The organism is Streptomyces sp. NPDC096205, from assembly GCF_044763135.1.
GTDB lineage: Bacteria > Actinomycetota > Actinomycetes > Streptomycetales > Streptomycetaceae > Streptomyces.
Genome location: NZ_JBIWFS010000004.1, coordinates 566,184 through 675,342, shown reverse-complemented (window position 1 = coordinate 675,342; position 109,159 = coordinate 566,184). Strand labels below are relative to the sequence as shown.

At 73.4% G+C, this 109,159-nt stretch carries 114 protein-coding genes and 1 riboswitch (2 of these 115 only partly in view); of the genes, 53 read left to right on the top strand and 61 right to left on the bottom strand.

The annotated features are described in order from the left end of the window. Both ACIQ6Y_RS19110 and ACIQ6Y_RS19105 read right to left on the bottom strand, forming a co-directional pair. Window positions 1-64, bottom strand: the 5' portion of a protein-coding gene (locus tag ACIQ6Y_RS19110) for an FMN-binding negative transcriptional regulator (RefSeq protein WP_404039983.1). 569 nt of this gene lie to the left of the window's left edge; the window shows 64 of its 633 coding nt (coding positions 1-64); it begins with the start codon at window positions 62-64; the stop codon falls past the left edge of the window. Beyond that, complete coding sequence (locus ACIQ6Y_RS19105; RefSeq protein WP_404039980.1) at window positions 64-747, bottom strand: pyridoxamine 5'-phosphate oxidase family protein; 684 nt, start codon at window positions 745-747, stop codon at window positions 64-66. The genes ACIQ6Y_RS19110 and ACIQ6Y_RS19105 overlap by 1 nt, the downstream gene beginning before the upstream one ends. Before the next feature lie 35 nt (window positions 748-782). Between ACIQ6Y_RS19105 and ACIQ6Y_RS19100 the strand changes: the two genes are divergently transcribed. Next, window positions 783-2,114, top strand: a complete 1,332-nt coding sequence (locus tag ACIQ6Y_RS19100) for an aminotransferase class I/II-fold pyridoxal phosphate-dependent enzyme (RefSeq protein WP_404039977.1) — start codon at window positions 783-785, stop codon at window positions 2,112-2,114. Here ACIQ6Y_RS19100 and ACIQ6Y_RS19095 read toward each other — a convergent pair. Next, on the bottom strand, window positions 2,111-3,076 hold the full coding sequence (locus tag ACIQ6Y_RS19095; RefSeq protein ID WP_404039974.1) for a DMT family transporter: 966 nt from the start codon (window positions 3,074-3,076) through the stop codon (window positions 2,111-2,113). The genes ACIQ6Y_RS19100 and ACIQ6Y_RS19095 overlap by 4 nt on opposite strands. Before the next feature lie 74 nt (window positions 3,077-3,150). On the opposite strand from ACIQ6Y_RS19095, the gene ACIQ6Y_RS19090 reads away from it, so the two are divergent. Then, complete coding sequence (locus ACIQ6Y_RS19090) at window positions 3,151-4,131, top strand: LysR family transcriptional regulator (protein ID WP_404039971.1); 981 nt, start codon at window positions 3,151-3,153, stop codon at window positions 4,129-4,131. Here the strand turns inward: ACIQ6Y_RS19090 and ACIQ6Y_RS19085 are convergent. Next, complete coding sequence (locus ACIQ6Y_RS19085) at window positions 4,094-4,564, bottom strand: pyridoxamine 5'-phosphate oxidase family protein (RefSeq protein WP_404039969.1); 471 nt, start codon at window positions 4,562-4,564, stop codon at window positions 4,094-4,096. The two genes, ACIQ6Y_RS19090 and ACIQ6Y_RS19085, sit on opposite strands and share 38 nt — an antisense overlap. A 115-nt stretch (window positions 4,565-4,679) precedes the next feature. Between ACIQ6Y_RS19085 and ACIQ6Y_RS19080 the strand changes: the two genes are divergently transcribed. Further along, the gene (locus tag ACIQ6Y_RS19080; protein ID WP_404039966.1) at window positions 4,680-5,321 is read left to right on the top strand and encodes a cysteine hydrolase; all 642 of its coding nucleotides are present in this window, start codon (window positions 4,680-4,682) and stop codon (window positions 5,319-5,321) included. A gap of 3 nt (window positions 5,322-5,324) precedes the next feature. On the opposite strand, the gene ACIQ6Y_RS19075 is transcribed toward ACIQ6Y_RS19080, so the two are convergent. Then, entirely contained in the window at window positions 5,325-5,750 is a 426-nt protein-coding gene (locus ACIQ6Y_RS19075; RefSeq protein WP_404039963.1) for a Rieske (2Fe-2S) protein, read from the bottom strand. A 155-nt stretch (window positions 5,751-5,905) separates the two neighbouring features. Here ACIQ6Y_RS19075 and ACIQ6Y_RS19070 point away from each other — a divergent pair, with 155 nt between their 5' ends. Together ACIQ6Y_RS19070 and ACIQ6Y_RS19065 are read left to right on the top strand one after the other, a co-directional pair. Then, entirely contained in the window at window positions 5,906-6,661 is a 756-nt protein-coding gene (locus ACIQ6Y_RS19070) for a HipA family kinase (protein ID WP_404039960.1), read from the top strand. Between the two features lie 29 nt (window positions 6,662-6,690). Continuing rightward, window positions 6,691-7,107 (top strand): DUF3037 domain-containing protein, encoded by a 417-nt coding sequence (locus tag ACIQ6Y_RS19065; RefSeq protein ID WP_404040124.1) that lies wholly within the window; start codon window positions 6,691-6,693, stop codon window positions 7,105-7,107. 172 nt (window positions 7,108-7,279) lie between these two features. On the opposite strand, the gene ACIQ6Y_RS19060 is transcribed toward ACIQ6Y_RS19065, so the two are convergent. Then, window positions 7,280-7,705, bottom strand: a complete 426-nt coding sequence (locus tag ACIQ6Y_RS19060; protein ID WP_404039958.1) for an excalibur calcium-binding protein — start codon at window positions 7,703-7,705, stop codon at window positions 7,280-7,282. Window positions 7,706-7,932: 227 nt separating this feature from the next. Between ACIQ6Y_RS19060 and fabG the strand changes: the two genes are divergently transcribed. From fabG to ACIQ6Y_RS19035, 5 genes are all read left to right on the top strand, one after another. Next, window positions 7,933-8,694: a 3-oxoacyl-ACP reductase FabG gene (fabG, locus tag ACIQ6Y_RS19055; protein ID WP_404039955.1), complete on the top strand. Its 762-nt coding sequence runs from the start codon at window positions 7,933-7,935 to the stop codon at window positions 8,692-8,694. A 17-nt stretch (window positions 8,695-8,711) separates the two neighbouring features. Next, a complete protein-coding gene (locus ACIQ6Y_RS19050; RefSeq protein WP_404039952.1) occupies window positions 8,712-9,473 on the top strand; it encodes an SDR family oxidoreductase in 762 nt (253 codons plus the stop codon). A 238-nt stretch (window positions 9,474-9,711) separates the two neighbouring features. Further along, window positions 9,712-11,295, top strand: a complete 1,584-nt coding sequence (locus ACIQ6Y_RS19045; RefSeq protein WP_404039950.1) for an ABC transporter substrate-binding protein — start codon at window positions 9,712-9,714, stop codon at window positions 11,293-11,295. 96 nt (window positions 11,296-11,391) lie between these two features. Next, a complete protein-coding gene (gene ung / locus ACIQ6Y_RS19040) occupies window positions 11,392-12,078 on the top strand; it encodes a uracil-DNA glycosylase (protein ID WP_404039947.1) in 687 nt (228 codons plus the stop codon). Between the two features lie 442 nt (window positions 12,079-12,520). Then, window positions 12,521-13,045 (top strand): hypothetical protein, encoded by a 525-nt coding sequence (locus ACIQ6Y_RS19035; RefSeq protein WP_404039944.1) that lies wholly within the window; start codon window positions 12,521-12,523, stop codon window positions 13,043-13,045. Between the two features lie 94 nt (window positions 13,046-13,139). Here the strand turns inward: ACIQ6Y_RS19035 and ACIQ6Y_RS19030 are convergent, their stop codons facing one another. The 3 genes from ACIQ6Y_RS19030 to ACIQ6Y_RS19020 form a co-directional block, all read right to left on the bottom strand. Beyond that, window positions 13,140-13,643, bottom strand: a complete 504-nt coding sequence (locus ACIQ6Y_RS19030) for a hypothetical protein (protein WP_404039941.1) — start codon at window positions 13,641-13,643, stop codon at window positions 13,140-13,142. 117 nt (window positions 13,644-13,760) lie between these two features. Continuing rightward, window positions 13,761-14,270 (bottom strand): DinB family protein, encoded by a 510-nt coding sequence (locus tag ACIQ6Y_RS19025; RefSeq protein ID WP_404039938.1) that lies wholly within the window; start codon window positions 14,268-14,270, stop codon window positions 13,761-13,763. Window positions 14,271-14,274: 4 nt separating this feature from the next. Continuing rightward, window positions 14,275-14,901: a TetR/AcrR family transcriptional regulator gene (locus ACIQ6Y_RS19020; RefSeq protein WP_404039936.1), complete on the bottom strand. Its 627-nt coding sequence runs from the start codon at window positions 14,899-14,901 to the stop codon at window positions 14,275-14,277. A gap of 103 nt (window positions 14,902-15,004) precedes the next feature. Between ACIQ6Y_RS19020 and ACIQ6Y_RS19015 the strand changes: the two genes are divergently transcribed. Both ACIQ6Y_RS19015 and ACIQ6Y_RS19010 read left to right on the top strand, forming a co-directional pair. Then, window positions 15,005-16,186, top strand: a complete 1,182-nt coding sequence (locus tag ACIQ6Y_RS19015) for an FAD-dependent monooxygenase (protein WP_404039933.1) — start codon at window positions 15,005-15,007, stop codon at window positions 16,184-16,186. Between the two features lie 11 nt (window positions 16,187-16,197). Continuing rightward, window positions 16,198-17,109 carry a Gfo/Idh/MocA family protein gene (locus ACIQ6Y_RS19010; protein WP_404039930.1) on the top strand — a complete coding sequence of 304 codons (912 nt, stop codon included), beginning with the start codon at window positions 16,198-16,200 and terminating at the stop codon, window positions 17,107-17,109. Here ACIQ6Y_RS19010 and lnt read toward each other — a convergent pair. Next, complete coding sequence (gene lnt, locus ACIQ6Y_RS19005; protein WP_404039927.1) at window positions 17,027-18,598, bottom strand: apolipoprotein N-acyltransferase; 1,572 nt, start codon at window positions 18,596-18,598, stop codon at window positions 17,027-17,029. The genes ACIQ6Y_RS19010 and lnt overlap by 83 nt on opposite strands. 104 nt (window positions 18,599-18,702) lie before the next feature. Further along, a complete protein-coding gene (locus ACIQ6Y_RS19000; RefSeq protein ID WP_404039924.1) occupies window positions 18,703-19,167 on the bottom strand; it encodes a nuclear transport factor 2 family protein in 465 nt (154 codons plus the stop codon). A gap of 174 nt (window positions 19,168-19,341) precedes the next feature. Here ACIQ6Y_RS19000 and ACIQ6Y_RS18995 point away from each other — a divergent pair, with 174 nt between their 5' ends. Further along, window positions 19,342-19,941, top strand: a complete 600-nt coding sequence (locus ACIQ6Y_RS18995; protein ID WP_404039921.1) for a DUF4291 domain-containing protein — start codon at window positions 19,342-19,344, stop codon at window positions 19,939-19,941. A 188-nt stretch (window positions 19,942-20,129) separates the two neighbouring features. Here the strand turns inward: ACIQ6Y_RS18995 and ACIQ6Y_RS18990 are convergent, their stop codons facing one another. Together ACIQ6Y_RS18990 and ACIQ6Y_RS18985 are read right to left on the bottom strand one after the other, a co-directional pair. Beyond that, a complete protein-coding gene (locus ACIQ6Y_RS18990; protein WP_404039918.1) occupies window positions 20,130-20,309 on the bottom strand; it encodes a hypothetical protein in 180 nt (59 codons plus the stop codon). A gap of 389 nt (window positions 20,310-20,698) precedes the next feature. After that, window positions 20,699-21,574 (bottom strand): undecaprenyl-diphosphate phosphatase, encoded by an 876-nt coding sequence (locus ACIQ6Y_RS18985; RefSeq protein WP_404039916.1) that lies wholly within the window; start codon window positions 21,572-21,574, stop codon window positions 20,699-20,701. A gap of 256 nt (window positions 21,575-21,830) precedes the next feature. Here ACIQ6Y_RS18985 and ACIQ6Y_RS18980 point away from each other — a divergent pair, with 256 nt between their 5' ends. From ACIQ6Y_RS18980 to ACIQ6Y_RS18965, 4 genes are read left to right on the top strand one after another with little or no spacing between them, the layout of a single operon-like run. Continuing rightward, complete coding sequence (locus ACIQ6Y_RS18980) at window positions 21,831-22,979, top strand: Gfo/Idh/MocA family protein (RefSeq protein WP_404039913.1); 1,149 nt, start codon at window positions 21,831-21,833, stop codon at window positions 22,977-22,979. Further along, window positions 22,976-23,917: a PmoA family protein gene (locus ACIQ6Y_RS18975; RefSeq protein ID WP_404039910.1), complete on the top strand. Its 942-nt coding sequence runs from the start codon at window positions 22,976-22,978 to the stop codon at window positions 23,915-23,917. Before ACIQ6Y_RS18980 ends, ACIQ6Y_RS18975 begins: the two co-directional genes overlap by 4 nt. Next, window positions 23,911-24,630 carry a cupin domain-containing protein gene (locus tag ACIQ6Y_RS18970; RefSeq protein WP_404039907.1) on the top strand — a complete coding sequence of 240 codons (720 nt, stop codon included), beginning with the start codon at window positions 23,911-23,913 and terminating at the stop codon, window positions 24,628-24,630. Before ACIQ6Y_RS18975 ends, ACIQ6Y_RS18970 begins: the two co-directional genes overlap by 7 nt. Before the next feature lie 60 nt (window positions 24,631-24,690). Further along, entirely contained in the window at window positions 24,691-25,488 is a 798-nt protein-coding gene (locus ACIQ6Y_RS18965; RefSeq protein ID WP_404039904.1) for an alpha/beta fold hydrolase, read from the top strand. Here the strand turns inward: ACIQ6Y_RS18965 and ACIQ6Y_RS18960 are convergent. After that, entirely contained in the window at window positions 25,475-25,942 is a 468-nt protein-coding gene (locus tag ACIQ6Y_RS18960; protein ID WP_404039901.1) for a winged helix-turn-helix transcriptional regulator, read from the bottom strand. The two genes, ACIQ6Y_RS18965 and ACIQ6Y_RS18960, sit on opposite strands and share 14 nt — an antisense overlap. Before the next feature lie 168 nt (window positions 25,943-26,110). On the opposite strand from ACIQ6Y_RS18960, the gene ACIQ6Y_RS18955 reads away from it, so the two are divergent. Next, window positions 26,111-27,280 (top strand): thiolase family protein, encoded by a 1,170-nt coding sequence (locus tag ACIQ6Y_RS18955; protein WP_404039897.1) that lies wholly within the window; start codon window positions 26,111-26,113, stop codon window positions 27,278-27,280. Window positions 27,281-27,308: 28 nt separating this feature from the next. Here ACIQ6Y_RS18955 and ACIQ6Y_RS18950 read toward each other — a convergent pair whose 3' ends face one another. After that, window positions 27,309-28,076 (bottom strand): TVP38/TMEM64 family protein, encoded by a 768-nt coding sequence (locus tag ACIQ6Y_RS18950; RefSeq protein ID WP_404039894.1) that lies wholly within the window; start codon window positions 28,074-28,076, stop codon window positions 27,309-27,311. A gap of 49 nt (window positions 28,077-28,125) precedes the next feature. Between ACIQ6Y_RS18950 and ACIQ6Y_RS18945 the strand changes: the two genes are divergently transcribed. From ACIQ6Y_RS18945 to ACIQ6Y_RS18935, 3 genes are all read left to right on the top strand, one after another. Next, entirely contained in the window at window positions 28,126-28,848 is a 723-nt protein-coding gene (locus ACIQ6Y_RS18945; protein ID WP_404039891.1) for a DNA alkylation repair protein, read from the top strand. A gap of 290 nt (window positions 28,849-29,138) precedes the next feature. After that, window positions 29,139-30,308, top strand: a complete 1,170-nt coding sequence (gene tuf, locus ACIQ6Y_RS18940) for an elongation factor Tu (protein WP_404039888.1) — start codon at window positions 29,139-29,141, stop codon at window positions 30,306-30,308. 122 nt (window positions 30,309-30,430) lie between these two features. Then, window positions 30,431-31,276, top strand: a complete 846-nt coding sequence (locus ACIQ6Y_RS18935) for a spermidine synthase (protein WP_404039885.1) — start codon at window positions 30,431-30,433, stop codon at window positions 31,274-31,276. Here ACIQ6Y_RS18935 and ACIQ6Y_RS18930 read toward each other — a convergent pair. Both ACIQ6Y_RS18930 and ACIQ6Y_RS18925 read right to left on the bottom strand, forming a co-directional pair. Then, complete coding sequence (locus ACIQ6Y_RS18930; protein WP_404039882.1) at window positions 31,238-32,593, bottom strand: MFS transporter; 1,356 nt, start codon at window positions 32,591-32,593, stop codon at window positions 31,238-31,240. The genes ACIQ6Y_RS18935 and ACIQ6Y_RS18930 overlap by 39 nt on opposite strands. A gap of 18 nt (window positions 32,594-32,611) precedes the next feature. Beyond that, window positions 32,612-33,679 carry a hypothetical protein gene (locus ACIQ6Y_RS18925; RefSeq protein WP_404039879.1) on the bottom strand — a complete coding sequence of 356 codons (1,068 nt, stop codon included), beginning with the start codon at window positions 33,677-33,679 and terminating at the stop codon, window positions 32,612-32,614. A 144-nt stretch (window positions 33,680-33,823) separates the two neighbouring features. Here ACIQ6Y_RS18925 and ACIQ6Y_RS18920 point away from each other — a divergent pair, with 144 nt between their 5' ends. Continuing rightward, entirely contained in the window at window positions 33,824-34,261 is a 438-nt protein-coding gene (locus ACIQ6Y_RS18920; protein ID WP_404040121.1) for a DUF4442 domain-containing protein, read from the top strand. A gap of 190 nt (window positions 34,262-34,451) precedes the next feature. Continuing rightward, window positions 34,452-35,081, top strand: coding sequence for a DedA family protein (locus ACIQ6Y_RS18915; protein ID WP_404039876.1), 630 nt, complete (start codon window positions 34,452-34,454; stop codon window positions 35,079-35,081). Between the two features lie 89 nt (window positions 35,082-35,170). On the opposite strand, the gene ACIQ6Y_RS18910 is transcribed toward ACIQ6Y_RS18915, so the two are convergent. Next, the gene (locus ACIQ6Y_RS18910) at window positions 35,171-35,686 is read right to left on the bottom strand and encodes a gamma carbonic anhydrase family protein (RefSeq protein WP_404039873.1); all 516 of its coding nucleotides are present in this window, start codon (window positions 35,684-35,686) and stop codon (window positions 35,171-35,173) included. A gap of 107 nt (window positions 35,687-35,793) precedes the next feature. On the opposite strand from ACIQ6Y_RS18910, the gene ACIQ6Y_RS18905 reads away from it, so the two are divergent. Beyond that, window positions 35,794-36,624 (top strand): acyltransferase, encoded by an 831-nt coding sequence (locus tag ACIQ6Y_RS18905; RefSeq protein ID WP_404039870.1) that lies wholly within the window; start codon window positions 35,794-35,796, stop codon window positions 36,622-36,624. Window positions 36,625-36,640: 16 nt separating this feature from the next. Here the strand turns inward: ACIQ6Y_RS18905 and ACIQ6Y_RS18900 are convergent, their stop codons facing one another. Continuing rightward, a complete protein-coding gene (locus tag ACIQ6Y_RS18900; protein ID WP_404039867.1) occupies window positions 36,641-37,498 on the bottom strand; it encodes an EamA family transporter in 858 nt (285 codons plus the stop codon). 111 nt (window positions 37,499-37,609) lie between these two features. Here ACIQ6Y_RS18900 and ACIQ6Y_RS18895 point away from each other — a divergent pair, with 111 nt between their 5' ends. Both ACIQ6Y_RS18895 and ACIQ6Y_RS18890 read left to right on the top strand, forming a co-directional pair. Further along, window positions 37,610-38,182 carry a helix-turn-helix domain-containing protein gene (locus ACIQ6Y_RS18895; RefSeq protein WP_404039864.1) on the top strand — a complete coding sequence of 191 codons (573 nt, stop codon included), beginning with the start codon at window positions 37,610-37,612 and terminating at the stop codon, window positions 38,180-38,182. A 43-nt stretch (window positions 38,183-38,225) separates the two neighbouring features. Continuing rightward, window positions 38,226-38,783, top strand: a complete 558-nt coding sequence (locus ACIQ6Y_RS18890) for a YbaK/EbsC family protein (protein WP_404039861.1) — start codon at window positions 38,226-38,228, stop codon at window positions 38,781-38,783. A 23-nt stretch (window positions 38,784-38,806) separates the two neighbouring features. Here the strand turns inward: ACIQ6Y_RS18890 and ACIQ6Y_RS18885 are convergent, their stop codons facing one another. Continuing rightward, window positions 38,807-39,868 carry a cation diffusion facilitator family transporter gene (locus tag ACIQ6Y_RS18885; protein ID WP_404040118.1) on the bottom strand — a complete coding sequence of 354 codons (1,062 nt, stop codon included), beginning with the start codon at window positions 39,866-39,868 and terminating at the stop codon, window positions 38,807-38,809. Window positions 39,869-40,001: 133 nt separating this feature from the next. On the opposite strand from ACIQ6Y_RS18885, the gene ACIQ6Y_RS18880 reads away from it, so the two are divergent. Beyond that, window positions 40,002-40,364, top strand: coding sequence for an ArsR/SmtB family transcription factor (locus tag ACIQ6Y_RS18880; protein WP_404039859.1), 363 nt, complete (start codon window positions 40,002-40,004; stop codon window positions 40,362-40,364). Between the two features lie 6 nt (window positions 40,365-40,370). On the opposite strand, the gene ACIQ6Y_RS18875 is transcribed toward ACIQ6Y_RS18880, so the two are convergent. Then, window positions 40,371-40,913, bottom strand: coding sequence for a DUF1353 domain-containing protein (locus ACIQ6Y_RS18875; protein ID WP_404039856.1), 543 nt, complete (start codon window positions 40,911-40,913; stop codon window positions 40,371-40,373). Window positions 40,914-41,232: 319 nt separating this feature from the next. Between ACIQ6Y_RS18875 and amrS the strand changes: the two genes are divergently transcribed. Both amrS and ACIQ6Y_RS18865 read left to right on the top strand, forming a co-directional pair. Beyond that, entirely contained in the window at window positions 41,233-42,264 is a 1,032-nt protein-coding gene (amrS, locus tag ACIQ6Y_RS18870; RefSeq protein WP_404039853.1) for an AmmeMemoRadiSam system radical SAM enzyme, read from the top strand. Between the two features lie 132 nt (window positions 42,265-42,396). Continuing rightward, window positions 42,397-42,609, top strand: coding sequence for a radical SAM-modified peptide, FtsH ternary system-associated (locus ACIQ6Y_RS18865; RefSeq protein WP_404039850.1), 213 nt, complete (start codon window positions 42,397-42,399; stop codon window positions 42,607-42,609). 9 nt (window positions 42,610-42,618) lie between these two features. Here the strand turns inward: ACIQ6Y_RS18865 and ACIQ6Y_RS18860 are convergent, their stop codons facing one another. From ACIQ6Y_RS18860 to ACIQ6Y_RS18800, 13 genes are read right to left on the bottom strand one after another with little or no spacing between them, the layout of a single operon-like run. Then, window positions 42,619-45,735, bottom strand: a complete 3,117-nt coding sequence (locus tag ACIQ6Y_RS18860; protein ID WP_404039847.1) for a hypothetical protein — start codon at window positions 45,733-45,735, stop codon at window positions 42,619-42,621. After that, complete coding sequence (locus ACIQ6Y_RS18855) at window positions 45,732-47,531, bottom strand: hypothetical protein (protein WP_404039844.1); 1,800 nt, start codon at window positions 47,529-47,531, stop codon at window positions 45,732-45,734. The genes ACIQ6Y_RS18860 and ACIQ6Y_RS18855 overlap by 4 nt, the downstream gene beginning before the upstream one ends. A gap of 4 nt (window positions 47,532-47,535) precedes the next feature. Continuing rightward, on the bottom strand, window positions 47,536-48,243 hold the full coding sequence (locus tag ACIQ6Y_RS18850; protein WP_404039841.1) for a hypothetical protein: 708 nt from the start codon (window positions 48,241-48,243) through the stop codon (window positions 47,536-47,538). Beyond that, on the bottom strand, window positions 48,240-48,503 hold the full coding sequence (locus tag ACIQ6Y_RS18845) for a hypothetical protein (RefSeq protein WP_404039838.1): 264 nt from the start codon (window positions 48,501-48,503) through the stop codon (window positions 48,240-48,242). The genes ACIQ6Y_RS18850 and ACIQ6Y_RS18845 overlap by 4 nt, the downstream gene beginning before the upstream one ends. Before the next feature lie 15 nt (window positions 48,504-48,518). Next, window positions 48,519-49,313: a hypothetical protein gene (locus ACIQ6Y_RS18840; protein ID WP_404039835.1), complete on the bottom strand. Its 795-nt coding sequence runs from the start codon at window positions 49,311-49,313 to the stop codon at window positions 48,519-48,521. Window positions 49,314-49,337: 24 nt separating this feature from the next. Further along, the gene (locus ACIQ6Y_RS18835; RefSeq protein WP_404039832.1) at window positions 49,338-50,513 is read right to left on the bottom strand and encodes an AAA family ATPase; all 1,176 of its coding nucleotides are present in this window, start codon (window positions 50,511-50,513) and stop codon (window positions 49,338-49,340) included. 34 nt (window positions 50,514-50,547) lie between these two features. Then, complete coding sequence (locus ACIQ6Y_RS18830; RefSeq protein WP_404039830.1) at window positions 50,548-52,398, bottom strand: ATP-binding protein; 1,851 nt, start codon at window positions 52,396-52,398, stop codon at window positions 50,548-50,550. Continuing rightward, on the bottom strand, window positions 52,395-53,273 hold the full coding sequence (locus tag ACIQ6Y_RS18825; RefSeq protein ID WP_404039827.1) for a hypothetical protein: 879 nt from the start codon (window positions 53,271-53,273) through the stop codon (window positions 52,395-52,397). The genes ACIQ6Y_RS18830 and ACIQ6Y_RS18825 overlap by 4 nt, the downstream gene beginning before the upstream one ends. After that, the gene (locus tag ACIQ6Y_RS18820) at window positions 53,221-54,252 is read right to left on the bottom strand and encodes a JAB N-terminal domain-containing protein (RefSeq protein WP_404039824.1); all 1,032 of its coding nucleotides are present in this window, start codon (window positions 54,250-54,252) and stop codon (window positions 53,221-53,223) included. The genes ACIQ6Y_RS18825 and ACIQ6Y_RS18820 overlap by 53 nt, the downstream gene beginning before the upstream one ends. Next, window positions 54,242-55,720, bottom strand: a complete 1,479-nt coding sequence (locus tag ACIQ6Y_RS18815) for a ubiquitin-conjugating enzyme E2 (RefSeq protein WP_404039821.1) — start codon at window positions 55,718-55,720, stop codon at window positions 54,242-54,244. Before ACIQ6Y_RS18815 ends, ACIQ6Y_RS18820 begins: the two co-directional genes overlap by 11 nt. After that, the gene (locus ACIQ6Y_RS18810; RefSeq protein ID WP_404039818.1) at window positions 55,717-56,856 is read right to left on the bottom strand and encodes a ThiF family adenylyltransferase; all 1,140 of its coding nucleotides are present in this window, start codon (window positions 56,854-56,856) and stop codon (window positions 55,717-55,719) included. Before ACIQ6Y_RS18810 ends, ACIQ6Y_RS18815 begins: the two co-directional genes overlap by 4 nt. Beyond that, window positions 56,853-57,677 (bottom strand): hypothetical protein, encoded by an 825-nt coding sequence (locus tag ACIQ6Y_RS18805; RefSeq protein ID WP_404039815.1) that lies wholly within the window; start codon window positions 57,675-57,677, stop codon window positions 56,853-56,855. The genes ACIQ6Y_RS18810 and ACIQ6Y_RS18805 overlap by 4 nt, the downstream gene beginning before the upstream one ends. Next, complete coding sequence (locus ACIQ6Y_RS18800) at window positions 57,674-58,552, bottom strand: effector-associated domain EAD1-containing protein (RefSeq protein WP_404039812.1); 879 nt, start codon at window positions 58,550-58,552, stop codon at window positions 57,674-57,676. The genes ACIQ6Y_RS18805 and ACIQ6Y_RS18800 overlap by 4 nt, the downstream gene beginning before the upstream one ends. Before the next feature lie 237 nt (window positions 58,553-58,789). Here ACIQ6Y_RS18800 and ACIQ6Y_RS18795 point away from each other — a divergent pair, with 237 nt between their 5' ends. The 8 genes from ACIQ6Y_RS18795 to ACIQ6Y_RS18760 all read left to right on the top strand — a co-directional run bounded on the left by ACIQ6Y_RS18795 (window position 58,790) and on the right by ACIQ6Y_RS18760 (window position 66,840). After that, on the top strand, window positions 58,790-60,991 hold the full coding sequence (locus ACIQ6Y_RS18795) for a hypothetical protein (RefSeq protein WP_404039809.1): 2,202 nt from the start codon (window positions 58,790-58,792) through the stop codon (window positions 60,989-60,991). Further along, window positions 60,988-62,835 (top strand): hypothetical protein, encoded by a 1,848-nt coding sequence (locus ACIQ6Y_RS18790; protein WP_404039806.1) that lies wholly within the window; start codon window positions 60,988-60,990, stop codon window positions 62,833-62,835. The genes ACIQ6Y_RS18795 and ACIQ6Y_RS18790 overlap by 4 nt, the downstream gene beginning before the upstream one ends. Window positions 62,836-62,845: 10 nt before the next feature. Next, on the top strand, window positions 62,846-64,282 hold the full coding sequence (locus ACIQ6Y_RS18785; protein WP_404039804.1) for a hypothetical protein: 1,437 nt from the start codon (window positions 62,846-62,848) through the stop codon (window positions 64,280-64,282). Further along, a complete protein-coding gene (locus tag ACIQ6Y_RS18780; RefSeq protein WP_404039802.1) occupies window positions 64,279-64,881 on the top strand; it encodes a hypothetical protein in 603 nt (200 codons plus the stop codon). The genes ACIQ6Y_RS18785 and ACIQ6Y_RS18780 overlap by 4 nt, the downstream gene beginning before the upstream one ends. After that, window positions 64,878-65,096 (top strand): hypothetical protein, encoded by a 219-nt coding sequence (locus tag ACIQ6Y_RS18775; RefSeq protein ID WP_404039799.1) that lies wholly within the window; start codon window positions 64,878-64,880, stop codon window positions 65,094-65,096. Before ACIQ6Y_RS18780 ends, ACIQ6Y_RS18775 begins: the two co-directional genes overlap by 4 nt. Further along, on the top strand, window positions 65,093-65,788 hold the full coding sequence (locus ACIQ6Y_RS18770; RefSeq protein WP_404039797.1) for a hypothetical protein: 696 nt from the start codon (window positions 65,093-65,095) through the stop codon (window positions 65,786-65,788). The genes ACIQ6Y_RS18775 and ACIQ6Y_RS18770 overlap by 4 nt, the downstream gene beginning before the upstream one ends. 172 nt (window positions 65,789-65,960) lie before the next feature. Then, window positions 65,961-66,551 (top strand): RNA polymerase sigma factor, encoded by a 591-nt coding sequence (locus ACIQ6Y_RS18765; RefSeq protein ID WP_404039794.1) that lies wholly within the window; start codon window positions 65,961-65,963, stop codon window positions 66,549-66,551. Continuing rightward, window positions 66,541-66,840, top strand: coding sequence for a hypothetical protein (locus ACIQ6Y_RS18760; protein WP_404039791.1), 300 nt, complete (start codon window positions 66,541-66,543; stop codon window positions 66,838-66,840). Before ACIQ6Y_RS18765 ends, ACIQ6Y_RS18760 begins: the two co-directional genes overlap by 11 nt. 67 nt (window positions 66,841-66,907) lie before the next feature. Here ACIQ6Y_RS18760 and ACIQ6Y_RS18755 read toward each other — a convergent pair whose 3' ends face one another. After that, window positions 66,908-67,315 carry a CoA-binding protein gene (locus ACIQ6Y_RS18755; RefSeq protein WP_404039788.1) on the bottom strand — a complete coding sequence of 136 codons (408 nt, stop codon included), beginning with the start codon at window positions 67,313-67,315 and terminating at the stop codon, window positions 66,908-66,910. 192 nt (window positions 67,316-67,507) lie between these two features. On the opposite strand from ACIQ6Y_RS18755, the gene ACIQ6Y_RS18750 reads away from it, so the two are divergent. The 5 genes from ACIQ6Y_RS18750 to ACIQ6Y_RS18730 all read left to right on the top strand — a co-directional run bounded on the left by ACIQ6Y_RS18750 (window position 67,508) and on the right by ACIQ6Y_RS18730 (window position 73,748). Continuing rightward, window positions 67,508-68,263 carry a hypothetical protein gene (locus tag ACIQ6Y_RS18750; RefSeq protein ID WP_404039785.1) on the top strand — a complete coding sequence of 252 codons (756 nt, stop codon included), beginning with the start codon at window positions 67,508-67,510 and terminating at the stop codon, window positions 68,261-68,263. Next, window positions 68,260-68,802 (top strand): SixA phosphatase family protein, encoded by a 543-nt coding sequence (locus tag ACIQ6Y_RS18745; protein ID WP_404039782.1) that lies wholly within the window; start codon window positions 68,260-68,262, stop codon window positions 68,800-68,802. The genes ACIQ6Y_RS18750 and ACIQ6Y_RS18745 overlap by 4 nt, the downstream gene beginning before the upstream one ends. Window positions 68,803-68,873: 71 nt before the next feature. Next, window positions 68,874-69,500 carry a YigZ family protein gene (locus tag ACIQ6Y_RS18740; RefSeq protein WP_404039779.1) on the top strand — a complete coding sequence of 209 codons (627 nt, stop codon included), beginning with the start codon at window positions 68,874-68,876 and terminating at the stop codon, window positions 69,498-69,500. A 112-nt stretch (window positions 69,501-69,612) separates the two neighbouring features. Continuing rightward, the gene (locus tag ACIQ6Y_RS18735) at window positions 69,613-70,776 is read left to right on the top strand and encodes an exonuclease SbcCD subunit D (RefSeq protein WP_404039776.1); all 1,164 of its coding nucleotides are present in this window, start codon (window positions 69,613-69,615) and stop codon (window positions 70,774-70,776) included. Next, window positions 70,773-73,748 carry an AAA family ATPase gene (locus tag ACIQ6Y_RS18730; protein WP_404039773.1) on the top strand — a complete coding sequence of 992 codons (2,976 nt, stop codon included), beginning with the start codon at window positions 70,773-70,775 and terminating at the stop codon, window positions 73,746-73,748. The genes ACIQ6Y_RS18735 and ACIQ6Y_RS18730 overlap by 4 nt, the downstream gene beginning before the upstream one ends. Here ACIQ6Y_RS18730 and ACIQ6Y_RS18725 read toward each other — a convergent pair. After that, window positions 73,742-74,188, bottom strand: coding sequence for an Lrp/AsnC family transcriptional regulator (locus tag ACIQ6Y_RS18725; RefSeq protein ID WP_404039770.1), 447 nt, complete (start codon window positions 74,186-74,188; stop codon window positions 73,742-73,744). The two genes, ACIQ6Y_RS18730 and ACIQ6Y_RS18725, sit on opposite strands and share 7 nt — an antisense overlap. A gap of 197 nt (window positions 74,189-74,385) precedes the next feature. Between ACIQ6Y_RS18725 and ACIQ6Y_RS18720 the strand changes: the two genes are divergently transcribed. Beyond that, on the top strand, window positions 74,386-74,874 hold the full coding sequence (locus tag ACIQ6Y_RS18720; protein WP_404039767.1) for a rhodanese-like domain-containing protein: 489 nt from the start codon (window positions 74,386-74,388) through the stop codon (window positions 74,872-74,874). Between the two features lie 57 nt (window positions 74,875-74,931). On the opposite strand, the gene ACIQ6Y_RS18715 is transcribed toward ACIQ6Y_RS18720, so the two are convergent. After that, window positions 74,932-76,623, bottom strand: coding sequence for a DUF885 domain-containing protein (locus ACIQ6Y_RS18715; protein WP_404039765.1), 1,692 nt, complete (start codon window positions 76,621-76,623; stop codon window positions 74,932-74,934). Between the two features lie 33 nt (window positions 76,624-76,656). Further along, complete coding sequence (locus ACIQ6Y_RS18710; protein ID WP_404039762.1) at window positions 76,657-77,148, bottom strand: Lrp/AsnC family transcriptional regulator; 492 nt, start codon at window positions 77,146-77,148, stop codon at window positions 76,657-76,659. A gap of 61 nt (window positions 77,149-77,209) precedes the next feature. On the opposite strand from ACIQ6Y_RS18710, the gene ACIQ6Y_RS18705 reads away from it, so the two are divergent. Continuing rightward, a complete protein-coding gene (locus ACIQ6Y_RS18705) occupies window positions 77,210-78,415 on the top strand; it encodes a trans-sulfuration enzyme family protein (RefSeq protein WP_404039759.1) in 1,206 nt (401 codons plus the stop codon). An 80-nt stretch (window positions 78,416-78,495) separates the two neighbouring features. On the opposite strand, the gene ACIQ6Y_RS18700 is transcribed toward ACIQ6Y_RS18705, so the two are convergent. From ACIQ6Y_RS18700 to ACIQ6Y_RS18690, 3 genes are all read right to left on the bottom strand, one after another. Beyond that, window positions 78,496-79,920, bottom strand: a complete 1,425-nt coding sequence (locus ACIQ6Y_RS18700; protein ID WP_404039756.1) for a GNAT family N-acetyltransferase — start codon at window positions 79,918-79,920, stop codon at window positions 78,496-78,498. A gap of 273 nt (window positions 79,921-80,193) precedes the next feature. Further along, window positions 80,194-81,783 carry an alkaline phosphatase D family protein gene (locus ACIQ6Y_RS18695; protein WP_404039754.1) on the bottom strand — a complete coding sequence of 530 codons (1,590 nt, stop codon included), beginning with the start codon at window positions 81,781-81,783 and terminating at the stop codon, window positions 80,194-80,196. Between the two features lie 198 nt (window positions 81,784-81,981). Beyond that, window positions 81,982-82,812, bottom strand: a complete 831-nt coding sequence (locus ACIQ6Y_RS18690) for an alpha/beta fold hydrolase (protein WP_404039751.1) — start codon at window positions 82,810-82,812, stop codon at window positions 81,982-81,984. A 116-nt stretch (window positions 82,813-82,928) separates the two neighbouring features. Here ACIQ6Y_RS18690 and ACIQ6Y_RS18685 point away from each other — a divergent pair, with 116 nt between their 5' ends. Both ACIQ6Y_RS18685 and ACIQ6Y_RS18680 read left to right on the top strand, forming a co-directional pair. Further along, window positions 82,929-83,813 (top strand): RNA polymerase sigma-70 factor, encoded by an 885-nt coding sequence (locus ACIQ6Y_RS18685; RefSeq protein WP_404039749.1) that lies wholly within the window; start codon window positions 82,929-82,931, stop codon window positions 83,811-83,813. Window positions 83,814-84,056: 243 nt separating this feature from the next. Continuing rightward, window positions 84,057-84,818, top strand: coding sequence for a GntR family transcriptional regulator (locus ACIQ6Y_RS18680; protein WP_404039746.1), 762 nt, complete (start codon window positions 84,057-84,059; stop codon window positions 84,816-84,818). Between the two features lie 43 nt (window positions 84,819-84,861). Here the strand turns inward: ACIQ6Y_RS18680 and ACIQ6Y_RS18675 are convergent, their stop codons facing one another. The 3 genes from ACIQ6Y_RS18675 to ACIQ6Y_RS18665 form a co-directional block, all read right to left on the bottom strand. Continuing rightward, complete coding sequence (locus tag ACIQ6Y_RS18675; protein WP_404039743.1) at window positions 84,862-86,019, bottom strand: ROK family transcriptional regulator; 1,158 nt, start codon at window positions 86,017-86,019, stop codon at window positions 84,862-84,864. 97 nt (window positions 86,020-86,116) lie between these two features. After that, entirely contained in the window at window positions 86,117-86,782 is a 666-nt protein-coding gene (locus ACIQ6Y_RS18670; protein ID WP_404039740.1) for a response regulator, read from the bottom strand. Between the two features lie 30 nt (window positions 86,783-86,812). After that, entirely contained in the window at window positions 86,813-87,979 is a 1,167-nt protein-coding gene (locus tag ACIQ6Y_RS18665) for a sensor histidine kinase (protein WP_404039736.1), read from the bottom strand. Between the two features lie 108 nt (window positions 87,980-88,087). Between ACIQ6Y_RS18665 and ACIQ6Y_RS18660 the strand changes: the two genes are divergently transcribed. From ACIQ6Y_RS18660 to ACIQ6Y_RS18650, 3 genes are all read left to right on the top strand, one after another. Beyond that, window positions 88,088-89,008 (top strand): ATP-binding cassette domain-containing protein, encoded by a 921-nt coding sequence (locus ACIQ6Y_RS18660; RefSeq protein ID WP_404039733.1) that lies wholly within the window; start codon window positions 88,088-88,090, stop codon window positions 89,006-89,008. A gap of 2 nt (window positions 89,009-89,010) precedes the next feature. After that, on the top strand, window positions 89,011-89,736 hold the full coding sequence (locus ACIQ6Y_RS18655; RefSeq protein WP_404039730.1) for an ABC transporter permease: 726 nt from the start codon (window positions 89,011-89,013) through the stop codon (window positions 89,734-89,736). Window positions 89,737-89,803: 67 nt separating this feature from the next. Further along, the gene (locus ACIQ6Y_RS18650) at window positions 89,804-90,235 is read left to right on the top strand and encodes a hypothetical protein (RefSeq protein ID WP_404039727.1); all 432 of its coding nucleotides are present in this window, start codon (window positions 89,804-89,806) and stop codon (window positions 90,233-90,235) included. 131 nt (window positions 90,236-90,366) lie between these two features. Here the strand turns inward: ACIQ6Y_RS18650 and mug are convergent, their stop codons facing one another. From mug to ACIQ6Y_RS18610, 8 genes are all read right to left on the bottom strand, one after another. Further along, complete coding sequence (gene mug / locus ACIQ6Y_RS18645) at window positions 90,367-90,912, bottom strand: G/U mismatch-specific DNA glycosylase (RefSeq protein WP_404040115.1); 546 nt, start codon at window positions 90,910-90,912, stop codon at window positions 90,367-90,369. After that, entirely contained in the window at window positions 90,909-92,348 is a 1,440-nt protein-coding gene (purB, locus tag ACIQ6Y_RS18640) for an adenylosuccinate lyase (RefSeq protein WP_404039724.1), read from the bottom strand. Before purB ends, mug begins: the two co-directional genes overlap by 4 nt. 73 nt (window positions 92,349-92,421) lie before the next feature. Next, window positions 92,422-93,207, bottom strand: a complete 786-nt coding sequence (locus ACIQ6Y_RS18635) for an SGNH/GDSL hydrolase family protein (RefSeq protein WP_404039721.1) — start codon at window positions 93,205-93,207, stop codon at window positions 92,422-92,424. 93 nt (window positions 93,208-93,300) lie between these two features. Next, window positions 93,301-94,314 (bottom strand): hemolysin family protein, encoded by a 1,014-nt coding sequence (locus ACIQ6Y_RS18630; protein WP_404039718.1) that lies wholly within the window; start codon window positions 94,312-94,314, stop codon window positions 93,301-93,303. Beyond that, window positions 94,314-95,651 carry a hemolysin family protein gene (locus tag ACIQ6Y_RS18625; RefSeq protein WP_404039716.1) on the bottom strand — a complete coding sequence of 446 codons (1,338 nt, stop codon included), beginning with the start codon at window positions 95,649-95,651 and terminating at the stop codon, window positions 94,314-94,316. Before ACIQ6Y_RS18625 ends, ACIQ6Y_RS18630 begins: the two co-directional genes overlap by 1 nt. 190 nt (window positions 95,652-95,841) lie before the next feature. Beyond that, window positions 95,842-96,276 (bottom strand): GNAT family N-acetyltransferase, encoded by a 435-nt coding sequence (locus ACIQ6Y_RS18620; RefSeq protein ID WP_404039713.1) that lies wholly within the window; start codon window positions 96,274-96,276, stop codon window positions 95,842-95,844. Window positions 96,277-96,331: 55 nt separating this feature from the next. Next, window positions 96,332-98,905: an ABC transporter permease gene (locus ACIQ6Y_RS18615; protein ID WP_404039710.1), complete on the bottom strand. Its 2,574-nt coding sequence runs from the start codon at window positions 98,903-98,905 to the stop codon at window positions 96,332-96,334. A gap of 4 nt (window positions 98,906-98,909) precedes the next feature. Next, on the bottom strand, window positions 98,910-99,725 hold the full coding sequence (locus tag ACIQ6Y_RS18610) for an ABC transporter ATP-binding protein (protein ID WP_404039707.1): 816 nt from the start codon (window positions 99,723-99,725) through the stop codon (window positions 98,910-98,912). A 159-nt stretch (window positions 99,726-99,884) separates the two neighbouring features. Between ACIQ6Y_RS18610 and ACIQ6Y_RS18605 the strand changes: the two genes are divergently transcribed. Both ACIQ6Y_RS18605 and ACIQ6Y_RS18600 read left to right on the top strand, forming a co-directional pair. Beyond that, complete coding sequence (locus tag ACIQ6Y_RS18605) at window positions 99,885-100,115, top strand: toxin-antitoxin system HicB family antitoxin (RefSeq protein ID WP_404039705.1); 231 nt, start codon at window positions 99,885-99,887, stop codon at window positions 100,113-100,115. 4 nt (window positions 100,116-100,119) lie between these two features. Then, window positions 100,120-100,500 carry a fic family toxin-antitoxin system, toxin component gene (locus ACIQ6Y_RS18600; RefSeq protein ID WP_404039702.1) on the top strand — a complete coding sequence of 127 codons (381 nt, stop codon included), beginning with the start codon at window positions 100,120-100,122 and terminating at the stop codon, window positions 100,498-100,500. Window positions 100,501-100,508: 8 nt separating this feature from the next. Here ACIQ6Y_RS18600 and ACIQ6Y_RS18595 read toward each other — a convergent pair whose 3' ends face one another. The 4 genes from ACIQ6Y_RS18595 to bioB form a co-directional block, all read right to left on the bottom strand. Beyond that, window positions 100,509-101,189: a class I SAM-dependent methyltransferase gene (locus ACIQ6Y_RS18595; RefSeq protein ID WP_404039699.1), complete on the bottom strand. Its 681-nt coding sequence runs from the start codon at window positions 101,187-101,189 to the stop codon at window positions 100,509-100,511. 90 nt (window positions 101,190-101,279) lie between these two features. After that, the gene (gene bioD / locus ACIQ6Y_RS18590; protein ID WP_404039696.1) at window positions 101,280-102,008 is read right to left on the bottom strand and encodes a dethiobiotin synthase; all 729 of its coding nucleotides are present in this window, start codon (window positions 102,006-102,008) and stop codon (window positions 101,280-101,282) included. Window positions 102,009-102,025: 17 nt separating this feature from the next. Then, the gene (locus ACIQ6Y_RS18585; protein ID WP_404039693.1) at window positions 102,026-103,306 is read right to left on the bottom strand and encodes an adenosylmethionine--8-amino-7-oxononanoate transaminase; all 1,281 of its coding nucleotides are present in this window, start codon (window positions 103,304-103,306) and stop codon (window positions 102,026-102,028) included. Next, a complete protein-coding gene (gene bioB / locus ACIQ6Y_RS18580; RefSeq protein ID WP_404039691.1) occupies window positions 103,299-104,516 on the bottom strand; it encodes a biotin synthase BioB in 1,218 nt (405 codons plus the stop codon). The genes ACIQ6Y_RS18585 and bioB overlap by 8 nt, the downstream gene beginning before the upstream one ends. Window positions 104,517-104,664: 148 nt before the next feature. Here bioB and ACIQ6Y_RS18575 point away from each other — a divergent pair, with 148 nt between their 5' ends. Then, on the top strand, window positions 104,665-105,792 hold the full coding sequence (locus ACIQ6Y_RS18575) for an 8-amino-7-oxononanoate synthase (RefSeq protein ID WP_404039689.1): 1,128 nt from the start codon (window positions 104,665-104,667) through the stop codon (window positions 105,790-105,792). Window positions 105,793-105,870: 78 nt separating this feature from the next. On the opposite strand, the gene ACIQ6Y_RS18570 is transcribed toward ACIQ6Y_RS18575, so the two are convergent. Both ACIQ6Y_RS18570 and ACIQ6Y_RS18565 read right to left on the bottom strand, forming a co-directional pair. Beyond that, a complete protein-coding gene (locus ACIQ6Y_RS18570) occupies window positions 105,871-106,080 on the bottom strand; it encodes a DUF397 domain-containing protein (protein WP_404039687.1) in 210 nt (69 codons plus the stop codon). A 9-nt stretch (window positions 106,081-106,089) separates the two neighbouring features. Next, window positions 106,090-106,959 carry a helix-turn-helix domain-containing protein gene (locus tag ACIQ6Y_RS18565; RefSeq protein ID WP_404039684.1) on the bottom strand — a complete coding sequence of 290 codons (870 nt, stop codon included), beginning with the start codon at window positions 106,957-106,959 and terminating at the stop codon, window positions 106,090-106,092. A 213-nt stretch (window positions 106,960-107,172) separates the two neighbouring features. On the opposite strand from ACIQ6Y_RS18565, the gene ACIQ6Y_RS18560 reads away from it, so the two are divergent. Next, window positions 107,173-107,631, top strand: a complete 459-nt coding sequence (locus ACIQ6Y_RS18560) for an ATP-binding protein (RefSeq protein WP_404039681.1) — start codon at window positions 107,173-107,175, stop codon at window positions 107,629-107,631. A gap of 91 nt (window positions 107,632-107,722) precedes the next feature. On the opposite strand, the gene ACIQ6Y_RS18555 is transcribed toward ACIQ6Y_RS18560, so the two are convergent. From ACIQ6Y_RS18555 to ACIQ6Y_RS18545, 3 genes are all read right to left on the bottom strand, one after another. Next, window positions 107,723-108,196, bottom strand: coding sequence for a C40 family peptidase (locus ACIQ6Y_RS18555; protein ID WP_404039678.1), 474 nt, complete (start codon window positions 108,194-108,196; stop codon window positions 107,723-107,725). Window positions 108,197-108,199: 3 nt separating this feature from the next. Beyond that, window positions 108,200-108,403: riboswitch (cyclic di-AMP (ydaO/yuaA leader) on the bottom strand. Between the two features lie 297 nt (window positions 108,404-108,700). Then, complete coding sequence (locus tag ACIQ6Y_RS18550; RefSeq protein WP_404039675.1) at window positions 108,701-109,009, bottom strand: hypothetical protein; 309 nt, start codon at window positions 109,007-109,009, stop codon at window positions 108,701-108,703. Between the two features lie 7 nt (window positions 109,010-109,016). After that, on the bottom strand, window positions 109,017-109,159 hold the final stretch of the coding sequence (locus tag ACIQ6Y_RS18545; protein WP_404039672.1) for an ATP-dependent Clp protease proteolytic subunit. Its footprint extends 493 nt past the window's final position; 143 of the gene's 636 nt are visible here — the last part of the coding sequence; its start codon lies off the right edge, out of view — the gene reads right to left on this strand; its stop codon occupies window positions 109,017-109,019.

Genomic DNA, 109,159 nt, shown 5'->3' with positions numbered 1-109,159 from the left:
GCTCGGCGAGCCACTGCTGCCACTCGGTGTCGTCGTGGGGCGCGTCCCAGGGGTGGATCAGCATCACAGCACCGACGCGAGGTAGTCCGGGAGTTCGGTGCCCTCGGCCAGCTCGTCGTCCGGGAGCGGGGCGTCGTAGCCCTTGCGCAGCGGGACGACGCCGGCCCAGTGGGGGAGGGCGTAGTCCTCGGGCTCGTCGTTCACGCCGCCGGTGCGCAGCTTGGCGGAGACCTCGTTCAGGTCCAGCCGGATGACCGCGGTGGCGGCCAGCTCCTTCTTGTTGGCGGGGCGGGAGTCGGCGGCCCGCCCCGGGACGACATGGTCGACGAGCGCGTCGAGCGCGGCGCGCTTCTCCTCGGGGTCGGTCACGTCGTGGGCGATGCCGTGCACCACCACCGAGCGGTAGTTGATCGAGTGGTGGAAGGCCGAGCGGGCCAGGATCAGCGCGTCGACATGGGTCACGGTCAGACACACCGGCAGGCCCGGGTCGGCCTGTCCGGTCATCCGCAGCGGGCGCGAGCCCGTCGAGCCGTGGACGTAGAGGCGCTCGCCGACCCGGCCGTACAGCGTGGGCAGCACCACCGGGGCGCCGTCGCGGACGAAGCCGAGGTGGCAGACGTAGCCGTCGTCGAGTATCGCGTGCACGAGTTCCTTGTCGTAGGCGGCCCGGTCGGCGGAGCGTGTGGGGACCGTGCGGTCGGTCGGCGTGTAGGTGGCGGGTGCCGTCGGCTGCTGGGTCCCCTGCATGGCGCTCTCCATTGCACTAGTGCATAATTGGCTTTGTGCTAGGAGAATATCCGATCAAGGGTCGTGGTGCAGCAGAGATTTCCGCCAGCGTCGAGCAGGCGGTGACCGCCGGTGAGCTGCAGCCGGGCCAACTGCTGCCCCCGATGCGGGAGTTGGCGGAGCGGCTCGGGGTGAATCCCAATACGGTCGCGGCCGCCTATCGCATCCTGCGCGAGCGCGGGGTCATCGAGACCCATGGCCGCCGCGGCAGCAGGGTGCGGCCGAAGCCCGCCACGAGCGGGCGTGAGTACATCCGCGTCGAGGTGCCGGAGGGCGTGCGCGACGTGGCGAACGGCAACCCGGACCCGGCGCTGCTGCCGCCCCTCGCCCCCGCCTTCGCCGAGGCGGCCGCGTACGGCGACCGGGAGCCGGTCCTCTACGGCGACGCGGAGGTCGAGCCGGAGCTGGCCCGCCTCGCCCGGGCCGACCTGGACGCCGACGGGGTGCCGGACGGGCCGGTGGCCGTCACCTCCGGGGCGCTGGACGGCATCGAGCGGGTCCTGGCCGCCCACCTCAAGCCCGGGGACACCGTCGCGGTGGAGGATCCCGGCTGGGGAAGCGTCCTCGACCTCGTCCCGGCCCTCGGCCTGCGCGTCCACCCGGTCGGCCTGGACGACGACGGCCCGCTCGTCGACGACGTCCGTGCCGCCCTGGAGGCCGGGGCGCGCGCCCTGATCGTCACCTGCCGGGCGCAGAACCCCACCGGCGCGGCGGTCGGCGCCACGCGCGCGCGTGCCCTGCGCGCGGTGCTGCGCGAGCACCCCGAGACCCTGCTGATCGAGGACGACCACGGCCACCGGATCGTGGACCTCCCTGTGCACCCGCTGGCCGGGGCCACCCGGCACTGGGCCTTCGTGCGCTCCGCCGCCAAGGCCTACGGTCCCGATCTGCGGCTCGCCGTGCTCACCGGCGACGAGGTCACCCTCGGCCGGGTCCGCGGGCGCCAGCGGCTCGGGCCCGGCTGGATCAGCCGTATCACCCAGCGCGCGGTCGTACGGCTGTGGGCCGACGGCGCGGTCGACGCGGGCGAGGTCGCGGCGGCCTACGGGCGGCGCCGGGACGCCCTCATCGGGGCGCTCGCCGACCGCGGGATCACGGGACACGGGCGCAGCGGCATGAACGTGTGGATCCCGGTGCCGGACGAGACCGGCGCGGTCGCCCGCCTGCTGCACGCCGGCTGGGCCGTGGCCCCCGGCGCCCGCTTCCGGATGAAGTCGCCGCCGGGGATCCGGGTCACCGTGTCGTCCCTGACCGAGGCCGACATGGTGCCGCTGGCGGACGCGATCGCGGCCGCGGTGGGGGCGGTGCCGGGGCGGCGGTACGTCTAGGAGGGCACCCGCTCGCGCGGTGCGGTGGCCGCCTCCGTCGGTGTCTGCCTCCGTGGCCTCGGGCGGGCCTGGGTGAGTGCCGCCCCGGCCAGGACGATCAGCGCGCCCACCGGCGTCGACCACGTCAGCGACTCGCCGAGAAGAGCCACACCGGCGGCCGTGGCGATCACGGGGATGAAGTAGGTGACCATCTGGGCCGTCGTCGGGCCGACTTCGGCGACCAGGCCGTACTGGACGAGGACCGCGAGACCGGTGCCGAGCGCCCCCAGCGCGGCGATCGCCAGCAGCGGGCCCGGCGCGAAGCGCGTCGGCAGCGAGGTGAACAGCGGGGTGACCACGGCCAGTTGCAGCGTGGCCAGCAGCAACTGCGCGCCGGTCAGGGACAGGTTCGAGTGCGTGGACCCCGCCAGGGTGCGACGGACGTAGATCCAGCCGATGGGGTAGCTGAGGGAGGCCAGCAGCGCCATCGCCGTGCCCTTGGCGTCCAGGCCCGCGAAGCCCTGCCACGCCCCGAGCACTGTCAGCACGCCGAGGAAGCCGATGCCGAGCCCCGCCACCCGCAGCCGGGTCGGCCGGTCCTCGGAGAGGGCGACCAGCGACAGGGCCATGCCCCACAGCGGCGAGGTCGCGTTGCAGATGCCGGCCAGGGTGGAGGGGATCGTCAGCTCGGAGTAGGCGAACAGCGAGAACGGCAGCGCGTTCAGCAGGAACGCCGCCACCGCCAGATGCGCCCACGTCCGGGTGCCCCGCGGCAGCCGCTCCCTCCTGACCGCCATCGCCGCCGCCAGTACCGCCGTACCGAAGACCAGCCGGCCCAGTGTGACCTGGAAGGGCGCGTAGCCGTCGGTGCCCACCTTGATGAGCAGGAAGCTGAAGCCCCAGATCAGCGACAGCACGGCGAAGCGCAGCCGCCAGTCGAGGTGGGGGCGGGGCGGAGGGGTCGTGGTCCCGGCGGAGCTCATGGGGGCAGCCTGCCGCACGAGTATCTCGTAGAACAATCGACATTTCGCGAGCGTTATCTCGTAGCATCACTTACATGTTGAACCTGGAGCGCCTCCGCACCCTCGACGCCCTCGCCCGGCACGGCTCGGTGAGCGGGGCCGCCGAGGGCCTGCACATCACCACGTCCGCCGTCTCGCAGCAGATGGCCAAGCTGGAGCGGGAGGTCGGGCAGCAGCTGCTGGCCAAGCATGGGCGGGGCGTACGGCTGACGGATGCGGGGCGGCTGCTCGCGGAGCACGCCGCCCGGATCCTGTCGCAGGTGCAGCTCGCCCAGTCCGACCTGGAGGCACAGCGCGGGCAGGTCGCGGGCGAGCTGCGGCTGTCGGCGTTCCCGACGGCCGCGCGCGGGCTGTTCCCGGCCGCGCTGTCCGCGCTGCGCGCCGAGCATCCGGCCCTGCGCGTCCGCTCCTGCGAGCTGGAACCGGAGGACGGCATCAGGGCCGTCGTACGCGGCGACCTGGACGTCGCCGTCGTCCTCGACTGGTACAACAAGCCGATGCCGCTGCCCGACGGCCTGGTCAAGGCGCCGATCCTGGACGACCCGGCCGATGTGGCGATGCCGGCCGGGCACCCGCTCGCGGACCGGGACGAGGTGGACCTCGGGGAGTTCGCCGAGGACGAGTGGATCACCTGGGGCGAGGGCGAGTTCTGCCACGAGTGGCTGCTGTTCACGCTGCGCTCGCGGGGCGTCGAGCCGATCGTCGGTCATCGCGCGGGCGAGACCCACACCCAGCTCGGGCTGGTCGCCGCGGGCCTCGGGGTGTGCATCGCACCGCTGCTCGGCCGCCATCCGATGCCCGAGGGCGTCGTGACGGTGCCGCTGCGGCAGCGGGTGCGACGGCATGTGTACGTCGTGTGGCGCGCGGACGCCGACCGGCGGCCGTCGATCCGGGCGGCGGTACGGGCACTGCGTGCGGCCGGGGAGCGGGTCGGTGCCCCTGATGCGGCTGCCGGGGCGCCGACTTCCGCCGGTCCCGTTACCGGGACGCCAGCTTCCGGAAGTCCCACGACCTGACCGTCTCGGGTGCGAGCCGCAGCCAGGCGTGCCGGCCGTCGTGCGGGAGTTCGTCGATGCCGAAGTACTTGCGTGCGAACGCCCGCTCCACGGAGGCGAGTTCGGGGTACGGCTCACCCGTGCGCGGCACCTCGCCCACGACCTCGACGCCGCCGGACAGCTCCACGCCGCGCAGCTCGTCGTAGTCGTGCCCGGCGTCCACCACGACCGCCACGCGTCCGTCGCGGCGCAGATCGGCCCACCGCTTGCTGCGGGTGATCGAGTACAGCCACAGCGCCTTGCCGTCCCAGGCGAACCACAGCGGGCTGACGTGCGGGGTGCCGTCGGCGGAGACGGTCGCCACCCGGCAGGTGCGTTCGACGGCGAGGAAGGCGTCCAGCTCGTCGGGCGTCATCATGATCTTCCGGCCCCGGCGCTGGGTGGTGGCGGTCATGAGATCCCCTCCAAAGCTGACGGTGTGTCAGGCAAAGAGCATGGTGCGTCTTCCGCGTGAACGCAACGGTCGCTACCCTCGCCCGGCGAACCCGCCGCCGACAAGGGGGAGTGGCATGCCGTCGTACGACGTACTGCGCGAGATCCTGGACCCCGCGGCGACCGTGCTGCTGACCGTCGAGTGCCAGCAGGGGGTCGTCGGACCGGACGCCGCCCTGCCCGAACTCTCCCGTGCCGCACGGGAGTCGGGCGCACTCGCCCAGGTCGCCCGGCTGGTGGCCGCCGCCCGGAAGAGCGGCGTGCAGGTGATCCACGCCGTCGCCGAACGCCGCCCCGACGGTCGCGGGGCCGGCCGCAACGCACGGCTCTTCCGTGCCGCAGAGCGGCTGCCCGTACGGCAGTTGGCCGGGACGGCCGCGGTGCGCGTCGCTCCGCCGATCGAGGTGGCCGAGGAGGACCTCGTCGTACGACGGCTGCACGGACTGTCGCCCGTGCAGGGCACCGAGGTCGACGCGCTGCTGCGCAACCTCGGCTGCCGGACCCTGATCGTCAGCGGGGTCTCCGCCAACGTGGCGATCCCCAACGCGGTGTTCGACGCGGTGAATCTCGGCTACACCGCCGTCGTGCCCACCGATGCGATCGCCGGGGTGCCCGCCGACTACACCGCCGCGATGATCCGGCACACCCTCGCCCTGGTGGCCACCCTCGCCACCACCGACGAGGTGCTGAACTGCCTCGAACGGCCGCGCGGGAGCTGATGTTCACGCCAGCGTGATGGTGTCGCCCTTCACCGTGATCTGCTCGGTGGGCAGCGGCTGGGTCGCCGGGCCCTTCTTGACGCTGCCGTCCGTCGCCGAGAACTCGCTGCCGTGACAGGGGCAGGTGATGGTGTCGTTCGCGATGTCCTTCACGGCGCAGCCCTGGTGGGTGCACTTGGCGGAGAACGCCTTGAATTCGCCCGCCGTCGGCTGGGTGACCACCACGCCCGCGTCGCCGAACACCTTGCCGCCGCCCTCGGGGACCTCCGAGGTCTTGCCGAGCACGGTGCCGGCGCTGCCCACCGCCTTCGCCTTGTCCTGGTCGTCCCCGCACGCGGTCAGTGCGACGGCGAGACCCGCCGCGCCGGCCGCCGCGATGACGGTACGCCGGGCCGGACCCGTCGTGGGCCGAACCGATTCGCTGGTCATGCTGCCGTTCCCTTCGCCTGACGTCACTGGCTCGTCAAGGGTTACGGCCCGCGCGGTGCCGTCGTTCAGCCGCCACGCGTGTCGTCACCCGAACGTACCGCTCCGGGCCACAGGCCGCGTCCCGGCGGGCGTGAACGCCCCAGTAACCTGGGGCGATGCTGAAGGAAGTCGAAGCGACCCGGTTCATCACGCCGCTGCGTGAGGGCGGCTCGCTGCCGGGGCTGGTCGAGGCCGACGACCGGGGGACGTACGTCCTGAAGTTCACCGGCGCCAGTCAGGGGCGCAAGACGCTCGTCGCCGAGGTCGTCGTCGGAGAGCTGGCCCGCCGGCTGGGCTTCCGGATGCCCCGTCTGGTGACCGTCGAGCTGGACCCCGTCCTCGGACTCGGCGAGCCCGAGCAGCAGGTCCAGGACCTGCTGAGGTCCAGCGGCGGCACGAACCTCGGCATGGAGTTCCTCTCCGGCGCCCTCGGCTTCGACCCGCTCGCCTTCACCGTGGGGCCCGAGGAGGCCGGGCGGATCGTGTGGTTCGACGCGCTGGTCAACAACGTCGACCGTTCCTGGCGCAACCCCAACCTGCTGATGTGGCAGGGCGAGCTGTGGCTCATCGACCATGGCGCCACGATGATCTGGCACCACAACTGGCCCGGCGCGCACAAGTCCGCCGGCCGGCCCTACGACGCCTCCGACCATGCCCTCGCCGGGTTCGCGCCCGATGTGGCCGGGGCCGCGGCCGAGCTGGCACCGCGGGTCACCGAGGAACTGCTCGCCGAGGTCACCGCCGAGATCCCCGAGGTGTGGCTCGCCGACGAGCCCGGGTTCGACTCCGCCGACGCGCTGCGGCGGGCCTACGCGGAGCCGCTCGTCGCCCGGGCGGCCGTCGTCCACGAACGTATCGAGGGGATCAAGTGAGCAACGGCCGTATCAACGTGGCCGGTCATATGACCGAGCGCCACATCACCCGGGCCGGGCAGGGCGGGGACCAGGACGTCTTCGAGTACGCCGTGCTGCGGGTCGTGCCGCGCATCGAACGGGGCGAGTGCATCAACGCCGGCGTGCTCGTGTACTGCCGCGCCCAGGCCTACGTCGGTGCCCGCACGCATCTCGACGAGGCACGGCTCCTCGCCCTCGACCCGGCGGCGGACGTGGCGGGTGTGCGGGCCGCACTGCGTGCCGTGGAGGCCGTCTGCGGGGGTGGGGCGGGGGCGGGGCAGGCCGCGGGTGACGATGCCGGGCGGCGCTTCCGGTGGCTGGTGGCTCCGCGCTCCACGGTCGTCCAGCCCGGGCCGATCCATACCGGCCTCACCACGGACGCCGCGAGCGAGACGGAACGCCTCCTGGACCTCCTGGTCCGCTGACCGGCCTCTCCGCCGTATCGCCGCTTCGCGGCCTTCTCCCACGCGCACCGCCCGTCGAAGTCGGCCGAGAGGCTGGGCTCTCCTTCTGGGGTTGCTCGCCGTCGGCGGCTGTCCGTCGTCATGGGTGCGGAGCCGCTCGCCCGTCGGTGGCCCTCGCCGCCTCGTGGGAGCGTCACCTCGCAGTCGTGGTCCTTCGGCGTCTGAGTGCCCACGCCGCTGTCAGGCCTGCGGCCGATACGCAGGTCAGGCCGAGGGCGATGTCCCAGTCGGCCGGGCCGGAGGACGTGCCGCCGAGGCCGCCCTGGACGCCGCGGGTGGGGGCGATGGTGGGCATCAGTGTGGGTGTGGGCGTGGGTGTGGGGGTCGTCGGGACTGAGACTCGGCGAGGCAGGATCTCGCAGGCTATGCCGTCGTCAGGGCCCTGGTCCTCGTCGAGGCGGTTGGGGTCGCTGCGGTCGGAGTCGAAGACGGCCTGCGCATCCTCCTGGAAGGTGAAGTGCGCGCAGTCCAGGTCCTGGGCCTGCGCGGGGGCGGCCGTGGCGGTGATCGCCGTGAGGGTGAGAAGGGTGCCGACGGCGGCGCTGGTTCTCAGGTGCATGGGGGGTGTCTCCGTTCCGGCCCGGAGGGGGCCGTAACCGACGCTAGGAGCGGCCAGTCGCGGCGGCCCGCGGCCGGGGTCCGAACGGGTGGGTGGCGGGTAATGGATCACATGGGGCCGTGTGGCGTTGACACGGGGTGTCATCGCTTCTAGCGTCTCGTCTGCTGAAGGTACTAAGCGGTCGCTCACCGCATGTCACGTACTCTCAAGGGCGAGGAGATCCAGCAATGTCCACCACTGAACAGCGGGTCGCAGTAGTCACCGGTGCCGCGCGAGGTATCGGTGCCGCCACTGCGGTGCGGCTCGCGGCCGAGGGTCGTGCGGTCGCCGTGATCGACCTCGACGAGGCCGCCTGCAAGGACACCGTGGAGAAGATCACCGCGGCGGGTGGCCGGGCCATCGCCGTCGGGGCCGATGTCTCCGACGAGGCTCAGGTCGAGGCGGCCATCGCGCGGATCGTCGAGGAGCTCGGCGCGCCCACGATCCTCGTCAACAACGCGGGTGTGCTCCGCGACAACCTGCTGTTCAAGATGAGCGTCTCCGACTGGGACACCGTCATGAACGTGCACCTCAAGGGCTCGTTCCTGATGAGCCGGGGCGTGCAGAAGCACATGGTCGACGCGGGCTTCGGCCGGATCGTCAACCTCTCCTCGTCCTCCGCGCTCGGCAACCGCGGCCAGGCCAACTACTCCGCCGCCAAGGCCGGTCTGCAGGGCTTCACCAAGACCCTGGCCAAGGAGCTCGGCAAGTTCGGCATCACCGCCAACGCCGTCGCCCCCGGCTTCATCGCCACCGACATGACCGCCGCCACCGCCGAGCGCGTCGGCATGGGCTTCGAGGACTTCAAGGCCGCCGCCGCCTCGATGATCCCCGTGCAGCGCGTGGGCGAGGCCGAGGACATCGCCAACGCCGTCGCCTTCTTCACCGGCGAGGCGGCCGGCTTCGTCTCCGGCCAGGTGCTGTACGTCGCCGGCGGACCGCTCGACTAGCGATCAGGGACACTGACATGACTGAACTGCCCCCGCTCTCCGGCAAGGTCGCCCTGATCACGGGCGCCAGCCGCGGCATCGGCTACGGCGTCGCCGAGGCCCTCGTCGCCCGTGGCGACCGCGTCTGCATCACCGGCCGCAACGAGGACGCGCTGAAGGAGGCCGTCGAGAAGCTCGGCGCCGACCGCGTCATCGGCGTCGCCGGCAAGGCCCACGACGAGGCCCACCAGGCCGCCGCCGTCGAGCGCACGATGGAGGCCTTCGGCCGCGTCGACCACCTGGTCAACAACGCCGGCACGAACCCGGTGTTCGGCCCGATCGCCGACCTCGACCTCAACGTCGCGCGCAAGGTGTTCGAGACCAACGTCATCTCGGCCCTCGGCTTCGCCCAGCGCACCTGGCACGCCTGGCAGAAGGACAACGGCGGCGCGATCGTCAACATCGCCTCCGTCGCGGGCCTCGCGCCCTCGCCCTTCATCGGCGCCTACGGCGTCAGCAAGGCCGCGATGGTCAACCTGACCATCCAGCTCGCCCACGAGTTCGCGCCGAAGGTACGGGTCAACGCCATCGCCCCGGCCGTGGTGAAGACCAAGTTCGCCCAGGCGCTGTACGAGGGCCGCGAGGAGGAGGCCGCCGCGGCGTACCCGCTGGCCCGGCTCGGCGTGCCCTCGGACATCGGCGGCGCGGCCGCGTTCCTCACCTCCGACCAGTCCGACTGGGTCACCGGTCAGACGCTCGTGGTGGACGGCGGACTCTTCCTCAACGCCGGCGTCGCGTGAGCCGCTGAGGCCCGCGAGGTGTGAGCGACCCGGGCGCCGTTTCCCTCCGGCCCGTCACCTGTGACGGATTCCGGTTGACGGAAACGGCGCCCTTGTCGTCGTAGAGGCGGCTCACAGGCCCATGACAACGTAGTCACAGCGGAAGTGATCAAGTTGCCGCCGGACGGGCCCTCCATCCGGAACCCGCGCTGCGATAGGGTCTGCCGACCCTTGGTATGGCAGATCGAGGAGCGTGCGCGTGTTCAACCGGAACCGATGCCTGCGGAATATCGCAGCGATCGCGTCCATATCCCTGGTGACCGGATGCAGTCTGTTCTCGGACGGCGGCGACTCGGACCAGGGACCGATCGTGGTGGGGACCACCAGCGCCCCCAGCACGTTGGATCCGGCCGCTTCCTGGGACGGCTCCTGGGAGCTGTTCCGCAACGTCTACCAGACCCTGCTGAGCTACCCCGACGGCGCCACCACGCCGCAGCCGGACGCGGCCAAGGAGTGTGCCTTCACGGACACCACCAACCGCACGTACCGCTGCGAACTGCGCGACGGACTGCAGTTCTCCGACGGCGGCAGGCTGGACGCCGAGGCCGTCAAGCACTCCGTCGACCGCATCCTGAAGATCAAGGCGCCCACCGGCCCCGCCGGACTCCTCGGCAGCCTCGACCGGGTCGAGACCCGCGGTGAGCGCGAGGTGGTCTTCCACCTCAAGACGGCCGACGCCACCTTCCCGTTCGTGCTGGCCACCCCGGCCCTGTCGATCGTCGACCCCGACGACTACCCGGCCGACAAGCTGCGCGAGGACGACGGCCGCATCGACGGTTCCGGCCCCTACACGCTGGAGTCGTACACCGAGAACGACAAGGCCGAACTGGTCCGCAACGACACCTACAAGGGCACCGCCGAGCGGCAGAACGACGCCGTGACGATCCGCTACTTCCAGGACTCGGCCGCGATGGTCCAGGCCCTGCGCGACAAGAGCATCGACGTCACCTACCGAGGTCTCGCCGCCGACGACATCGTCGAGCTGCAGAGCAAGGACGCCGACGAGGACCTCCAGCTCGTCGAGGGCACCGGCACCGACATCAGCTACCTGGTGTTCAACCCCAGCGACCCCTGGGCGGGCAAGGCGGCCGTGCGCAAGGCCATCGCCCAGATCGTCGACCGGCCGGCCATCGCGCACAAGATCTACAAGGACACCGTGGACCCGCTGTACTCCATGGTCCCCACCGGCCTCACCGGCCACACGACCGGCTTCTTCGACAGCTTCGGCGACCCCGACACCGACAAGGCCCGCAAGCTCCTCACGGACGCGGGCATCGACGAGCCGGTGCCGCTCGAGTTCTGGTACACCACCGACCGCTACGGCTCCGAGACCGCCGTGATGTTCAAGGAGCTCAAGCGGCAGCTGGACGCCTCCGGGCTGTTCGAGATCACGCTGAAGAGCCGGCCCTGGAAGACCTACGTCGAGGGCTACCAGAGCGGCGAGTACCCGGTGTTCGGGCGCGGCTGGTTCCCCGACTTCCCCGACCCGGACAACTTCGTCGCGCCGTTCGTCGGCAAGGACAACGCCCTCGGCACGCCCTACCCGGCGCCCGAGATCACCGGTGTTCTGCTGCCGCGCTCGCGCCGCGAGAGCGACCGCGGGCGGGTGGTGCGGGACTTCGAGCAGGCTCAGGAGATCCTCGTCGACGACGTCCGGCTGCTGCCGCTGTGGCAGGGACGGCAGTACGTCGCCGCGAGCGAGGAGATCTCCGGCGGGGCGCAGGCCCTGGACCCGTCGACGATCATGATGATGTGGGAGCTGCACCGCAAGACCAGCTGGTAGCGGGCCTTGTCGGGCGGTACGGGCGGCGTTGTCAGTGGGCGGCTGTAGGTTCTGAGTGCTGGAACCGAACCGACCGCATATCGTAAGGAAGTTGACGTGACCGACATCGCCATGCTGCCCGAGTCCTGGCGCGGGGTTCTGGGCGACGAACTGCAGCAGCCCTACTTCAAGGAGCTGACGGAGTTCGTCGAGGAGGAGCGGGCGAAGGGTCCCGTCTATCCGCCGCGCGAGGAGGTCTTCGCCGCGCTGGACGCGACGCCGTTCGAGCAGGTGAAGGTCCTCGTCCTCGGCCAGGACCCGTACCACGGCGAGGGGCAGGGCCACGGCCTGTGCTTCTCGGTGCGGCCGGGGGTGAAGACCCCGCCCTCCCTGCGGAACATCTACAAGGAGATGCAGCAGGAGCTGGGCCTGCCGGTCCCGGACAACGGCTATTTGATGCCGTGGGCCCGCCAGGGCGTCCTGCTGCTCAACGCGGTGCTCACCGTCCGCGCGGGTGAGGCCAACTCGCACAAGGGCAAGGGCTGGGAGAAGTTCACCGACGCGGTCATCCGCGCGGTGGCCGACCGGCCCGACCCGGCGGTGTTCGTGCTGTGGGGCAACTACGCCCAGAAGAAGCTGCCGCTCATCGACGAGAGCCGGCATGTGGTGGTGAAGGGCGCCCACCCCTCGCCGCTGTCCGCCAAGAAGTTCTTCGGCTCCCACCCCTTCACGCAGATCAACGAGGCCGTGGCGGCACAGGGGCACACGCCGATCGACTGGAGCATCCCGAACCTCGGGGCCTGACCGGCACCCGGCACCGGGCCGGTCCTTCGCCGGTCCGGTCCTTCGCCGGGCTCCCGCCGGGACGGTCCGGCGCCGTACGGCCGACTGTCGCCGGGGGCGGCGGTCGGTGGGTGCGGCCGGGGTCCGCGTGTGCCTGCGGCGGCCGGTGGCGGGTGTGGTCGGTGTCCGCCGTGCCCGCCTGTCGCGCGGGCGGGCCTCGGCGGGTGCGGACCGGCTCGCGCGTGTCGCCCGCGGCGGCGTCGGCGGGCGCGGCCGGTGCTCGCCTGGAGCCTTCGGTCTTCGTCGGCGGCGGATGCCGTCGGTGTCGCCGTGTCGTACGGGCCCGCCTGGCCGGGATCGGGGGGTGGTGCGGTTAGCGTTCGGGGGTCTGGGGTGTTCGGCGCCTTCGACGTGCTCGGGGCGTCCCGTGGCGGGTCGGCGTCGGGAAGGTGCGGAGGGCCTGATGGCGGAGCGACAGGAACAGGCGGCGCCGGATGCCGTGATGACACGGATCGGGCAGGTCGTGATGCTGCATCACGCGGGCGACCGTGAGGAGGCCCGCGACCGGTTCCTCACCCTGTGGGCCGAGATCGGCGAGGACGGCGACCCGCTGCACCGGTGCACGCTGGCCCACTACATGGCCGACACCCAGGACGACCCCGACGCCGAGCTGGCCTGGGACCTGCGGGCGCTCACGGCCGCGGAGGAACTCACGGACGACCGCCTCGCCTCGCACGAGGGCGCGCCCGCCGTGCGTGCCCTCTACCCCTCGCTCCACCTCAATCTCGCCGCGGACTACGTCAAACTCGCCCGCCCCGACGCCGCCCGCACCCACCTGACCCGCGCCCGCCTCGCGGCGGAGTCCCTGGCCGACGACGGCTACGGGGACGGGGTCCGCGCCGCCATCGGCCGCCTGGAGCTGAGGCTGCGCGAGGAGGGCGGCGGGCCCGGCGGGGAGAGCTGGGGGCCGCCGCGGCAGCGGCCGTAGCGGATAGCGGAGCCCGGAGCAGTACTCACACGCCACCTGGGCCCGGAGCAGTACTCGCACGCCACCTGGGCCCGGAGCATACTCACCGGCCACCTCACCTCCCGTACGCCCGCTCGCACGCACGCGCCTCCGGGCTGTCCGCCCGCCACCCGCCGTATTTCTTGCCGAGCGCGCAGACGTCGGTGTTCTTGCGGACCGACTCCGAGACGTCCGGGATGCCCGCCGGGGGCACGTGCGGTCGGGCGTGGCGGGTCTTCTCGGGGTGCGGATGCGGGTGGGGACGGCCCGGGTGCTCGGCACGGGGAGCCGGTGGGGTTTCGGCGGGGGCGTGCCGCGGCGCCGGGATCTGCGGCGAGGGGGTGGGCGGCGTGGACGACCGGGGCGGTGTCGAGGGCCGGCGGCCGGCCAGCTCCAGGGCCTCGCGCGCCGGGGCCTGCACGATCTGGGGCTCGGTGTGGCCGTCCGGGCGGGGCACCGACGGCTGGGTCGGTGCCACCGGCGGGCCGGACGCCGGTGGACGCTGGACCGTCACACAGCCCGTGAGGGCCGAGACGGCCACGGTGACCAGGAGCGTTGCGGTGGTCGTCGTTCGATGCACCCGCGCAACTCTGCTGGCTCCGCCCGCTTCCGGGACGGCGGACAGGCACAGGATGCCCCGCACGGGTGATCTCCGGCCCCGTACGAAGGGTGTGGGCGCTTCCGGGGTGACGTGACGTCAGTATCCGGTGACGCCGTCGAGGCGCTCGCGCAGCAGGTCGGCGTGGCCGTTGTGGCGGGCGTACTCCTCGATCATGTGGGTGTAGATCCAGCGCAGGCTGGGCGAGTCGCCGTGCCGGGTGCTGCCCTTGGAGATGTCGTCGAGGCCGACGCCGGCGGCGTTGTCGCGCGCGATCGCGATCTCGGACTGCCAGGTGGTGTGGGCCTCGTCCCAGGTGTCGGCTGCGGTGAGGTGGAACTCGCCGTCCGGGTCCTCGTCGCTGAACCAGATCGGCCCGGGGGAGTCGTCGGTCAGCACCTTGCGGAACCAGATCCGTTCCACCTCGGCCATGTGCCGCACGAGCCCCATCAGGGTCAGCTCGGACGGCTCGACGGCGGCCGTGCGCAACTGCTCGTCGGTCAGGCCCTGGCATTTGCGGGCGAGGGTCTGCCGGTGGAACTCCAGCCAGCCCTCGAGCATGTCCCGTTCGCCGGCGTTCCTGGCAGGCATGGTGCGGTCGTTGGTCATGCCCTCATGGTCGCCCACCCGGGCCCGGCTCTTCCAGGACTTTGCTGCCGAGCATGCCGTGGAGCAGTTCGCGCAGCCCGGCCCGTACGTCGTCCAGGCCGGGGAGTTCGGCGTTGAACGAGCCCGCCACGCAGGAGAACATCAGCCCGTCCGCCCAGGCGACCAGCGACAGGACATGCCGCTCCGGCGAGGCCGAGCCCATGGCGACGACCAGGGCCTTCAACTGGTCGCGGAACACGGCGCCCGTGGCGTCGAAGTGGGCGCGCAGCTCGGGGCGGCGGGTGGCCTCCAGGGCGAGTTCGTAGCGGGCGAGGGTCAGTTCGCGATTCTGGGTCAGGGCGCGGTGGGTGGCGAGGGCGAGAGCGTCCAGCAGAGAGTCGAGGCCGTCGCGGGGGTCCGGCAGCTCGTCCAGGGCGAGGACCCGGGCCTCGCGTTCGGCGAGCCGGCGCACCGCCAGTTCCAGCAGGGCCTGCCGGGTGCGGGCCAGGTTGGAGGTCGAGCCCTGGGGGAGAGCGGCGGTCTCGTCGACCGCCCGGTGGGTGAGCCCGCGCATCCCGCGCTCGGCGAGCAGGGCGAGAGCGGCGTCGGCGACCAGGTCGGCGCGGGCGGGGCCCGTGGTGCGTGCGGACATGGAGATCAACCTACCGGGCGTCCACCCGCTGAACTACATCCGTAGTACAGTCGACCCTGGCGAGCCTCACTACAGGTGTAGTCACCGGTCCTCAGGAGGAGTCATGGCAGGCGTACGACGGGTCGTGGTCATCGGCGGCGGCATCGGAGGACTGACCGCGGCGGCGGCCCTGCACCGGGCCGGACGGGAGGTCACCGTCCTGGAGCGGGCCCCGTCGCTGGAGCCGGTCGGGGCGGCCATCTCGCTCGCCCCCAACTCCCTGCGCGCGCTGGACGTCATCGGCCTCGGCGACGAGATCCGCGGCCTCGCCGCCTGGCAGGGCGACGGCGGGCTGCGCACCCCCGGCGGGCGCTGGTTGTCGCGGACCGACGCCGCGGCGGCGGCCGAGCGGTTCGGCGGACCGCTCGTCCTGCTGCCCCGCGCCACGCTCGTCGAGCGCCTGGCCGCGCAACTGCCGCCGGACGCGATCCGTACGGCCGTCGCCGCGACCGTCACCGACCCCGGTGATGCCGGCCGACCTGCGCGCGTGGCCACGCCCGAGGGCGAGTGGGAAGCCGACCTGGTGGTCGCCGCCGACGGCATCCGCTCCGCCGTGCGCGGCACCCTGTTCCCGGAGCACCCCGGCACCGTCTACTCGGGCTTCACCACCTGGCGCGTCATGATCCCGGTGCCCGGCGCGGAGTTCGCCTCGCACGAGAGCTGGGGGCGCGGCCGTATCTGGGGCAGCCACCCGCTCAAGGACGGCCGGGTCTACGCCTACGCCGCCGCCCTCGCCCCGGCCGGCGAGCGCGCCCCCGACGAGCGGGCCGAACTGCTGCGCCGCTACGGCGACTGGCACGACCCCATCCCGGCGATCCTCGCCGCCGCCCGGCCCGAGGACGTCCTGCGGCACGACGTCCACCACATCGCACAGCCCCTGCCCGCCTACCACCGCGGCCGCGTGGCCCTCCTCGGCGACGCCGCGCACGCCATGCCGCCGACCCTCGGGCAGGGCGGCAACCAGGCCATAGAGGACGCCGTCGTCCTCGCCCACCACTGCGAGGACCTGCCCGCCTACACCGCCGCGCGCCTGCCCCGTACGACGGCCGTCGCGCGGCAGGCCGTCAGGGTGGCCCGGCTCAACATGACGCCCGACCGCGCCCTGATGGCCGTACGCAACACACTGATGACGGGTCTGTCGGCGGTCGGGCCCGCGCTGTTCCTGCGGTCCTTCGACGGCATCGCCGACTGGCGTCCGCCGCAGGCGCCGTATGCTGCCGGGCAGGGCACGGCAGGCAAGCGCTGAAGGAGTTCCCCGTGAAGGTCGGCTGCATCGGACTCGGTGACATCGCGCAGAAGGCGTATCTGCCGGTGCTCGGGACGCAGCCAGGGATCGAGCTGCATCTCCAGACGCGTACGCCGGCCACCCTCGACAGGGTCGGCGACAGCCTGCATCTGCCCGCCGGGCAGCGGCACCGGGACCTGGACGGGCTGCTCGCGCAGGGACTGGACGCGGCGTTCGTGCACGCGCCGACCGCGGTGCACCCGGAGATCGTGACGCGGCTGCTGCAGGCCGGCGTACCGACGTACGTCGACAAGCCGCTGGCCTACGAACTCGCCGACTCCGAGTGGCTGGTGCGGCTCGCCGAGGAGCGCGGGGTGTCGCTCAGGGTCGGCTTCAACCGGCGCTGCGCGCCCGCGTACGCGCAGTGCGCCGACCATCCGCGCGAGCTGATCGTGATGCAGAAGAACCGCGTCGGGCTGCCCGAGGAGCCGCGGTCGATGATCCTCGACGACTTCATCCACGTCGTGGACACGCTGCGGTTCCTGGCGCCCGGCCCGATCGACGACGTGACCGTACGCGCACGTGTGGAGGGCGGTCTGCTCCACCACGTCGTCCTCCAGCTCGCCGGGGACGGGTTCACCGCGCTCGGGGTGATGAACCGGCTCAGCGGTTCCACCGAGGAGATCCTGGAGGTCTCCGGGCAGGACACCAAGCGGCAGGTGCTCAACATCGCCGAGGTGATCGACCACAAGGGCCAGCCGACCGTGCGGCGGCGCGGCGACTGGGTGCCGGTGGCCCGGCAGCGCGGCATCGAGCAGGCGGCGTTGGCTTTCCTGGACGCCGTGCGCGCGGACAAGGTGCTCAGCGCGCGGGACGCGCTGGCCACTCACGAGCTGTGCGAACGGGTGGTACGTGCGGTTCAGGAGCGTTCCGGCGCGGCCTGAGCGTCCGGGCGCCCTCCGCCGCGGCCAGCGCCGCCAGCACCAGCAGGGCGGCGTGCACCGGCCAGTCGCCGAAGCGGACGTAGGGCGTCGTGCCGTACGCCAGCGGCACCTCGTACACCCGGCTCGCGCTCGCCTCGGTGCCGAGCCAGGAACCGACGCGCGTGCCGTCGGGCCCGTACACGGCGGACACTCCGGTGAGGGTGGCGTGCACCATCGGGCGGCCGGTCTCGGCGGCGCGCAGGGCGGCGAGCGAGGCATGCTGCTCGGGCGCCCAGCTGTGCTGGAACGTCGACGTCGACGACTGGGCGATCAGGACGTCGGCGCCGTCCTTGGTGAGCCTGCGGCTCATGTCCGAGAACGCCGACTCGAAGCACACCATCGGGCCCACCTTCAGCCCGTCGACGTCCATCACCACCTGCTCGGTGCCGCGCCTGCGGTCCTCGCCGGCCGCCTTGCCGACGGAGGTGGCCCAGCCGAGCAGGGAGCGGGCGGGCACGTACTCGCCGAAGGGGACCAGGCGCATCTTGTCGTAGCGGTCGCCGGTGAGGCCGTCGGGACCGACCAGGACGGAGCTCTTGTAGATGCCGGGCCGGTCAGAGCGCCGGGCGTCGACGTTGACCAGGATCTCGGCGCCGGTGGCCCGTGACAGCGCTCGGATACGGCGGGCGAGGTCGGGGCGGGTGCCCAGGTCGAAGCCGACGCTGCTCTCACCCCAGACGATCAGGTCGAGGTCCTGCCCGGCGAGGGCGCGGGTGAGCTGCTCCTCGCGGTCGAAGCGGCGGTCCCCGCTGGCGTCGCCCTCGATCACACCCGGCTGGACCACGGCGAGACGCACCTGCTTCTCGACGTCCGGGCGCGGCGCCCACAGCCACGCGGCCGAGGTCGCGGCGGCCGTGGCGAGCAGCGCCGCGAGCGCGGGCAGCCGGGCGGCGCGCACCACGATCAGCGCGGCGACCGCGGCGTTCACCGCCACCAGCAGCAGGCTCAGCAGCCATACGCCGCCCACCGACGCCAGCCGCAGCGCGGGTGCCACCTGCCACTGGCTGGCACCGAGCATGCCCCACGGCCCGCCGAGCCCCTCCCAGGAGCGCACCAGCTCCACCACCAGCCAGGCCGACGGCAGGGCGACCAGCGCGACCCCGACCCTGCGCGGGCCGGGCTCACCCCCGAGGCAGCGGCGCACCAGCCAGCCCCAGGGCGCCCACAGCGCGCCCAGCAGAGCCGCGATGACGAACGTGAACACATGCAGGCTCGGCAGCAGCCAGTGGTGCACGGCCAGCATGAAGCCGAACCCGCCCCACCAGCCGTCGTACGCCGCTCTGCGCCCGGTCGGCGCGGTGCGCGCCAGCAGGATCCACGGCACCAGCGCGACCGGCGCGCACCACCACAGGGCCGGGGCCGGGAAAGCGAACATGGGCAGCGCCCCGGCGAGCGCCGCGAGCGTCGAGCGCCGCCACGGGGAGGCGAGCCACTGGCCGAACGTCCTCATACGGCGCCTCCCTACCCCGGTGGGCCTCCAGTGTCACCCCGCCGACGATCTCGGTACAGAGGACGATCACGGGCGGCGCCGGACACCGACGGACGCGGATCGGCTCAGTTGATCACAGGAGCGGCGGCACGGTCCGGCAGGCGCCGCCACTTCTCGCGCACGATCACCTCGCGCAGCCGCCAGCCGTCGTCCGTCCGGACCAGCGCGAACGCGTACCGGCCGCCGCACACGAAGTCCGGCGCCGTGGTGCCCATGGGGTTGATGTAGTCGGCCTGCACACGGGCGGTGTCCCCGGTGTCGCGCTCCAGCACCTCGAACCGCACGCGGCGGTTGACGATCAGATGCTGCCTCATCGGGAAGACCCCCAGGCTGTCCGCCAGCCATACGGCGACGTCCCGCGCGTTCCCCTCGATGCCGCCCGCGGAGCGGTAGTCCGCCCGTCCGTCCTGCGTGAACAGCCTTCGGTACGCCTCCCAGTCGCCGTCGTCGACGGCCACGGCATAGTCGGTGATCAGCCCGTCCACGGCCAGCCGATCCATCACGGTCGCGAGCTCCACGCGCTGCGTCATCGGCTCAGTGTCGGGGGCGGGGCGTGCGGAGCCAAGGGGGCGTGCGGGATATTGGCCTGTCCGGCCGACCGGGGTGATCCTCTCCGGCTCGAGGGCGGGGGCCCTGGCGGCGATATTCGCTGGCCGGACCAGGACGGTGGCAGCGAGTCTTGGCCGGTGAACGAAGAGCAGCACTTGACCGCAGAAGAGCCCAGATTCCGTGTCCGTGCCCGTTACACGGACAGCACCATCACCGTCTACCAGGCCTACCGTCCCGAGATCGGCCGACCGGCCGCCCGCGACGGCCGCTTCCCGACCTCCTGGAAGCGGGACCGGATGACCTGGATCAAGCCGTCGTTCCTGTGGATGATGTACCGCTGCGGCTGGGGCACCAAGGAGGGGCAGGAGACCGTCCTCGCCGTGGAGATCGCCCGCGACGGCTTCGAGTGGGCCCTGGACAACTCCTGCCTGTCCCACTACGTCCCCGGGCTGCACCCCGATCAGGCCGCCTGGAAGGCGCAGTTGCGGCGGTCGCCCGCGCGCGTGCAGTGGGACCCGGAGCGCGATCTGCACCTGAACCCGCTGCCGTACCGGTCGCTTCAGCTGGGGCTCGCGGGAGAGGCGGCGGCGCGCTACGCGGACGAATGGATCGTCGGCATCGAGGACGTGACCCCCCTGGCCACGGAGCTGCACGCGCTGGTGCGGGCCCGCGAACTGGGGGCGGCCACCGCGCTGTTGCCGCCGGAGCGGCCGTATCCGGTCGCCGAGTCTCTGGTCGCCCATCTGCGGTCGTGACCGCTCGCCGAGTCTCATGTGCGCCACCTGCGGCCGTGATCGCTCGCCGATTCTCTGGCCACCCATCTGCGGCCGTAACCGCTCGCTGAGTCTCTGGTGAGCCAGGTGCGGTCGTGACCGGCCGGCTACCCCCGCTCAGGCCGCCTCCCTGACCGGCCGGCGCCCCCGAGCTCAGGCCACCCCCGAGCTCAGGCCGCCTCCAGCACCTCCTCGCGCATCGCCTTGGCCCACTCGACCACCAACAGCTCGTACTCCGCCCGCTGTTGAGCACTCAGCGAGCCGCCCGCGCGCCGCCACAACGCGCGGATCCGCTCGTTGACCTCCGCGGCAGAGCGCACGGAACCAGGGGCCTCGGAATCGGTGGACATGCGGGCAAGCCTAGGGGCAAGCACTGACAGAGCGCTACCGGCTGACTACGCGAACGGTGGCGGATCAGCCACGGCCGGGCTTCGCTACTGACCCCTCGCTCAGTCCGCCCACACCACGGCACATGGCCCGCGCCGGGTGGCCGTGGCGTAGAACTCCAGCATGTCGGCGAAGTGTTCGACCAGGTGAGCGCGGAGGTCGTCGTCCCGTCCCTGGCCGAATCCGCACAGCTCGCCCGGCCGCGGGGGCCCTCCGGCCGGGCGTCGAGAAGCGAGTTCAGGTCGACTTCGTCAAGTCCGTGAGCCACCTCACCGACCGCGCCCGGGCCCACATACGAAGGCTCCCGCGGCGCGATGCCGCGGGAGCCCTGTGTAAAGAAGGCGGTGTGGCGTCAGCCCGCCGATTCCGCCGCGTGCGGGCTCAGGGCGCCCATCGTGACCAGGGCGACCAGGATGATGCCGAGGACGACGCGGTACCAGACGAAGGGCATGAAGCTCTTGGTCGAGATGTACTTCATGAACCACGCGATGACCGCGTAACCCGTCGCGAACGCGATGATCGTGGCGAAGATCGTCGGGCCCCAGGAGACGTGGCCGCCCTCAAGGGCGTCCTTCAGCTCGAAGGTGCCGGAGGCGAGCACGGCGGGGATGGCGAGGAGGAAGGAGTAGCGGGCCGCGGCCTCGCGCTGGTAGCCCATGAAGAGGCCGCCGCTGATGGTGGCGCCGGAGCGGGAGACGCCCGGGATGAGGGCGCAGGCCTGGCAGAGGCCGAAGATGAGGCCGTCGCGGACGCCGAGGTCCTGCAGGCCCTTGCGGGGGCGCGCGGCGCGGTGCTTGCCGCCCGTCTCGTCGCGGGCCGCGCGCCGGTCGGCGATGCCGATGATCACGCCGACCACGATCAGCATGGTCGCGGTGATGCGGAGGTCACGGAACGGGCCCTCGATCTGGTCCTTCAGCGTCACGCCGAGCACGCCGATCGGGATCGAGCCGACGATCACCAGCCAGCCCATCTGGGCGTCGTGGTCCTTGCGCGCCGCCTTGTCGAACAGTGAGCGCGTCCACGCCGACAGAATGCGGCCGATGTCCTTGCGGAAGTAGATCAGCACCGCCGCCTCCGTGCCGATCTGCGTGATCGCCGTGAAGGCCGCCCCCGGGTCCTCCCAGCCCGAGAAGGCCGCGGTCAGCCGCAGATGCGCGCTGGAGGAGACGGGGAGGAACTCGGTCAGCCCCTGGACGAGTCCGAGGATGAGTGATTCGAACCAAGACATGAAGTTACGGAGTCCAAGAGTGCCGATCGTGCAACGGGCGACGGACACAACGAACCCCCGCGCGCGAAGGTCGGTGTGTTGAGGGGCAGCGTAGCGTCCTCGGGTGACAGGCCATGACGCAGGGGCTTCGGTGATGATCGTCGGATGATCGGGCCGGGGTGTTGACGCTCGCCCGGAGGGCACTTACGTTGCAGCGGAGAAAGCGCTTACTGTCGCGCTTGCTGTCACGCTTGTCGCAACCTCGTGGAGCCCTGACATGGACCATCCCCTCCCGTCGCTCGCCGGACGCCCCATCAGGGCCGCGATCGTCGGCACCGGCGCCATCGCCCGCGGTTCCCATCTGCCGGCGCTCGCCCGGCTCGCTGAGGAGGGGGAGGCCGAGGTCGTCGCGGCCGTCGACATCGACGCGGACGCGGCCCGCGCCTTCTGCGCCGAGGGCAAGATCCCGTACGCCTACGACGACCTGGAGCGGATGCTGCGCGAGCAGCGGCCCGACCTCGTCACCATCTGCACCCCGCCGACCCTGCACCGTGAGCAGACCGTCGCCGCGCTGCGGGCCGGGGCGTGGGTGTGGTGCGAGAAGCCGCCGGTGCCGTCGCTGTCCGACTTCGACGCCGTGGAGGCCGAGGAGGGCGCTGACGGAGGGCCGTACGCCGCCATCGTCTTCCAGCACCGCTTCGGGTCCGGGGCCACGCATGTACGGCGGCTGCTCGCCGAGGGCGCCCTGGGGCGGCCGCTGGTCGCGCACTGCCAGACCACCTGGTACCGCGACACCGCCTACTACGCCGTCCCCTGGCGCGGCCGCTGGCACACCGAGGGCGGCGGCCCCGCGATGGGTCACGGCATCCACCAGACCGACCTGCTGCTGGACCTGCTCGGCCCGTGGAGCGAGGTGCGGGCGATGGCCGGGCGGCTGGTGCACGACGTGGAGACCGAGGACGTCTCCACGGCCCTGGTCCGCTTCGAGAGCGGCGCGCTGGCCACCGTCGTCAACAGCGTCCTCAGCCCCGACGAGGTCAGCCGTATCCGCGTCGACTGCGAACGCGCCACCGTCGAACTGACCCACCTGTACGGCCACACCAACGCCGACTGGCGCATCACCCCGGCGCGCGGTGTGCCCGAGGAGGAGGCCGCGGCCTGGCAGGACTTCGGGGAGGACGTGCCGAGTTCGCACCTGGCGCAGCTGAGGGAGCTGGTGGCGAGCATGCGCGCCGGGCAGCGGCCGCGCAGCAGCGGGGCGGACGGGCGCAAGAGCCTGGAGCTGGTCACCGCGCTGTACAAGTCGGCGTTCACGGACACCACGGTGCAGCGCGGCGGCATCGGCCCCGGCGACCCGTACTACACCGAACTGCACGGTGGTGCCCCCGGCTGGGCGCCCGCCGTGGCCGCGGAGGTGCGCGCATGACCGCCGCCCTGCGGCTCGTCCACACGCACGGCGAGCGCATCACGGTGACCGATCCGGCCACCGGCGTCGAACTCCTCGCCTACGTCTACGGGTCGGAGGACCACGCGAAGGCCGCCTGGGAGGCGCCCAAGCCGTACGCCCATCCGCTGCGCACGCTCTCCGGCGCCGTGGTCACCGACCACCGCCCCAACGACCACCGCTGGCACAAGGGCCTGGCGCTGACCGCCTCGCATCTGTCCGGCGCAAACCTGTGGGGCGGCAACACATACGTCCATGGAAAGGGATATCTCGAACTACCAGAGCGCGTCGGCTCGATGCGGCACGCCGGCTTCGACGAGGTCGCCGCCTGCGACGGCCGAGCCGTGATCACCGAGCGGCTGACCTGGCACCCGTACGACGGTGCGCTGTGGGCCGACGAGGTGCGCCGGATCGAGGTCCACGACGTCGAACCGGCCGTCGGTGCGTGGGCGTTGACCTGGACGAGCGCCGTCACCAACCGGCGCGCGGAGCCGCTGCGGTTCGGCAGTCCCACCACGGCCGGGCGGGAGATGGCCGGCTACACCGGCCTGTTCTGGCGGGGCCCGCGAGCCTTCCGCGAGGGCCGCGTCCTCGGGCCCGACGGCGAGGGGCCCGGCCTGATGGGGCGACAGGCGCCCTGGCTGGCGTACTCCGGCGAGCACGACGGCGTCGACGGCCACGCCACGCTCGTCTTCGCGCACGCCCCCGAGAACGACCACGCGGGTTCGGCGGGAGGCCATCCCGCCCACTGGTTCGTGCGCAACGACCCCTTCGCCGCGGTCGCCCCCTCCTGGGCGTTCTTCGACGAGCTGGAACTCGCCCCCGGCGACACGCTCACCCGCCGCTACCGGGTCGTCGTGGCCGACGGGGCCTGGGAGCGGGAGCAGATCGCCGAGTACCTGCGGACGCACCCGTGGTGAACCCGGGCCCGTACGCCGGGCTGCCGGGCGGTGTCGCCGTGTCGCGGCTGTGCGTGTACGACTGGCCCGCCGCGGACGGGGTGAGCGGCGGAACTCCCCACCTTCACCTGGTCTGTTCGGAGGCGTACGTCGTCACCGGCGGGCGCGGGGCCGTGCAGACACTCACCGCGTCCGGCTACGAGGTCACCCCGCTCACGCCGGGCACGGTCGCCTGGTTCGCCCCGGGCACGATCCACCGGCTGGTGAACGACGGCGACCTGAGCATCACCGTCCTGATGCAGAACAGCGGGCTGCCGGAGGCGGGGGACGCGGTGCTGACGCTGCCGCCGCGCTACCTCGCCGACCCGGAGCTGTACGCGCGCGTGACGGCCCTTCCCGCCGACGCGCCCGAGGAGGAGCGGGCGCGTCTGGCCCGCGCGCGGCGCGACCTCGCCCTGGAGGGCTACCGTGCCCTGCGCGCGGCCGAGGGCCCCGACGCCCTGGCCGCCTTCCACCGGGCGGCCGCCGCGCTCGTACGGCCCCGGCTCGCCGACTGGCGCGAGCGGTGGCGGCAGGGGGCCCGGGCGGCGGCCGAGGCGACGGGGGAGCAGCTCGACCGGCTCGCCCGCGGGGACGTCTCCCACCTGTCCGAGGCGGCCGTACGCGCGCAGTCGCCCACCGAGCGGGGGCGGTTCGGGATGTGCGGGCGGCTGGAGGTGTACGAGGCCGGCTGAGCGCACGGGGCGGCACTGCGTCGCCGCGACGGCGGGTGCGGCCGTGCCTAGGCTGGTGGCATGGCGACGACGGTACGCGCGCGTGGGGTCGAGGTCGCCTATGTGCGGGTGGGGGAGGGGCCGCCTGTGGTGCTGGTGCACGGGGCGGGGCTCGACGGGCGGATGTGGGAGCCGCAGCTGGCCGCTCTGGCCGGTGAGTTCACGGTGGTCTCCTGGGACGAGCCCGGTGCCGGACGCTCCTCCGATCTGCCGCCCGGCTTCGAGCTCGCCGACTTCGCGCACTGTCTGGCCGCCGTGATCGAGGACGTGGGGCTGGGCCCGGCCCATGTCGCCGGGCTGTCCTGGGGCGGGACCGTCGTACTGGAGCTGTACCGGCATCACCCGGAGCTCGTGCGGTCGCTGATCCTCGTCGACACGTACGCCGGCTGGAAGGGGTCACTGCCGCCCGAGGAGGTCGCGGCGCGGGTGGCGGGCGCGCGGCGGATGCTCGCGGTGCCGCGGGGGGTGTTCGATCCGACGTTGCCGGGGCTGTTCGCCGGTCAGCCGCCCGCCGCGTTCGTGCCGCTCCTCGACGCCATGGCGCGGGATGTGCGGCCGGAGACCATGGGGGCGCAGTTGCTCATGATGGCCGAGGCCGACGAGAACGACCTGCTGGCCGGGATCGCCGTGCCCACCCTGCTGGTGTGGGGCGAGCTGGACGCGCGGTCACCGCTGAGCGTCGCCCGCGCCTTCCAGGAGGCCATCGCGGGCGCCCGGCTCGTGGTGCTGCCCGGGGTGGGGCATGTGAGCAACCTCGAAGCGCCCGAGGGGTTCGACCGGGCGATGCGCGCGTTCCTGCACGGGCTCAGGCCGCTGTAGGGCCCGAGAGCGTCCAGCCGGGGCTCTGCGGGTGGGCCGTCAGGTCCTCGTGGCGGACCTCCTCGCCGCAGGCCTTGCAGGTGACGACCGGGACCAGTTCGTGGCCGCAGTGGTGCTCGACCACCATCGGACGGTCGTTCTCGTTCAGATGCCGGTCGCCCCACTCCTTGAGGACCATCAGCAGCGGCTCCAGCTCGAGACCCGCCGGGGTCGGCCGGTACTCGAAGCGCTGCGGGCGCTCGCTGTAGACGCGCTTGGTGAGGATCCCCGCGTCCACGAGCCGGCGCAGGCGGGTGGTCAGGACGTCGCGCGGGGCGCCGATGTTGCGCACGAGCTGGTCGAAGCGCCCGTTGCCCAGGCAGACCTCGCGGAGCACGAGCAGGGAGTACTTCTCGCCGACCAGCGCCAGGGTGTCGGCGATGGAGCAGGGGCGGGGGTCCTTGGTGGCGGCCATGCGGCCAAGTCTAGAGGAAAGTTTGGTTTTCCAACTTAGAGGGTTTGATTTTCCAACTCACGGCGTTATGGTGAGTTTGAAATTCCTACTCACCGGTAATCGCGCCGGTCGCCGACCCGCACCACGGCACCACGGACCGGACGCCCCTGCCCCTCACAGGAGCCCGCAATGCGTGACGCAGTCATCGTCGAAGCCGTACGCACCCCCATAGGCAAGGGAAAGCCAGGCGGCGCCCTCGCCCATGTCCACCCCGTCGAACTCCTCGCCCACACCCTGCGCACCCTCGTCGAGCGCTCCGGCGTCGACCCCGCGCTGATCGACGACGTGATCGGCGGCACCGTCGACCAGGTCGGCGAGCAGGCCATGAACACCACCCGCTACGCCGTCCTGTCGGCCGGCTTCCCCGAGACCGTCCCCGCGACCACGGTGGACCGCCAGTGCGGCTCCTCCCAGCAGGCCGTGCACTTCGCCGCCCAGGGCGTGATCTCCGGCGCCTACGACATGGTCGTCGCCTGTGGCGTGGAGTCGATGAGCCGCGTGCCGATGTGGTCCAACGTGCCGCCCGGCGCCGACCCCTTCGGCCCCGGCGTCGCCGAGCGCTACCCCGAGGGCCTGGTCCCGCAGGGCATCAGCGCCGAGCTGATCGCCGCCAAGTGGTCCCTCACCCGGGACCGTATGGACGCCTTCGCCGTCTCCTCGCACCACAAGGCGGCCGCCGCCTGGGACAAGGGCCTGTTCGACGCCGAGGTCGCACCCCTGGACGGTGTCTCGCGCGACGAGTGCGTCCGGCCCGGCAGCACCCCCGAGATCCTCGCCGGGCTCAAGCCCGCCTACCACGACCCGAACTTCGGGGAGCGCTTCCCGCAGATCGAGTGGAACGTCACCGCGGGCAACGCCAGCCCCATCAACGACGGCGCCTCCGCCGTCCTGATCACCTCCAGCGAGACCGCGGCCCGGCTCGGCCTGCGCCCCCTCGCCCGCCTGCACAGCTTCGCCGTCACCGGCTCCGACCCGCTGCTGATGCTCACCGGGGTCATCCCCGCCACCGAGAAGGTGCTGCGCCGGGCCGGGCTCTCCCTCGACGACATCGACCTGTTCGAGGTCAACGAGGCCTTCTCCAGCGTCGTCCTCGCCTGGCAGCAGGAGACCGGCGCCGACCCGGCCAAGGTCAACGTGCACGGCGGCGCCATCGCCCTCGGCCATCCGCTCGGCGCCAGCGGCACCCGCCTGACCACCACCCTGGTCCACGCCCTGCGCGAACACGGGGCCCGGTACGGGCTGCAGACCATGTGCGAGGCGGGTGGGCTGGCCAACGCGATGATCGTCGAGGCCGTCTGACCCGTAGGGTGAGCCTTCGGCTCAGGGGTCAGCGCCCGCGCAGCTGATGCCGCTTGCGCCAGGCCACCACCGCGCCCGCCAGCGCCGGTACGGCGATACAGGCCATCGCGATCAGAAAGGCGGGCGAGGTCGGCGTGGAGGCACGGGCGCCCGCGACGACGTAGGCGGCGGTGTTCGGGACGGACCCGAGCGCCGTCGCCAGCAGGAACGGCAGCCAGCCCATCCGGGACACCGCGGCACAGTAGTTCGCCGCCGCGAACGGCACGCCCGGGAACAGCCGCACCGCCAGCATCGAGCGGAACCCGTGCCGGCTGAGCTGCCCGTCCGCGGCCGTCAGCAGCCGGCCCCGCAGCAGCGGACGCAGCGCGTCCTGCCCGAGCACCCGCCCCAGACCGAAGGAGATCCCGGCCCCGAGCACCGTGCCCGCCACGGCCGCGCCCAGCCCCAACTGCGTACCGAACAACGCACCCGCGGCCAGGTTCAGCAACGGCCGCGGCACGAACGCCACCGTGCACAGCCCGTACGCGAGCGCGAACACCAGCGCCGCGGCCGCACCGCCCAACTGCGGCGGCCAGCCGTCCGCCAGCAGCCGCTGCGGCTCGAACAGCAGCACAGTGGCGGCCGCGCCCACGAGCAGCGACACGAGCAGCGTGAACCGGGCCCAGGGCGAGAGCAGGGCTCTTGTGCAGCGACCCGCGAGACCGAGGCGGACAGGAACAGCGACGACGGCGAGCTCAGCGGTCCCGTGCGAGACCGTGGCCGTGCCCCCAGAACGGGTGGTGGCATCGAGCGGCATCCGGTGACATTAACCGACAGATGTGTGTGATCGCCGTATGGTTCGTCTCATGAGCGTCACAGGTACCGGCCCGACCGCGGTGCCGCGCACTCCTCTCGCCGACACCCTGCTGGAGCGGCTGACCGACGTCTATGCCGCCGCGGCCGACCCGGAGCGGGCCGTGGGCATGCGCGCATACATGAAGGACGTGGCCCCCTTCCTGGGGCTGGCCACCCCCGAGCGCCGCGCCCTGTCCCGGGCCGTGACCGCGGGCACGCCCCGCCCCGACGAGACCGACCTGACCGCGCTCGCGCTGGGCTGCTGGCGGCTGCCGGAGCGGGAGTACCGCTACTTCGCCGTCGACTACCTGCGGCGCCACGTCGGCCGCTGCTCCTCCGGGTTCCTGCCCGTGGTCCGGCACCTCATCCGCACCGACTCCTGGTGGGACACCGTCGACCTGCTCGCCGCGCACGTCGTCGGCCCGCTCGTCGCGGCCGACCCGGCGCTCACCGCCGACATGGACGCCTGGATCGCCGACGACGACCTGTGGATCGCCCGCGCCGCCCTGCTGCACCAGCTCCGCTACAAGGAACGCACCGACACCGCCCGCCTGTTCGCCTACTGCCTGCGCCGCTCCGGCCACCCCGACTTCTTCGTCCGCAAGGCCATCGGCTGGGCCCTGCGCGAGTACGCCAAGACCGACCCCGACGCCGTACGCGACTTCCTCGCGCACGAGCGCGGCCGGTTCGCGCCGCTGACCGTGCGCGAGGCGCTGAAGAACATCCCTGCCTGAACGGAACACACCCGCCTGGACGGAACAGCCCCGCCTGAACGGCCGTACCGCCGAAAACAGTTCGACGCTGGGCCCGGCCTCCGCGATGATCTACCGCATGTTCCGGCACGCCTTCCTTCTCGCAGCATCCGCGGTCGCGGATGCCCCGAAGGCTGCCGTCGTGATCCTCCTGGCCGCTGTCGACGGCGCCCGAAGCTGACCCTCCCCGGACAGTCCGGCGGACCCCGCAGGGGGAGGGTCGGCGGGTTCCCGGGGTCCCGACTTCCTTCGCACAGCCTTGAGGTACAGCCATGCCCAAGACGGCGTACGTCCGTACGAAACCGCATCTCAACATCGGCACCATGGGTCATGTCGACCACGGCAAGACCACCCTGACCGCCGCCATCACCAAGGTCCTCGCCGACCGCGGCGCCGGCACGTTCGTGCCGTTCGACCGCATCGACCGCGCCCCGGAGGAGGCCGCGCGCGGCATCACCATCAACATCGCGCACGTCGAGTACGAGACCGACACCCGGCACTACGCGCACGTCGACATGCCCGGTCACGCCGACTACGTCAAGAACATGGTCACCGGCGCCGCGCAGCTCGACGGGGCGATCCTCGTCGTCTCCGCGCTCGACGGGATCATGCCGCAGACCGCCGAACACGTGCTGCTCGCCCGGCAGGTGGGCGTGAACCACATCGTGGTCGCGCTCAACAAGGCCGACGCCGGGGACGAGGAGCTGACCGACCTCGTCGAGCTGGAGGTCCGCGACCTGCTCACCGCGCACGGCTACGGCGGTGACTCCGTGCCCGTCGTACGGGTCTCCGGGCTGAAGGCGCTGCAGGGGGACCCGCGGTGGACGGCGTCGGTCGAGGCGCTGCTCGACGCGGTGGACACCTATGTGCCGATGCCGGAGAGGTACCTCGACGCGCCGTTCCTGCTGCCCGTCGAGAACGTCCTCACCATCACCGGGCGCGGAACCGTGGTCACCGGTGCCGTCGAGCGGGGTGTCGTACGCGTCGGGGACCGGGTCGAGGTGCTCGGGGCGGACGTGGAGACCGTCGTCACCGGCCTGGAGACCTTCGGCAGGCCGATGGAGGAGGCGCAGGCCGGGGACAACGTGGCGCTGCTGCTGCGGGGGGTGCCTCGGGATGCCGTGCGGCGTGGGCATGTCGTGGCCGCGCCGGGGAGTGTGGTGCCGCGCAGTCGGTTCCGGGCTCGGGTGTATGTGCTCTCGGCCAAGGAGGGGGGCCGTACGACGCCGGTTGTCACCGGGTATCGGCCGCAGTTCTACGTCCGGACGGCGGATGTCGTGGGTGAGGTGGACCTGGGGGAGGGGGGTGTCGCTCGGCCGGGGGAGACCGTCGAGGTCGTCGTCTCCCTGGGGCGTGACGTGCCTTTGGAGGCCGGGCTGGGGTTCGCCGTTCGTGAGGGTGGGCGGACTGTGGGGGCCGGGACTGTGATCGCCGTTCTGTGAGGGGGATTGCGGTCGTGGGGGGCTGCGGGTGCGTTGTGGTTGATCGCGCCCACGCGGCGGAGCCGCATATCGATACAGCCCCGCGCCCCTTGAGGGACGGGCCCGCCAGGCACAATGGAGCAGTGGACGAACCCATCCCCGTCAGCCGTGTCACCGACTTCGGCGTCGTCAAGCTCATGCCCGATGTCGATCGGCCGCGGGCGTGGTTGTTGACCGTGGACGGGGCGCCCCAGTCGTACGTGGATCTCGACGAGCCGGAGCATCTGGAGTTCGAGTACGCGCGGCGGCTGGGGCATGTCCTGGACACCGTCGCGCCGGAAGGGGCGCCGCTGGATGTCGTCCATCTCGGCGGTGGGGCGTTCACCCTGCCCCGGTATGTGGCGGCGACGCGGCCCGGGTCGAGGCAGGACGTCGTGGAGGCCGATCAGGGGCTGCTGGAACTGGTGGGCGAGCACCTGCCGTTGCCGGCGGATGCCCGGGTCGGCGCGCATGCGGCGGATGCGTTCGCGTGGCTGGAGAAGGCGCCGGACGCCTGCGCCGATGTGATCGTGGGGGATGTGTTCGGCGGGTCGCGGGTGCCGGCGCACCTGACCACGCTCGGCTACGCCCGGCAGGTCGAGCGGGTGCTGCGGACGGACGGCGTCTATGTGGCGAACCTCGCCGACGGGGCGCCCTTCGACTTCCTGCGGTCCCAACTCGCCACCTTCGGCGCGGTGTTCGAGGAGCTGGTGCTGATCGCCGAGCCCGGGGTGCTGCGGGGACGGCGGTTCGGCAACGCGGTGCTCGTCGTCGCGCACCGGCCGGTCGACACGGCGGCGCTGGCCCGGCGCACCGCGGCCGACGCCTTTCCGGCGCGGGTCGAGGAGGGCGGCGGGCTGCGGCGGTTCATCGGGGCGGCGCGTCCGGTGCGGGACGAGGACGCGGTGCCCTCACCCGTGCCCCCCGACGGGGCGTTCGGGATCGGGTGAGCCGTTCGGGGCGGGCTGTGCCGTCACCTCCTTGGTACGGCGGCGCAGCCGGCGCACGTCGGGCACGAGCAGCACGAGTGCCGTGACCAGGACGATGCTCACGGCGCAGCCCCACAGCGCCTCGGTGCGCCCGAAGGCGGACTCCGCGGGGCCGGCCAGCGCCGTCGCCAGCGGCATCAGGGCGACCGAGCCGAACCAGTCGTAGGCGGAGACGCGGGAGAGCTTGTGCTCGGGTATCTCCTGGTGCAGCGCGGTCATCCAGGAGACGCCGAACACCTCGAGCGTCACACCGGTCAGGAACATCACCGCGCACAGCACCCCGACCGGCGTGGGGATCGCGAGCGCGGCGGAGGGCAGGGCCAGCGGGAAGACGCACAGGGTGCCGACGAACAGCAGCCGGCGTGGCCGCCAACGGGTCATCAGCAGGGCACCGGCGACCGTGCCCGCGCCGAAGAAGCCCAGCGCCAGACCCCACGGGCCCGCCCCGCCCAGGTGGTCGCGGGCGACGAGTGGGCCGTAGACGGCGTCGGCGGCGCCGACGACCGCGTTGGCGATGGAGAACTGCACGACGATGCCCCACAGCCAGGGCCGTCCGATGAACTCCTGCCAGCCCTCCCGCAGGTCGGCCAGCAGGCCGCCGCCCGCGTCGCGCGGCGGGATGTGACTGACGTCGAGGAAGGCGCGCATCGCCCCGGCGAGTGCGAACGCGGCGGCGTCGGCCGCCAGCACCCAGCCCGGCCCGAACGCCGCGACCAGGGCGCCGCCCAGGGCCGCGCCGCCGACGGCCGCGCCCTGCATGGCCATCCGGAACACCGCGAACGCGCGGCTCGCCTGCTCCCCGGAGACCGACGACAGCAGCATGCCCTCGGCCGCCGGGCTGAAGAACGCGTGCCCGGTGCCGCCGAGGGCGGTCAGCAGCATCATCTGCCACAGCTGCGGCTCGCCCGCCAGCACCAGGACGGCGAACAGGCCCTGGGAGACGCAGTTCAGGGCGTTCGCCGCGACCATCACGCGATGCCGGGGCAGCCGGTCCGCGACCGCGCCGCCGATCAGCAGGAACAGCACCAGCGGCAGGGTGCGGGCGGCGGCCACCAGGCCCACGTCGCCGCTGTCGCCGCCGCCTTCCAGCACGGCGAACGCGGCGGCGATCAGGGCGCCGTGGGTGCCGAGGTTGGTGACGAAGGCGGCCGCGGTCAGCAGGCTGTAGTTGCGCCCGGCCCACTCGGGTCTGCGCAGAGGGCGGGCGGGGCGGGGCGAGTCGGCGGCGGTGTTCACCGGCCGACTATCCCTGCCCGGCCCTGCCTTTGCCAAACGCATTGCCGGGCAGGGGCGTGCTCAGCTCTCCGTCGGGTCGCCGTGCAGTCGCACCGTGCTGAGGATCTTCAGGATGGTCGCCTTCGGCACCTCGCCGGTGACACCCTTGGCGCCGTAGAAGTTCCAGGCCACGAAGGCGCCGTCGGAGTTCTTGAAGCCGAAGGTCACCGCCTTGCCGTCGCTGGCGCACTTGCCCTTCTGCGGGGTGTTCGTCGACTGGGCCCAGGCGACGCTGCCCGTGATGCCGGACGTCGTGGTGTAGGCCGTGGCCTTCTTGTCGAAGGTGATGCTCTTCTTGTCGGGCTGCGTGTAGCCGCCGTAGACCCACCAGGGCACCTGGTTGACCGCGACCTCATCGGTGCTCTTCGCGCCGTCCGCGCCCTTGGTGCCGACCGCCGCCAGGTGCGAGTCCTCGGTGCGGCCGTCCTTGTTCTCGTCGGTCGAGCACCACTTGGACTTGTAGTAGGCGGGCGCCGACATCATGATCAGCGGCTTGCCGTCCTCGGACTTGTCGTCCTCGAAGCCGATCGACAGGGTGGGGGACTGCACCTCCCAGTCCGCCGGCACGTCGAAGGCGATGCCCCACTTGGGGTTCACGACGACCTTCCAGCCCTCGATGGTGGGCTTGATGGTCTCGCCGCCGCGCGGGTTGTCGTCCGAGCCGCTCGTCGAGGGGCTGGGGTCGGCGGACTCGGTCGACCCGGTGGGCGACTGGCTGGCCTTGTCCTTCTTGCCGTCACCGCCCGCGGTGTCCTCCTTGTCACCGCCCAGGACCAGGAAACCGGTCACGGCGGCGGTCAGCACCACGGCCGACGCCGCGATGATCGCCACCAGCTTGGTCCGGTTCCCGCCGCCTCCACCGCCCCCGCCGCCGGGCAGCGTCTGCGGCAGGCCCCCGGGCGGGGTCACCGGCTGCGGCGCACCCGGCTGCTGGGGAGCCCCCCACTGCGGCTGCTGCCCGTAGGGCGCCGGCTGCTGCTGGTAGCCGGGCTGCTGATACGGATTCGGCTGCTGGTACCCCGGCTGCTGGTACGGGTTGTTCGTCTGCGGGTTCTGCTCGCCCCCGGGCGGCTGCTGTCCTGGCCACATGTGCCGTAACCCTAGTGCTGCCACGGACACGATTCGGTCACCGGGCCTTGTCAGGGACGTACCAACATGCGCGCACCCGTGGCCCACGGCTCTGGCCATCGCTCGCTACTCGTGGGTAACATCCTCGCCATGAGCGCAGATCAGATGTCCATCGGCGAGCTGCTCGCCGCCACGGTGCCGATGGTTCGCACCCTGAACCTCGAGTACCTGGAGACCACTCCGGAGAAGGCCGTCCTGGTCCTGCCGGACCAGAGCGAGTACCGCAACCACGTCGGTGGGCCGCACGCGGGCGCCATGTTCACCCTCGGCGAGTCCGCGAGCGGCGCGATCGTGCTCGCGGCCTTCGGCGACCAGCTCTCGCGGGCCGTGCCGCTGCCGGTGACCGCCGAGATCGCGTTCAAGAAGATCGCGCTCGGCCCCGTCACGGCCACCGCCACCCTCGGCCGCCCCATCGCCGAGGTCGTCGCGGAGCTCGACGAGGGCAAGCGCCCCGAGTTCCCCGTCGCCGTCTCCATCCAGCGCGAGGACGGCGCCGTCACCACCGAGATGACCGTCGTGTGGACCCTGCGCCCCAACGGCTGAGCGACCTCGTCCCTCGCAGCAGGCCCCGGCCCCCGAGGCCGGGGCCTTTGCCGTGCTCGCCGTCGTAGGGCAGCGTGCAACCTCCGGGACTCCGCGACCGTCACACTGAGCGGGTAGGCTGCGTCGGCGCGTACGCATCCGCGAGGACGTCGGCGCGTACGCATCGGCGAGGATCTGGGAGGAAGCGGCGTTGCACGTCCAGGAATGGCTCGAAACGGTGCCCCCGCTCGCCATCTATCTGCTGGTCGGCGTGGTCATCGGGCTGGAGAGCCTCGGCATCCCGCTGCCCGGCGAGATCATCCTGGTCTCCTCGGCGCTGCTCGCCTCCCAGCACGGCGACATCGACCCGGTGATCCTCGGCGCCTGCGCCAGTGCCGGCGCGATCATCGGCGACTCGATCGGCTACGCCATCGGCCGCAAGGGAGGACGGCCCCTGCTGGCCTGGCTCGGCGGCAAGTTCCCCAAGCACTTCAGCGAGGGCCATATCGCCACCGCCGAGCGCTCCTTCCAGAAGTGGGGCATGTGGGCCGTCTTCTTCGGCCGCTTCGTCGCCCTGCTGCGCATCTTCGCCGGCCCCCTCGCGGGCGTGCTCCGCATGCCTTACTGGAAGTTCCTCGTCGCCAACGTCCTCGGCGGCATCGTCTGGGCGGGCGGCACGACGGCCGTCATCTACTACGTCGGCGTCGTCGCCGAGTCCTGGCTGAAGCGCTTCTCCTGGCTGGGCCTGGTGGTCGCGGTGCTGATCGGCCTGACGTCGATGCTGGTCCTGAAGCGCAAGGCGAAGAAGGCGACCGCCGAACCTGTCAGCGTGGCCGAGTAAAGCTACCTAGGGGCGCGGGGCTGTATCGATATGCCGCTCCGCCGCGTGGGCGCGACCAGCCACAGACGGCCCGCAGACCGCAACGGCGATCAGTCCTGGTGCACATCCCGGTGAGCCCGAGCAAGCTCCGCATACATGACGCCGTTCAGCGTGACGCCCTCCCGCTCCTCGTCGGAGAGCACACGCCGCACCTTCGCCGGCACCCCCGCGACAAGAGACCCCGGCGGCACCACCATCCCCTGCGGCACCAACGCCTGCGCGGCGACCAGCGACCCGGCCCCGATCACGGCCCCGTTCAGCACGGTCGCCCCCATCCCGATCAGGCAGTCGTCCTCGACGGTCGCCCCATGAACCACCGCGTTGTGCCCGATCGACACCCGCTCCCCGACGGAGACGGGAAACCCGGGATCGGCATGCAGCGTGCAGTTGTCCTGCACATTGCTGCTCGCCCCCACGGAGATCCGCTCCACGTCACCCCGCAGGACGGCGCCGTACCAGACGCTCGCCCCCGCGGCCAGGGACACATCCCCGATCACCGAAGCCGTGGGCGCCACGAACACGCCCTCGTCCACCTTGGGCTCGCGCCCGCCGATGCCCTTGATCATCATCGCCTCCTGGTCATGTGATACCGGGCACGGTACGTCACCCGCTGGGGCGAAGATCACAGGCCCCCGACCTCACCGGCAGGCCCAACCCTCAGTACGGTGAGCCCGTGCCGAAAAGCAAGAACACGTTCTCATCCTGGCGGGGCCGCCTCGCGCAGCGTGCCGTGCACGCGGCCTGGGCCTGGGCCCAGCGGACGGGCTCGGTGACTGCGGAGCGCCCGGGCCGCCTCCGTTTCGGCGCGCTCGGCGAGGCCACCCGGCTCGCCTTCCCGCTCGGCACGGTCTTCGGAGAGCCCTGGATCCATCTGGGCTCCCACTGCATCGTCGGCGAGCAGGTCACCCTCACCGCCGGGCTGATGCCCGACCTGGACCTCGGCCCGGACCCGATCCTGCGTATCGGCGACGGAGTGGTCCTCGGCCGCGGCAGCCATGTCATCGCCGACACGACCGTCACCATCGGCAGCGACTGCTACTTCGGCCCGTATGTGTACGTCACGTCCACGAACCACTCCTACGACGACCCGCACGAGCCGATCGGCAAGCAGTGGCCGCGGATGGAGCCGGTGGAGATCGGTGCCGGCTGCTGGATCGGCACGGGCGCGGTGATCCTGCCCGGGGCGCGGATCGGCCGGAACGTCGTGGTCGCCGCGGGCGCGGTCGTCCGGGGCACCGTGCCCGACCACGCGGTGGTCGCCGGGGCGCCCGCCAAGGTCGTACGGCGCTGGACCCCCGAGGACGGCTGGCAGCCGCCGCTGCGCACACCGGCGCCGGTGCCGATACCGGACGACGTCACCCCGGAGCAGCTGCGCGCGCTGTCGGACCTCGACGAGGAGACGGTGGCGCGGCTCGCGGAGCTGGACGAGGACTCCGTGACGCGGCTCGCGGAGCTGGAAGAGGACTCGGTGACGCGCCTCGCCGAGCTCGAGCAGGGGGCCTGACCCGCCCGGGGGTGGCTCAGCCCGCCGCCAGCAGCAGCGTTCCCATCAGCGCCAGCCCCGCCCCCGCGGCCTGCACCGCGCGGAGCCGTTCGCTGAGGAAGCCGCGTGCGGCCAGGGCGGTCACCACCGGGTAGAGCGAGGCGAGTACGGCGGCCACGGTGACCGGTCCGTGCTGTGCGGCGATCGCGTAGGTGCCGTTGGCGGCGACGTCGGCGAGTCCCACGAAGGCGAACGCGGGCAGCGTGCGCCAGGGGAAACCGTCGGCCGGGAGAACGGGGGAACCGCGCCGCGCGGAGACGTAGAGGGCGGTGCCACCGGCGACGACGTTGGTGACCCGCTGCACGAACAGTGCGAGGAACAGGCCGGTGACCGTGGTCGACGCCTCGGCGATCAGCGCCATCACCGCGCCGAAGCCGAACGCCGCGAGCAGGGTGAGCAGTACGGTCTGCCGCTGCACGGGGGCGCCGCGCAACTGCGGCCCGCCCGCGAGCACCACCCCGGCCACGGCCACCGCGATGCCCGCGAGCTGGAGCAGCCCCGGCCGTTCCCCCAGGACGAGTCCGACCCCGACCGGCACGGCCACCCCGACCGACCCCAGGGGCGAGACCACGCCCATCGGCCCCAGGGCGAGCGCCTTGTAGAAGGCGAGCATCGCCACCGGGCCCACCAGGCCCGCACCCACCGCGCACCACAGCTGCGGACCCGCCTCGCTCCAGCCGCCGGTCGCGACCACGATCGCGCCGAGGACGAGCACGGCGATCGTCTGCGAGACCACCACCACGGTGAGGGCGGGGGTGCGCCGGGTCAGCAGTCCGCCGCCGAAGTCGGCCACGCCCCACAGCAGGCTGGTGGCCAGGGCGAAGAGTGCTGTCACGACGGGCCTCGCAGTACAGTTCGGTGAACGATTGAGTGCACCCCACCGTAGTGCAGTCGGTTGAACACTGTCATCCAGAATATTGGACCGAGACGGACTCCTGGACGGAATGTGGCGGACCTCGACCTGCTGACCCAGTCCCTGGCGCGCAACGTCAAGCGCTGGCGCACCGAACGCGGCTTCACCCTCGACACGCTCGCAGCCCGGGCCGGAGTCAGCCGCGGCATGCTCATCCAGATCGAGCAGGCCCGCACCAACCCCAGCCTCGGCACGGTGGTCAAGATCGGCGACGCGCTCGGCGTCAGCATCACCACGCTGCTCGACTACGAACAGGGCCCCAAGGTCAGGATCGTGCCCGCCGAGCAGGCCGTCCGGCTGTGGCACACGGACGCCGGCAGCTACAACCGGCTCCTCGCCGGCGCCGAGGCACCCGGCCCGCTGGAACTGTGGGACTGGCGACTGGTGCCGGGCGAGTCCAGCTCCTCCGACCCGCACCCGGTCGGCACGGTCGAACTCGTGCATGTCACCACCGGCGAGCTGACCCTGACCGTGGACGGCGTCGAGTACCGCGTCCCGGCCGGTGCCAGCGCCTCCTTCGAGGCCGCGGCACCCCACACCTACGCCAACACCGGCCCGGAACCGATGGAGATGGTGCTCGCGGTGTCGGTCCCGCCCGTGCACTGAGACGTCCAGGAACCGGGTCCGAGGCGGCTGTTAGCGTGCGCGTATGCGTGCACCCATCGGAGACTTCGACTCGGCCGTACCCGCCCCCGACCGCCTCGACGAGCTGACCCGCCCGGTCGCCGAGGCCGTACGCCACTGGCGCGGCAGCGTGCCCGCCGAGCAGATCCTCTACGTCGACACCGAGCCGGAGTGGGCCGACACCGCCGTCTTCGTGGAGCACTACGGCCGCGACATCCTGGAGCAGTCCGCGAACTGCGTGGTCGTGGCGGGCAAGCGCGCCGGGGAGACCACGCTCGCCGCGTGCGTCGTGCTGTCGCACACCCGGGCCGACGTCAACGGCGTCGTACGCCGCCATCTCGGCGCGCGCAAGGTCTCCTTCGCCTCGATGGACACCGCGACAGGCGAGAGCGGCATGGAGTACGGCGGCATCACCCCGGTCGGCCTGCCCGGGAGCTGGCCGGTGCTGGTGGACGCCGCCGTCGTCGACCTGCCCTACGTCCTGGTCGGCAGCGGCCGCCGGCGCGGCAAGCTGCTGGTGCCGGGCAAGGCCTTCGCCGAACTCCCGGGCGCGGTGGTCCTGGAGGGGCTCGGCGTGGCCTGAGTTCCCTTACGGCCTGGGTTCCTTCACGCCGTGGCGTGGTGGGCCAGCGGCAGATGCGGGTCCGCCTCGCCCGGGACCGGGGCCGGGTCGGCGTGCACCAGGGCCGCGGTCAGCCGGGGCACGGCGTGCAGCAGGGCGTGCTCGGCGTCCACGGCGACGGCGTGCGCCTCGCGCACGGTCATCTCGCCGTCCACGACCACCGCCACCTCGGCCCGCAGCCGGTGCCCGATCCAGCGCAGCCGCAGCTCGCCGACCCCGCGCACGCCCGGCACCTCCCGCAGCGCCCGCTCGGCCCGGTCCACCAGCGCCGGGTCCACGGCGTCCATGACCCGCCGGAACACCTCCCGGGCGGCGTCCCGCAGCACCAGCGCGATCGCCGCGGTGATCGCCAGTCCGACGATCGGGTCGGCGAGCCGCCAGCCCAGCGCGGAGCCGCCCGCGCCGAGCAGCACCGCGAGGGACGTGAAGCCGTCGGTGCGGGCGTGCAGGCCGTCGGCGACCAGCGCCGCCGAGCCGATCTCGCGGCCCACGCGGATGCGGTAGCGGGCCACCCACTCGTTGCCCGCGAAGCCGACGAGCGCGGCGACCGCCACGGCCGGGACGTGCGCCACCGTCCGCGGATCGAGCAGCCGCTCGATCGCCGTCCAGCCCGCGAAGGCCGCCGAGGCCGCGATCGTCAGCACGATCGCCATCCCCGCCAGGTCCTCGGCCCGCCCGTACCCATAGGTGAAGCGGCGGCCGGCCGCCCGCCGGCCCAGCACGAACGCGATCCCGAGCGGTACGGCGGTCAGTGCGTCGGCCGCGTTGTGCACGGTGTCCCCGAGCAGCGCGACCGACCCCGACACCGCGACGACCACCGCCTGCGCCAGCGCCGTCACCCCGAGCACCGCCAGCGACACCCACAGCGCCCGCATGCCACGGGCGGAGGACTCCAGGGCGGAGTCGAGCTTGTCGGCGGTCTCGTGGGAGTGGGGGGTGAGGAGGTGTCCCAGGCGGTGGCGCAGGGTGTGCCGGCCGCCGGGGTGCGGGTGGGGGTGCTCATGGGCGTGTGCGTGCGGGTGGTCGTGCTCATGGTCGTGCCGCAGGGTCTCCTCGTGGCCCTGTCGCCGCCCCGGACGCCCCGGACGCCCCGGTCCCTTTTCCTGCCGCTCGCTCACGTCGTTCCCCTTCCGTGCGCCGTGATGGACGTACGCGGTCCCTCGGGGCCATTATGTGCGTATGAACGCACGCATGCACCTGTCACCTGCGCATGATGCGCACTCGCGCACCCCGGGCGAGGAACAGTTCGCGCTGGCGGCCGAGTTGCTGGCGCTGCTCGGCGACCGGACACGGCTGGCGTTGCTGCACGCGCTGACCGGTGGCGAGGCGGACGTCACGACGCTGACGGAGGTGTGCGGGGCGGCCCGGCCCGCGGTGAGCCAGCATCTGGCGCGGCTGCGGCTGGCCGGGCTGGTCAGCACGCGCAAGGAGGGGCGCCGGGTGGTCTACGCGCTGCGGGACGGGCATGTGCGCCGGCTGGTCGGCGAGGCGCTGAGCGTCGCCGACCACCGTATCGCCGGGCGGCCGGCGCACGAGGACTGAGCGGCGTCAGGACTCGGTCTGCGGTGCCCCGCTGAAGCTCGGCTGATTGTCCCGGCCGGCGGCGGCGCGGCCGGTGAAGAGATACGCGACCCACTCCAGCACCCAGAACAGCGCGAGCCAGACCGTCAGCACCAGCGCGGGAACCGCGAGGAACGCCACGGCCGGCACGGTCACCACAAGCCACAGCAGCCACTGGCCCGCGCCCGCCCCCGACAGCTGGCCTCCCGCCCGCACCGCCGCCCACATGATCCAGCGCCGCAGCGCCGAGACCCCCAGCTCGCGCAGGGCCCGCCGGAAGATGCCGTCGGCGTCGGCGCGGCTCACCGGCGCCATCCGGCACAGGAAGTCGTGCAGGATCGCGGCCTTGGTGTAGACGCCGTAGCGGGGGATGAGCCACACGAACACGGTGGGGACGGAGGCGAAGTCGGTGCGGAAGCCGACCGGCACGGTGAAGGTCTCCTCGCGCGCCCGGTAGCCCACTTCCTCCCGCAGCTCCCACGTCTCGGCGTCGATCTGCCGGACGGTGATGTCCCCGTCGACGAAAGGCATCGCGATCACCCCGCGCCCTGTCACCGGGCGTGCCCCGGCGGACGCCCTGTCACCGGTGTAGCGCGGCGCGGCCCTTCTGTCTCCCTGTCGGACGAGATCCGTTGCCTCTCCAGCACCAGGCGGTCCACGGACGCGCCATGCAGGATGTCGGCCACCGTCAGGCCGGCCGGCCCGGCTACGACGACGATCACCGAAGGCCCGGACGCAGAAAGCGAGTTGAGTTCCGGGCGAGCATGATGTCCGGGCCACCGTGGACGCGGAACGCGAGTACGGTGGGGTGCCTGGGCGGAAGCGTGACGCGGCCGACGGGGGGTGAGTGATGGACCGCGCGGACGGCGGCACGTGGCTTCCCGCGGACTTCTACCGGCCCGTCGACGGCGGCCTGCAGTGCACCCTGTGCCCCTTCCGCTGCCGGCTGCGTGACGGTGACACCGGCGCCTGCAAGGTCCGCCGCAGGGAAGGCGACCGGGTCCTGACGGCGACCCGCGCCACCACGGTCGAGCATGTCTCGCCCGTCGAACGCAAACCGCTCTACCACTACCGGCCCGGACTGCCCCTGCTCACCCTCGCCCCGCCCGGCTGCTCCTTCCGCTGCGACTACTGCGTCAACTTCCGCCTCTCCCAGTACGGCCGTGACCCCGCGGCCCCCACCGCGCCCCACCGCGCCACCGACCCGGCCGCCCTGGCCCGTTCGGCGGCGGAGCGCGGCGCCGGACTCGCCCTGTCCTACTCCGAGCCGTCCCTCGCCGCCGAACTCACCCTCGAACTCGCCGCGGAGGCGGCCCCGTTGGGGGTGCCGGTGGTGTGGAAGAGCAACGGCTTCCTCACCCCCGAGGCGGTCGCCCGGCTCGGTCCCGTGCTGGCCGCCGTCAACGTCGACGTCAAGGCAGCCGACGAGCACGCCCACCGCGCGCTGACCGGTGCACCCCTCGCCCCCGTCCTGGACACCCTGCGCCGGCTGAAGGACGCCGGAGTGTGGGTCGAGGTGAGCACCCCGCTCGTGCCGGGCAGCAGCGACACCGACGAACAGCTCGCCGCCATCGCGGAGTTCGTGGCCGGGCTCGGCCGCGACACCCCCTGGCACCTGCTGCGCTTCACCCCGACCTACCGCATGGACCGGCACCGGCCCACCCCGCCCGAGCGGCTGCGGCGGGCCGTCGCCCTCGGCCGCGAGGCCGGACTGCGGTACGTCTACGTCGAACGGGCCCTCGGCGCCGAGGGCCGCGCCACCCGCTGCCCCCGCTGCGGCACCGAGGCCGTCGCCCGCGAGCTGTGGGGGCGGGTCGACAACCGGCTGCACGAGGGGGCGTGCCGGGCCTGCGGGGAGCGGCTGGCCGGGGTGTGGGGGTGACCCTCAGGGGCCCGCAACGGCAAGGCCCTCAATGACGAGGACCGCAACGGCAAGGCCCGTCACGACAACGACCGCAGGCAAGGCCCGCAACGGCGCGGACCGTCGTAGGAACGAACCGAAGGGAAACCGAGCATGAGCGCCGAATACCGCTTCGTACCGGACCTGCCCGATCTCATCGACGCCTCGGAGTACGACCGCCACCCCGACGGCCAGCTCGTCCGTGTCCGGATCACCTGGGACGAGCAGGGCGTCGAGGTGCTCGGCGACGCGTTCCGGCCGGACGCGCTGGAGGACCTGCTGGAGCGGATGGAGCCCGACGTGGTGGAGCAGATGCTCTGCGGCTAGCCGCCGCTGCTAGAGCCGGGCCAGGACGGCCGTCAGGACCCGGCGCAGTTCCTCGCCCCCCGGCTCCGGCGCCAGCACCCAGGTGTCGGGGCCGTCGGGTGCCACGGGATGCCGCGGGTAGTGCACGCGCAGCGTGAGGGAGCCCGGCAGCGGCAGGGGCGGCTCGTGCGGGTGGGTCAGCAGCAGGGTGCGGGGCTCGGCGGCGTCCGCGGAGGTCAGGCCCCGTGCCGCGCGGCGGGCCAGCGCGGCCGCCCGGACCGGGTCGGCGGGCTCCGGCCGTACCGGCGTCCACAGCCGGCGCAGATCGGCCGGGGCCGCCAGCCGTACGGGGGTGTCCCGGGCGTCGAGCCGTACCAGCGCCACCGCGTGCCCGGCCGCCATCAGGGCCGTGGCCAGCAGATGCGCGCTCAGCCGCAGGCAGCTGCCGACCTGGCCGTGCGCGGCGGCCGAGGTGTCCAGCACCAGTACGGCGTCCCGTTCGGTGAAGGGAAGCCGGCCCCGCCGGGTGCGGTAGAGCAGCGCGTCCTGCGCCCACAGGGCGTTCAACAGGGGCCCGGGCAGGGCCATCTGGGCCGGGACCAGCCGGTCCGGCGGGCCGTGGCGGGCCCACTGGGCGGGGGCGCCCGCGGTGGCCGGGCCGGGCACGTCGTCGCCGTGCGCCACGGGCAGCCGGGGCGGCAGACCCGTACGCCGCGTCGCCTCGGCCGCCGCCCGCGCCCAGGGCACACCGGCGAGCCGCAGCGGCAGCGCGGGGTCCTGGGCCACCGCGTCCGGCCCCAACAGGGCGAGTAGCGGCAGGAGTTCGCGGTGGGTGCGGTCCAGCGCGGCGGCCAGGTCGTCGCCGGTGACCGGCGTGCGCTCGGCGGGTTCGCCGCCGCCGCGCAGACCCCACTCCAGGGTCGTCCGCAGCTCCTGGAGCGGCACCCCGGGCGGCGGGGCGTACCGCGGGTCGGGGAGCAGCCGGGACGCCACGACCGCGCCGAGCGCCGGGTGCGCATGCCGGGGCCAGCCGAGGTCCCGCAGGGCGCGGGCGGCCGGGCCCCGGTGCAGCGGCTTGCGGTGCGCCGGGGGCGTCGGGGCGAGCAGCGCCGACAGCTCGGCCAGCGTGGACAGCGGTACGGCCGCGTCCACGGCGGCCGCCATCGCCCCCGCCTCGGCGAGGAACTCCGGCGACTCCGGCAGCCCTGGTCCCGGTTCGGTGTGGCCGCCCGAGCCGAGCACGGGCCACAGCAGGGTGCGGCCGCCGGTGTACGTCGTGGCGAGCCGGCGGCCGTCCGGCGACCAGCGCACCGACCACAGCGGGCCGGGCGGTCCGTCGGGCTCCAGGGTCATCGCCAGGGTGCCCCGCGCCACGTCCCACACCTGCACCACCGCCGTGCCCTCGCCCGGCCCGGGTGCCGCCAGCAGTGAGCCGTCCGGTGACCAGGCCAGCGCGGGCGCCCAGCCCCGCCCGCCGGGCGTGCCCAGCTCCCGCTGCACCCGCCAGGTCAGCGTCGACCACACCACCAGCGGGCCCTGCCCGGCGGCCGGGGTCGCGGCGAGCCGGCTGCCGTCGGGGGAGAAGGCGACCCGGGTGGCGAAGGCGCCGGAGGGCAGCTCCAGGCGGCGGGCCCTGGCCGGCTCCGGCATGTGCCACAGCACCACGGCGCCCAGGGTCCCGGCCCCGAGCAGCCTGCCGTCCGGCGCCCAGCCGGGGCGGCCCGTGCCCTGAGGGAGGTGCAGGCTGTGCGGGGTGCCGACGGGGTTCCCTGCGGCGTTCACCGTGTGGACGTACAGGTGCGTCGGGCCCGGCCCCGGCTCGGGGACCGCCAGCATCGCGCCGTGCCCCTGCGGCTCGGGGCACCAGGCGGGCGCCTGGCCTCCGGCCAGCACGGCGCGCAGCGCGCCCGAGCCCGCGTCCAGCAGGGTCAGGCCCGCCCTTCCGTCACGGCTGGCGCAGGCCAGCAACCCGTGAGGGGCCGGGGCGAGTTCGAGGTCGTGGGCGCCGCCCGGGCCGGTCGCGGCCGGAGCCGACCAGATCGCGCCGGGGTGGCCCGGCAGCAGCGCGCCCAGCGTGCCGGGTGTGGTCTCCAGGACGCACCGGCCGCCGGTGGCCGTCCAGGCGAACGCCGGGGCCCTGAGCGCCGTACCGGCGTCGTGCAGCGGCGAGGGGGTGCCGACGCGGGGCGCGTGGTCGCGCAGCGACGGCAGGGAACGGCCCACCGACCGGCACATCGCCGCCGCCCAGCCGCGCAGCAGCACACCCACCCGCCGCTCCGCCGGGTACGCCGCCGCGTCCGGCAGCTCCCACAGCTCGGTGCCGCCCGGCGCGGCGAACAGCACCCGGCCCGTCGGCGACACACCGAGGTCCCGCGGCGAGCCGAGCCGCGCGGGCAGCCGGGCCACCTCCTCCAGCGCGCGGTCGAACACCAGCACCGCGTCCTGGTCGGTGCCCACCACCAGGAAACGCCCGGTCCGGCTGAAGCCCAGCCCCAACACCCCGCCCGGTGAGGGAACTTCGGCGAGCAGGCGGCCCGTCGCACGGTCGACCAGATGCACGCCGAGCACATCGGCGAAGGCCAGCGCGTCCCGGTCCGGCGACCAGGCGAGCGCGGTGACGCCCGTACGGCCGGTGCTGGGCGCGAAGTCCATGCGGACCGGCGCGACACTCCACAGCTGCAGCGCGGTCGCCGTCGCCAGGCACAGCTGACGGCCCTGCGGGTCCCACGCGGGCGCGACCACCGGGTCGACGGCGGGCACCACCGCCGAGGCGTGCGTGGCCCGGTGGTGCACGAGCACCCCGCCTCCCGCACACGCCACCCGCAGCCCGTCCGGGGACACCGCCAGCGTGTGCGCGTCCGGCGGCGCCACGAACCCCTCGCCGACCGGGGTGCCGGTGTCGCCGTCGCGGACCACGACCCTGCCCGACCGCAGCGTGAACACCTCCCCGCCGTCCGGGCCCCACGCCACCGCCGCCGGCGCCCCCTCCACGGGCACCGACCACAGCACCCGCCCGGTGTCGTCCCGGCAGTTCAGCGTCTCCGCGCCGAGCTGCACGAACGCGGTCCCGTCGTGCGAGAGCCCGGTGCACGGGCCGTCCCCGGCCAGGGCGAGCACCCGCCGCAACCCGGGCAGCGCCCCCGTCACTCCTCCTCCGGCAGGTCCAGCGCGGCCTCCTCGAACAGCCGGGCGGCCTCCAGCAGGTCGCCCGCCGCGCGGAACGCCTCCGCCGCGCCCTCCTTGTCGCCCAGCGCCCGCAGCCGCGCGGCACGTTCCAGGGCCTCCCCGGGGTCGGCGCCGGGACGGGACGCGGCCGCCGAGGCGGGCGCCGGGCCGACCAACTCCGTGAGCGCGTCGAGGAGTTCACGCCCGGCTGCGGAGAGACCCGCGGACACCTCGACCGGTCCCGGGGGCGCCCACAGCGTCCACGCGGGCACCATCCGCTCCAGCGCGTACCGGTGCAGGCCGCCCTGCCAGCACACGACCGCCGAGGAGTCGTCCACCGCGAACAGCCGCGCCCGCGCCGACGGCGGCAGCGGCGGCGCGAGCCCGCAACCGCACTCCAGGAAGCAGGCCCCGGGCCCGATCCGGCGCAGCGGCACCCCGAACGGCAGGTCCCGCGCGAGCCCCACCGGCTCCAGCAGCAGATGCCGGCCCGGACCCGGCAGCAGGAACGCCACCTCACCGAGCGGCCTGCCCGGCAAGTAGCGCCGCAGCAAGGGGAGTTCGTCGTCGTGCAGCAGCACCGCGTCGACCTCGTCGCGCGCGTCGGGGTCCGCCACCACCCGCACCGCAGTGGCCGGGGCGGAGAGGAGCGCGTCCGGCAGCCGGTACGGCGCCGAGGGCGGCGGCGCTTCCTCCGCCACCCCGACGAGCACGGCCGGAGCGGGCGCCGGACCGCCGAGCAGCCCAAGACGCAGCGGCGGCCACTCCGCGGGGTCCCCGACGAGCCACAGCTCCCCGTCCGGCACCGGGGAGTACAGCACCTCCTCGTCGACCGGCGGATGCAGCCGTACGTCGATCAGCAGCCGCTCGCAGCCCGCGACCGGCCGGCACACGCAGGTGCGCGGCAGCGCCGCCAGGGCCACGACCAGCGCGTGCGGCACGGACTCCGAGGCGGACAGCTCCAGCAGCAGCGTCTCCCGCGCCTCGCCACCGGCCAGCGGACGCGCCCGCACCGCCTGCGTGGTCACCTCCACCCCGAACGCCGCCGCCTGCCGCAGCACCGATCCCAGCAACTGCCGTACGGTCAGCACCCGTACGACCGGACGGTCGGACACCTCCGGCACGGCCGGTGGCAGCCGCGCCACGAGGTGCACCGCGTCGAGGCGCGGCCACGCGGTCACCTCGTCGATCCGCGCGGGCCCTTCCCCGCGCGGCGCGGCGATCGCCCCATGGGGCAGCAACTGGCGGGGCTCGCCGCCGTGCAGCACGGCCAACTCGCCGGCCAGGGCAGGGTTCAGCGTGCCGAGCAGCCATACGGCCGTGCCGCCCGGCTCGGCGTGACAGGCCCACTCCCCGCCGCCCGCCCGGTGCAGCGCGCTGACCGCGGCCAGCGCCCGGTGCGCCCCCGGGAACCGGCCCGCGCTGCGCCACCGTACGGCGGACCGGGGGTCGTACGACGGACTCGGCGGCGGCAGCGGTGGCTCCTCCTCCTCGGCCGGGTGGGCCGGGCGGACGCTGAAGCGCACGCCCAGCTCCGGCGCGGCGGTGCGGTGTTCCGCCGGTGGGGGCGGGGCAGGCGTGGGCACGTGCTGGATCGGCTGCGCCGGCGGTGGTGTGCGGTGGCCGCGCGGGGGTGCACCGGGCTGTGCGGGCCTGGCCACGAACGGGGTGGGCGCAGTGGTGGGCGGCCGGGCGGCGGGGGTCTCGCCGGCGTTCTGGTCGTTCTCGGCCGCGATGCGGTTCAGCAGCCGCCGCAGCGGCCCGTCGGACGACGCCATCGGGTCACGGCCCTCCCGCCTGCGGGACGCCGGTCGTCGGCTCTGCCGGGTCTGCCGGCAGCCATGCCGTCGAGCCCAGGCGGTCCGCCGCCCAGTCGCGCCAGCGGGGGAGGACCTCGCCCGCGTCCTGACCGTCGTAGGCGGCACGGAACAGGCGGGCGCCCCAGTCGAAGCGTTCGACGCGGTCGGCGGCCTCGACGCCCCACTCCAGCAGCAGACGGCGTTCGGTGCGGGCGGCCGGGGTGGGGAGGCGGTGCTCGATCCGGGGGAGGAGGGCGAGGAGCGGCTCGGCGGAGCCGCCGCCGAGGCGGTCGGCCAGCGCGCGGGCGAGTTCCAGGCGCAGTTGCTGCGGGCCGTGGCCGACGGCCGTGCCCGGGTCGCGGGCGGCGGCGGCCAGCAGCCGCCGGGCGGCCCCGGTCTCCCCGGTCAGCAGCAGCTCCCAGGCGGCCTCCAGCCGCCGGCCCCGCTCCTGCCAGCAGCGGGCCGCGAGATCCGGCCGGCCCAGCAGCCGGTAGCAGCGGGCGGCCTGCTCCGGATGCCCGGCCAGGCGGTAGGTGCGCGCCGCGTGCTCCAGGTCACCGGCCCGCTGATAGGCGTCCGCGGCCGACCAGCGCCAGCCCAGCAGGTCGTAGCAGCGGGCCGCCTCGGCGTGCGCCCGGACCTCGGAGTAGCAGCGCGCCGCCCGCAGCAGCAGCCGGGTGCGCCGGCTCACGACAGCTCCCGCTCGCCCTGCTCGGGATCCTCCGTCTCCTGCGTGCTCTGCCAGGAGGCCGGGGCGGGGTCGTGCCGCCACAGCGGCCGCTCCTCCACCGGCAGGACCTCCTCCACGTCCGGTCTGCGGGCCACGAGCCCGCCCAGCTCCGCGCTGATCCGGTCGTGCTCGGCGTCATGCGCGGGCCCGGAGCCCTCGCCCACGTCGTCGACCTGGAACAGCTCGACCTCTCCGGACTCGGTGTTGAACCGGAATCGCACCCGCACCCGCATCCGTCACAGCTCCAGCTCGAACTCGATGTCGATGCCGCCCTCGGACTCCTCCTCGCGGATGCCGGTGGCCCCGCGCTGTCTGGCGAAGTCGAGCAGCGCCTGCCGGTAGGCGGTGGCCAGCACGCCGTTGACCGCGCGCAGTCCGTCCTGCCCGAGCCGGCCGATCCGCTCGCGGTTGCGGGCGTCCAGCTCGGCCCGCACCCGCTCGCGCTCCTCGGCGAGGCGGGCCTGCGCGTCGGCGTCCGCCTGCTGCTGGAGCCGGTCCTGGGCCTCCTGCGCGGCCGCGGCCGACGCCCGGTCGGCCTGCGCCCGCAGCCGCCCGGTCAGCTCACGGGCCCGGCGCAGCGCGTCGGCCTCCGCGGCCGCCTGGGCCTCGCTCTCGGCGACGCTTCGGGTGCGGCCGCCGAACCCGTCGGCGTAGTAGCGGCCCTCGCCCTGGCCGGTGACCTGGTCGCTGACCTCGCCCCGCAGCCGCTGCGAGGCGCTGCCCTCGACGGTGGCGACGTCCTCCAGGCGGGCGGTGACGACGAGTTCACCCGTACCGGGGACGTAGCGGACGCGGCCGTCGTCCAGCTCGTAGACATGTCCGTCCTGCTCGGCCCGCCAGCCGTCGGCCGTGGTCAGCGCGCGTTCAAAAACCTCCCGGGTGCGCGGCCCCAGCGTGCCGCCGAACGGATGGGTCATCTCCAGTTCGCTGACCACCGAGTCGCTCGCGCCGGCGCGGCGCTCCAGTTCCAGCTCCCACGCCTCGACGACCTCCCGGGTGGCCTCGACGCGGACCCTGCGTGGATTGCACATGCAGCTGCCGTCCCCCCATGCGCGTCAGGCCCGCTCCAGCAGGGCCAGAGTGCTGTCGATGATACTCGCGACCTCCTGCTCGGCCTCCCTTTCACCGGAAGCCGATGTCCTCAACTCCCGGCGCAAGGCGTTGAGTTGACGCAGGACCCGGTCCACGGCGGCGGGCGGGGAGCCGGTCGTCACCTGGCGGCCGAGCAGCCGCGCCTCCACGAGCAGGCGATGCACGGAACGGGCGGGCTCGTCGGGGCCCTCGCCCGTGGTGCCGGCACGCCGGCGCACCGCCTCCTGTACCACCGGCGCGTGCGCCGGGTCCGACCAGAAGTGCGCCAGCGGCCACAGATCGCCCGGCTCGGCCCGCACCCGCTCCGCGCGCAGCGCGGCCGCCGCGACCAGCCGCAGGCCCCGGATGACCCGCCGGTCCGACAACGTCACGCCCTGGCCCAGCAGTTCACGGACCAGCTCGGTGTACTCCGGGGTCACCGCGGTGAGGTCGGCGTGCGCGAGCTGGCGGCCCAGCCGGTCCAGCTCGTCCGGCCCGATCCACTCGTGCTGGTCCCCTCCCGGACCCCGGGTGAGAGTCGTGGCCTTGGCCAGCAGCTCCTCCAGGCGGCCCTCGGCGACCGGCGGCACCGTCAGCCGCAGCAGGAACCGGTCGGCGAACGCCAGCAGCGACGGGTCCTGCGGCATCCCGTTGGCCGCGCCGACCAGCGTGATCAGCGGCACCGGCGCGACCTCGTGGCCGTTGTGGAACACCCGCTCGTTCATCACCGTCAGCAGCGTGTTCAGGATCGGGCTGCCGCTCTGGAAGATCTCGTCCAGGAACGCCACGCGCGCGGCCGGCAGCATGCCCTCCGTGCGCACCCGGTACACCCCGTCGCTCTGGAACGCGGGCACGTCCACCGGCCCGAACAGCTCGGCGGGCTCGGTGAACCGGGTCAGCAGCCGCACGAACGGACGGCTGCCCAGGCCCGCCGCGAACCGGGTGACCAGGTCCGTCTTGCCCGTGCCCGGCGGACCGAGCAGCAGCATGTGCTCGTGCGCGAGCACCGCCACCTCCAGCAGGTCCAGCGCGAGCCGCCGCCCCACGAAGTGCTGCTCCACACTGCGGCCCAGCGCCTTCAGCCGGCGCACCGCACCGATGTCCGCCTCGCTCCAGGCGGTCGGCGCGCTGGTCGTCCGCCCCCCGGGCGCGCTGGTCATGGTCCCTCCGGGGAAAACGCGGTCGGCACGCTGCTCATCGGCCCTCCGAGATCATTTCCAGGCGCCCCTGCTGGAGCCGCCCCACCAGCCAGCCCAGCCGGCGGGCGTCCGGCTCGATGCCGTGCAGGTGCTTGCCGACGAACGCGTCCCGCATCAGGGCCCGCAGCTCGTCTCCGTTGCGCCGCGCGGTGGCGTCGGCGATCAGCTCCAGCACCTCGTCGTCCAGCTCGATGTGGTACCGGCGGGCGTGATGGCGCAGGATCGCCCGCCGCGCGGTCACGTCCGGCAGGGAGATCGCGATGGAGCGGAACCGGCTCGGCCGCAGCAGGGCCTTGTCGATGATGTCGATGCGGTTGGTGGTGCCGATCACCAGCATCGGCACCTCCGGCCGGAAGCCGTCCATCTCCGTGAGGATCTGCGCGACCACGCTGTTGCCCGCCCGGCTGCCGCCGTCCGGCCGGTTGGTGCGCTCCATCGTGATCGCGTCGATCTCGTCGAACACGATCACCGCGGGCGCGCTGCGCCGGGCCGACGCGAAGATCTCCCGCACCTTGCGCTCGCTCTCACCGACGTACATGTCGGTGACCTCGGGGCCGGACACCACCTGGATCGTGGCGTTCATGCCGTTGGCGATCGCCTTGGCGAACAGCGTCTTGCCCGTGCCGGGAGGGCCGTAGAAGATGATCCCGCGCGGGACCAGTTCGCCGCGGACCTCCTCCATGTCGTCCGGCAGGCTCTGTGCCCCGCTGATGATGGCCAGCGTCTGCCGGATCTCGTCCTTGACCTCGTCGTAGCCGCCGATGTCCTCCAGCGTGACGTCGGGCACCTCGAAGTGGGAGGACTGCTGCGCCTTGAAGGTCAGCAGGGTCTCGCGCAGATCCTGCAGCGTCGCCCGCTTGGGCTGGTCGCGGTGCTTCTCGTGGGCGTACCGCATGGCCTGCCGCAGCCGTACGGGGTTCATGCCGGCCACGTGCTTGTAGAACTCGCGCGGCTGGAACCCCTCGAAGGTGTCGGCCTCCTCCTGGGTCACCAACGCCCGTCCCAGCGGGGTCTGTTCGACGTCCGGGGTCCTGACCTCGGGCGGCAGGCCGCTGAGGGTGACCCGGGCGCTGAACCGCTCGGCCAGTACGTCCGGCAGCGGCAGGGTGGGGTCGGCGAAGGCCAGCACCAGCTGGTCGGGGAAGGCGTACAGCAGCTCCACCAGCTCCCGGGCCTCGGCGTGCCGGCCCAGGTCGTTGCTGCCCGCGAGCAGGTCGAGGTGGGTGAGGACGATGACGTCGCCCTCCTTCAGCTCCTCCAACTGGGCGCGCAGCCGGGCCAGTCGGCGCTGGCGCAGGTTCATCGACGACTCGGACATGCCGGCCATCGGGTCGCGCGGGTCGCCGCCGGGGTCGTCCGCCGAGTCGTCGTCGAGGCGGATGCCACGGCATCCGGCGAGCGTGACCATCTCCTCCCATAAGTGGGTGACCACCAGCTTCTCGCTGATCACCAGTACGGGCAGCCGGCTGCGCAGGAGCGAGGCGACGCGTTCGATGTGCGGGTAGTAGGCGCGGCGCACCGCCTCGGCGTCGGTGATCCGCTCCGGGTGACCGGCGTCCAGCGGCACCGCCTCCACGGCCGGCGGGGGCTTCTCCAGCGAGGGCCGCTCCACGGCGGGCGCGCCGGGGGGCGCGAACAGCGGGGTACCCGGCGGGAGTTCGGACCGCAGTCGGCAGTCGGCCGCGAAGTCCGACCAGGGCAGGTCCAGCAACTCCGGTTCCAGCGGCTCCAGGAGCCACACCTCGCAGGAGGCCAGCACCTCCCGCAGCGGGCGGCCGTCGGGCGCGGAGTACAGCGTCATCCGGCCGTCGTGGTCCGTCGTGGCCAGGCGCAGGGGGCGGGTCATCGGCCGAGCACCTCGCGCAGGTCCTCCCACTCGCGGATACGGCCGTACACGCGCTGCAGCGTCACACCCGCGCGGTAGCCCTGGAGCATCCGGCGCCGGCGCAGCTCCTCCGGGTGGCGCCGGGCGAGCACGGCCAGCGGCTCCCACCAGTCCAGGGTGGCCCGCGCCCACTGGCCGCCCGCGTCCTCGTCGAGCAGCCGGGCCGGGCTGTCGCGCAGCAGCTCCCGCACCCGGTCGGTGTGCCGGCCGTAGCTGTCGGCGTGCCGCAGCAGGGCCGTCTCGTACACGTCGTACACGACTGTTCTCTCCCCCGGGGTGAAACGGAACCGGCGCAGCAGCGACGCGCGGTAGCGGGCGGTCTCCGGCGATCCGGGCGGTGCCGCGAGGGCGGACACGGCGGCGCGCCGGCCCTCGGGGTGGGCCAGGAGCCGGTCGAGCAACTGGGCGCAGCGTTCCTCGCCGCCCGGCGGCGGACGGTCGAAGAGCGCGGTGAGCGGCGAGGTCCGCAGCAGCCCGGGGCGCAACGGGTCCTCCGGCGGCGCCGTCGCCAGCGCGTGCGCCACCAGGCCGTGACGGGCCATCACCTCCCGTACGGAGGCGGGCTCGCGGGCCCCGTCGAGCGCGGTGCGGGCCGCGTCCGGGTCCTCGCGGACCACCACCGCGGCGGCGATCAGCAGCGGCTCCAGACCGGTCGGGCCCGGGTCGCCGAGCGGCGGGTCGGACAGCCGCAGCCGGGCCGCGGTGACCCGGGCGAGGCGCTCGAGCAGCAGCACCGGGTCGCCGCAGGCGGGCGGCGCCGGCGCGGGCCCCTCGGCGGCCGGGTCAGTGATGGCCCAGTGAAGGGTGCGCACTATGGCGGCTGTCAGTGTCGTCATCGAGGCTCCGGATCGGACACGACGCCATCCAGTCGGCGGAGGCGGCGTAGCAGCTGAGGATCCGCCTGGTCGAGGTCAGATTGATCAGCGCGGCCACCTGCCAGGGGCGGCGGAAGGTGTCGCGGTGCAGGTCGATGTCGGTGCGGGACAGGCCGATGGTGCGCTCCGTCTGGAACAGATGCGTGTGGTACCAGCCCACGAGCTGCCGCTCCGGATGGTGCTCCCCGAGCGTGCGGCTCATCGCGCGGAACGAGTCGCCGGTGAAGGTGAAGTGCATCAGGGACGCGCCCGAGTGCTCGGCGGGCAGCACCTGGTCCACGATCACCGCGTACCGCTCGGGATCGTCGGCCCGGCGGAACGGCCGCCCCACCAGGAAGCCGCCCTCCTCCACCTCGGTCGACAGGTCCATCTCCATCAGCCGCCGCTGCACGCCCGCGCCCAGCAGCACCGTCACCGGCTTGTCGGCCTCCTCCGGCACCACGCCGTACTCCGCGAGGTCCAGCAGCGGCACCTGGGGCTCGGCCGCCGGGCGGATGCCGAAGGACAGCCGCGCGGACCGGGAGACGTCGATGTCGTCCGTGCCGTCCACCACCGGCGGCAGCCGCTGCGCGTCCTCCGCGGCCGGCAGCCCGGCGATCCGGAACGCCCAGTGCCGCTCCTCGGGGGCGATCTCCCGCGCCACCCGGGCGAGGACCGGGCCGACCAGGCTGTTCACCGAGTAGGGCTTCTGGTGGACCACGCGTCCCTCCACATGGATCGAGACATGGATGTACCCGAAGTCCGGCCGCAGGTTGGTGAGTCCGGGGTCCCCCTCGTAGGTGTCGGGTCCGGGGTCGTTGCGCAGTCGGAGCTGGAAACGGGGGCGGCCCGGGTGCGGGGCCAGCTCCTCGGCGAAGACCGGGCGCACCAGCTCGATCAGCGGCTGGGTGCGCACCAGCTGCCGCGACTCGCCCTGGTACAGCTCGATGTCAAGTGCCATCGGCGGCCCCGTCCGTAGGCGTTATCCGCAGGGCGCTGACGCGCAGCGCGTCCCGCGGGGCGGGCGGGTCGTCCACCGGGGGCTTGCCTCCGATGTCCTCGATCATGGCCCTCCCCTCCTCGGTCAGGGCCCATGCCGCCGCAATCGGGTTGAAAGGGTCCCTGATCTCGTAGGTACGATACCCAGCCATGTCCACGAGCAGCTGGCACAGTTGGCCGAAGTCGAGCGTGGGCCGGTAGGACTCGGCCAGCACCCCCAGGCACACCGCGCCCTCGGCGTCGGGGTAGGCCGGGTCGGGGCCCTTGATGTTGGGGTGGAAGACGGGGCTGAGCCAGGCCACCTTCGGTGCCGTCAGCGGGAAGTGCTCGCCCAGCCAGATCAGTACGTTGTGCCGGTTCTGCCGCTCCGGGCGCGGGAAGGCGTCCGGCGACGCGTGCTCGGGCAGCCGCAGTCCCGTCGCGGTGAAGCGGATCTCGTAGTCGGTGGGGAATTCCGGGTCGTCCATGTCGACGATCTCGAAGTCCTCGTGACTGTGCGCGTAGCGGTGCATGTCCTCACGCACCCGCAGGATGGCCTGCATCCGCAGCTCGGCGTGGCCCGCGGTGGCCTCCGGGTACACGCTCAGGGTGTCACCGTCGCGCACCCCTGCCGCGTGCAGCGACTGGGCCGGGTCCAGGCGGTGGAAGGTGCCGTCGGGCTGCTGGTGGTCCACGACCGTGCGCGGCCGCCTGCCCATCCGGCCCTCGTAGTGGGCGAGCACCGCCGCGGCGATGTCCCGCACCGGGGTGATCGAGGGCACGCCCGCCAGGTCGTACGGCTGCTGGTCGGGGCCGTGCACCCGCAACTCCTCCAGCAGGTACGGGCGGTGGTCGTACACCTCCTGGAGGACCTCCAGGTCCGGCTGGGCACCCGCGGCCACCAGCCGGCGGCGCACCTCGTCCAGCTGGAGCTGCGACAGCTCGTACGTCAGCGACAGCGCGATCTGGCCGACCTGGGCGCCCTCGCCCTGGCTGACGAAGAACAGCTCCGCGCGCGGGTCGAGGCGGCGCACCTCCTCGATGAACGCGGCGTGATGGGTGCTGCACACGAACACCAGCGTCGGGTACGAGCCGGACTCCGCGGCCTGCGGCTGCGCCTGCGCGGCGGGGCCCTGCGTGGGGGCGGCCGCGGTGGGCTGCTCGGCGCGCGAGGGCTGCGGGGGAGCGGTCACCGGCTCCAGCGCCTCGACGGCGGCCAGGAACACCGGGTTGCCCGGGTACTCGGTGTGCACCGCCCGCGCCAGCAGCGCCTCGCCGTCCACCATGACGCCGGCCTCGATGAGTCTGCGGATCTCCGTCCAGTAGTAGCGGGCGGACAGCTCCACGTTCGGCAGATGCCCCTCCGGGAAGCCGATGGAGCGCAGGATGATCTCGCCCTCGTGCGGGTTGATGCGTCCCCGCTGGAGCTCTTGGTACAGCTCTTCCCTCACCGCACACCCTCCGTCGTCGCACGCCGTCCCCCGGCGGTGCCGCCCTCACCGATCACGCCCGCCACGTCGTCACCGGCCGGCGCCAACTCCACGTATCGCAGCCCGGCTCCGTCCCGGCGGGCGACCGGCAGGATCTCCCGAGGGGCCACGCCCAGGTCGACCAGACGGGCTGCGGCGGGGGCCGAGCGCAGACGGGTGGTGACGGAGCGCAGTGCGGGCCGGCCCCGCACCGGGCGGGCGAAGCCGGCCCAGGTGAGCGGCTCCTCCTCGGCGCCGACATGGGCGAGCAGTTCCCCGACCGTGGCCCGGCCGTCCAGCGGCAGCACCGGGACCTGCCCGGGGAGCCGCTCGTGCAGCGGGCAGTCCGGATCGGCCCCGGGCCTCCACGCGCCGCCGAGCGGCGACGCCGACCCGGCCGCGTCGATCCGCAGCGGGCCCTCGGGCACCGACAGCCGCAGCAGTAGTCGTACGGCGAAATTCGCCAGCCACGCGCCGACCAGCGCGGAGACGGGCGCCGAGGCACCGGCCGGGGCGAGCGGGCCGGGTGCGGCGCACGACCAGGGGTCGTCCTGCACGGCCCGCTCCGCAGGGGTCAGCCCGCAGGCCCGGCAGCGCCCGCCGGGCGGGTACCAGCAGGTCTCGCCGCCCCATGGATGCGTGCCGCCGTCCAGCAGGCCCGTCCCGGCGAGCGTGCAGCGCCCGGCCAGTTGGATCCGGGCCGCCCGGCTGTCCAGCGCGGCCACCACCAGATCGGCCTCGCGCAGTTCGGCCAGACCCACACCGGACACGTGCGGCGCCTCGCGCGCGTCGACGACCGTGTCCGGGGCGAGGCCGGCGAGCGCCTCGGCGAGGACCCGCGCCTTGGGCCGGCCCACGTCGGCGGCACGGAACAGCGGGGTGCGGCTGAGGTTGGCGACCTCGACCGTGTCCGGGTCGGTGACGACCAGCCGGCCCAGCCCGGCCAGCGCCAGCGACTGCGCGACCGCGTTGCCCAGCGCCCCCGCCCCGGCCAGCACCACCGTCGCCCCGGCCAGCCGCTGCTGGTCCCAGCCGGGCACCAGGGCGTGGCGGGCGTAGCGCCCCTGGGGCGTGCGGTCCTGCGGCCGTCGCCCGCCGCGCTGCCCGGCCGCGGTCATCGCGGGTCCCGCAGCGCGTTGAGCATCAGGCACGGCACCTCGGAATGCTGGGCCTTCCAGTCGTCGTAGCAGACCAGGCCGTGGTCGGGGTCGCGGTGCACGGCGCAGGCGCAGTTCGGGGAACTCGGGCTGCACGTGCAGTGGATGACCATCTCGTCGGGGCGGAACGTGTGCCCGCACACCCAGCAGCGGTGCCGGGTGGGTGCGCCGCCCGCCGTGCCCGGGATCAGCCGCAGCAGCTGGTGGTCGCGGTGCAGGCGGACCGTGCACAGCTGAGGGGGAGGCGGGTTGGCCTCGTCCAGGCCGCGGTGGAACAGCTCGGCCGCGGCCGTGGCGCCCTCCGTCGCCTCGGGGTTGAGACAGTCCAGGCGCCGGCTGTGGTGCTTGAGGACCACGCCGGTGCCGGAGTCCGAGCGGTGGATCGAGATCTGCTCGCCCAGCCGGAAGGAGTGGTGGCACACCGGGCACGTCGTCCCGGCCCGGCCCAGCTTGCGCAGCAGCTGGGAGGTGACGACGGTGACCTCCACGCCGGGCTCGGCAGCGTCGTCGCCGTGCCCGGCCTGTTCCCTGGTCCGGTCCCCGGGCTGCTCCCCGGTCTGCTTCCCGGCCTGTCTTCCGGGCTGTGGCAGGTCGGCCTGGTCGCGGCGGCCGCCCGCCTGGCCGACCAGGAACTCGTACGCCGTCCGGCTCGGGACCCGCGCGGACGCCTCGCGCGCCTCGGCCTCCGCACGCTCCCGCTCCCGGCTGCGGCGGCGCCGCTCGGCCACGTCCACGCCCTGCGGCACCGGGACGCCCCCCTCACGGGGCTGCTGCGTGGTCATCCGGCACTCACCACCCGCCGCAGGTCGGGCGTGCCGCCGGGGCCGAGGCCGATCGTGGCGACGCCGGAGTCGAAGGCCCGCTGCCAGGACTCGCCCAGCGCGAGCGCGGAGTAGTAGCCCTGGCTGAAGGCGAGCGCGTCCCGGTCCGGCAGCCGCTCCGCGGAGCCGATCACCTCGCGCGCGTGCGGGCTGATGACATCCAGATAGCGGCCGAGATGGCAGGCGTTGAGGACGGCCACCGACACCCCGCCCGCCGACTTCAGGACCCCGGCGAGCCCCTCGGCGCTGACCGGCGCGACCCGGCCGTCGTCCTCCTCCAGGAGCAGATAGCCGTTGGGGGAGCCGTGCCCCGCGAAGTGCACGATGTCCGGCCGGTGTTCGCTCAGCGCGGGCAGGATGTCGTGGCGGCGCGTCGCGGCCGACAGCTCCACCCGCAGCGTCCGCCGCCGACCGCGCCGTGCGGCCTCCTCGATGGTGCGGAACTCCCGGCGCAGCTGTAACTGCGAGGCCTCCCGCGGCCCGGCCAGCAGACAGAGCACGGTCAGCTCGTCCGGGGGAGCGCCCTCCAGGCGGCCGCTCGGAGGCCGCTGAGCCTCGTTCACCACCGCGCTCAGCACCGAGTTGTTCGGGAAGTCCCGGTGCGCCGCCGCCACCAGATCCTCCAGGGTGAAGGCGAACGCCCCGTTCTCGATGGTCAGACAGGCCTGGAACCAGCTGTTGAGCGGCACCTGCGCGCCCGCGAAGTGCGGCAGCCGCGACAGCTCCGCCCCCAGGCCCTGCAACAGCGCCTGGGCACCGACGGGGTCCGGGTACAGTGCGGCGATCACCCGCAGCACGCCGTCGCGGTACAGCCCCGCCGCGGTGAGACCCGCCATCGCTGCCTCCTCCCCGTCACAAGCCGGTGGCTTTCGACTGTAGCCGGACCCCGCGGGCCCCGAACCTCCTTTGCACAACAGGAGTTGATCAGACGTCAGGCGGAGCGCGCGACCGGAACACCCGATCCGGTGCAGTGCTCCAACTGGGCGCCGTACGGCCCGCGTTCTGTGATAGTTGGTGTGCGGACGGGACCGGCCGGACGGGCACACGGTCCCCGACCGGGAGGTGACGCGGGGGTGGGTGACACGGGGGCGGAGGAGATCCGGCAGCGGCAGCCCGGGGCCGAGGGGTTCCGGGAGCGGCGATCCGGTGAGGAGGAGTTCCGGGGCAGACGGCCCGGGGCGGGCGGCCGGGAGCCGGTGACCTTTGCACTGCTGGCGGAGACCGGCGAACGGACCCGCTTCGACGACCCTCCCTACCTCACGCGGCGACTGCGCCGGACCCCCGGACGGCATCCGGTCATGATGCAGGAGGCCGAAGCACCTGACGCGCAGGACCGCATGCGCCGCCACTTCGAGCTGTTCGGCGCCCTCGCCGACTTCCACGGCCCGCGCCTGCCCCGCCAACTGGTCCAGGTCCTCGCCTACGACGACACCGCCCGGCCGCACCGGCTGCTGATCGACCGCCGCGGCACCCGCCTCGCCGACCTCGGCTCCCCGGACCCGCTGCACGGACCCGGACTGCGCCGGACGGTCCAGGACCTGTTCGAGGCCGTCGCCGCACTGCACGAGCCGCGCCTGGTGCACGGCCGGATCGGCCCCGAGTACCTGTGGTGGGACCCGGCCGACGGACTCCAGCTGGCCGGCCTCGACGGTGCCGTACGCGCGGGCGAACCGCTGCCCGACCGGCCTGTCACACCCTGGGACCCGCCCGGTTTCCGGCCCGGCCTGCCCGCCGGCGCCGAGCAGGACGTGCACAGCGCGGCCCTGGTCGCCTTCTGGATCGCCACCGGCGAGACCGTCCCGCGCGGCGCCTCCCGCGAACATCTGCACGCCCTGCTGGACCAGGGACATGAGGACTGGCTGCGCGCACTGATGCAGGCCGCCTTCCCGCTCGGCTCCGGCGTGTTCGCGCCCGCCCGGGAACTGGCGCGGCGCCTCGCCGCGGACGACGGGGGAGCCGGGCTGTTCGAGCGGCCGTTCGCCGAGCAGGCGCGCCGCCGGGAGGAGCTCGCCCGCCAGGAGTTCCACACCCTGCGGGCCCGGCGCCGGCAGGCCGGCGGGGGCCCCGCCGCCACCGCCGTACGAAGCACGGGAGCCGCGGACGAGCCGCCGGACTGGTGGCGGCGGCTGCGGGTGCGCCTGCGCCCGCAGCGCGACCCCGACCTCGCCCGCGGCCTCGTCGTCGAGTGCCCGATGTGCCTGCGGGACCTTGCGTGGGACACCGCCGACCGAGTCGTCCTCGACGAGGCCCGCGGCATGGTGCCCGAGCGCGAACGCACCCCCGCGGGCGACGAGGCCCGCAACGCCCAGCTCGCCCGCACCTATGTCGTCTGCCCGGGCAACGACGACGTGCCGCAGCACGAGATCCCCTACCGCTACCCGTCGTTCGGCACCGAACCGGTCCGTGTCGGTCTCGTCGGCGCCTCCACCACCGGCAAGTCCCATCTGCTCGCCGCGATGATCGACCAGGCCCGCAAGCCCACCGTCATGGCTCGCCACGGCTTACGCGTCGAGGCCCTGGACCCGCTGCACTACCACCGCTACCTCACCGAGACCGTCACCCCCTTCATCGACGGCCGCCAGGAACTGCGCGCCACCGTCGACCGGCCCGACGCCCGCTACTCCACCGGCATGGTCGTCACCGACGAGCACACCGGCCGCTCGCACAGCGTCATCTTCTTCGACGTGGCCGGCGGCCGGCTGGAGCGCACCGGCCGCGACATGGACTTCCTCAACCGGCTCAACGCCCTGCTGTGCGTGGTCGACCCCACCCGGGTGCCCGGCCTGACCGGACAGCGCGCCTTCGCCGGCCGCGACCCGGCCTTCGAGCACGTCCGCCAGCGGCTGCGCCAGCAACTCGCCGACCCCGCCGTGCCGTTCCTCCCCGTGCCGTGCGCGCTCGTCGTCACCAAGTGCGACCTGCTGCGCTTCCGCGGCTACCGGGAGATCGACGGCTGGCTGCACGAGAAGCCCGACGCCGAGGGCGACCTGTCCACCATCGAGCGGGAGAGCGAGGACGTGCACGCCTTCCTCCAGGCGCGCGGCGGCGCCGACTGGCTCCAACTGCCCGGCGAATGCCGCTGGTCCACCCTCCACCTGGCCTCCGCCACCGGCACCACTCCGCGTGAACAGCCCAGCGGGCCACGGCTGTTCGACGAGACGATGTTCCGCCAGCAGCGCGTTCTGCGCCCGCTGCTCGCCCTGTTCGCGATGCGCGGCGTGATGACCGGCCCGGCCGCCGACGCCGTCCTCGGCACGGGGGAGCGCACCGCATGATCCGGTCCGCGCGCGCCGACCTCACCGTCTACCGCTGGTCCGAGCGCTCCCTCATCGGCCGCGGCGACGTCGGCCCCGTCACCACCTCCCTGGAGCGGGAGGCGCTGCTGCGCTGGAACAGCCGTATCGAACACCTGGTGTGGGCGGCCCAGGACGACACCGGTGACCTCTCGGACACCGCTCCCGGCTTCGTCTACCTGCGCTACGGCCACGAGGCCGCCCTGCTGCGCAAGGTGCCCGCCCGCGACCCCCACGGCCGCTCCGGCTCCACCCTCACCCATGTCCTCACCGGCCCCGCCGACAGCATGGACCTGCATCTCGCGCTCGCCGCCTGCCGCAGCGACTGGGACGACTGGCTGCCGCCCCGGGCCCGCCAGGACGCCCTCCTCGACGAACGCGGCCCCCGCGGCCCCGAGGACGAACTGCTGCCGCGCGTCCCCCTGGACCGCGTCCGGGCCCTGCTGCTCCAGCGCGAGCACCTCCTCGACGACCTCGACACCGCCGCCCTCGCCCTGCCCGAGGAACTGCTGACCCGGCTCGCCGAGGCCCTCATGGAGCACCCCGGCGCCCCGCTCACCGTGGTCGGCTCACCCCTGCCGGGCGAGGTCGTCGTGCACGCCCTGGCCGAGCTGCTCAGCCAAGTCGTGGTCGGGGACTGGACGTTCGCCACCCATGAGGAGTCCGACGCGGCCCGCGAACTCCCCCAGTTCGTCTTCGTACGACCCGACGCGACAGCCGGACTCCAGGGCACCCGGCGCCGGATCGACGTCACTGCCCCCGACGGCACCGACGGCCCGCTGCGAGGACACGCGGCGCTCCTGGTCCGGCTGCACCGCCGCCGCGGCCGGCACGCCCTGGCCCGGCTGCGCCCCCCGCTGCCGCTGACCTCAGCCGAGCAGGTCCAGCACTGGGTCGAGCAGCACAGCGTCGCCCCCGGCCTGCTCAGCGACCTCACCAGCCTGCTGGAGGCCGCCCCGCACGGCGACCTCTCGCCGACCGAGGCCGCCTATCTGCACAGCCGGGCCGCACTGCCCCGCGTACGCCTCGAACTGTCCCGGCTGACCGACGGCCACCTGGCCGCCCTGCTGCATGCCTGGTCCCCGTTCAAGCCCGAACTCGCGCCCTACCCGCAGGTGCGCGAGGAGATCCGGCTGGCTGCCGTGCAGCGGTGCTTCGACGCCGCGGCCGCGGTCGCGGCGAGGCCCGCCCGCGAACTGGAGGACGTCCTGCGCGCCGCCCCGCCCGACGCGGGCCAGGTGCGCGGCGTGCTCGGCGAACGGCTGGAGCTGGCCGTCCGCCGGGCCGAGGTCTTCGACGTCGTGCCCCTGCTTTCCTGCGCCGCCCGCATCGGCCTGTCCCGGGCGGGCCTCGACGACTTGACGGAGGTCCTCGTGGGCCGGTTCTCCACCACCGAGCTGATCCGCGAGATCGACCGCATCAGCCGCGCCGAACCCGAACGCGCCCGCGCCCTGCTGGAACGCTGCGCCGAGCGCGGCACCGCCCGGGGCCGCCGCGACGCGTACGACGTGCTGCGCCGCACCGAGTTCCTCGCGGAGGCCGTGGACCGCATGGCCCCGCAGAACCCCGCGCGGGCCGTCCAGCTGTACGGCCTGCTGCTGCGCTGGACCATCGGCCCCCGCCTCGGCCCGCGCGCGGTGACGGCCGTCCTCGAGGCGGCGGGCTCCCGCCCGTCGCCCGCCCTGCTGTGGGCGCTGCTCGACGGCTGCCGGCGCGGCCGGGCCCACAGAGCCGTCGTCGCCGTGGTCGTCGACCAGTACTTCCGCCTCCAGCTGCCCCACCCCGCCGACCGGCGCGGGCCCTACCCGCACGACGCCCGTGACTGAGGGAGAACCAGTGGCCGGCAACGCCAACAGCAACACCAAGCGCACTCTGCCACCGGCGCCCGAACCCTCCTACGCCCTCGGCGCCGCCGCCGACGCCCTCGCCGCCGACGCCCGCCGGCTGCCCGTCGACAGCCCCGGCCGCGCCGTACTGACCTGGCTCGCCGAGGACGCCAAGGCCGGTGGACGCGCGCTGACCGGGGTCGATCTGCTGCGGGCCTATCCGTCCGAGGTGCTCGTGCCGGACGCGCAGCCGCGCAACAGCCGGCTGACCGCCTGGCTGTCCGCCGGGCGGGACGTCGCGGTGTTCCTGCCCATCGCGGTGACCTGGTTCTCGCTGTGGACCGCGTTCGACGACTTCGAGGACGCCCCGGCCGGCACCACCTTCCTCGAACTGTGGGCATCGGGCTCCGGCGGAACCGCCGTCCTGATCGTGGTGCTGCTCATCACCGCCGTCATCGGCGCGACCCTGTGGCTGCAACGGCTCGAGTGGGCCGCCGGGCAGGAGGCCTCCCGCGAGGACCTGCGCCAGCGGGTCGCAGGCCATCTCGCCGTCCTCACCATGGAGCTGTCCAAGCACGCGGTCCTGGAGGTGGCGAACGTCCCCGCGCGGCAACTCGTCGGTGTGGCCCGCGACATCACCACCAGTACCGCCCGGCTCTCCCGCACCATGCAGAGCAGCACCGAGCGCCTGGCGCAGATCTTCGAGCCCGGACCCGAGGGCCGGTTCGTCACCGCGCTCGACCAGTGGTCCCACTCGGCACGCGAGTTGAGCGACATGGGCCGCTCGCTGACCGTCCCGCACCAACTCCTGCACGATTTCGCCAAGATGCGCGAGGAACTGCGCGCCGACGAGCAGGCCACCCGGGAGACGCTGTCCCGCCTGCTCGCCGAACTGCGTTCCGCCGCGGGCAGTTCCCAGGAGGCCAACCGGGTGCACGCGACCGTCGCCGACGAGGTCTCGGAGACCACCCGGCGGATCGGCGAGGCGATGCTGCTCTTCGTCGACACCAGCCAGCGGCTGTACTCCTACATGGATGCGCTGGAGCGCGTGCTGGCGGTGCTGGAGACGGGGCGTACGCCCGCGGCGCCCTACTCGGCGGCGATGACGAACTCGGACGGGGAGGCGGGGTGGGCCGGCGGGGCGGGCGGGTCCGGAGGTTCCGGCGGGCCTCGTGGCTCTGGAGGCTCTGCGGGCTCGGGTGGCTCTGCGGGCTCTGGAGGTTTTCCGGGCTCTGGTGGCTCGGGTGTCTCTGGTGGCTCGGCCAACGGTCAAGGGCAGGCCGGGGGATTCGGGGAGCCGCGGACCCCGGGTGCGCCCGGTACGCCCGGTGCGCCCGGCTCGTCGGGCTCGTCGGGCTCGTCGGGCTCGTCCGGCTCTGGCAACGGTGCGACTCCGCCCCAGCCGCGGCGGCCCGGTGACGAGTGGTACCCGGAGGACCGCACGTGAGGCCCGGCGGCCCCGGCATCGCGCCGCGCCACCTCGCGGGCTGGCTCTTCGCCGACCTGTTCCTCGTGCTGTTCCTGGTGGTCGTGGGCATGGCCGCCGCGGACGGCCCGGACACCGACACCACCGCGGGCGCGTCGCCCACGCCGTCCGTGTCGGCCTCCGTGTCGGAGTCCCCGTCGAAGTCCCCTACGCCGTCCCCGTCCCGGACCCGTAAGGGCCCGGTGGGGCTGGACCCCCGCAGGCACACCTTCACCGTGACGCTGAGCGGGGGATCCACCCGCCGCGCCTCCGGCGCGGGCACCCTGAACGCCGCCGACCGCAGGAGGGTCGTGGCCGCGCTGGACAGGGAGATGCGGCGCAGCGCGGACGGCCGTCGCATCGGCATGGTCATCACCTTCGGGCTGGCCCCGCAGGAGATGCTGGGCGCGGGGACCGACCTCGCCGAGGACGTCAACCGGGCCCTGAAGTCCGGACGCCCGCGGGCCTTCTGCGGCGGGCAGGTCGGCACGCGCGCGTTCTGGTTCGGGGGTTCGGCGGACCGGGTGGAGGTAGAGCTGTACTACATCAACTCCTGTGCGAGCCGAGGGGGAGCGGGATGACGGGGACAGGTGGGAGCGGGTCGGGCGAGCCGGAGATCGGCAGCGTGCGGTGGAACGACCGCGGCGACTTTGAGTACTACGACGGCACGGTCTGGAAGCCGTACGCGGACATCGACTGGGATGAGTCGGTGCTGTACCGCGACCCGCTACCCGTGACCTGGCGGGAACCCGAGGAGACGGACCGGGACGCGACCGAGGGGCCGGAGCCGAGGTGAGCACGCCGTCGGATGCCCGGACACCGCAGCAGGGGCAGGCGTCGGCCGAGGTGTCGCCGCTGGTCTCGGCCGCACAGACGGCGGTCACCGACATGCGCACCACCGCCCGCTGGACCATCGCCGCCTTCGCCGCGGTCGGCTCAGTCATGCTCGGCGGCCTGCCGCTCGCCGGCATCGGCAAGGTGAAAGGCGGCGGCGATCTGGCGCTGGCCACGGCGGGGCTGGCCCTGGCCGTGTTCGGGGTGGCCTGGGCGATCTGGCACACCGGTGAGGCCCTGACCCCACGCCTGACGACCCTGCGCGTCCTCACCGACCCGACGCCCCGCGAACGGCGGGAGCTGAGGGACCTGCACACCGAACTGGCCGCCTCGCCCAGGGCGTTCTACGGCCCCTTCGGGACGACGCCCGCCGAACTGGACGCCGCCTGCCGACTGCACGGCAAGGTCGCCGCCAACCTGGAAGCACTCCTCGTCCACGAGACGGACCCGCGCCGCCGCGCCGAGGCGACCTACCGCCTCACGCTGGCCCGCGCCAACACCGACCAGGCCCTGCGACGCCGCCGCGACCTCCTCGAACTGGCGCATGCCTGGCAGGTCCGCGGCGCACTGCGCCGAGCCCGCCTGCACACCGTGCTGGGCGCGTTCGCGGTGGTGGCGGGGGCGGTGGTGTTCCTGCTGGCGACGGCACACTGAAGAGAAGGGTGAATCCTTTCGGGCCGACCGTGCCTCTCATAGGTGTGCGGACGACCGCGTCCGCCTCGCACCCAACGGGAGGACCCCATGACCACTGTCGTGATCGTCGTAGCGGCAGCCGCGCTGCTGCTGTGCGTGTGCACCGTCACGCTGCGCCGCCGGAAGCGTCAGCGTGGCTGACCGCACCTGGCCCGGCGGCACCCTGGTCGCCGCGGCGCAACGCGGCGACGTCGAGGCGCTCAGCGCGCTGGTGTACAGCTCGTACCCGCACGTGCAGCGGTTCGCGCACTCGCTGTGCGCCACACCGCAGGACGCCGAGGACGCCGCTCAGGAAGCGCTGATCATCCTCTATCGCAAGATCGGCATGCTGCGCGCCTCCGGGGCGCTGGCGTCGTGGATGTTCCGGATCGTCCGCAACGAGTGCCTGCGCCGCACCCGCGGCCTGCTCCACCGAGGACCGGCCGACGAGCCGGACCGGCCCGGCACCTCGGGCGGCGGGCGGTCCGCCGAGGAGGAGGTGCTGCTGCGCCTGGAGGCCGAACGTGTCGCGGCCGCCGTCGCCGCGCTGCCCGACGACCAGCGGCAGGTGCTGGTCATGCGGGACATCCAGGGCCTGCCCGGCCGCACGGTCGCCGACCGGCTCGGGCTGAGCACCGCCGCCATGAAGTCCCGCCTGCACCGGGCCCGTTCGGCGGTCCGCGAGGCCCTGCACGACGAACCGGCCGGAACCACCGGAACGAGGGGAACCGACGATGACATCTGACCAGAGCACGGCGATCCGCCCCACCAAACCCGCCCCCAACTACGCCAGTGCCACCGTCCCGCGCCATCTGGCCCGGGGAGCCGTCGGGTTCGGCGCGCTCATCGCCTCCCTGGCCCTGCTGCCGGTCGTCGGTCCGCTGAGCCTGCTGCTCGCCCCGGTCGGACTGGTCGCGCTGCGCGGCTGCCCGATGTGCTGGGCGATCGGCCTGGCGGAGACCCTCTCGGCCGGCAGGCTCCGTCGGTCCTGCACGAACGGGAGGTGCGAACTGACCCCCGCCAAGCGCGCCTAGGGCCCGGCTTCGGGGGCCCTAGGGCCTGTCTTCCGGATCATGCCGGCGTCGCGGGGCCTGGCAGGCCCTAGCGGAGCCGGGGGATCTCGATCGCCGGGCAGCGGTCCATCACCATGTCGAGGCCGGCCGCGCGGGTGCGCTCGTACGCGGCCTCGTCGATGACGTCGAGCTGGAACCAGACGGCCTGCGCGCCCTTGGCGACGGCCTGGTCGGCGATGTCCCCGGCGAGGTCGCTGTTGACGAACACGTCGACGACGTCCACGTCGAAGGGGATGTCGGCGAGCGAGGCGTACCCCTGCTCACCGTGCACGGTCTCCGCCTTGGGATGGACGGGCACGATCCGCTTCCCGTACCGCTGCAGCACCTCGGCGACACCGTACGCGGCCCTCCTCCGGTTGGAGGACAGGCCGACCACGGCCCAGGTGTCACCGGCTTCGGTGAGGATCTTGCGGACTGTCTCTGCGTCGCCGTACACCATGGCCTCCTTCGGCCTCGTCGTCCCAGGAGCACTGCTGCCCCGCTGGCGCCAACAGAGGGGGAGCCCCCGAGATTCCCCGGGGTGGGGAGCTGGGCCGGGAGACCGGCCGGGGGCCCGACCGGGCGGCGCCGTGACCTGAATGCGTACGACATCTCTGCGCCGCCCCGTCCCTCCGCCTACGCTCACCTCGTGCTGCGCATCATCGACGCCCGTACCGGCGAGCCCGTCGAGGCCGCCCCCGCCCGCCGGGGCCTGACCCGGGTCGAGGCCCGTGCGACCGGACCCGGCCTCACGGCACTGCGCGTGCTGCTCGTCGCCGACCTGCTGGTACGTGCGCTGGAACTGGGCGGCACCCCGGTGTGGGCGGTGCTGAGCGGCGGACCGGAGGAGGCTGAGCTGCGGGCCGCGGCCGCGGCTCTGGGCGTACGTCCCTTCGAGGACAGCCGGGACGTGGGCACCGGGCTGGGTGAGGCGCAGGTTCTCCATGTGGTGGCGGAGGGGGCGACCGGCCCGGCTCCGGAGGGGGTGCGGATCGGGGTGGCCACCGCGGACGGCACGTCCCCCGACCTGGTGCTTCCGGCTCTCGATCCGGCCGACCCCGCCGACCCGGCCGTCCTCCGCCTCGCCCTGCTCCGCGAGCCCCGCCGCGCGCCCCTGCACCTGGACGCCGCCCTGCTGGACCGCGCGGAGGACACCCTGCGGCGTTGGCGGCGGACCGTGGCCGTGTGGGCGCGGCAGCCGTCGCGCCCGATTCCCGCCGACATACGGGCCCTGCTGCGGGAGGCGTGGGAGGACGACCTGGACGTGCCGGGGATCCTGCGGGTGCTGGAGCGGGTCGAGGCGGCCGGGCCGGAGCTGCCCGAGGGCGCGCGGTTCGAGACGTATGCGTATGCGGACCGGCTGCTCGGGCTGGAGCTCACCCGCGACCTGGGCAGCCCGGCGTGACCGCCCGCGCGGGCGCGGGTCCGCGCCGCCGGCTGGTCGTGCTGCGGCACGCGAAGTCCGCCTGGCCCGAGGACGTGGCCGACCATGAGCGTCCGCTCGCGCCGCGCGGCCGCCGGGACGCGCCCGTGGCGGGCCGGGTGCTGGCGGAGAGCGACTGGCTGCCGGACCTCGCCGTGTGCTCCACCGCCGTACGCGCGCGTGGGACGTGGGAACTGGCCTCCGCCGAGTGGGGCACGCCGCCGCAGGTGCGCTTCGACCACCGGGTGTACGCGGCCGACGCGGCGGACCTGCTGACCGTGGCAGGCGAGACACCGCCACAGGTCGGCACGCTGCTGCTGATCGGCCACAACCCCGGCCTCGAGGAGCTGGTCCTCACCCTGGCCGGGAGCGACATGGACGGCGCCCTGGACGCGGTCCGCGAGAAGTTCCCGACCTCGGCGATCGCCGTCCTGACCTGGTACGGACACACCTGGGAGGCACTCGCCCCGGGCTGCGCCCTGCTGACGGCGATGGTCGTGCCGCGGGGCAAGAAGCCCTGAGTTCGGCGGGCCGTCCGCGGGGCAAAAAGCCCTAGGTCCGGCGGGCCGTCCGCAGCGCATAGGGTGGCCGGATGCAGGACGAGTACCGCACAGTCGCCCACGCGGGCGTGCACGAGATCGAGATCAACCGCTCCCGCTTCCTGTGCGCGCTCGCCCCCGCGGCCACCGAGCAGGAGGCGCAGGACTTCGTCGCGGCCGTCCGCAAGGAGCACGCCGACGCCACCCACAACTGCTGGGCGTACGTCATCGGCGCGGACGCCTCCGTGCAAAAGGCCAGCGACGACGGCGAACCGGGCGGCACCGCGGGCGTCCCCATGCTGCAGATGCTGCTGCGCCGCGACATGCGGTACGTCGTCGCCGTGGTCACCCGCTACTACGGCGGCGTCAAGCTCGGCGCGGGCGGTCTGATCCGCGCGTACGGCGGAGCGGTCGGCGAGGCCATCGACACCCTCGGCACGATCACCCGCCGCCGCTTCCGCCTCGCCACCGTCACCGTCGACCACCAGCGCGCCGGCAAGATCCAGAACGACCTGCGCGCCACCGGCCGCGAGGTCCGCGACGTCCGCTACACCGAGCAGGTCACGATCGAGATCGGCCTCCCCGACGCCGACGTCGACTCCTTCCGCGCCTGGCTCGCCGACGCGACCGCCGGCACGGCGGGGTTCGAGCTGGGCGGAGAGGCGTACGGGGACGCGTAGGCAAGATAATTGGTGCATATCGGGCATAACTCCCGCTTGTGAGAACGGTCATGACGGGCGGTACGGGAGTAACCGCCCGTGATGTCAGACCCGGCCGTTAGTCTCGGGGATCATGAGGCTCCTGCACACTTCCGACTGGCATCTCGGCCGGGCGTTCCACCGGGTGAGCATGCTCGGCGCCCAGGCCGAGTTCATCGGGCACCTGGTCGCGACCGCGCGTGAGCGCGACGTGGACGCGGTGGTCGTGGCGGGAGACGTGTACGACCGCGCGGTGCCGCCGCTGGCCGCGGTCGAGCTGTTCGACGACGCCATGCACCGGCTCGCCGACCTCGGCGTCCCTACGGTGATGATCTCCGGGAACCACGACTCCGCGCGGCGCCTCGGTGTGGGCGCGGGGCTGATCGGGCGGGCCGGGATCCATCTGCGGACCGACCCGGCGGCGTGCGGGGCGCCCGTGGTGCTGCGGGACACCTTCGGGGACGTCGCCTTCTACGGGCTGCCGTATCTCGAACCGGCCCTGGTGAAGGACGAGTTCGCGGTGGACAAGCCCGGACACGAGGCGGTGCTCTCGGCAGCCATGGACCGGGTCCGCGCCGACCTCGCCACCCGCGCGCGGGGCACCCGGTCCGTCGTCCTCGCGCACGCCTTCGTCACCGGCGGCGAGCCCAGCGACAGCGAGCGCGACATCGCGGTGGGCGGCGTGGCCGCCGTCCCGGCCGGCGTCTTCGACGGCGTGGACTACGCGGCCCTGGGACATCTGCACGGCTCCCAGACCATCACCGAGCGCGTGCGCTACTCCGGCTCCCCGCTGCCGTACTCCTTCTCCGAGGCCGGCCACCGCAAGAGCATGTGGCTGGTCGACCTCGACGGCGAGGGGCACGTCAGCGCCGAGCGCGTGGACTGCCCGGTGCCGCGTGCGCTCGCCCGGCTGCGGGGCACCCTGGAGGAACTGCTCGGCGACCCCGCCCTGGACCGGCACGAGGAGTCCTGGGTGGAGGCCACCCTGACCGACGCCGTGCGCCCGGCCGAGCCGATGGCCCGGCTCACCGAGCGCTTCCCGCACACCCTCAGCCTGGTCTTCGAACCCGAGCGCACCGCCGACGACCCCGACGTGTCGTACGCCAGACGCCTTGCCGGGCGCAGCGACGAGCAGATCGCCGAGGACTTCGTCGCCCATGTGCGCGGCGCCGGGCCCGACGAGCGGGAGCGGGCCGTGCTGCGGGACGCCTTCGACGCCGTGCGCGTGGACGCGACCGTGCGGGAGGTGGCCCGATGAGGCTGCACCGGCTCGACCTGACCGCCTTCGGCCCCTTCGGCGCCTCCCACAGCGTCGACTTCGACGCGCTGTCCGCCGCAGGACTGTTCCTGCTGCACGGCCCGACCGGCGCGGGCAAGACCTCCGTCCTGGACGCCGTCTGCTACGCCCTGTACGGCTCCGTGCCCGGCGCCCGGCTCGGCACCAACCTGCGCAGCGACCATGCCGCCCCCGGCACGCGTACGTCGGTGACACTCGAACTCACCGTCGCCGGACGCCGGTTGGAGATCACCCGGCAGCCGCCCTGGGAGCGCCCCAAGAAGCGCGGCGCCGGTACGACGCTCGACAAGGCCCAGACCTGGCTGCGCGAGCACCGATCCGGTGCCTGGAAGGACCTCAGCCGCTCCCACCAGGAGATCGGCGAGGAGATCACCCAGCTGCTCGGCATGAGCCGGGAGCAGTTCTGCCAGGTCGTGCTGCTGCCGCAGGGCGACTTCGCGCGGTTCCTGCGCGCCGACGCCGAGGCCCGCGGCAAGCTGCTCGGCCGGCTCTTCGACACCCAGCGCTTCGCCGACGTGGAGAAGCGGCTCGCCGAGCGCCGCAGGACCACCCAGGCGGGTGTCCACGAGGGCGACGCCGCCCTGCTCGCGGACGCGCACCGCATGCAGCAGGCCGCCGGCGACGCCATGGAGCTGCCGGAGCTCACCCCGGGCGAGCCGGGCCTCGCCGAGGCCGTGCTGAGCGCGGCGGCCGTCGCCCGCAGCACCGCGCGCGAGCAGCTCACCATCGCCCACTGCCGACTGGCCGCCGCCGAGTCCGCACAGGCCGCGGCCGACCGCGCCCTGGAAGACGTACGCGAGAACGCGCGACTGCAACGGCGGTTCGCGGAGGCGCGGGAGCGGGCGCTGCTGCTCCAGGAGCGGTCGGACGACCACCGGGCGGACACGGAACGGATGGAGCGGGGCCGCAAGGCCGAGGCGGTCGCGCCCGCGCTGGAGCTGCGCGACTCCGCCGAGGCCGAGCACCGGCGGGCGGCCGCCGCCGAGGCACACGCGCGTGCCCTGCTGCCGGACACCTTCGCCGACGCGGGCGCGCCCGGACTCGCCGCCGCCGCACGCCGGGCCGCCGAGGAGCTGGGCGGCCTGGAGTCCGCCCGGCGCGCCGAACAGCGCCTGGCCGACCTGGTCGCCGAACGCGCGGGGCTCGACCGGCAGGAGCGCGCCGACGAGGACGTCCTCGCCGAGGCCGACACCTGGCTCGCCGAGTGGGACACCGTCCGCGCCGCCCTCCAGGCCCGGATCGACGCCGCGCAGGAGGCCGCCACGCGCGCGGAGCAGCTCGCCGTCCAGCGCGAACCGGCCCGGCGGCGGCTGGACGCGGCCGTACGGCGCGACCGGCTCGCCACCGAGGCCGCAGCCGCGCAGCAGCAGGCCCTCGCCTCCGCGGACCACGCGGTGCGGGCCCGTACCCACTGGCTCGACCTGAAGGAACAGCGGCTGAACGGCATCGCCGCCGAACTCGCCGCGAACCTCCGCGACGGCGAGGCCTGCGCCGTCTGCGGCGCCACCGAGCACCCCGCGCCCGCCCGCAGGGTCGACGGACACGTGGACCGCGACACCGAGGAACGCGCGCTGGCCGCCTCGCAGCGCGCCGAGGAGACCCGCGCGCAGGACGAGCGCCGGCTCGGCGGACTCCGCGAGGAGCTGGCCGCCGCCACCGCCGAGGCGGGCGACGCCCCCACCGCGCGGCTCACCGAGGAGGCCGAGGAGCTGGAGCGGCGCTACACGCTGGCGCGCAGTGAGGCCTCCGGTCTGCACCCCGCGCACGAGGAGCTGCGCCGGGCCGAGGCGGAGCACCGGCGGCGCACCGACGCCCGCCAGGAAGCCGCGCTGCGGTCGGCCTCCCGGGCGGCCCGCCGCGATGCCCTCGACCGGGAACGCACCGCACTGGAAGGCGAGTTGACCGAGGCGCGGGGCGCCCTGGACAGCGTCGCCGCGCGCGCCGCCCAGCTGGAGCGGCAGACCGTACTGCTCGACGCCGCGGCGGAGGCCGCCCGCGCCGCCGAGGACGCCGCCCAGCGGCTCAAGGACGCCGACGCCCGGCTCGCCGACGCCGCCTTCCGGGCCGGCTTCGACACCCCGCAGGCCGCCGCGGGTGCCCTCCTGGACGACGCCGCCCACCGCACACTGCAACGCCGCCTGGATGCCTGGCAGACCGAGGAGGCCGCCGTACGGGCCGTCCTCGCCGAGGCCGACACCGCGGCCGCCGCCCAGCGCCCGCCCGCCGACCTCGTGGGCGCCGAGCAGGCCGCCGCCGACGCCGCCCGGCGCGTGCGTGAGGCGGCCTCCGCGCGCGACGCCGCCGACCGGCGCCGCACCGAGCTCGACCGGCTGTCCCGGCACGCGGCCGCAGGCGTGCGCAAGCTGGCACCGCTGCGCGAGGAGTACGACCGGGTGGCCCGGCTGGCCGCCCTCACCGCGGGCACGGCGGCCGACAACGAGCGCAAGATGCGCCTGGAGTCCTATGTGCTGGCCGCCCGCCTGGAACAGGTGGCCGCCGCGGCGACCGTGCGCCTGCGCCGGATGTCCTCCGGCCGCTACACCCTCGTCCACTCCGACGACCGCTCCGGACGCGGCCGCAGCGGCCTCGGCCTGCATGTCGTGGACGCCTGGACCGGACGCGAGCGGGACACCTCGACCCTGTCGGGCGGCGAGACCTTCTTCGCCTCCCTCGCCCTCGCCCTCGGTCTCGCGGACGTCGTCACCGACGAGGCGGGCGGGGTGCGCCTGGACACCCTCTTCATCGACGAGGGCTTCGGCAGCCTCGACGACCAGACGCTGGACGAGGTGCTGGACGTCCTCGACTCGCTGCGCGAGCGCGACCGCAGCGTCGGCATCGTCAGCCATGTGCCCGACCTACGGCGCCGTGTCCACGCACAGCTGGAGGTCGTCAAGGGCAGATCGGGCTCGACGCTGCGCCAGCGCGGTCACTGACCGAGCGGCCGGCGGGGGAGGGGCGAGGAGTAGACGACGCTGGTGGTCACCGACCCCAGCGCGCCGATCCGGCCCGACACGTCCTCCAGGTGCTTCATCGAGCGGGCGGTGACCTTGATCACGAAGCAGTCGTCGCCGGTGACGTGGTGCGCCTCCAGGATCTCCGGCGTCACGGCGACCAGGTCGTGGAAGGGCTTGTAGTTGCCGTTGGGGTAGCGCAGCCGGACGAACGCAAGGATCGGCATGCCCAGCCGGTCCGGGTCCACGACCGCCGCGTAGCCCTGGATCACGCCCGCCTCCTCCAGCCGGCGCACCCGCTCGGTGACCGCGCTCGCGGACATCGACACGGCCCGGGCCAGCTCGGCGAAGCTGGCCCGTCCGTCACGCTGCAGGACGTCGAGGATGCGCCAGTCGGTGGCGTCCGGGGAAAACGTGGTCATGCCCGATGGATAGCAGGGGAATCCCCGGCGCATCAAGGTCCGGACCGTGGAACGGCTCTTCAAGAAGATGATCAACGGCCGTAGATTTCTGGTCATCGGAGCAGTCAGTGACAGCGCGGTCAGTGACGAGAGCCCGTGAGAGAGCAGTCACCGAGAGTGCAGTCACCGAGACTGCAGTCGTCGAGAAAGGCCCCGCGATGACCACCGCCGCCACCGCCCCCGCCGTCAACCCCGTCCTGCGCGTCGCGCCCGCCGCCCCCGCCGAGGCCGCCGCCTACTTCCGTGCCTCGCTGGTCTTCCACGCCGACGTCTCCGACGTGGCCGCCGCGCTCTCCGCCGACGGCGACCCCGGCTTCGTCCTGCTGGACTCCCGCTCCACCGCGAGCTGGGACCAGGGCCACGTCCCCGGCGCCGTCCACCTGCCGACCGCGCTGATCCCCGAGCAGGCCGAGCAGCTCCTCGACAAGTCCGTGCCCGTCGTGACGTACTGCTGGGGCCCCGGCTGCAACGGCGCGACTCGCGCGGCGCTGGCCTTGGCCGAACTCGGTTACCAGGTCAAGGAGATGCTCGGCGGCTTCGAGTACTGGGTGCGGGAGGGCTTCGCCTTCGAGACCTGGGAGGGGCGCGAGCAGCGGGACGCCGACGCGCTGACGGCGCCGGTGGACGCGGAGGACTGCGGCTGTTGACAACGGCAAGGGCGGCGGGGCCTGTCGTCAGGCCCCGCCGCCCTTCGCGCAGTCGGATCAGAGGGCTGAGAGCTCGTCCACCAGGTCGTCCAGGCCCAGGGAGCCCTGGGAAAGGGCGGCCATGTGCCAGGACTTGAGGTCGAAGGCGGCGCCGTGACGCTTGCGGGCGTTCTCGCGGCCGAGCAGCCAGGCGCGTTCGCCCAGCTTGTAGCCGATGGCCTGGCCGGGGATCGTGAGGTAGCGGGTCAGCTCGCTCTCGACGAAGTCGGCCGGGCGGCTGCTGTGCGCGCCGAAGAACTCCTGCGCCAGCTCCGGCGTCCAGCGCTCACCGGGGTGGAAAGGCGAGTCCGCCGGGATCTCCAGCTCCAGGTGCATACCGATGTCGACGATGACCCGGGTCGAGCGCATCATCTGCGCGTCCAGGTAACCGAGCCGCTCCTCCGGGTCGGCCAGGAAGCCGAGTTCGTCCATCAGCCGCTCCGCGTACAGGGCCCAGCCCTCGGCGTTGGCGCTGACTCCGCCGACCGTGGCCTGGTAGCGCGAGAGGTTCTTCGCGACGTACGTCCACTGCGCGAGCTGGAGGTGATGGCCCGGCACGCCCTCGTGGTACCAGGTGGAGACCAGGTCGTAGACCGGGAACCGGGTCTGCCCCATGGTCGGCAGCCAGGTGCGGCCCGGCCGGGAGAAGTCCTCCGACGGCTGGGTGTAGTAGGGCGCGGCCGCGCTGCCGGGCGGCGCGATGCAGGACTCCACCTTCCGCACCGGCTCGGCCAGTTCGAAGTGCGTGCCGTCGAGCGCCTCGATCGCCCGGTCCATCACGCCCTGCAGCCACTCGCGGACCTCGTCGACGCCCTCGATGTGCCGGCCGTGCTCGTCGAGGTGCGCGAGCGCCACCCACGGCGTCTGTGCGCCCGGCAGGATCTTCTCGGCCTCCTTCTTCATCTCGCCCAGCAGCCTGTGGTACTCGGACCAGCCGTACGCGTACGCCTCGTCCAGGTCGAGGTCCGTGCCGTTGAAGTAACGCGACCAGCGGGCGTAGCGCTCGCGGCCCACCGTGTTCGGCGCGCCCTCGATCGCCGGGACGTACACCTCCCGCATCCAGTCCCGCAGCTCCACCACGGCCGCCGTCGCCCCGCGGGCGGCCTCGTCCAGTTCGCCGCGCAGGGCATCGGGACCGGCCGCCGCGAAGTCCTCGAACCAGCCGCGGCCGTTGCCGTCGGTGTCCGCCCACTCGCCGAGCTGGTCCACGAACGTGGCCGTCGGCCGCGGCGCCGCGTACAGCTTGCGCTCCAGGCCGAGCGTCAGCGACTCCCGGTAGCCCGCCAGCGCCGCCGGGACCGCGCGCAGCCGCTCGGTGATCGCTGCCCAGTCCTCGTCGGTGTCGGCGGGCGTGACCGTGAAGACCTCCCGCACACTGTGCGCGGGCGTCGCCATGTTGCCGACCGCCCGCAGGCCCTCGTGGGCCTCGTGCACGGCGAGTTCGGCGGTCAGCCGCTCCCGCAGCAGCCGCGCGCACCGGCGTTCGATGTCACTGTCCGCGCCGGGCTGCCGCTCGGCCTCGTCGAGCCGCGCGAGCGTCGCCCGTTGCAGTGCCGCGAGCGCCTCCTGTCCCGCTGGCGAGAGATCGGGCAGTCGGCTCGAACTCTCCTTCACACCGAGGTAGGTGCCGGTGACGGGATCGAGGGCGACGAGGTCGTCGACATAGGCGTCGGCGACCTCACGGGGCAGCGGGCTCTTGGTCTGTGACATGTTGACCATCCTCGTACGGCCGCCCGCCGCACGTCACCCCGATTGCGCCGAGGGCGAAGGCGGCAGCAGCGGCCCGCAGTCCCACCGCTGGAAGATCAACCGGGTCTCCACCCGGGCCACCTCCCGCTGTGATGTGAACTCGTCCAGCACCAGCCGCTGCAGATCGGCCATGTCCGCCACGGCCACATGCACCAGATAGTCGTCCGGGCCCGTGAGGTGGTAGACGGTCAGCGACTCCGGCAGCGCCCGGATGCGCTCCACGAACGGCCCCACCAGCTCCCGCCGATGCGGTCTGACCTGCACCGACAGCAGAGCCTGAAGGCCGCGGCCCAGCTTGGCCGGATCCAGTCGCAGCTGATGGCCGAGGATCACCCCGGCCCGCCGCAGTCGGGTCACCCGGTCCAGGCATGTCGACGGGGCGACGCCCACCTGGGCGGCGAGATCGCGGTAGGTCGTCCGTGCGTCGTTCTGCAGCAGGGTCAGCAGCTGAAGATCGACCGGATCCAGTACGACAGATTCGGCCACGCGCCGAACGTAGCACGGTGTTCGATTCCTGTGACCCGGTCGGTGTTCACCCTGTCCGTTCATGGACACCGACATGGACACGCCCAAGGGCGTCATTGCAGGCCACCGCCCCGCATCCCGGGCCCTGGCCACCGAGGCTGTGCACGCCGGCCGCGACGACCTCGCGCGCCAGGGACTGCACGCGCCGCCGATCGACCTGTCCACCACCTACCCGTCCTACGACAGCCGCGGCGAGGCCGCCCGCATCGACGCCTTCGCCGAGACCGGCGCCGAACTCGACGGCCCGCCCGTCTACGCCCGCCTCGGCAACCCGACCGTCGCCCGGTTCGAGACCGCCCTGGCCCGCCTGGAGGGCACCGAGTCCGCCGTCGCCTTCGCCAGCGGCATGGCCGCCCTCAGCGCGGTCCTGCTGGTCCGGGCCTCCATGGGCCTGCGCCACGTCGTCGCCGTACGCCCCTTGTACGGCTGCAGCGACCATCTGCTGACCGCCGGGCTCCTCGGCTCCGAGGTCACCTGGACCGACCCGGCCGGCATCGCCGACGCGCTGCGCCCCGACACCGGCCTCGTCATGGTCGAGTCGCCCGCCAACCCGACCCTCGCCGAGGTCGACCTGCGGGCCGTCGCCCACGCCTGCGGCTCGGTCCCGCTGCTCGCCGACAACACCTTCGCCACGCCCGTGCTCCAGCGCCCCGCCGAGCAGGGCGCCCGCCTGGTGCTGCACAGCGCCACCAAGTACCTCGGCGGCCACGGCGACGTCATGGCCGGCGTGGTGGCCTGCGACGAGGAGTTCGCCGGGAAGCTGCGCCAGGTGCGCTTCGCCACCGGCGGCGTCCTGCACCCGCTGGCCGGCTACCTCCTGCTGCGCGGACTGTCCACCCTGCCGGTGCGGGTGCGCGCCGCCTCCGAGACCGCCGCCGAACTCGTCCGCCGTCTCGCCGCCGACCCGCGCGTCGCCCGCGTCCACTACCCGCGCATCGGCGGCGCGATGGTCGCCTTCGAGGTGCACGGCGAACCGCACGAGGTGATCGCGAACGTCCGCCTGATCACCCCGGCGGTCAGCCTCGGCAGCGTCGACACCCTCATCCAGCACCCCGCCTCCATCAGCCACCGCATCGTCGACGCCGACGACCGCCGCGACGCCGGCGTCTCCGACCGCCTGCTGCGCATGTCGGTGGGCCTGGAGGACGTCGAGGACCTGTGGGCGGACCTGGACCAGGCGCTGGCCCCGGTGCGGACGGGAGCGCGAGAGGCGATGACGAGCGCCTGAGCTGAAGCGCCCCGAAAGGGGCGCGGGGAACTGCGCGACGAGCCACAACGCACCGGTAGCCGCCGCACAACCCCCGCCCCTTACGACGCGTCGGCCACCCCGAACTCCCCTGTACGAGAAAGCTCCACAGCACCGGCGGCCTCACCCAGCGGAGCGAGCCGCGCCGTGATCACCAGCGTGCCCTCCTCGATCTGATAGTCCAGCGGCAGCCCGAGGCCCCGCATCGCGGCGACCATCCCGGTGTTCGCCGCCTGCGTCACTGCGTACACGCTGTCGCAGCCCGCCTCGACCGCCATTCCCACCAGCCTGCCGAGCAGTTCACTGCCGACACCCCGCCGCTGCCAGTCGTCCTCGACGAGCAGCGCGACCTCCGTCTCGTCCCCGTCCCACAGCAGATGCCCGAGCCCGACGACCCGGCCCGAGGGGGTCTGCGCCACGAGCGTCCGGCCGTAGCGCGGGCTGAGCAGATGGTTGAGATAGCGGTCGGCGTCCTTCACCGGCCCGTGGTACCGCATGCCCAGCGTCCGCTGCGAGCACCGCTCGTGCATCGCCTTCGCCGCGGCGACGTCCCCGGTGTCGGCCCGCCGCACGGTGATGGGGTTGCCCTCCGGCAGCGTCAGCTCGTCCTGCCCGCGCGGGACCCGCGGGCCGAGCCGCGCGTCCAGCTCCACCAGTGCCCGCGCCCGCGCGAACTCGGTCGGCGTGAACGGCAGATACGGCCGCTCCACCGTGATCACACCGCCCTCGGGCACCCGCAGCCGCATCACCGTGTCCTCCAGTGCGCCCTCCACCGGACCGCCCTCGCCCCGGCCGCCGGCCTTGTCACGGGAGGCGGGCGGCGTCGCGGGCAGCGAGCGGATCGTGCAGCGGCCCAGCAACTGGCGCAGGGCCAGCGGCAGTTCCGCCGTGTCCAGAGCCGTGCGGGTGGCCAGCCCCAGCACCCGGGTCGGTGCGTCGACCAGGTCATGGGCGTCGGCCCGCTCGATCCAGGTGTGCGCGCCACCCGCCTCGGACACCACGCGCGTGATCTCCGCCGCCGAGAGCCCGCCCGGCGAGCGCAGCAGGAACTCGTCCACCGTGTCCTCGCCCAGCGGATGCGTCTGCAGGGTGAGGATGTCCACCTGCCGCTCGGCCAGCGCCGTGCACAGCGCGGCCAGCGAACCGGGTGCGTCCTTCACCGTGGTCCGCATCCGCCACAGCGCGCTCGCCCCGGCCGGCTCTTCCGACGGCCCGGTCTCGCCCTCTGCGGAGCGCGGCCGGGCATCGGTATCGCTCGTCGGCGGTGCATGACCGTGGCGTCGTGACCACCATGTGTGGAACGCCGCCGTCGCCAGCAGCACCACCGCCGAGATCACCAGCAGCGCCGGTCCGTCGGGGCCGTGCCCGATCAGGTTCGCCACCGCGTCGGCCACCGCGACGGCTGTGAACAGGGCGGCGAGCTCGACAACGTCCCGGCGCCAGTGGTGGACGGGGCGGCCGTGCCGCGCTCGCGTCACATCAGACATGTTTCGCTTCATACGCCCACTGTGGACGAGCGGTGTTGCGTGATCACGAACGCTTTGTGACCGATGGGTAAAGGACGCTTCTGCACCATTTGTTGTTCTTTTGATGGTTGCGTTGTCCACGTCATGCGGCGACCTTCCCGGCCGGCGCCCGATCCAGCCGCCGCGCCTCGATGACCAGGCGCGACACTCCCCGAGCCGGTCCCCCGGACGCGCACGTGCCCCGCACCGGGGGATGACGCCGGTGCGGGGCACGTGCTGTCGAGCGTACGGCAGTTACTGGCCGACCCGGCCGGGCTGGAGCACCTGCGTGAACAACACGGTGCCGTCCTGCTCGCGCAGCCGGACGGTCAGCTCGGCGCTGTCGCCGTCGATGTCGACCTCGCCGAAGAACTGGTACCCGCCGGCGGGGGAGACGTTGCCGACGCTCGGCGCCTTCACGAAGACCCGCTGCGGGCCGAAGGTGCCGTCCAGGGCGCTCGCCGGGAACGCGCCCGCGTTCAGCGGCCCGGAGACGAACTCCCAGAACGGCTCGAAGTCCGTGAACGCCGCCCGTGACGGCTGGTAGTGCTGGGCCGAGGTGTGATGGACGTCGGCCGTCAACCACACCGTGCCGGTGATCCGCCGGTGCTTGACGAACCGCAGCAGCTCGGCGATCTGCAGCTCGCGCCCGAGCGGCGCACCCGGGTCGCCCTGGGCGATCGCCTCGAAGTGCGGCCGGCCCTCCTGGCCGTCCGGCACCACCAGGCCGATCGGCATGTCGGCGGCGATCACCTTCCACACCGCCCGCGAGCGCGCCAGCTCCCGCTTCAGCCACTCCAACTGCTCACGGCCCAGAATGCCCTGCGGGTCGACGGCCTGGTCGTCCGGCGAGTTCGCGTTGCGGTAGGTGCGCATGTCCAGCACGAACACGTCCAGCAGCGGCCCCTGTCGCAGCACCCGGTACACCCGGCCCTCCCGGGCGCCGGGCCGCAGCGTCGAGACGGGGAAGTACTCGCTGAACGCCCGCTGCGCCCGCGCCGCCAGCACGTCCACGCTCTTCTCCGTGTAGCGGGTGTCGGTGTCGGCGACGACCTGCCCCGGGTACCAGTTGTTGCGCACCTCGTGGTCGTCCCACTGCACGATGGTGGGCACCTGCGCGTTGAAGCGACGCAGGTTGTCGTCCAGGAGGTTGTAGCGGAAGTTGCCGCGGTACTCGGCGAGCGTCTCGGCGACCTTGGCCTTCTCCTCGGTGGTGACGTTCCGCCAGATGCCGCCGCCGGGCAGTGCCGCGGTCGGCGCGATCGGGCCGTCGGCGTAGACGGTGTCGCCGCTGAACAGGAAGAAGTCGGGGTCGAGGCGGGCCATCGCGTCGAAGATGCGGTAGCCGCCGAGGCCGGGGTTGATGCCCCAGCCCTGTCCCGCGAGGTCGCCGGACCACAGGAACCGCACACCGTCGCCGCGGCGCACCGGCACCGTGCGGAACATCCCCGGGACCGGCTCGCTCGTTCGACGAGGATCGTCCGGGTCGGCGAGCAGCACCCGGTAGTGGACCTGCCGGCCGGGCGGCAGCCCGCGCAGCCTCGTCGTACCGGTGAAGTCGGTGCCCGGGCCCAGCAGGGGGCCGTGCCATCTGCGCGGGTTGCGGAACGACTCGGTCGCCGAGGTCTCCACGATCATCCGGGCCGGCCGGTCCGAACGGACCCACACCAGCGCCGAGTCGGCCGTCACGTCACCGCTCTGCACGCCCCACTCCGCGCGGGGGCGCCCGGACAGGGCGAAGGCCGGTGCCGCGCCGAGGCCGGCCGGGAGGGTCAGGGCCGCCGAGGCGGCGACGGAGCCGCGCAGCACGCTGCGACGACCGGGGAGCAGGGGACGGTCGGACATGGTGGGGCCTCCAGTGCGGGGAGCCGGCCGGTGTGCCCTGACACACCTACTGGTGCACCGCAGCGCCCACACGAACCACAAGTGAACAACTGTCCCCACCCGCCGTGTTGCCCCGGAGCGCCCCTGCCTCTGCCCGTAGTTCACCCAACCGCCGCCAGGCTGCCGCGTGGCCCGACGCCGGACGCCCGCGGCGTCCCCTCAGCGGCTGCCGTCGAGGATCACGCGGGCGACGAGCGCCGGGTCGTCGTTCATCGGGACATGGCCGCAGCCGGGCAGCCGCACCAGGCGGGCCTTGGGGATGATCCCCTTCGCGCGTACGCCCTGCCGGCGCAGCAGCAGGCGGTCCTTGGTGCCCCAGGCCACGGTGACCGGGATGCCGGGGATGTCGTCGGTGAACTGGACCGTGGCGCCCGCGCGGAGGGTCTCGGTGAAGCCGGTGGCGTTGGCGAGGGCCAGGGTCTCGGCGACCACGGCCTCCGGCGACCTGCGGCCGGGCCGGGCGTAGATCGTGCTCGTCAGGACGGTCCGACCGGGCGCCGTACGCGACAGCCGCTCGACCAGGGGCACGGGCAGCCCGCGTGCGCTCTGCCGCATCGCCATCAGCACGCCGAACGCGTAGCGCCGCTCGGCCCGCGTCCAGAAACCGGCGGGCGACAGCGCGGTGACGGACCGTACGAGCTTCTCCCGGCCCAGCTCCAGGGCCAGCAGCCCGCCGAGGGAGTTGCCCGCCACATGGGGGCGGTCCAGGTCCAGTGCCTCGCACAGGGCGCCGAGAGCGGCGTTCATGGTCGGCAGGTCGTGGGTGAGGCCGTCCGGCAGGGACGGGGACGCGCCGAACCCCGGCAGGTCCACGGCGATCACGTCCCGCTCGGCGGCCAGGATGTCGATGACCGGCTCCCAGGCCTGCCAGTGGTGGCCGATGCCGTGCAGCAGGAGCAGCGGTTCACCGCTTCCCACGCGCGCGTAGGAGAGGGTCACGGACCGTCGGCCCTGGGGGGAGGGGACCTCGAAGGTGACGGTGGCGGACATGAGCGGCTCCTTTGCCTGGGATGCGCCGACGAACGCTTGGTGGACAGCTTGTCAGCAATTACTACTCGTGGGTAGCCCGTCTGGACATGACACAGCGCGTCGGATGGGATGACCCGGTGATCACCGACCCCGCCACCGACGTCTTCGAGCAGCACCGGCCCGTACTCATGGGCGTCGCCTACCGCATGCTCGGACGCGTGACCGACGCCGAGGACGTCGTCCAGGACGCGTGGCTGCGCTGGTCCGCCGCCGACCGCGACGAGGTCCGCGACACGCGCGCGTACCTGGTGCGCATCACCACGCGGGTCGCCCTCGACCGGCTCCGCCGGATCCGCGCCCGCAACGAGGCGTACGTCGGCTGCTGGCTGCCCGAGCCGTACGCCGCCGAACACGCCGGCCTCGTCCCGGACAGCGCCGAGGGGGCTCTCCTCGCGGAGTCGGCCTCCCTCGCCGTCCTGGTCCTGCTGGAGTCGCTGTCACCGCTGGAGCGGGCGGTGTTCGTGCTGCGGGAGGCCTTCGGCTACCCGTACGGCGAGATCGCCGCGATCCTCGACCGCGCGGAGCCGGCCGTACGGCAGCTCGCCGCGCGGGCCCGCCGGCATGTCGACGAGCGGCGGCCCCGCTACGACGTCGACCCCGGCCGGCGACGCGAGCTCACCGAGCGCCTCCTCGCCGCGGCCCGCGAGGGCGACCTCGACGGGCTCGTGCAGCTGCTGGCCCCCGACGCCCGGCTGGTGGGCGACGGCGGCGGCAAGTCCCGCGCGCCCCTGCGCGTCCTGGAGACCGCCGACCGGATCGGGCGCTTCCTCGTCGGCGCGGCGCGCAAGAGCCCGCCGGGCAGGTCCGTACGCCTCGTGGAGCTCAACGGGGCACCGGCCGCGCTCTACCTCTGCGACGGCACCCCCGACGCCGTGCTCCAGGTCGACGTCGTCGACGGGCGCGTCCAGACCGTCCACCTCATCCGCAACCCCGACAAGCTGCGGTCGCTCACCGGGCTCTGACCGCCGGCACCGTACAGCCCCCGTCGTCCGCGACGGGGGTTTTGCCGTGATGTCACGCATGCGACCCCGTGCGAACGCGCCATGAACGCTTCACCGCGCACGCCCCGCGCGTCCTCCCAGGGATCGAGGATTGGTCTTGACCAAGGGTGGGGGCCGTCCTATGGTCGCTGATAAGTGCAACAACCTTTAATAAACAAGGGCGCTAAAACGCCGCCGGGGAACACGGCGATTGCGGAGGACAGGGTGGGGACCCAGCAGTTGGAAACGGTGCCGGAACCGAAGTACTGGCACCTCAAGACCGTGCTCACCGAGGCACTGGACTCCGAGTTCTCCGTGGGGGAGATCCTTCCCAACGAGCGCGACCTCGCCGCCCGCTTCGGCGTCGCCCGCGCCACGCTCCGCCAGGCCCTGGAGCAGCTCGAACTGGAAGGCAGGCTCCAGCGCCGCCGCGGCGTCGGCACGACCGTGGCACCGCCCCGCGTGGGCGTGGCCGTCGGCAGCGAGCAGCCCGCCTGGCCCGGCGGTCCCGAGGACGCCTGGCAGCCCGTCGACTGCGAGCTGGCCGTGCCGCCCGCGTCCGTCGCCGCCGCGCTGGAGACCGCCGCCGACGAGCCCGTGCACATCGTGCGCCGCACCCGCATGACCCACGGCCAGCCCGTCGCCGCCGAACTGCTCCACATCCCGCAGTCCTCCGTGCCGGACCTGTCCGGCATAGACGCCCCCTCGGGCGCGGCACGCGCGCGTGCGGTGCTGCGCGAACTGCAGCGCCTGGAGCTGGAGGGTCACGACAACGCGGTCGAGCTGGGCTCCGCCCGCGCGGACGACGCCAAGGAACTCGACCGGCTGCCCGGGGCGCCCGTGCTGATCGTCACCACTCGGTACCTCGCCGAGGGACGCACCGCCGCGCTGTCCGTCGCGACCTACCGCGCCGACACCTGCCGGCTCACCTTCGGCGACTCCGGCACCGTGGAGATCCACCAGGACCCCCAGCGCCGGGCGAGCTGACCGACGCCCGTCCACCGCATCCCACTGCCGGACGTCTCGGCCGTCAGCGGCGTGCCGTGACCGTGCCCTCCACCGCGAAGAGCTGCTCCTCCACGTGGTCGAGGGCCAGGCGCACCGCGCCGGTGGCCACGGCCGCCTCGCCGAGCAGCGACAGCGCCACCCGCGGCGGCCGCAGACAGTAGCGGGCCAGCTCGCGCCGCAGCGGTTCGAGCACGTCGTCCAGGCCGGCCGCCCAGCCGCCGATCACGACGAGTTCGGGGTCCAGGGCCAGCACCAGCGCGGCCACGTCGTGCACCAGCCGCTGGATGAACCGGTCGACGGCCGCGCGGGCCCCCGTGTCGCCCCGGCGGGCCCGGGCGAACACCTCGGCGACTGCCTGCTCGTCCAGCGGGTGCAGCGGCTCGTCCGTCGTGGACAGCAGCGTCTCCGGCGTGACCTCACGCCCCAGCAGATGCAGCGCGCCGATCTCCCCGGCCGCCCCGCCGAACCCGCGGTGCAGCCGACCACCGATCAGCGCGCCCGCCCCGGGACTCAGTCCGGCCAGCACGAACACGACGTCGTCCGACTCGGTCGCCGAACCCTTCCAGTGCTCCGCCACCGCCGCCGCGTTCGCGTCGTTCTCCACCAGCACCGGGCACTTGAAGGAGCGGCTCAGCCGCTCGCCCAGCCGCAGCCCCGTCCACCCGGGCAGGGCCGTGCCCAGCCGCACCGTGCCATCCGCCTCGACGATGCCGGGCGTGCCCACGCCCACCGCCCGCAGCGAGGCCCGGGACACTCCGGACCGGCGCAGCAGCTCCGCCACCGCGCCGCGCACCCGCTCCAGCCGCTCGTCCGCGTCGACCGTCTCGTCGACCTCCTTGGCCTGCGCGCCCAGCACCTTCCCGTCCAGGTCCGCCAGCAGCGCGGCCACCCGGTGGGCGCCGATCTCCAGGCCCAGCAGATGCCCCGCCTCGGCGCGGAAACGGAAACGCCGCGCGGGCCGCCCCTGCCGCCGGGCAGCGCCCTCCTCCGCGGCCTTCTCGACGACCAGACCGGCCTCGATGAGCCCTTCCACGACACCCTCGACCGTCGGCCGGGACAGCCCGGTGACGCGCGTGATCTCCGTGAGCGTCGCGCAGTCCGTGGCACGCAGCGCGTGCAGCACCACCGCGGAATTGATCCTTCGCAGCAGCGAGGGATCCCCGCCGGTCAGCCGCCCCACCGTCCGTCCTCCCAGCTCGAGCGCATGATGGCCGGATCGTACTCGGCGCGGCGGAACCGGGCGAGTGGCGGAGTCCCCCGCTCCGCACACCCCGCCGTCAGCCCGGCGAGACGAACCCGGACTCGTACGCGACGATGACCGCCTGCGTGCGATCACGCGCCCCCAGCTTCGCCAGTACGGCGCTCACGTGCGACTTCACCGTCTCCGCGCCCACGGTCAGCCGGGCCGCGATCTCCGCGTTCGACAGACCCCGCGTCATCAGCCGCAGCACCTCCGCCTCACGCTCGGTCAGCCGGGCCCGCTCCAGCGCCGCCCGGGCCGCCGGGTTCCCGGCCCCGTCACCGCCGTACTCGGCGGCCAACTGCCGCACCGACGCCGGGAACAGCAGCGACTCGCCCTCGGCGACCAGCCGCACCGCGTGCACGATCTCCGCCGGACGCGCCCGCTTCAGCAGGAACCCGCTGGCACCCGCACGCAGCGCGTCGTACACGTAACTGTCGTTCTCGAACGTCGTCACCACCAGGATCCTCGGCGGCTCCGGCACCGTCCGCAGCACCGCGCGGGTCGCCTCGATGCCGTCGAGCAGCGGCATCCGGACGTCCATCGCGACCACGTCCGGCCGCAGTTGCCGCACCAGCGGGATCACCGCGGCCCCGTCCGCGGCCTCACCGACGACCTCGATGTCGGGCTGTGCGTCCAGAACTGCCCGCAGACCCGCGCGGACCAGGGGTTCGTCGTCGACGAGGAGAACGGTGACGGGCATCCGGCCAGACTAGTCCAGCCCGTACGACGGTCAGCCCAGCGGCAGTTCCACCCGCACCCGCCAGTCGCCGTCGTCAGGGCCGGTGTGCGCCCGGCCGCCGAGCAGGGCCGCACGCTCGCGCATGCCGCGCAGCCCGCTGCCCCGGCCGGGCGTGGATATCGCCGCGGGCAGGGCGTTGCGCACCTCCAGCTCGAGCGTGCCGTCCGCGACCCGCACCCGCACCTGGGCCGGGACCGCGCCCGCATGCCGCAGCACATTGGTCAGGGCCTCCTGGAGGATGCGGTAGCCCTCGCGCGAAACCGGCCCAGGCAGAGCCTCCAGCGGGCCGCTCACCTCGGCGTCGAGCTTCGCCCCGGAGGCCCGCGCCGACTCCAGCAGCCGGTCGGCGTCGGCCAGCGTGGGCCTGCTGCTCACCGGCCGCTCCGACTCGCGCAGCACCCCGAGCACCCGGTCCAGGTCCTCCAGCGCGGCCCGGCCGGTGTCCTCGATGGCCGCCAGCGCCCGGTCGGTGAACTCCGGGTCACCCGCGGCCCGCGCCGCGCCCGCCTGCACCACCGCCACCGTCAGCGCGTGTCCGATGGAGTCGTGCAGCTCGCGCGCGATGCGGTTGCGCTCCAGCAGCTGCTCCGTGCGCTCCTCCAGCGCGGCGAGCCGCTCGGCGGGGGAGGGGCCGAGCAGCCGCCCGGCCAGCCGGGTGATCAGCTCGCCGGACGCCACGACCACCACCGGCAGCAGCACGAGCGGCAGGGGCGCCAGCGCCAGGTACCACCAGTGGTCCCCGGACAGGTGCAGCAGCGCGCCCCCGTCCGGGCCGCCCCCGCCCAGCCCGGCCCGCACCAGCGTGTCGGTGGTGATGGGCAGTTGGACCGTCAGCATCGCGACCAGGCCGCCCAGCAGCAGCCGGGTCTCCAGCCACAGCACCGTCCGCGCTCGGTCGCCCCAGCTCGCCGCGGGCGTGGTGACGATCTCGGGGCCGTCGCCCGCAGGCCGCCGCCCCACCAGCAGCAGCCGGGCCTGCAGCCCCTCCACCGTCCGCATCCCCGGCACCAGACCGGCGAGCCCCAGTGGGACCGCGGACAGCAACCACCAGTCCTCGTTGAGGTACATCCACATGGCGGGCCACACGACGGCCATGAACAGATGCAGCCATCGTGTGTAGGTCACGGCCCTGGTGAAGGGGCGCAGCAGGCGGAGCATGCGCCCATCGTCGCAGCCACCACCGACAACGGGCCTCCCCCGCCAGGGGGAGCCGATCTCCCCTCGCGGGGGAGGCCACGACCCGGCACCGGCCGCCACGCTGATGCCATGACCAGCATCGACGTCCAAGACCTCACCAAGGAGTACGGCACCCGGCGGGCCGTGGACGCCCTGACCTTCAGTGTGCGCCCCGGCCGGGTCACCGGCTTCCTCGGCCCGAACGGCGCGGGCAAGTCCACCACCATGCGGCTCGTGCTCGGCCTCGACCGGCCGACCTCGGGCACCGCCACCGTGGGCGGCCACGCCTACGCCGGCCTCGGCGAACCCCTGCGTCAGGTGGGCGCGTTGCTCGACGCCCGGGCCGCCCACGGCTCCCGGACGGCCCGTGACCATCTGAGGATCCTCGCCGCGAGCAACCGCATCCCGGCCCGGCGGGTGGACGAGGTGCTGCGGGAGACGGGCCTGGAGTCCGTCGCGCGGCGCCGGGTGCGGACGTACTCACTGGGCATGCGCCAGCGCCTCGGCATCGCGGCGGCGCTGCTCGGCGACCCCGCGGTGGTGATGCTCGACGAGCCGTCCAACGGACTGGACCCCGAGGGCATCATCTGGATCCGCACCCTGCTGCGCGGGCTCGCCGCCGAGGGCCGCACCGTGCTGGTCTCCAGTCACCTCATGAACGAGACGGCCGAGTTCGCCGACCACCTCGTGGTCCTCGGGCGCGGGCGGCTGCTCGCCGACATGCCGATGCGGGAGTTCATCGACGCGCGCGTGCAGCCCCGGGTGCGGGTGCGCACCACGGACGCCACGGCCCTGCAGGACGTCCTGGCCCGGCACGGCCACACCGCCGAACCCGGCGAGGACGGCGCCTGGACCGTGCACCACGCGCGCGTGGCCGAGATCGGCCGGCTCGTCTCCGAGGCGCGCGTGCCGATCCTCGAACTCGCCGCGGAGGAGGGCACGCTCGAACAGGCCTACCTCGATCTGACCGCGTCCGAGACCGAGTACACCGCACAGCTCCAGGAGGCCTGACCATGTCGTTCACACCGATCCTGCACGCCGAGTGGCTGAAGATCCGCACCCTGCGCTCGCTGTACGGCGCGCTGCTCGCGCTCGTCGCCGTCTCCACGGCCTTCTCGGCGCTCTCCGGCGTCTCGGACACCTCGGACCCGGAGTTCGACCCGCTGTTCATGGCGTTCTCGGGCGTCCTGCCCGGCCAGATCGCCGTCATCGCCTTCGGAGCCATGGCCATGTCGGCGGAGTTCCAGGGCGGCGCCCTGCGCCTGTCGCTGGCCGCGGTGCCGCGGCGCGGGCGGTGGTTCGCCGCCAAGGCCGTCGCCGTCGGCGTACCGGCGTTCCTGGCCGGCCTGGTGACCGCCGGGGCCTCGCTCGCCGCCGCCCGTGCCGGACTCGGCGCCGCCGCGGACGGGCTGACCGCCGCTCAGCAGGTGCGCGGGGTCGTGGGCTGCGGGGTCTACCTCGCGCTGATGACGCTCATCGCGACCGGCCTCGCGGCGCTGCTGCGCAGCGGTGTGGGCGCGCTGTCGGTCCTGATCCCCTTCGTCCTCGTGGTCTCCTTCGTCGTCGGGGACACCGCGGGGAAGGTGACCGACTTCCTGCCCGACAAGGCAGGCCAGGTGATCCTGCACCAGTCCTGGGAAGGCACCCTCGGCCCGTGGACCGGCCTCGCCGTGACCGCGGCCTGGGCTGCCGCCCTGCTCGCCGCCGGGGCGTGGAGCGTGCACCGCAGGGACGCCTGACGCCCCGACGGCCCGGGCCACGGCTGACGCCCCGCCAATTGTCAGTGGTGCCGGGTTTACTGGAGGCATGGACATCGCGCGGTACCTGGACACGATCGACCGGCTGTGCGCCCGCCCCTTCCCGGCGGAGCACGGCTGGTCGGACGTGGGCCGGGAAGGGCCGGGCTACTGCATAGCGGAGTTGGCGGCCGGGGACGGGGGCGCCGCGCGCCGGGAGCGCACGGCGGAGGACTTCGAGGCGTACCGGGAGGGCATCGCACAGCGCCTTGACCAGCGCTGGGGGGCGCAGCCCGCGTGGAGCACGCTGACGCTCCAGGTGCGCCGGGCGAGAGGCGAGGAGATACCCGAGCCATGGGGGAGCGTCGGTGAACTGCTGGACGAGGTGTCCCTGTGGCGGACGAACGGCACCGACCGCTGGGTGGCGATAGGGGTCGCCGCGCGGGGCGAGTCGGAGGAGGTCCGCCTGCTGGCCGTGGTGACGGAGATCGACCCGCCCTGAGGAAGGAAGGACGCACGGCGACGCGGGGTCTGCTCCTCGCGGCGACCAGCCGGGACGCGGGGCGCCAGGTTTGCGCAGCCCCCGCCCAACCCCGGCTCAATCCTCCGCAGCCACGCCCGGCCAACCCCGGCTCAGCCCTCCGCGGCCACCCGCAGCCGGGCGAACTCCTCCGCCATCGTCGCGGCCGTCCAGTGCGCGTTCAGCCCGCTCGGATTGGGCAGCACCCACACGCGCGTGTCGCCGATGGTCCGCTCCTGCGGGCCCACCTGGGCGGTGCGGTCGCCGAAGGCCGCCCGGTACGCGGTGACGCCCACCACCGCGAGCCGGCGGGGCTTCAGCCGGGCCACCTTCAGTGCCAGCAGCCGGCCGCCCTCGCGGTACTCCTCGGCGGTCAGTTCGTCCGCGCGGGCGGTCGCCCGGGCGACCACGTTGGTGATGCCGAGCCCGTAGGACAGCAGCTCCTGCTGCTCGGCCGGCTTCAGCAGCCGCGGGGTGAAGCCGGACAGATGCAGCACCGGCCAGAAGCGGTTGCCGGGGCGCGCGAAGTGATGGCCGGTCGCGGCCGACATCAGCCCCGGGTTGATGCCGCAGAACAGCACGCGAAGGCCGTCCGCGACGACGTCCGGTACGAGACGGTCGCGGGCGGCCTCCAGCTCCTGCGGCGTGAAGCGGGTCAGAGAATCGCTCCGGGGGTGTAGCCCGCGGCCTCCGGGTGCTGCTTGACGATCTCGTCGATGCGGCCCACGACCACGGCGACCTGGTCGGCGGCGGCGCCCGTGAAGGACAGCTTGTCGGCCATCAGGGCCCCGAGCTGCTCCCGGTCCAGCGGCAGCCGCTCGTCCGCGGCCAGCTTGTCGAGCAGGTCGTTGCGCTCGGCGCCCTGCTCGCGCATGGCCAGCGCGGTCGCCACGGCGTTCTCCTTGATGGCCTCGTGCGCGATCTCCCGGCCGACACCGGCCCGCACCGCGCCCATCAGCACCTTGGTGGTGGCGAGGAACGGCAGGTAGCGGTCCAGCTCCCGGGCCACGACGGCCGGGAACGCGCCGAACTCGTCGAGGACGGTCAGGAACGTCTCCAGCAGGCCGTCCAGCGCGAAGAACGCGTCCGGCAGCGCGACCCGGCGCACCACCGAGCAGGACACGTCACCCTCGTTCCACTGGTCGCCCGCCAGCTCGCCGGTCATCGAGGCGTAGCCGCGCAGGATGACCATCAGGCCGTTGACGCGCTCGCAGGAGCGGGTGTTCATCTTGTGCGGCATCGCCGAGGAGCCGACCTGGCCCGGCTTGAAGCCCTCGGTGACCAGCTCGTGCCCGGCCATCAGCCGGATCGTCTTGGCCAGCGACGACGGCGCCGAGGCCAGCTGCACCAGCGCGGTGACGACCTCGTAGTCCAGGGAGCGCGGGTAGACCTGGCCGACCGAGGTGAAGGCCTGCGCGAAGCCCAGGTGCTGCGCGATCCGGTTCTCCAGGTCGGCGAGCTTCGCGGCGTCACCGCCGAGCAGGTCCAGCATGTCCTGCGCGGTGCCGACGGGGCCCTTGATGCCGCGCAGCGGGTAGCGGCCGAGCAGCTCCTCCAGGCGGCCGTAGGCGACGAGCAGCTCGTCGGCGGCGGTCGCGAAACGCTTGCCCAGGGTGGTGGCCTGCGCGGCGACGTTGTGGGAGCGGCCGGCCATGACCAGCTCGGCGTACTCGCCCGACAGCTTGCCGAGGCGGGCCAGTACGGCCACCGTGCGGTTGCGCATCAGCTCCAGGGAGAGCCGGATCTGGAGCTGCTCGACGTTCTCCGTCAGGTCGCGGGACGTCATGCCCTTGTGGACCTGCTCGTGCCCGGCGAGGTCGTTGAACTCCTCGATCCGCGCCTTCACGTCGTGCCGCGTGACCTTCTCGCGCTCGGCGATGGAGGCCAGGTCGACCTGGTCGAGGACACGCTCGTAGTCGGCGATCGCCGCGTCCGGCACCTCGATGCCGAGGTCCTTCTGGGCCCGCAGCACGGCGAGCCAGAGCTGACGCTCCAGCTTCACCTTCTGCTCGGGGGACCAGAGCGTGGCGAGCTCGGCGGAGGCGTACCGTCCGGCGAGAACGTTCGGGATGCGGGGCTTGGCGGGAGAAGTCACGTGTCCGGATTCTACTGGCGATTAGTGCAGGCCAGCGCCAGGCCCCGGTTGGGCGGAACCTACGAGACGGCTGTCACTCGGTGGCCTGAGCCAGATACGGCATCAGCTCCGGCCGCTTCGGCGGGCGCCCGTCCCCCGACGACCGGCCGGTCAGCCGGCGGCCGATCCAGGGAAGCAGGTGCTGCCGGGCGAACCGTACGTCCGCGACCCGGCGGGTGACCCAGCCCGGCGGCAGGGACGCAGGCGCCGGGACGTGCCAGTCGGCGTCCTCGGGTTCGTAGCCCAGCGTCTGCCAGACCGCCTCGGCGACCCGGCGGTGGCCCTCGGCCGTGAGGTGCAGCCGGTCCACGTCCCACAGCCGCGGGTCACCGAGTGCGGGCGCCCCGTACAGGTCGACCACGACCGCCCCGTGCCGGGCCGCGAGCTCGTCGATGCAGGTGAACAGCTCCTCCATGCGCGGCCGGAACCGCTCCAGGACCGGGCCCTGCCGGCCCGGACTGCGCATCAGCACCAGCTGCTCGCAGGCCGGGGCCAGCCGCTCCACGGCCTCGGTGAGCAACCCCTTCACCCGCCCCATGTCGCACTTGGGGCGCAGCGTGTCGTTCAGGCCGCCGACCAGGGTGATCACATCGGCGCCCATCGCGGCGGCGACGTCCACCTGCTCGTCGACGATCTGCCCGATGAGCTTCCCGCGCACGGCGAGGTTGGCGTACCGGAAGCCGGGCGTGTGCGCGGCCATCCGTGCCGCGAGCAGGTCGGCCCAGCCGCGGTAGGTGCCGTCGGGCAGCAGGTCCGACATGCCCTCGGTGAAGGAGTCGCCGAGCGCGACCAGGCTGGTGTGGGTGGGGTTCGTCTGCATGGCGACAGCGATGGTAACCCGCCGGACATACCCAGCGGTCGGTCACCCCGGGCCGACCCCGGTCCACCGTGGGCCGGCCCCTGCACCGAACCCCTACGCCGGCTGCCCGAACAGCTCCCGCAGCACGTCCTCCATCGTCACCAGCCCCGCCAGCCGCCCGTCGGCGCCGAGCGCGGCGGCGAGGTGCGTACGACTGCCCCGCATCGCGGTCAGCACGTCGTCCAGCGGAGTCGTCTCCCGTACGCGCGCGATGGGCCGCATGTCCCGCGGCCGGAAGGCGACATCGCGCGGGGAGGCGTCCAGCGCGTCCTTCACATGCAGATAGCCCACGATGCGCCGGCCCTCGTCGACCACCGGGAACCGGGAGAACCCGGACTCGGCCGACAGCCGCTCCAGCTCCTCGGGAGTGACGCCCACGCGCGCGTAGACGACCCGTTCCAGCGGAAGCACGACGTCCCGCACCGGCCTGCGGCCCAGCTCCAGTGCGTCGTTCAGCCGCTCGCGCGCACGGGCGTCGATCAGCCCGGCCTCACCGGAGTCACGCACCAGGCGGGCCAGCTCGGCGTCCGAGAAGGTCGCCGTGACCTCGTCCTTGGTCTCGATCCGCATCAGCTTGAGCAGGGCGTTGGCGAAGGCGTTGATCGCGAAGATCACCGGCCGCAGCGCCCGGGCCAGCGTCACCAGCGGCGGCCCCAGCAGCAGCGCGCTGCGCACCGGCTCGGCGAGCGCGATGTTCTTGGGCACCATCTCGCCGAGCAGCATGTGCAGATACGTCGCAAGGGTCAGCGCGATGACGAACGACACCGCGTGCCCGGCACCGCTCGGCACGCCGACCGCGTGGAACACCGGCTCCAGCAGATGCGCGATCGCCGGTTCGGCGACCACGCCGAGCACCAGGGTGCACAGCGTGATGCCGAGCTGCGCGGCCGCCATCAGGGCGGACACATGCCGAAGGCCCCACAGCACGCTGCGGGCGCGCCGGTCGCCGTCCTCGGCGTGCGGTTCGATCTGGGAGCGGCGTACGGAGATCAGCGCGAACTCGGCCCCGACGAAGAAGGCGTTGACGACCAGCGTCGCCAGACCGATCAGCAGCTGTACGGCGACCATCACCGGCTCCCCTCTTCGTCGTCCTCGGTGTCGTTCAGCGGCGCGTGCAGCAGCACCCGTGCGGCGCGGCGCCCGCTCGCGTCGACCACGTCCAGCCGCCAGTGGCCGACCTGGAGACTGTCGCCCTCGGCCGGGATGCGGCCGAGTTCGGCGGCGACGAGGCCGGCGAGGGTCTCGTACGGCCCCTCGGGCGGCCGCAGACCGACGCGCGCGAGCTGGTCGATGCGGGCGGCGCCGTCCACGGAGTACAGGGCGTGGCCGTCCGCGTCGGTGCCGGCCGGGGCGAGGTCGGGGGTCTCGTGCGGGTCGTGCTCGTCGCGGACCTCGCCGACGACCTCCTCGACGATGTCCTCCAGGGTGGCGACGCCGGCGGTGCCGCCGTACTCGTCGATGACGACCGCCATGGTCCGCTTGCCGGACAGCCGGTCCAGCAGGCGGTCCACCGTGAGCGACTCCGGCACCAGCAGCGGTTCGCGCATCAGCTCGGCGACCCGCACCCGAGGGCGCCGCTCGGCGGGTACGGCCAGCACGTCCTTGATGTGCGCGGTGCCCACGACCGAGTCGAGGTTGCCGCGGTAGACGGGGAAGCGGGACAGGCCGGTCGCACGGGTGGCGTTGGCGACGTCCTCGCAGGTGGCCTGCACATCCAGGGCGACGACCTGGACGCGCGGTGTCATCACGTTCTCCGCGGTCAGGTCGGCCAGGTTCAGCGTCCTTACGAACAGCTCGGCGGTGTCCGGCTCCAGGGCCCCTTCCCGGGCGGAGTGCCGGGCGAGCGCGGCCAGCTCCTGCGGCCCGCGCGCGGAGGCCAGCTCCTCGGCCGGCTCGATGCCGAACCGGCGCACCACCCGGTTCGCCGTGTTGTTCAGGTGGGTGATGAAGGGCCGGAAGGCGCGGCTGAACCAGCGCTGGGCGTTGCCCACCGTCTTGGCCACGGCCAGCGGCGAGGAGATCGCCCAGTTCTTGGGCACGAGTTCGCCGACGACCATCAGGAACACCGTCGACAGGCCCGTACCCAGCACGAGCGCCAGCGAGGACGCGGCCGACCGGGACATGCCGACCGACTCCAGCGGGCCCGCGATCAGGCGCGAGACGGACGGCTCGGCGAGCATGCCGACGACCAGGTTGGTGACGGTGATGCCGAGCTGGGCGCCGGAGAGCTGGAAGGTGAGGTTGCGCACGGCCTTCAGCGCGCCGGCCGCGCCGCGCTCGCCGCGCTCGGCCGCCGCCTCCAGCTCGCCGCGCTCGACCGTCGTCAGCGAGAACTCGGCGGCGACGAAGGCGCCACAGGCGAGCGAGAGCAGGATCGCCACCAGCAGCAGGAGCACTTCGGTCATCGGGTCACCTCCGTCCCATGATCGGACAGGGTGGCGGACAGTGCGCGATGTCGGCTACTGGGAGGCTCGCCCATGGACGGACGCTCACACCTTTCATCAGAGGACCGCGTCAGGTCGACACGGTCCTCCAATAGTAAAGGATCGGCAAAGCAGGTCGATCGGGTCAGCGGGACGGGACGGCTCGGACAGCTCAGGCGGATCGGTCGGTGAGTGGCTTCACCCAGCGAAGCCACTGCTCCTCGGGCGCGTACCCCGCCGCGCGCCAGGCATGGTGCGCCGTCTCGTTGCGGGTGAGCACCATCGCGTCCCCGCGCCGGCCCCCCAGCTGTACGAAGCGCTCCTCGGCCGCCGTGAGCAGCGCCGAGCCGATGCCGCGGCGGCGCCGCTCCGGGTGCACCGCGAGCCGGTACAGATGGCAGCGCCAGCCGTCGAAGCCGGCGATCACCGTGCCCACCAGCTCGCCGTCCAGCTCGGCCAGCAGCAGCGCCTCCGGGTCCCGCTCCACCAGCCGCTCCACTCCGGCGCGGTCGTCGCTGATGCTGGTCCCCTCGGCGGACGCCTTCCAGAAGGCGAGCACGGCATCGAGGTCGTCGGGCGTCGCGGCCCGTATCCGCAGGTCGGTCATGGGACGAGCACATCACGGTCGGCCCCGCTGGACGGCGAATTCCACGATGCGGACGTCACTCGTGCGCGATCGCCGCCAATACGTTCATCCGCGAGGCCCGCAGCGCGGGCAGCAGCGCCGCCACCACCCCGACGACCGCCGAGCCGATCACCACCGCCACGATCGTGCCCCAGGGCACCGCCAGCGCGGTCATGCCCTGCAGCGCCAGCACCTGCTGCATGCAGACACCCCACACCAGCCCGAGCGCGAGCCCCAGCACCGCGCCGAACACGGCGATCACCACCGACTCCAGCCGGATCATCCGCCGCAACTGGCGCCGCGACAGCCCGATCGCCCGCAGCAGCCCGATCTCCCGGGTGCGCTCCACGACCGACAGCGCCAGCGTGTTCACCACACCGAGCACCGCGATGACGATGGCCAGCCCGAGCAGCGCGTACACGAGATACAGCAGCACGGCGATCTGGTCGTGGATCAACTGCTTGTAGTCCGCCAGGTCCCGCACCTGCACCTGCGGATACGTCTCCAGCGTCCGCTCCAGACCCGCGCGCAGGGCGTCGTCGTCGGTGCCCGCCCGGCCGTTGACGTAGACGGCGGAGTCCTGGCCGCCCGGTGCGTAGCGGTCCAGGGTGGCGAGGGAGAAGTAGATGCCGCCCTGGTTGCCGAAGCCCTCGGCGGTCTCCTGGTCGGTCAGCGCGCCCACGGTCAGCTCGGCGGTGCGCCCGCCGCGGAACTCCACGGGCAGCGCGCTGCCGACCCGGACGTCGTGGTCGCGCGCGAAGTCCAGGTCCATCGCGAGGTGCCCGCCGGCCAGCGCGGCGGCGGTGTCTCCCTGCGCGTAGGTGATGTGCGCGACGTCGTCGAGCTGGGGGTCGTAGCCGGCCGCCGTGGTCGTGACGCGGTCACCGTCCGGCAGTCGTACGGCGACCGGGGTGAACCGCGCGCGGACGACCAGGCCGACCCCCTCCGTGTCGCGCACCTTGTCGGTGACCTCGGCCGGGAACGGCACGAAGTTGCTGTTCTGCAGGACGAAGTCGGCGCCCAGCGTTTTGTCGATCTGCTCGTCGAACGACTGCGTCATCGACGCGCTCGCCACCGACATCCCGCCCACCAGCGCGAGCCCCACCATCAACGCGGCCGCCGTGGCGCCCGTACGGCGTGGATTGCGCAGGGCGTTGCGCTGGCTCATCCGCCCGACCGAGCCGAACAGCGCCGGGAAACCCGCGCCGAGGACCCGGATCACCGGGCGCACCAGCAGCGGCCCCGCGATGACGGTCGCGACCAGCGTCAGCACGACCCCGAGGCCCAGCAGGGACGCCGCCGTGGCCGTCCGTGACGCGGCCACGCAGCCCGCCAGCGCCGCCGCACCGGCCGCCCCGACGACCACGCCCACCACCGCACGCACCTTCAGCGGGCGCCCCACCCCGGCGACCTCGGCGTCCGCGAGGGCCGCCATCGGGGAGACCGTGGCCGCGCGGCGGGCCGGGAGGTAGGCGGCGACGAAGGTGACGCCCACGCCGACGACGTACGCGACCACGGGCGTTCCCCACCCGACCACCATCTCGGTGGCCTTGATGTTCATGCCGAGCAGGCCCATCAGCTCGATCAGCCCGGCGGCGAGGCCGATCCCGGCGGCCAGGCCCAGGGTGGAGCCCACCAGGCCGAGCAGCAGCGCCTCCGTCAGCACGGAGCGGCGCACCTGACGCCGGTCGGCGCCCAGGGCGCGCAACAGGCCCAGTTCGCGGGTGCGCTGGGCGATCAGCATCGAGAAGGTGTTGACGATCAGGAACACGCCCACGAGCACGGCGATCCCGGCGAACCCCAGCATCACGTACTTGATGACGTCGAGGAACCCGCCCAGCTGGTCCACGTCCGACTCGGCCTGCTCCTCGGCCGTCCGCAGCTCGTAGCGGGCCGCGCTGTCGCCGAGCGCGCCGGCCACGCGCCGCTTCAGCTCGGTGTCGCTCACCCCGTCGGCCGCGTCGACGGTGATGCCGGTGGCGGCCTTCGGGTCGCCCAGCAGCCTGGCCTGCGCGGTGGGCGGGTCGAGGAACAGCAGGGCCGCGCCGGGGTTGGTGGTGGTGAAGGTGACGATGCCGACGACCTTCACGTCGAAGGAGCCGGGCGCGGCGATCACGGTGAGTGTGTCGCCGATCGCCACGTCCTTGCGGTCTGCGGTCTCCGAGTCCAGCAGCGCCTCCGCGGGGCCGCGCGGGGCATGGCCCGAGGTGAGCTCCACGGGGCTGCGGTCGGTGGGCTGCCAGCCGGTGCCGATCGTCGGGGCGCCGGTGGTCGGGCCGACCGACTCGTGGTCCTCGTCCACGACGGTGATGCCGTTGACGTCCACGTCCGCGCGCGCGTCCGCCACCCCGGCCACCCGCTTCACCCGCTCCGCCAGCGCGGCCGGCAGGGTCGGGGTGAAGCCCGAGGGCACGGTCTCGTCGAGTGTCTCGTCCGGGCTGACCGTCACATCGGCGGCCGTGGACGCGAAGAGCCGGTCGAAGGTACGGCTGACGGTGTCCGAGAAGATCAGGCTGCCCGCGACGAACGCGACGGACAGCACGACCGCCAGCGCGGACAGCAGCAGCCGCCCCTTGTGCGCGAGAAAGCTGCGGAGGGTCGCCTTGAGCACGGACTCAGGCCTCCTTGCCGGGGTCGCCACCGTCTGCGATGGCCCCTCGGACGATGTCGAACCGCTTCATTCGCTCCAGCACGGCATGGGCCGTGGGCCGCTCCATCTCGTCGACGATCCGCCCGTCCGCGAGGAAGAGCACCAGGTCGGAGTGGGCGGCGGCACCCGGATCGTGAGTCACCATCACCACGGTCTGCCCGAGGTCGTCCACCGCCTCGCGCAGAAAGCCCAGCACCTCGAGACCGGCCCGCGAGTCCAGGTTGCCGGTCGGCTCGTCCGCGAAGATCAGCTCGGGCCGGGAGGCCAGCGCGCGGGCACACGCGACACGCTGCTGCTGGCCGCCCGACAGCTGGGCCGGCCGGTGCGTGAGCCGGTCGCGCAGCCCGAGCGTGTCGATGACCTGGTCCAGCCACGCCGGGTCGGGTTTCTGCCCGGCGATGTCCATGGGCAGGGTGATGTTCTCCAGCGCGTTCAGCGTCGGGATCAGGTTGAACGACTGGAACATGAAGCCGATCCGGTCCCGGCGCAGCCGCGTCAGCTCCCGCTCCCGCAGCCCGGTGATCTCGGTGTCGCCCAGCCACACCTGCCCGGCCGAGACGGTGTCGAGCCCCGCCAGACAGTGCATCAGCGTGGACTTGCCCGAGCCCGAAGGCCCCATGACCGCGGTGAACCGGCCGCGCGCGACGTCCACGTCCACCGAGTCCAGGGCCAGCACGGCCGTCTCACCGGAGCCGTACGCCTTGGTCAGTCCGCGGGCGCGCGCGGCGACCCCGTCGGCCGAGGCCAGGCCCGGGGCGTGCTCCGCAGCAGGTGTGGACAAGGCCGCCTCCTTGGTCGGGGACCGGGGACCGGGGAAGTAGGGGACATCGGGCACTTCCTCGTTCCGCCCGAGCCTAATGTGACCGGCGGCACACTCGGTATCCTCCTTGAGTTTGAGTGGCCCTTGCCGGTGCTAGCACCTCGGCGCTAGCTTCGAGGTATGGCGAAGACCCAGCTGAACGTCCGCGTGGACGAGGGCACGGCCCGCGCGGCCCGTGAGCGCGCCCTGGCCCGCGGCATGAGCGTCAACCGCTACATCGAGGAACTGGTCCGACAGGACACCGGCGAGGTCGGCCACACCTTCGTGGAGGCCGCCGCCGACTTCATGAAGAGCTACGCGTCCGTCTTCGCCGAGGAGTTCGGCGACCCGAAGCGCGAAGGCCGTCACTGAGCCGTTGAGCCCTCTCAGGATCGACCTCGCCTGGCTGCTGATGCTCGCCGAGCAGTACACCCCCGGGGACCCCCAGGTCAGCGACTGGGGCGCGCTCGTCGCCGCCGTCGCCCGCCACCAGGCCGAGATCTTCGACGTCCCCGTCTACGACACCCCGCACGCCCGCGCCGCCGCGCTGCTCCAGCTCCTCGTCCACATCCCGGCCCTGGAGCGCTCCAACGCCCTCTTCGCCTGCGCCGTCGCCTACGCCTACCTCGTCGCCAGCGGCCTCAAGGTCGTCACCTCACCCGAACAGGTCCGCGACCTCGCCCGCCTGGTCAAGACCGGCGAGGCCTCCGTCCACGACATCGCGGACGAACTGCGCCAGTGGAGCATCGAGGCCTAGGCCTAGGCCTAGGCCTCCGGTCGCCAGGCCGTGCCCAGGACGCAGTACGACATCGGCAGGGCCGGGCCCTTGTCCGGCATCAGGAAGCTGCGGTACGGGCCGAGTTCGAAGCCGGCGGAGCGCAGGGCGGCCACCGGGTCGCGGGAGACGTGGCAGCCGCCGTTGAGGCGCGGCCACACCGTCAGGTCGAGGGCGCGCTGGGTGGCGGTCATGGCCCGGCCGCCGCCCCGCCCGTGCTCGAAGAACCGCACCTCGCCGCCCGGCCGCAGCACCCGCCGCACCTCGCCGAGCGCCCGCGGCACGTCCCGCACGCTGCACAGCACCAGCGACAGCACGACCGCGTCGAACGCCTCGCTCTTGACCGGCAGCGCCTCCGCCGCACCCGGCACCACGTCCACCGGCACTCCGGCCCGCACCGCGGCGTCCACCGCGAGCTGCCGCAGGGTGCGCTCGGGTTCGATGCCGACGACCTCGGAGACGGTGCCGGGGTAGTGGGCGAAGTTCAGCCCGTTCCCCGCACCCACCTCCAGCACGCGGCCGGACAGCCCGGCGAGCAGCCGCTCGCGGATGCCGCCCATGCCCATCCGGGTCTCGGCGGCCACACTGACCCGGGCGTAGTAGCGGGCGAACAGCGGATGGTGCACGGCATCCCGCGCCGGCTTGCCGGCGGCCGTGGAACGCAGCGGCATGGGGACCTCCTCGGCAGGACGGGCCTTACGCCGATTCTGCCCCGCCCCACGCCTCCGCACCCACGCCCACGACCGCCGGGCGCAGCGGGCCTACGTCGCCGAGGGCGCGGCCCACCGCGCCGCGAAGGCTTCCGCGTCCCAGGCTCCGTCCAGCCGCGGCGCGAGCCATCCCGGCGCGGAGGCCCGGAAAACGTCCGGGGACAGCGCGCCCGCCCCGGCCGGCAGGGCGCCGAGCAGCGGAGCCGCGGTCACCTCCGGCAGGTCGGCGAGGTTGCAGCGGGAGGCGAGGTCGGCGTCGTCGGGCCAGCTGCCGATGACGACACCGGCCAGGTCGAGGCCGCGGCGGCGCAGCTCACGGGCCGTCAGCTCCGTGGTGTTCAGCGTGCCCAGGCCCGCCGAGGCGACCACCAGGACCGGCGCGCCCAGCAGCTCGGCCGCGTCGGCGAGGGTGCCGCCCTCGTCGTCGAACCGCACCAGCAGCCCGCCCGCGCCCTCCACCAGCACCAGGTCGTACTCCGTGGCCAGCTTGGCCGCCGCGTCCGCGATCTCCCGCGGTCGCACCGGGGCGAGCCCCGCCCGCCGCGCCGCCGTCGCCGGGGCCAGCGGCTCCGGATACCGGGCGAGTTCGGCGACGGCGACCTCGCCCGCGAGCCGCGCCACCTCGGCCGCGTCCCCGAGCTCGTCCGGCCGTACGCCCGTCTGTGCTCCCTTCAGCACGGCGACCGACCGGCCGGCCGCGAGCGCCGCGGCAGCCACCGCGGCGGTCGTGACGGTCTTGCCGACCTCCGTGCCCGTACCTGTGATCACCAGGACCGGCATATCCGCTTCTCTCCGTTTCATCCCTCGCGCGCGGCCGCGCACACGGCCCGCGCGATCCGCGCCACGTCCTCGTCACCGGTGACGTACGGCGGCATGGTGTAGATCAGGTCCCGGAACGGCCGCAGCCAGACGCCCTCGCGCACCGCGGACGCCGTCGCCGCCGCCATGTCGACCGGGTGGTCCAGCTGGACGACACCGATCGCGCCGAGCACGCGCACGTCCCGCACACCGGGCAGCTCCGAGGCCGGGGCGAGCCCCTCGCGCAGGCCCGCCTCGATACGCTTGATCTCCGTGGCCCAGTCCTGCCCGAGCAGCAGGTCCAGCGAGGCGCAGGCCACCGCGGCGGCGAGCGGGTTGGCCATGAACGTCGGCCCGTGCGCCAGCACCGGCACCTCGCCCTGCGAGATCCCGTCGGCCACGCGCGGCGTGCACAGCGTCGCCGCCATCGTGAGATAGCCGCCGGTCAGCGCCTTGCCCAGGCACATCACATCCGGCGTCACGCCCGCGTGGTCGGCCGCGAACAGCGCGCCCGTACGGCCGAAGCCGGTCGCGATCTCGTCGAACACCAGCAGCACGTCGTGCGCGTCGCACGCCTCGCGCAGCACCCGCAGATAGGCGGGGGAGTGGAAGCGCATGCCGCCCGCGCCCTGCACGACCGGTTCCACGATCACCGCGGCCAGCTCATGGGCGTGCTCCGCGATCGCCGAGCGCAGCAGCTCCGCGTACGTCTCGTCGTACTCGGCAGGCGGCGCGTCCACGAACAGCTGCTGCGGCAGGACGCCCGACCACAGCGCGTGCATGCCGCCGTCCGGGTCGCACACGGCCATCGGCTGCCAGGTGTCCCCGTGGTAGCCGCCGCGCCAGGTCAGCATCCGCCGCTTCTCCGGGCGGCCCAGCGAACGCCAGTACTGCAGGCACATCTTCACCGCGACCTCGACCGACACCGACCCGGAGTCGCAGAGGAACACATGCTCGAGACCGTCGGGCGACATGTCGACAAGCCGCTTCGCCAGCCGTACGGCGGGCTCGTGCGTGAGCCCGCCGAACATGACGTGGCTCATCCGCCCGAGCTGATCCTGCACGGCTTCGTCCAGCACCGGGTGGCGGTAGCCGTGGATCGCCGCCCACCAGGACGACATGCCGTCGACCAGCTCGCCCGAGCCGCCCGCGAGCCGCAGCCGGACCCCGCTCGCCGACTCCACGACGAGCGGCTGCGCCTTGCCGGGCATCGGACCGTAGGGATGCCACACATGCCGCCGGTCCAGATCCAGCAGCTCCGGCACACCGAGCTCAGGCATTGGGCGCGAGGTCCGTACCGGCACCACGACGGCGTACGGCGACGAGGTCGGTCCGCGGCTCGCCCACGGCGGGCGCGGCCTCGGCGGCAGCCGGCACGGAGCCGCAGACCCCGCCGCCCCCGTGCGAACCGCAGCCGCTCGACGCCTCGTCCTCGTGCGAGCCGCAGTCACCCGCGGCCGCATGGGAACCACAGCCCCCGGCAGCGCCCCGGTGCTCCGGCAGCGTCACCTCCCCGGCGCCCTCCACCTCGAACCCGGCGTCGGCGATCATCTCCAGGTCGGCCTTGCCGGCCTGGCCCTCGCTGGTGAGGTAGTCGCCGAGGAAGATGGAGTTGGCCAGGTTCAGCGCGAGCGGCTGCATCGTGCGCAGGTGGACCTCACGGCCGCCCGCGATGCGCACCTCGACGTCCGGGCACACGAAGCGGACCATCGCCAGGATGCGCAGGCACCGCTGCGGGGTGAGGTTCCACTCCTTGGCCAGCGGCGTGCCCTCGAACGGGATGAGGAAGTTGACCGGCACCGAGTCCGGGTCCAGCTCGCGCAGCGAGAACACCACGTCGACCAGGTCCTCGTCGCTCTCGCCCATGCCCGCGATCAGGCCCGAGCAGGCCGACAGACCCGCCGCGTGCGCCTTCTGCACGGTGTCGACGCGGTCGGCGTAGGTGTGCGTGGTCGTGATGTCCGCGTACGTCCCCTCGGACGTGTTGAGGTTGTGGTTGTAGGCGTCGGCGCCCGCCTCGCGCAGCCGCTCGGCCTGGCCGTCGGACAGCAGACCGAGGCAGGCGCACACCTCGACGTCCTCGTTCTGGCCCTTGATCGCCTTGATGGTCTCCGACACCCGGTCCACGTCACGGTCCGTCGGACCGCGCCCGCTGGCCACCAGGCAGACCCGCTTGGCGCCTCCGGCGAGGCCCGCGGCGGCCGCCTCGGACGCCTCGTCGGGCTTGAGCCAGGTGTACTTCAGGATCCCGGCCTTCGAGCCGAGCCGCTGGGAGCAGTACGAGCAGTCCTCGGGACACAGGCCCGACTTGAGATTGACCAGATAGTTCAGTTTCACGCGCCGGCCGAACCAGTGCCGGCGCACCTTTCCGGCCGCGGCCACGACGTCGAGCAGCTCGTCGTCCGACGTGGCCAGCACGGCGAGCGCTTCCTCGCGGGTCGGCAGCTCGCGCCGAAGCCCCTTGTCCACCAGCGTGTTCAGCAGATCCATGAGAGCCGATCCTGTCGTACGGAGGTACCCCGGGCCAATGTGACTTCGCACAACGAAGGGCGTTCGACGTGTGGGTATTGCCACACCGTGGGCGGCTGCCCCTGCAGCTAGTGTCTGTCCACTGCCTACAAATCCTGCGGAGGGACCCATGGCGTTCGGCTGGATCGACGAGTCGGCGGAACTGCGCCGCCGCGCCGGACTCGTACGGACGCTGCGCCCGCGCCCCGCCGACTCGCCGCTGCTGGACCTCGCGAGCAACGACTACCTCGGACTGGCCCGCCACCCCGAGGTCGTCGCGGGGGCGCAGGAGTCCGCCGCGCTCTGGGGCGGCGGCGCGACCGGCTCCCGGCTGGTCACCGGCACTACGGAACTGCACACCGCGCTGGAGCGCGAGCTGGCCGAGTTCTGCGGCTTCGAGGCGGCCCTGGTCTTCTCCTCCGGGTACGCCGCCAACCTCGCGGCGGTCACCGCGCTGGCCCCGCACGGCTCGCTGGTCGTCTCCGACGCGGGCAACCACGCCTCGCTCATCGACGGCTGCCGGCTGGCCCGGGGCACCACCCAGGTGGTCGGACACGCCGACCCGGAGGCGGTCCGCAAGGCGCTGGACACCCACGACGGCCCGGCCGTCGCGGTGTCCGACACGGTCTTCTCGGTCGACGGCGACGCGGCCCCGCTGGCCGCCCTCGCCGAGGCCTGCCGGGCGTACGGCGCCGGACTGGTGGTCGACGACGCGCACGGCCTCGGCGTACTCGGCGACGGCGGGCGCGGCGCGCCGTACGCGGCCGGGCTGGCGGGGGCCGAGGACGTCGTCGTGACGGTGACCCTGTCGAAGTCGCTGGGCAGCCAGGGCGGCGCGGTGCTGGGCCCCGCGCGGGTGATCGAGCACCTGGTCAACGCGGCCCGCACGTTCATCTTCGACACCGGCCTCGCCCCGGCCGCGGCGGGCGCGGCCCTGGCGGCCCTGGGGCTGCTGCGCCGTGAGCCCGAGCGGGCGGCGCGGGCGCGGGAGGTGGCGACCGAGCTGTACGAGCGGCTGACGGCGGCGGGCCATGAGGCGGTACGGCCGGACGCCGCCGTGGTGTCGGTGCGCGCTCCGTCCCCGGAGCAGGCCGTGCGGTGGGCGGCGGACTGCCGCGCCGCCGGGGTGGCCGTGGGCTGCTTCCGGCCGCCGTCCGTGCCGGACGGCATCTCCCGGCTGCGGCTGACCGCCCGCGCGGACCTCTCCGGGGAACAGATCGAACGCGCTGTACGGGTGATCGGTCGGACGCGACCGTGAGTCGGCGATCCACGGCCGTGTTTCAGAACTGATCCGTTTTCAGAGTGAAACGACCCTGGGACGGGCCTCGAACGACCCTCAGTGGAATGCGGCCGTGAATCCCGCCCAGCTCTCGGGGGAGAAGAGCAGCGCGGGTCCCTCCGGCCTCTTGGAGTCGCGCACGGCGAGCCGGCCCGACCAACGGGCCGTCTCGACGCAGTTGTTGGCTCCGGTGCTGTAGCTGCTGCGCAGCCACTGGGCGCTGTGCAATCGGGTACTGGAGGGGACGTTCCGAGGCAGTGCAGACATGGTGCCTCCTTATGCGCCGTCAACTGTCCCGGCGATGTGATCCAGCGAGTCCTCGGGTGAAAGGGCGTGTGCCTGAAGGGTGTTGAAGGCCTCGGTGTAGGCCTCCAGGTCTTCTTTCCGTTCGAGATAGAGGCTACTCGTCATGTGGTCGAGAACAACCACATCCAGATCAGAAGTGCGCGGAAATGAGAAGATAACGAAAGGCCCGGTGATGCCGATATGCGCCCCGGCGGAGAACGGCAGCACCTGGATACGGACCTGCGGCAGCCGCGCCGCCTCCAGCAGCCGCCGCACCTGCCCCCGCATCACCTCGGGCCCGCCCACCTCCCGGCGCAGCACGGCCTCGTCCAGCACCGCGCTCAGCCGCAGCGGCGGCTGCGCCCGCAGCACCTCCTGCCGGGCGAGCCGCACCTGCACCAGCGCGTCCACCCGCTCGTCCGGCTCCCCGGCGAGGCCGGCCACCGCGGCCCGGGTCACCGCACGGGCGTACTCGGGGGTCTGCAGCAGTCCGGGCACCACGGAGGTCTCCAGCGTGCGCATCGCGCTGGCCTGCGACTCCAGGCTGATGAAGTCCCGGTAGGCGGGCGGCAGCACCCCGCGGTAGGCGTGCCACCAGTGGTGCCGGCCGATCCCGTCGTCGGAGCCGGCCAACATCAGCAGCAGCTCGCGCAGTTCGGGGTCGGAGACGCCGTAGGCGTCCAGCAGTAACCGCACGTCGGACGGTTTCACGCCACTCGCGCCCGTCTCGATCCGGCTCACTTTCGACTGATGCCAGCCCACCAGCCGGGCCGCCTCGCCGCTGGTGAGTCCCGTACGGGTGCGCAGCGCGCGCAGTTCCGCGCCGAGCTTTCGGCGGCGCACCGCCGGACCGTGCTGCATGGGCCCCTCCCTACTCCTCAAGGGCCGCCCAAATAGGGTCTGCCGTCGCAGAGTTCACCGCTTCGAGCGACAGATATATGCATATCTTGGTGGATCGCCACCGTTACCGGCGTGCTGGTGGCAGTCTGGCGAACGAAGCACCAGTCCGGGACCGTACTCGAACCATCCGATTCTTGTCGGACCGCGATCCCGTGGGAAAGGGACGACGTCGCCATGGCAGACCACCTGGAAGCATCCGTCACTCTGCCGAGCGATCCCGCCTCGGTCTCCGCGGCCCGTGCCTTCGTCATCGGCACCCTGGGGGAGTGGGGCCTGCCGTCGGACACCGAGGCCGCCAACACCGTCCGGCTGATCGTCTCCGAACTCGCCACCAACGCCGTACAGCACACGTTCGGGCAGTCACCCACCTTCACGGTGGCCGTGCGCCTGGAGCGTGACGAACAGTTGCGCATCGGCGTCACCGACAGCCATCCGAGGTTCCCGAAGCGGCTGCCGGCCGCGGTGCAGCAGGACAACGGCCGCGGCATGGTGATCATCCGCTGGCTGACGGCGGAGTGCGGCGGCAGACTGCGCGTCAGACCCACGCGCGAGGGCGGCAAGACGGTCCTGATCGAGCTGCCCTGGACCGTCCCGGCTCATCCGGTGACCGCAGCGGGCCAGCAGGAGCCGTGAGCCCCCGAGAGCGCGCGGACGCTGCTCGGGGGCCCAGGAGTGGCCCCGGGCGGTGACGGCGGGTCAGGGAGCCGTACCGCCCGGGAGCAGGTCAGCTCACGCGGCCGTACCAGACCTTGCTCGTCCAGATCTTCTGGAGCCTGACCACGTCCCCGGTCTTCGGGGCGTGCCAGATGCGGCCCTTACCGGCGTAGATGCCCACGTGGTAGACGTTCGAGCCCGAGTGGAAGAACACCAGGTCCCCCGCCTTGCGGCTCTTGGCGGAGATGTGCCGGGTCTTGTTGTACTGCTGGGCAGCGGTGCGCGGCAGAGACTTGCCCGCCTTCTTGTACGAGTAGAGAGTGAGGCCCGAGCAGTCGAACCGGTGCGGACCGGTGGCGCCGTACTTGTAGGGCGAGCCCTTCTTCGAGGCTGCCACCTGGAGGGCCTTCGTCGCGGACGTGGCGGCCTGGGCCTCGGCGGCGACGCCGGGCACCACCAGGGAGCCGCCCACGGCGGCGAGAGTCAGGGCCGAGGCCGTACCGGCACGGGCCATGAGCGACGGGACACGATTCTGCGCGGTCATGCGCAACCCTTCGTCAGCCGCCTGTGAAGGATGACCTGTCGGATTCGGGCTGGCGAAGTGGCCCGGCCACCCGAAGGCGGCTTCACCCCAAGGACCGCTCGGACAACTGCGCTCCGGCGGACCGTCGTGCTTGGGTCCTCCACTCCTGCCGATCCACTCCTGTCGACCGGTCATCCGGGCGGCGGCAGGACTCGGCGTCCGCCCGGACCGCCCCGCCGCGGTGGCGGGGGCTTGTCGTCAGTCAGGGATCTTCACTCACAAGTGTCCGAAATACCCAATGGAACCGGGGATTTGTGTTGTTACTCACCACTCACCCGTTCGGGTGGACAGCTTGATCGACAAGCGTCTGTCAAGACCGCCGAACGGCCCCGGACCAGGGCCGGAACGCATTGTTCCGCCGTGAAAGCGCGCGTATCACGCAACTGTTGGGGCCCCGCAATACGACAACCTTCTACTCCGAAAGGGGGTACGTCATTTGGTCCGTTTAACGGTGGCCTCGCGCGCTCAGCCGTCGGAGCGCGCCGGCAGCGCCACACGCGCCGTCCGGCGCTCCCCGTCCAGGACGCGCAGCGCCCGCGCGAGCGTCGGCGCGTGCAGCTCCGTCTCGCCCCGTTGGTGCATCAGGGCGAGCGCGTCGCGCAGTTCCATGGCCTTGCGCACCAGCGCCTGAGCGGCGCGCAGTCCGCCGTAGGTGTCGCCGTGGTGCGCGGGGTTGATCCGGCCCAGCAGGTCGACGGCCTCCAGGTAACGGTCGATCAACTCGCCCTCCGCGCGGGTCAGCGCGGGCAGCGGCGGCAGTTCGGGTGGCAGCACCGGCGCCTCACTCTCCGGTCGGCGGGGCGAGGGTCGCCTTGCGGCCGGGCACGATCCGGTCCACCAGCCCGTACTCCAGCGCCTCCTGGGCGGTGAGAACCCGGTCGCGCTCGATGTCCGCGCTCACCTGCTCCCGGTCGCGCCCGGTGT

Bases quoted from the DNA above. Each gene is read 5' to 3' on its own strand.
- ACIQ6Y_RS19105 (WP_404039980.1), bottom strand. From the start codon at position 747: ATGCAGGGGACCCAGCAGCCGACGGCACCCGCCACCTACACGCCGACC.
- ACIQ6Y_RS19095 (WP_404039974.1), bottom strand. From the start codon at position 3,076: ATGAGCTCCGCCGGGACCACGACCCCTCCGCCCCGCCCCCACCTCGAC.
- ACIQ6Y_RS19090 (WP_404039971.1), top strand. From the start codon at position 3,151: ATGTTGAACCTGGAGCGCCTCCGCACCCTCGACGCCCTCGCCCGGCAC.
- ACIQ6Y_RS19085 (WP_404039969.1), bottom strand. From the start codon at position 4,564: ATGACCGCCACCACCCAGCGCCGGGGCCGGAAGATCATGATGACGCCC.
- ACIQ6Y_RS19080 (WP_404039966.1), top strand. From the start codon at position 4,680: ATGCCGTCGTACGACGTACTGCGCGAGATCCTGGACCCCGCGGCGACC.
- ACIQ6Y_RS19075 (WP_404039963.1), bottom strand. From the start codon at position 5,750: ATGACCAGCGAATCGGTTCGGCCCACGACGGGTCCGGCCCGGCGTACC.
- ACIQ6Y_RS19070 (WP_404039960.1), top strand. From the start codon at position 5,906: ATGCTGAAGGAAGTCGAAGCGACCCGGTTCATCACGCCGCTGCGTGAG.
- ACIQ6Y_RS19065 (WP_404040124.1), top strand. From the start codon at position 6,691: ATGACCGAGCGCCACATCACCCGGGCCGGGCAGGGCGGGGACCAGGAC.
- ACIQ6Y_RS19060 (WP_404039958.1), bottom strand. From the start codon at position 7,705: ATGCACCTGAGAACCAGCGCCGCCGTCGGCACCCTTCTCACCCTCACG.
- fabG (WP_404039955.1), top strand. From the start codon at position 7,933: ATGTCCACCACTGAACAGCGGGTCGCAGTAGTCACCGGTGCCGCGCGA.
- ACIQ6Y_RS19050 (WP_404039952.1), top strand. From the start codon at position 8,712: ATGACTGAACTGCCCCCGCTCTCCGGCAAGGTCGCCCTGATCACGGGC.
- ACIQ6Y_RS19035 (WP_404039944.1), top strand. From the start codon at position 12,521: ATGGCGGAGCGACAGGAACAGGCGGCGCCGGATGCCGTGATGACACGG.
- ACIQ6Y_RS19025 (WP_404039938.1), bottom strand. From the start codon at position 14,270: ATGACCAACGACCGCACCATGCCTGCCAGGAACGCCGGCGAACGGGAC.
- ACIQ6Y_RS19020 (WP_404039936.1), bottom strand. From the start codon at position 14,901: ATGTCCGCACGCACCACGGGCCCCGCCCGCGCCGACCTGGTCGCCGAC.
- ACIQ6Y_RS19015 (WP_404039933.1), top strand. From the start codon at position 15,005: ATGGCAGGCGTACGACGGGTCGTGGTCATCGGCGGCGGCATCGGAGGA.
- lnt (WP_404039927.1), bottom strand. From the start codon at position 18,598: ATGAGGACGTTCGGCCAGTGGCTCGCCTCCCCGTGGCGGCGCTCGACG.
- ACIQ6Y_RS19000 (WP_404039924.1), bottom strand. From the start codon at position 19,167: ATGACGCAGCGCGTGGAGCTCGCGACCGTGATGGATCGGCTGGCCGTG.
- ACIQ6Y_RS18990 (WP_404039918.1), bottom strand. From the start codon at position 20,309: ATGTCCACCGATTCCGAGGCCCCTGGTTCCGTGCGCTCTGCCGCGGAG.
- ACIQ6Y_RS18985 (WP_404039916.1), bottom strand. From the start codon at position 21,574: ATGTCTTGGTTCGAATCACTCATCCTCGGACTCGTCCAGGGGCTGACC.
- ACIQ6Y_RS18980 (WP_404039913.1), top strand. From the start codon at position 21,831: ATGGACCATCCCCTCCCGTCGCTCGCCGGACGCCCCATCAGGGCCGCG.
- ACIQ6Y_RS18975 (WP_404039910.1), top strand. From the start codon at position 22,976: ATGACCGCCGCCCTGCGGCTCGTCCACACGCACGGCGAGCGCATCACG.
- ACIQ6Y_RS18965 (WP_404039904.1), top strand. From the start codon at position 24,691: ATGGCGACGACGGTACGCGCGCGTGGGGTCGAGGTCGCCTATGTGCGG.
- ACIQ6Y_RS18960 (WP_404039901.1), bottom strand. From the start codon at position 25,942: ATGGCCGCCACCAAGGACCCCCGCCCCTGCTCCATCGCCGACACCCTG.
- ACIQ6Y_RS18955 (WP_404039897.1), top strand. From the start codon at position 26,111: ATGCGTGACGCAGTCATCGTCGAAGCCGTACGCACCCCCATAGGCAAG.
- ACIQ6Y_RS18950 (WP_404039894.1), bottom strand. From the start codon at position 28,076: ATGCCGCTCGATGCCACCACCCGTTCTGGGGGCACGGCCACGGTCTCG.
- ACIQ6Y_RS18945 (WP_404039891.1), top strand. From the start codon at position 28,126: ATGAGCGTCACAGGTACCGGCCCGACCGCGGTGCCGCGCACTCCTCTC.
- tuf (WP_404039888.1), top strand. From the start codon at position 29,139: ATGCCCAAGACGGCGTACGTCCGTACGAAACCGCATCTCAACATCGGC.
- ACIQ6Y_RS18930 (WP_404039882.1), bottom strand. From the start codon at position 32,593: ATGCGTTTGGCAAAGGCAGGGCCGGGCAGGGATAGTCGGCCGGTGAAC.
- ACIQ6Y_RS18925 (WP_404039879.1), bottom strand. From the start codon at position 33,679: ATGTGGCCAGGACAGCAGCCGCCCGGGGGCGAGCAGAACCCGCAGACG.
- ACIQ6Y_RS18920 (WP_404040121.1), top strand. From the start codon at position 33,824: ATGTCCATCGGCGAGCTGCTCGCCGCCACGGTGCCGATGGTTCGCACC.
- ACIQ6Y_RS18910 (WP_404039873.1), bottom strand. From the start codon at position 35,686: ATGATCAAGGGCATCGGCGGGCGCGAGCCCAAGGTGGACGAGGGCGTG.
- ACIQ6Y_RS18890 (WP_404039861.1), top strand. From the start codon at position 38,226: ATGCGTGCACCCATCGGAGACTTCGACTCGGCCGTACCCGCCCCCGAC.
- ACIQ6Y_RS18880 (WP_404039859.1), top strand. From the start codon at position 40,002: ATGAACGCACGCATGCACCTGTCACCTGCGCATGATGCGCACTCGCGC.
- ACIQ6Y_RS18875 (WP_404039856.1), bottom strand. From the start codon at position 40,913: ATGCCTTTCGTCGACGGGGACATCACCGTCCGGCAGATCGACGCCGAG.
- amrS (WP_404039853.1), top strand. From the start codon at position 41,233: ATGGACCGCGCGGACGGCGGCACGTGGCTTCCCGCGGACTTCTACCGG.
- ACIQ6Y_RS18865 (WP_404039850.1), top strand. From the start codon at position 42,397: ATGAGCGCCGAATACCGCTTCGTACCGGACCTGCCCGATCTCATCGAC.
- ACIQ6Y_RS18855 (WP_404039844.1), bottom strand. From the start codon at position 47,531: ATGGCGTCGTCCGACGGGCCGCTGCGGCGGCTGCTGAACCGCATCGCG.
- ACIQ6Y_RS18840 (WP_404039835.1), bottom strand. From the start codon at position 49,313: ATGTGCAATCCACGCAGGGTCCGCGTCGAGGCCACCCGGGAGGTCGTC.
- ACIQ6Y_RS18835 (WP_404039832.1), bottom strand. From the start codon at position 50,513: ATGACCAGCGCGCCCGGGGGGCGGACGACCAGCGCGCCGACCGCCTGG.
- ACIQ6Y_RS18830 (WP_404039830.1), bottom strand. From the start codon at position 52,398: ATGACCCGCCCCCTGCGCCTGGCCACGACGGACCACGACGGCCGGATG.
- ACIQ6Y_RS18825 (WP_404039827.1), bottom strand. From the start codon at position 53,273: ATGACGACACTGACAGCCGCCATAGTGCGCACCCTTCACTGGGCCATC.
- ACIQ6Y_RS18820 (WP_404039824.1), bottom strand. From the start codon at position 54,252: ATGGCACTTGACATCGAGCTGTACCAGGGCGAGTCGCGGCAGCTGGTG.
- ACIQ6Y_RS18810 (WP_404039818.1), bottom strand. From the start codon at position 56,856: ATGACCGCGGCCGGGCAGCGCGGCGGGCGACGGCCGCAGGACCGCACG.
- ACIQ6Y_RS18805 (WP_404039815.1), bottom strand. From the start codon at position 57,677: ATGACCACGCAGCAGCCCCGTGAGGGGGGCGTCCCGGTGCCGCAGGGC.
- ACIQ6Y_RS18800 (WP_404039812.1), bottom strand. From the start codon at position 58,552: ATGGCGGGTCTCACCGCGGCGGGGCTGTACCGCGACGGCGTGCTGCGG.
- ACIQ6Y_RS18790 (WP_404039806.1), top strand. From the start codon at position 60,988: ATGATCCGGTCCGCGCGCGCCGACCTCACCGTCTACCGCTGGTCCGAG.
- ACIQ6Y_RS18775 (WP_404039799.1), top strand. From the start codon at position 64,878: ATGACGGGGACAGGTGGGAGCGGGTCGGGCGAGCCGGAGATCGGCAGC.
- ACIQ6Y_RS18760 (WP_404039791.1), top strand. From the start codon at position 66,541: ATGACATCTGACCAGAGCACGGCGATCCGCCCCACCAAACCCGCCCCC.
- ACIQ6Y_RS18740 (WP_404039779.1), top strand. From the start codon at position 68,874: ATGCAGGACGAGTACCGCACAGTCGCCCACGCGGGCGTGCACGAGATC.
- ACIQ6Y_RS18735 (WP_404039776.1), top strand. From the start codon at position 69,613: ATGAGGCTCCTGCACACTTCCGACTGGCATCTCGGCCGGGCGTTCCAC.
- ACIQ6Y_RS18730 (WP_404039773.1), top strand. From the start codon at position 70,773: ATGAGGCTGCACCGGCTCGACCTGACCGCCTTCGGCCCCTTCGGCGCC.
- ACIQ6Y_RS18725 (WP_404039770.1), bottom strand. From the start codon at position 74,188: ATGACCACGTTTTCCCCGGACGCCACCGACTGGCGCATCCTCGACGTC.
- ACIQ6Y_RS18720 (WP_404039767.1), top strand. From the start codon at position 74,386: ATGACCACCGCCGCCACCGCCCCCGCCGTCAACCCCGTCCTGCGCGTC.
- ACIQ6Y_RS18715 (WP_404039765.1), bottom strand. From the start codon at position 76,623: ATGTCACAGACCAAGAGCCCGCTGCCCCGTGAGGTCGCCGACGCCTAT.
- ACIQ6Y_RS18705 (WP_404039759.1), top strand. From the start codon at position 77,210: ATGGACACCGACATGGACACGCCCAAGGGCGTCATTGCAGGCCACCGC.
- ACIQ6Y_RS18700 (WP_404039756.1), bottom strand. From the start codon at position 79,920: ATGTCTGATGTGACGCGAGCGCGGCACGGCCGCCCCGTCCACCACTGG.
- ACIQ6Y_RS18695 (WP_404039754.1), bottom strand. From the start codon at position 81,783: ATGTCCGACCGTCCCCTGCTCCCCGGTCGTCGCAGCGTGCTGCGCGGC.
- ACIQ6Y_RS18690 (WP_404039751.1), bottom strand. From the start codon at position 82,812: ATGTCCGCCACCGTCACCTTCGAGGTCCCCTCCCCCCAGGGCCGACGG.
- ACIQ6Y_RS18670 (WP_404039740.1), bottom strand. From the start codon at position 86,782: ATGCCCGTCACCGTTCTCCTCGTCGACGACGAACCCCTGGTCCGCGCG.
- ACIQ6Y_RS18665 (WP_404039736.1), bottom strand. From the start codon at position 87,979: ATGCTCCGCCTGCTGCGCCCCTTCACCAGGGCCGTGACCTACACACGA.
- ACIQ6Y_RS18660 (WP_404039733.1), top strand. From the start codon at position 88,088: ATGACCAGCATCGACGTCCAAGACCTCACCAAGGAGTACGGCACCCGG.
- ACIQ6Y_RS18655 (WP_404039730.1), top strand. From the start codon at position 89,011: ATGTCGTTCACACCGATCCTGCACGCCGAGTGGCTGAAGATCCGCACC.
- ACIQ6Y_RS18650 (WP_404039727.1), top strand. From the start codon at position 89,804: ATGGACATCGCGCGGTACCTGGACACGATCGACCGGCTGTGCGCCCGC.
- ACIQ6Y_RS18635 (WP_404039721.1), bottom strand. From the start codon at position 93,207: ATGCAGACGAACCCCACCCACACCAGCCTGGTCGCGCTCGGCGACTCC.
- ACIQ6Y_RS18630 (WP_404039718.1), bottom strand. From the start codon at position 94,314: ATGGTCGCCGTACAGCTGCTGATCGGTCTGGCGACGCTGGTCGTCAAC.
- ACIQ6Y_RS18625 (WP_404039716.1), bottom strand. From the start codon at position 95,651: ATGACCGAAGTGCTCCTGCTGCTGGTGGCGATCCTGCTCTCGCTCGCC.
- ACIQ6Y_RS18620 (WP_404039713.1), bottom strand. From the start codon at position 96,276: ATGACCGACCTGCGGATACGGGCCGCGACGCCCGACGACCTCGATGCC.
- ACIQ6Y_RS18605 (WP_404039705.1), top strand. From the start codon at position 99,885: ATGGCGAAGACCCAGCTGAACGTCCGCGTGGACGAGGGCACGGCCCGC.
- ACIQ6Y_RS18595 (WP_404039699.1), bottom strand. From the start codon at position 101,189: ATGCCGCTGCGTTCCACGGCCGCCGGCAAGCCGGCGCGGGATGCCGTG.
- bioD (WP_404039696.1), bottom strand. From the start codon at position 102,008: ATGCCGGTCCTGGTGATCACAGGTACGGGCACGGAGGTCGGCAAGACC.
- ACIQ6Y_RS18585 (WP_404039693.1), bottom strand. From the start codon at position 103,306: ATGCCTGAGCTCGGTGTGCCGGAGCTGCTGGATCTGGACCGGCGGCAT.
- bioB (WP_404039691.1), bottom strand. From the start codon at position 104,516: ATGGATCTGCTGAACACGCTGGTGGACAAGGGGCTTCGGCGCGAGCTG.
- ACIQ6Y_RS18575 (WP_404039689.1), top strand. From the start codon at position 104,665: ATGGCGTTCGGCTGGATCGACGAGTCGGCGGAACTGCGCCGCCGCGCC.
- ACIQ6Y_RS18570 (WP_404039687.1), bottom strand. From the start codon at position 106,080: ATGTCTGCACTGCCTCGGAACGTCCCCTCCAGTACCCGATTGCACAGC.
- ACIQ6Y_RS18565 (WP_404039684.1), bottom strand. From the start codon at position 106,959: ATGCAGCACGGTCCGGCGGTGCGCCGCCGAAAGCTCGGCGCGGAACTG.
- ACIQ6Y_RS18560 (WP_404039681.1), top strand. From the start codon at position 107,173: ATGGCAGACCACCTGGAAGCATCCGTCACTCTGCCGAGCGATCCCGCC.
- ACIQ6Y_RS18555 (WP_404039678.1), bottom strand. From the start codon at position 108,196: ATGACCGCGCAGAATCGTGTCCCGTCGCTCATGGCCCGTGCCGGTACG.